The organism is Pseudotamlana agarivorans (genome assembly GCF_018860245.1).
Lineage (GTDB): Bacteria > Bacteroidota > Bacteroidia > Flavobacteriales > Flavobacteriaceae > Pseudotamlana > Pseudotamlana agarivorans_A.
The window spans coordinates 173,015-288,357 of record NZ_JAHKPD010000012.1 but is presented as its reverse complement, the minus strand read 5'-3'; the positions used below and the strand labels follow the sequence as shown (position 1 = coordinate 288,357).

Genomic DNA, 115,343 nt, shown 5'->3' with positions numbered 1-115,343 from the left:
ATAATAATTATCACTTAAATAATCGGCATATATGGGCATCCCTTCCTGTGCATTAATAGCCTGCGAATATACGAGTGCAGCAAAAGCGATAAATAAAATTTTTGATTTCATAATATAAAGAGTAGGTAGTTGTTAATTTAATTAACAAACATAATGTTTTTAGCGAAAACAGCATTCACATGTAAACCTTTTTAACAAATTGCTTTAAAACACATCATACATTTTTTAGATGGTTGTTGGATTTAAAAGCTCTAAACACCAAGCTTACTAAAACAAAGCTTCAAAAAGCTCGGTTATTTTCGTTTTCTAAAGATTAAAAGCTATTCAAAAATATAGATATCTGTAATTAAGTTTTAGTATTTTTGCAGAAAATAGATAAAATGAACACTTTCAAGGTTTCCGTGCAAGAAACAACGAATAATGCGATTGTTAAATTTGAAGTCAATCACTTTATTACCCAACACCAAAGTTTCGAATTCAACAATATAGATGAAGCCAAAGCATCGCCTTTAGCCCAACAATTATTCTATTTACCTTTTGTAAAGAAGGTGTATATCTCAGGAAATTTTATAGCGGTAGAACGTTATAACATCGTAGAATGGAATGATGTACAAGATGAAGTTGCCCAACAAATCGAGGCCTACCTCAACGATGGTGGTGTTGTAGTTGAAGACACAGCAGCGCCTAAAAAGGTACCAGTAACTGTTTATGCGGAAAGTACTCCAAACCCATCGGTAATGAAATTTGTGGCGAACAAAAAAATAGTAAATGCCCTTTTTGAATTCACGTCTATAGACGAGGCCAAATTATCACCCTTAGCGACAGAGTTGTTTCATTTTCCTTTTGTGAAAAGTGTGTTTTTAGATGAAAACTATGTATCTATTACAAAATATGATATGGCCGAATGGCAAGATATAACCGTAGAAGTACGTGAATTTATTAAAACATATATTGAAAACGGCAAGGAAATAGTTGCACCTCATGCAGCTGAAAGTCTTGAAAAGTCGAATGATCAATTGGATAGTCATTTTGAATCTTTAGATGATACTTCTAAGGAAATTATTAATATTCTTGAAGAATATGTAAAACCTGCTGTGGCTAGTGATGGGGGTAATATCCAATTTATCTCTTACGATGAAGACACAAAAAACGTGAGCGTATTATTACAAGGCGCTTGCAGTGGCTGTCCATCGTCTACATACACACTTAAAAGCGGTATAGAAAACATGTTAAAAGAAATGCTTCCAGGAAAAGTATCTATGGTCGAAGCAATTAATGGATAAACCAATAATTTTGTTTAACTTTAAGTACAACTTAAATTAAACAAAATTATGGCAGTATTAAAAGTAATTGAAGTCTTAGCAAATTCTGATAAAAGTTGGGAGGACGCGACTAAACAAGCAGTTAAACATGCTTCAAAAACAGTAAAAAACATTCGTTCCGTCTATGTTCAAGATCATAGCGCCAATGTATCTAACGGTGAAATTACAGATTTTAGGGTCAATGTAAAAATCACTTTTGAAGTAAGCTAGAGCTAAAACAGTGCAAGAAGATCCTCTAAAAAGTATTTTTTAGATGATCTTTTTTTTATAAAAAATCTTGAATTCTACTAATTTCTATGTTTTTAACGACAAAGTAATGTATAAAAAAAGCTGCCTTTTCAGACAGCCTTTTAATTTTTGTATTTCAAAAGTTGAATTCTACTTAAAGAGAAGCAACATTTTTACTATAATCTACTTCTTTAGCTTCACCATCTACCCAGTGAATCCATTTGCCGACTTTTTTTCCATTATCATAATTTGCAGAAACGATTTTTTTGCCTTCTGTGTCAAAGCTTAACCAAACACCTTGTAATTTACCATCTGCCGTGTAAGAACCTGTTTGGCTTACAACACCATTGTCATGATAATAAACAACATCTATTAAATTAGTGTCCTTATTAAGTTTTAAATCTCTCTTTTGTTGCGCAAAAGATACCACAGTCATTAATAAAGCAAAAAAGAATAAAATTGATTTCTTCATAATTATGGGGGTTTTAACATTATACCTCAAAGATACAATATTATTAACCTTCAAGCAACACTTACATAACATTAAGTTAACATTAAATTCGTATTTAATTGCATTACACGACTTTAGCCTAATTTGATTAACATAAATTTATTAATAATTACATAATATTGTAGTTACATTAAAAATAAGTAGAACATTGATATTTGCATTGTCTTAAGACCTAAATAGTATTTCATATAATTTATTAGTTTTTGTCGACTACATTATCATGATTTCTATAAAGACTGCCTTGGCCAAGGCAGTCTTTACTATTTTTAAACCTTAACATTAAGGAAACATTGAATTAACATTAAAATTAGTTATTTGCACCCGACAAAAACTAATTTACATGAATATTAAACTTACCTTTCTCGGGGTAACGATGCTTGCTATCACATCTTTAAGTGCGCAAGAGATAAAAACGGGCGCATTTGGAAAAGGTATTTTTCATGTTACCGGTAAAGACAGTACGTTCACCATGAATTTTGCTGTTAGGTTTCAACTGTTAGGCTTTGCAAGTTGGAAAGAGAATCAACCAGCGGATTTAAGCTTTCTAGTGAGACGTTCAAGATTAAAACTAGATGGTTTCGTATATTCTCCTAAATTAAAATATAAATTTGAGGCTGGCTTTTCCAACAGAGATATGTCTGGTGGATCGGATGATTTCACCCATGGCTCTCCTAGGTTTATTATGGATGCTTTCGTAGATTGGAATTTCTACAAAAACTTAATCCTTCGTGTAGGTCAAGGAAAACTCCCAGGAAACCGAGAACGTGTTATTTCATCTGCCAACCTTCAACTCGTAGACCGCTCTTTACTAAATGGTAAATTTAATATAGATAGAGATATTGGTTTTCAATTAAAACACTTCTTTAACCCTACAGGAAACTTATTTATTAGAGAAATACTCTCTGTTTCACTTGGTGAAGGGAGAAACGTAACGACTGGAAATCTAGGCGGACTTCAATATGTAGGCGGGGTAGAAATTTTACCATTTGGTAACTTTACGAGTCATGGAGATTATAAAGGTGCCGACTTAAAAAGAGAGCAAACCCCTAAATTAGCTATTGCGGCAAGTTATGAATTTAATAATGATGCTGTGAGAACCCGTAGTAACCAAGGGAAATATATGTTAATTGATAATGATAGTGGGTTATTTAAAACTGACGTTAACACCATATTTGTAGATGGCATGTTTAAATACAAAGGCTATTCATTTATGTTTGAATACGCCAAACGTGATGCTGATGATGTCCTAGCTAAAAATTCTGACGGCACACTTACCGGAGATATTATTGAAACAGGAAATGCTTTAAACCTTCAATCAGGTTACCTTTTTAAGTCCAATTGGGAAGTTACCGGGCGCTATACAGACTTAAATATGGATAGCATTACCATGCAAAATTCCAAAGATATGTATACCTTAGGGATTTCGAAATATATTGTGGGTCACAAATTGAAAATACAGAGCGATTTTAGCTACATTAAAACATACGGCGGAACCAATGAGATGTTGGCCCGACTACAAATGGATGTACACTTCTAAAACATAACAATTAGGTAACACAACACATATTTATACTCATGATATTTGCAAACTTATTTCAATTAAATACTATGGATAACATCTATTTATACATGATTATCGCATTAGCTATTTTAGCAATCGCCGATTTGGTTGTTGGGGTTAGTAATGATGCGGTAAATTTTTTAAATTCAGCAATAGGCTCTAAGGCTATTTCTTTCAAAACCATTATGATTGTTGCCAGTTTAGGCGTAGCAGTTGGTGCCGTTTTCTCCAGTGGAATGATGGAAGTTGCACGAAAGGGTATTTTCAACCCTGGAGAGTTCATGTTCGACGAGATCATGATCATATTCCTAGCTGTAATGATAACCGATATACTGTTATTGGACTTTTTTAACTCTATAGGAATGCCAACTTCAACAACGGTTTCAATAGTATTTGAATTGTTAGGTGCAGCTGTTGCTATCGCATTAATAAAAATAGGGCATGACGGCGGAACATTTTCGGACGTCATCACTTATATAAATACCTCCAAGGCCACACAAATTATATTCGGAATCCTCCTCTCGGTGGTGGTCGCCTTTTCCATTGGCGCTTTAGTACAATGGTTATCAAGACTTCTATTATCCTATAATTTTGAAAAGAAAGCCAATTGGGTAGGTGCTTCATTTGGTGGTGTTGCACTAACCGCGATTACTTATTTTATTTTCATGAAGGGCTTAAAAGGAACCTCTTACGCGAGCCAGTCTTTCGATATTTTTGGAGGAGACACCATGAGTCATTTCTTGGAAACACAAGTTTTCGCAATTGTTATAGCGAACTTTGCGCTCTGGTTTTTGCTTTCATACGCCTTAATTACATTAGCGAAATCGAACATATACAAATTAGTAATTATCGCAGGAACATTTGCATTAGCATTAGCTTTTGCAGGTAATGATTTAGTAAACTTTATTGGTGTACCTGTTGCCGCTTATAATGCTTTTAGCGCATGGTCGGCATCTGGGGTTCCAGCCACTGAATTCTCTATGGGTATTCTAGCTCAAAAAGTACCTACAAACAACTGGTTACTTTTTATAGCCGGAATGATCATGGTTTTAACACTTTGGTTTTCTACAAAAGCAAAAAATGTAGTAAAAACATCATTAGATCTTGCTAGCCAAGGTGAAACTAAAGAACGTTTTCAACCCAATTTTTTATCAAGAACATTTGTACGAACAGCTGTTCTAATGTCTCAAGTAACAGGTTATATGCTACCTGAATCTTGGCAACAAAAAATAGACAAACAATTTGAAGCACCAGTAATTAAGGTGTCTAAAAATAAAAAAATCGAATTACCTGCTTTCGATTTAGTAAGAGCAGCGGTTAACCTCATGGTAGCTGCAGTTTTAATTTCAATAGCAACATCTTACAAATTACCCCTTTCAACAACCTACGTTACCTTCATGGTAGCCATGGGTAGCTCCTTAGCAGATAGAGCTTGGGGTGCTGAAAGTGCTGTATACCGTGTTGCAGGTGTAATAAATGTTATTGGAGGTTGGTTTTTCACAGCATTCAGTGCTTTTACTGCCGCTGCATTAGTTGCCTATTTGTTGAATTTGAACATTGGCGTCATGTTCCCTATATTATTAGTTTTGGCTTTTGCTTTACTAGTAAGAAGCTCTATTATGCACAATAAGAAGAGTAAAGAGGTGAAAGCAGAAGACAGCCTAACAAGAGCAGAAAGTAGTTCTATTCAAGGGGTGATTCATGAAAGCGCTAACAACATTGCTAATGTAATAAAACGAGGAAACAAGATCTATACAAACTCTATTAATGGGTTGGCTAAACAAGATTTAGTGATGCTTAAAAAGAATAATAAGCAGATCGTAAAACTTTCTGAAGAGGTTGATGGCTTACGTGACAACATCTTCTATTTCATCAAAAACTTAGATGACTCAAGCGTTGGAGCAAGTGATTTTTACATCAATATTTTAGGTTACTTACAAGACATGACACAATCTTTAGAATATATTTCTAAAGCCATTCATAAGCACGTAAATAACAACCATAAAAAACTTAAATTCAATCAAATTAAAGAATTAAAAGAGGTAGATGTTATTTTAGATAAATTATTTAATGATACGAAGACGGTTTTCGATACACAGTCTTTCAATCAAATATCGGATATCTTAAAAAGAAAAGCTTCACTATTTGCTTTAGTAACAGAAAAGATTCACAAACAAGTGGAACGAACACGTACCGATGAATCTAGTCCAAAAAACACCACGCTATACTTTAGCCTGTTACTGGAAACTAAAGACTTATTAGTAGGAACGATGAACCTTTTGGAAGAGTATGACAATGCACACGACAGTTCTGTAAAACCCGCTAAATTAGTAGAAGTAGAGCATCCAAGCACTTTGAAAATTAAAGACGAGGAAGAATAAACTTCAACTCTTAATTCGATAAAAAAAACACCTATGGCGATCAATTTCCATAGGTGTTTTTTGGTTTAACATACCTACAAATCATGAAAAAAGAGCCAATATTTTCGTTCAAAATATTAAAACGCTTTACCTTTACAACCGTTTAAAACTAAAAAACAAAAAAATTATGATTTCAAATAATGCATATTTTGACGATAATGTAAAATCTTTAGCTTACACCACCGAAAAAGGAAGTTCTACTTTAGGCGTAATGAATCCTGGAGAATATGAATTTGCTACCTCTAAACATGAAACGATGCGAGTTATTGAAGGACAGATGGTTGTTAAATTACCTGATACCACAGAATGGGCCACTTTTAATGCTGGAGAAGCTTATGAAATTGACGCAGACAAGAAATTTCAAGTAAAAGTATCGTCTCAAACTTCTTACCTGTGCACCTACAAATAATAGCTTTTCATCGGTAATTTTAGCACTTCGTAGTCCGTACAGTGAATTTTCACGTATATGGAATTAAACTAAAACTTTAATTATGAAGAAAATTTCGATTGTATTACTCGCTGTACTAACTTTATCATGTGTTTCTAAAAAGAAATATATTGCTTTAGAACATGAAAATGGAGAAATAAAAAGCGAACTACAAAAAACGAAAGTTGAAAAAGAAGATTTAGAAGCAAAATTTGCTCAAATTGAAGAACGCGTAAATTCTTATAATTCTAAAATTTCCTCTTTACAAGCTGAAAATGATACCAAGTTAGACGTTGTAGAAAACGGAACTGTCATATCAAATGATGCTAAGGTTAAAATGCGTGAGACATTAAAAAATGTTGATCCTGTGAAATTAAGTCAAGCCAAAACTCTTAAAGACTCAATGAATTTGGCTGTTTCTTACAACCTTAATAAGGTAATAAGTGATTCAGACTTGAATAATGATGAAGATTTTGGAGTAAATATTGATGGTACAGTCGTAATGATTTCAATAGCAGATGATATGCTTTTCAACACAGCTAGTTATAAATTAAGCTCTAAAGCAGATTCATTATTACAAAAATTGGCTGACGTAATCAACTCTGAAGAAAGCTTAGACGTTATGGTTGAAGGACATACTGATGCAAGGACTATAAACACCGTTAACATTGCAGATAACTGGGATTTAAGTGTTTTAAGGGCAACTTCAGTTGTTAGAAAACTACAAGATAAATATAACGTGGCTCCAGAAAAATTGATTGCCTCTGGTAGAAGTAGTTACCAGCCTTTAGTTGATAATGATACATCTAAAAACAGAGCTAAAAACAGAAGAACACGTATTATTATTCTTCCAAATATTGATAAATTTTTCGCTTTAATGGCAGACGAAAGTTAAAAGTTACTAAAGACAAAATAAAAAAAGGCTTGTATAAATTATACGAGCCTTTTTTTTATTTTTAAATTTAAGAAATGCCATAAATTTTAATGTAATCAAGTAACAACTAGCGTGATAGACCTGTGATACAACCCTTCTAAACTTCCTATGGCATAAACCCGTAGCTATTCATATAGTTAAAACGATAGGCCGTTATAGTTTCAGTTCCTGCCGTGCTTGTTACTTTTCTCAATTCATCATAAAAAGTCTGAAAACTAGCACGAATTCCAATCCCAACATTATCATTTAGAACGCGTGTATAACCAAACCTTACACCACTAAAACTAGTGGGTATTCACCGCCTTTAGGATAACAACCAAAGATAAACAAACACATTGCCGACAAAAAAAAGACGCCTAAAATAAATTTCGGACGTCTTTTTTTGTAATGTAGAACACTTAGTGCTTATCCTTCACAACTCGCACATTCTTTTTTCTGCTTAAATTTTTGTGCTGCATTCATACTATGTTGGTAATACAAGGATTTTAATCCAAGTTTCCAGGCAGTAACATAGATATTATTAATATCTTTTACTGGCATATCTGGATGTACAATAATATTTACCGACTGCCCTTGATCAATATGATTTTGGCGGTTTGCAGCTTGATATACTATGGCTAACTGATCGATTTCAGAATAGGTCTTAAACACATCACGTTCATGTTCGCTTAAGAACTCTAAATGTTGAACTGAACCATCGTAATCACGAATGCTTCGCCATACTTCTGGCGTATTTTTTCCCTTTTCCTCTAACAGTTCTTCGAGGTATGGGTTTTTTATGGTTGTTTTAATTTTAGCGATGTCTTTCACATAAATATTAGACCAAATTGGCTCAATACCTTGTGACACCTGACCTAAAATAAATGCTGAAGAAGTCGTTGGAGCAATAGCATTTAAAGTAGCATTTCGTCTTCCGTAGCCTTTTAAAACTTCTGGCTCACCATATAGTTTTGCTAATTCCTCTGAAGCCTTATACGATTTCTCTTTAATTAACTTAAAGATTTTACTATTTAATTCATAAGCTTCAGCACTATCAAAACCTAACCTTTTAGACTGTAGTAAAGAGTGCCAGCCTAAAACACCTAATCCAAGTGCACGGTTACTTTTTGCAAAGTTATAAGCACGCTCCATAAACATAAAGGTTTGTCTATCTTCTAAAACAGAGGAATCTCTATATACTTCAAGTTTATCAACAAACTCAGTAATAATAGCATCTAAGAAATACACCATAGTTTCAACAGCATCAGTGTCTTTCCATTTATCATAATGCAATACGTTTACTGATGAAAGTACACAAACAAACGACCATTGATCATTTGATGGAAGCATAATTTCAGTACATAAATTAGATGCTAAAATTTTATGGTTATTTTCTTTATAAACATCGGGCGCTTGATTATTAGCGTGGTCTTTAAAGAAAATATACGGATAACCTATTTCACCACGACGTTGTATCACTTTAGCCCAAATCGAGCGTTTATCGACATCACCATCTATCATTTCTTGCATCCACTCATCAGTAACCGAAACGCCATGAGTAAGTTCTTGAATGGAATTCCCTTCGGTACCAATTTCTAAAAACTCGTTAATATCTGGATGTTCAACTGGTAAGTATGGAGAAAAACGACCTCTTCGAACAGAACCTTGACTAACCACATCGACCATTTTTTCAAAAAGTTGCATGATATGAACGGCTCCAGACGACACGCCATTATTTTTAACCGGCGCACCTCTATGACGTAAATTACCAAAGTAACCTGAGGTACCGCCTCCTAATTTAGACATCATACCAACTTCAGATTGGGTGTATAAAATATTCCCCATATCATCAGCCATATTAGAACCAAAACAACTAATTGGTAAGCCTCGTTTTTTACCAAAGTTAGACCATACTGGTGAAGCTAAAGAGAAAAAACCTTCACCCATATACTTGTAAAACTTATCGGCATAACCATCAATTTGCAAAATTTCTTCAGCACGGTTTGCTATTTCACGAATACGTGCTTCAGGGGAAGTACCATCAGTTAAGTACCCAGATTCTAAAAATTTTCGACTATTTTCAGTAAGCCAATTAAATTCTGGTTCACTTTCTAGTTGGGTCGCTTTTTTTAATTGCTCTTTTCGAGCATTTACTAATTGATCGTAGTTAGTTGATTTTTCGTTTTGTGTTTCTTGAAGGCTCGTTTGTTCTTTCATAATTAAAATAGGTCGTCGCTGGTTATACTTTTTGTTCTTTTGCTGTAATTGATAGAGCGTTTCACGAAGAAATCGCCATGTTTGGTTCCAATAATTTCATCATCAAACCATTCGGTTTCAGCTATCAATTTATCATCAACAGTAAACACCTTACCTATACCAATACTTTCCAAGGAATTATTAAATCGGTTTTTAATAAACTCATTAATTACCGCTTTTGGAAGAAATTCTAACTCGCCATCTTCAAAAATCCAGTCGATAATATCGCTTTCGGCTTGAAAAGCTTCTTTGCAGATCATTTGAATTTTTTCATTGTATTCCTCTCCAAACCATTTTGGATTTTCCTTCTTAATTATATTTATAATATCAATACCAAAATCGCCATGAATTTGTTCTTCTTTCGAAGTCGCTTCAACCACATTAGAAATGCCTTTCAGCATATTTTTATGTTTATTGAATGCCATAATGATTAAAAATTGTGAGAATAAAGAAACATGTTCTATAAACAAAGAGAACAAGAGTACCGACTCGGCATATTCTTGAATATTTTCACTTTTAGAATTTTTAAGCGCTGTTTCTAAATAATGCACACGACGCATAATAACAGGCTTCTTTTTAAGTGATTTAAACTCTGCGTTTAAGCCTAAAATCTCTAATAAATGTGAGTAGGCATCGTGATGACGCACTTCACTTTCTGAAAAAGTAGCCCCTACCGACCCTATTTCTGGTTTAGGCATTTTTTGATAAATATCACCCCAGAAGGTTTTAACAGCAACTTCAATTTGAGAAATGGCCAACATGGTATTTTTAATTGCCGTTTTTTCAGCCGTGTTTAACCCTGTTTTAAAATCTTGAATATCACTCGTAAAATTAAACTCACTATGAATCCAGTAAGAATGTCTTATAGCATTTACATACTCGTATAAATCTGGATATTCGTAAGGTTTTAAATTAATACGCTTTTCAAAAATATTTGTTTGGCGTTTTCTAGCTTGTTCATCACGATAAAGTATATAAGCCTTTGCTGCGTTATGAAAAGCACTGCTCATGAGCTTATCTTCAACAATATCTTGAACTTGTTCTACTGTTGGCACATAGCGAACATCTACAGCTTTTCTTGCCAAAAGACCTTGAATCACCTGATTAGAAATTAACTCGGCATCTGCTCTAGTTCCATGACTTACAGATAGCATAGCCTTTTCAATAGCATTAGTGATCTTTTCTAACACAAAGGGGGTTGTGTCATAATCTCGTTTAATAATTTGGGTAATCTCCATGTTTATGGCTCTCGTTTTGGATTAATTTAGTTAAAATAGCAATTGTTAAAATCCCGAATAAAAAACAATCTCATTTAACATGCTAATTAGGGCTCATGGATAAAGTAACCCATATTAACAGTTATTATGTATTAAAAAATGTATTCGGTGAACTCAAAATATATTTTCAACACGTTTATTCTCTGGTAAAAAAAGTAATGCATTTTTATATTGTTGAGTTTAGCAAAGATTGCAAAATGATTGATATGTTTTTATGAAAAGCCAGAAACCTTTTCAACAAGTTTTTAACAAACAATAAAACACAAGAGATTTAAGAAGTTTACACAAAAAAACAGTTAAACAACTGAATACAAGATGTTTAATGTTTTTTAAAAATTAAAAAGTTAACAAAAAAATATTAGGTCTTAATAGCTAAACCCCTTAGTTTTAAAGGCGTTTTTTAAGTTTTCAACAAGATATTTGAAGTTATTATAAAGTTTCGGCAACCTTCTCTAGTTCGGCATACCAATCTTCTCCAAATTTCCTAATTAATCCTTCTTTTACGAATTTATATATAGGAACTTGTAATTCTTGCCCCAAAGTACAAGCGTCATCACAAATCTGCCAATGATGATAATTCACAGCAGAAAACTCACTGTAATCTTGAACTCTTACCGGATACAAATGACAAGACACTGGTTTTTTCCAAGAAATCTCACCTTGATTATACGCTTCTTCAATCGCACATAATGCAACTTTTTTTTCATCGAAAATAACGTAAGCACAATCAGCACCATTAATAAGTGTTGTTTCCAAATCACCATCTTCAGTTTCAACATAAGCGCCTTGAGCTTCTATAGCATCAATACCCTCCTGACGCAAAAAAGGTTTTACTTTAGGATAGATATCATTTAATATTTTAGCTTCATCAGCCTCTAACGGAGCTCCCGCATCGCCATCAATACAACAGGCACCTTTACAAGCTGAAAGATTACACAAAAAATCTTTCTTTACAACATCATCTGCAACGATTGTTTTCCCTAACTGAAACATAAAAAACATGGATTAAAATGGTGCACAAAAATAGTCAAAGTTTATCTGAAACTTTTAAGATTATTCGGTAATAATGGCATATTTTTGCCGAAAATTCAAAATTCCCTAAAAATGGGAGTTTTAATTTAAAAATTTTACCTAAAACACAAATTTAACAATACACAATTAAACGAACATTTATAATAGCGCTAACAATTTAAAACTTATGGAACTACAATTCAATTTCAAAGAAATATTTACGGCATTCATGATTTTATTTGCTGTAATTGATATTGTTGGAAATATTCCAATCGTTATCGATTTAAGAAAAAAAGCAGGTCATATACAAAGTGAAAAAGCCTCAATTATTGCGGGTGTCATTTTAATTCTATTTTTATTCTTAGGAAAAAGTATCCTAAACCTGATTGGAATTGACGTGAACTCATTTGCAGTAGCTGGTTCTTTCATATTATTTTTTATCGCTTTAGAAATGATTTTAGGCATCACACTTTACAAGCAAGAAGAACAAGATTCGATGACCACTGCTGTTTTTCCGCTTGCTTTCCCTTTAATTGCAGGCCCAGGCAGCTTGACCACTTTACTATCATTGAGAGCAGAGTTTAATACTGAAAATATTATTGTTGCGGTATTACTAAATGTTATTATTATCTTTATCGTCTTAAAAACATCGGCCAAAATTGAACGTTTAATTGGACAGAACGGCATTAACATCATTAGAAAAGTGTTTGGCGTGGTTTTATTAGCGATTGCGGTAAAGTTATTTGCACACAACATTAAAGCCTTGTTTGAACTGATATAATATTTTTACAGATGAAAATTTTCACCATTATACTAAGCATACTAGCCCTTGCGCTTATAGTTTTTAATTGCACACAATTAGACTTTAATGCACCTTTTGAAGGCGAAAGCATGGTTGCCATAATCACTATAGTAGCTTCACTTTGCGTAATCGTTATGATGGCTATTTTAAGAACATCTAAGCGTATTGAAGAAAAAACCAAAGGAAGAAAATAATGTATGACGCCTTAATTATTGGTGGTGGCGCTGCAGGAATGTCGTGCGCATTGGTTTTAGGTTCTGCTGAAATCAAAGCTTTTGCAAAAGATAAATCCATTGGAATTATCATGCACCAAAAAACATCACATTTACAAACCGCCTTATTTAATAATGTATTAGGATTAACCCCTGGCACAACAGGCGAATCTATTTTAGAAAGCGGGAAGGCGCAACTAAAAGAACGCTACCCCCATGTTAACCAAATAGACCATGAAAAGGTTTTAGAAATATCTAAATCTACAAATGGCTTTACCATAACAACAAACAAAAACACCTACCAAACCAAAATAGCGGTTATCACAGTAGGCTATACGAACTTAATGACTATTGACGGTGTAGCGTCTTATATTGCTCCACACCCAAGAGCAGCTATTGAAAAAGATCGTATTTGGTTAAAAAACACCGATCATCTTATCGAGGAAGGACTTTATGTCGCGGGAACATTAGCAGGGTGGCGCAGCCAATTTGCTATAGCTTCTGGAAGTGGCGCGCAAGTAGCCACAGATATTTTAACCCTTTGGAATAATGGAAAACACGTAAAAGTGCATGATAAACTAGAAGTTTAGTCCATTAAAAACCCTTCTTGTTCCAGCTCTAATAATTCCTGCATATTAAAATAATGCGCGATTAACTTCATTTTATCTTTATTGCGCTTTCTGGTGTAAACCCATCCAAACATAGGTCCTATTTTCGACCTATAAGCAAACCATTTACCTTCAGGGTTTTTTACTTTATCATAGCGGTAATTTTTCCATTTTCGTATTTTGTCGTCTATAGTATCTGGTTTGCTCCACTTTCTTTCATCACCAAATTTAGCTTTCCAAACACTGTTTAACTTATTAATGGTTCGTTTTTTTAAAAGATCATGCTTTGGCTGTACATAAGTATTAAACCGCGTGATATAACGTTGTTTAATCGGGTTTTCATCAGCGGAAAGTTGCCCAATATATTTCTCTAAATAATGTTCAGGATCATTACTATGCAAGCGATAATTAAAACCTAATTTTTCAATTTTTCGCATTAAATCAAACTTGTTCTTACTCTTAGCATTGGTTAGAAAAGTACCTAAGCCTTTACCTTTATACCTATATCGGTGGTTAACTTGTATTTTAGCACCAGCCTTTAAAGCATCCTCCAATAACACCAACCATTCTGCTTCTGTTAATTTTAACCTCTTTTCCATATTAATATTAGTTAGTGATACAAACAAAATTAAGTTATTACATCCCTGTAAATCCGACATTTAATCAAAATTACATAAATTATATATACTTATTGTTATTCTATGTTGTTATTTAAAAGAAACTAGTTGTTTTGCTATAGAAGTATCATAGCAGAGAAAAACCATTAAAAACTAAATAATATCAAACATTACTAAAGCAATTTGTAATCGACTAGCATCGATTAACACGTCATTCCAACTATTTCAGATCACTGTTCACCAAAAAGCTTTCGAGCTAACTTAATAGGAATTGTAGCTATCACTTTTTTCTTGATCAGATTACATCACTTTTTGCTTCCCCCTATAATAATTAATGCAACCCAAAGTTACCGAACCACATTTTCAATAAACAATAAAAACAACTTTAATCTATCACAAAAAAACAGAAAACTATTTAGTTACTCTGTAGCGAGCCCAGCATCATCAACCCCAGCCCCTTCGCTTAACCGCATCACCTCTTCAATCATGATATCTGTTTGGTTGTAAACCTCTTCAAAAGCACCACCACCAAAAAGTTGATCTGCAAGCGTCGCTTTAATATACTGCTTAACCTCATTGTGATAGGCTACGAAAGTCACTTTAGAATCGGATCGCAAATTTAAATAGTCTTGAAAAGCAAAAACTAAATCATCGCCAACCTCAAAAGTATCTATAAAATCACGTCTTGAAACATCATCGTATAAATGACGGTCTTTTTCTAACTCTTCAAACACAAAATTCCCGAAAAAACCACGACGCAGTAAAAAGGAAAGGGTTTCATTTTGCATGCTACTATCAATAGGCACAAAAACATCTGGAATAATACCACCACCACCGTATACAATTTTACCTGCTGGTGTCACAAATTTTAGAGAATCGTCAACATGAATATTTTCAGAATCTAGCAATTCACCGCTACTAACTCGATCCAAATATTCATCGTAATAATCTTTATTACCATGATCGTAAGGCCGCTGTATTGAACGTCCCGTTGGCGTATAATACCTAGAAACGGTTAAGCGCACAGCACTGCCATCTCCCAAATCCATTTCACGTTGTACCAAGCCTTTCCCGTAAGATCTTCTACCAACAATGGTTCCCACATCATTATCCTGTAAGGCGCCAGCAACAATTTCACTAGCGGAAGCCGAGTTTTCATCAATCATTACAAAAACTTTTCCGTTTTCAAAATCCCCTTTGCTGGTTGCAAAACTCTTATCTATATCACCACTTTTGTTTTTAGTAAATAAAATCAATTTATCATCTTCTAAAAACTCATCAGCAATCTGTTCGGCAATCCCTAAAAAACCACCTGGATTACCTCTTAAATCTAAAGCAATTTCAGTAGCACCACGCGCTTCTAAATCTTTAATTCCTTTTCTAAATTCCTTATAAGTCGATTCTGCAAAACGATTCACTTTAATGTACCCTAACTTATCGGTTAGCATGTATGTCGCATCCACGCTACTAATGGGTATGTTGCCTCGTTTTACAGTAAAATTCAATAATTTAGGTTCACCCTTTCGGTAAACTGTTAATTTAACTTTAGAATTTATAGGACCTTTAAGCTTTCTAACCAAGACATCATCTTCAACATTTTTACCGTACAAAGTATCGCCATCGGCAAAAATAATACGATCACCCCCCATAATTCCGGCTTTAGCACTTGGCCCGCCTTCTATAGCACGAATAACAGCAATGGTATCTTTATAGGTATAAAAACTCACTCCTATACCAACAAAATCGCCTTTCATTTCTTCGGCAACACGTTGCATGTCTTCCTTAGGAATGTAAACCGAGTGCGGATCTAAATTTTCCAGAATACCATTAACCGTAACATCCACGATACTATCGGTATTTACATCATCGACATAATCATATTCAATGTAGTCAATCAAGCGATTAAGCTTATCTTTCTTACTATTTGTAGAAAACAAACGATCTGGAGCATCGGTAAAACTTAATTTTCCGCCAATAAAAATACCCGCCGCAATTGCAGTGCCCATAAGCAACGGTAAGTATTTTTTTTGAAAAGCCATGATAGGTTATGCTTTTAAATCTTCTATTCTTTTAAGTTCTATTCCGGCCTTTTCCAAGAATTTAAGTCCAGAATCATCTTTGTAAGCGTCATGATAAACCACTTTTACAATACCAGCTTGGTGGATTAACTTACTACATTCCTTACACGGCGACATGGTAATATATAGGGTTGCTCCTTTACAAGACTGCGTAGAGGCAGCCACTTTCAATATCGCATTGGCTTCAGCATGCAACACATACCATTTCGTGTAACCTTCATCATCTTCACAAAAGTTTTCAAATCCCGAAGGTGTTCCATTATATCCGTCGGAAATAATCATTCTATCTTTAACGATAATCGCACCTACTTGTCGGCGATTGCAATACGATAACTTCCCCCACTCTTTAGCAATTCGTAAATAAGCTTTATCGTACTTAAGTTGTTTATGTTCTGGCATTAAATTTTTATATTATTATGGCGTTACCCTCATATCATGTTCCGCGTTAAAAAGAAACCTCGCAACTATTCGGGTCAGGCTTTCCGTTACAATCTTTTACAGAAAAAGTAAAAGGATTTTCACTGCAATCCCTAACGCATACCCACGATTTCGAGCCATAATACATTCGACATAACGAATATACTCGGTTCATATTTTAATTACAACGTAAGGTCGTTAAAATTTAAGAATAGTTTAAGACAAGAAGTCGCTGTTCAAAATCATAGGAATCACTAAACCAACCACTACAGCCGAAATAACCATAACCCAATCACGTTTAGAAAACCTAAAAATCGTCTGAACTAGATAGCCCAAAAACAGCACTAAAAACACAATAATAACTTGAGCAATTTCAATACCAAGTGCAAATTCTAAAAGCATTAACAATTTACTATCCGAATCACCTAAAAGCATTCTAAACTCCCTCGCAAAACCTAAGCCGTGAATCAATCCAAAAAATAAAGTCGATAAAAACAAAACCCCTACTTTTTCTTTTTGCGCTCCTTTTCCAGCTGTAAACACATTAAAAAGAGCCATAATCAAGATAGTAATCGGAATTAAAAACTCTACAATAGAAGCATTTACACTAACAACACCATAGCTTGCCAGTATTAAAGATAAAGTATGCCCTAAGGTAAACATCGTTACTAAAAGCAGCACACGTTTCCAGTCCTTAAACAAATATGGAACCGCCAATACGATTAAAAACAAAACATGATCGTAAGCCTTGATATCAAGCACATGATTGATACCATATTCTACGTTAAACCAGAAATTTTCAAGCATAGTATTTTCAATTTGGGAGCTCCAAAGATATGTAATTAATTATATTTTTTATCTAACTGAAACAACATCTCTTCGGTAATATTATCCAAAGAAAACTGGTGCTTCCAATACCAATCTTGACGCGCATAAGAATCGTTAATACTCTTTGGCCAACTGTTAGCTATCTCTTGTCGATAATCAGGATCATAATATATTTCAAACTCTGGAATCTGTTTTTTAATAGACTGCGCCACCTCATCTGGTGTAAAACTTGTCGCTGCTAAATTATAAGAAGAACGAATTTCAATGGTTTCAGGTTCCGCTTTCATGATATCCACCGTGGCTTTAATCGCATCGTCCATAAACATCATAGGTAATTTAGTATCTTCTTTTAAAAAACATGTATACGATTTATTTTTTATGGCCTCATGGTAAATCTCAACTGCATAATCGGTTGTTCCACCGCCAGGCAGCGTTTTCCAACTAATAATCCCTGGGTAACGAATACTTCTTACATCAACATTATATTTCGTAAAATAATATTCACACCAACGCTCACCAACTTGTTTGGTCATGCCATAAACAGTTGTAGGCTCCATAATGGTATACTGAGGTGTATAATCCTTTGGTGTTGTTGTCCCGAAAACAGCAATGCTAGAGGGCCAAAATACTTTTTTTATAAAATTATCTTTAGCTAAGTTTAACACATTAAACAAAGAGGTCATGTTGAGGTCCCAGGCTTCCATTGGGAATTTTTCACCTGTGGCACTTAACATGGCGGCCATTAAATAAATGGTATCTATATTAAATTTTTCAACGCAGGTTTTTACACTTGCGTAGTCTTTAGCGTCAACAATTTCAAAAAGACCAGAATTTACAATATCCAAATTACTATAACTAATATCACTAGCTACTACATTTTCATCCCCGTATATACTTCGTAACTTAAAGGTTAGTTCCGATCCAATCTGCCCACAGGCACCAATTATTAATATTTTTGAACTCATTACCTGTCTTATTTATAAAGAATTTTCAAAAATAATAAGATTTCACTAAAAATAATCCATAAAAAAGCTGAAATATTCTTAATTTGATATCTTTGCGCGCAACAATAAAATCAACAATTCCTATATCTTTGTAACCTGTGGTATTAAAATTAAAATGATGCGTATTCAAATCCTATTGACTCTTAGTTTATTTATGTTGTTTTCCGCTTGTAAAGGCGATCAAGGAAATGAGACAGCTGTTGAACCTGAAGTTGACAACAGCGATGTTGTTTCTGAAACAGACATCGAGAATTTAGATTTCACAGAATACACCCTCGACAAAAAAGCAGATTTACCTCTTAGAGACTGGTCACAATACCATAAACTACAAAATATCATCGCAGATCTAAAGGCAGGGGACTTCAGTTATTTTCATCACAATGAAAAGGACTTAAAAGAAACCTTCAAAGAATTAAAAGTCAATACCCCAGAAGCAGCAAATTCAGCATCCATTTCAGCAAGATTATTAGTTCTAGAGACAAAATTTTATAAACTAGAGAGCCTTTACAACCTTGCATCAACGAGCGAAGAAGAGCTCACCCAAAGCACTAAAGAACTATTAGTCGCCTTTTCTAATTTGAATTTACAATTAAATAAGAAAGTGGAATTTGACGCGATAAACATTCAAAAGCCACAGTAAAACAGAGGTGTTTTAATTGTTGGTTGATAGTTATTGGTTGTTGGCCGCTTACTCTTGCGCTGATTTTCTAGCCACAGATTGCCCAGATTTTCACAGATAAAAATACTGAAATAGCTATTAAACAGAGCTCCGCTGAGACAACATAGAAATTCCTTTAGACCGTAAACAAACTCTAGAGACGGTGTGCGAGCGAAGTCGAGAACAGTCATACCTCATAGAAAAGCACAAAACTCACAACAAATAAATTACGAAAATTAGTTCTCCTATCGCTAGCGCTCGTTTTTAACGAGTCCCGTCAAGAGTAAGAAACTAGAAGAAGAACGGCCTGAATAACTGCGATAACACATAATGAAAGTCCGAGTTACAAACTCGAACTAGCTCAGTAGCAAATAATTTTTGATACGAATGACACTAATTTTCACTAATTTATTACCTCAGCCACTTTGCGACTTAGCGTCTTGGCGAGAAACCTTTTTGTTAGGCAAATTACGCCTCGACTCTTCCTTACATCCTTATAAACATTTAACAAACACTGCCTATAAAACAACATCCAAAACCGCTATTCACATGTACTACAACAACTTATCCTTGTGTATTTTAGGAATTGTAAAAATTTAACTCTATATTTAGGATTACCAAAAAATCAAACTACTATGGGGATAAAGAGTTTTATAGGAGCCAGAAAGCGCTCCAGCACCACTACAACACCATCAATAACCGTTAGTGATTACATGAGCACGAACTTAATTACGTTTAAAGCAGATCAAACTATTGAAAGTGTGATGCAATCGCTAATTAAGAACAGAATTTCTGGAGGCCCAGTGGTTAACAGAAAAAATGAGCTTATAGGTATTATTTCTGAAGGGGATTGCATAAAACAGATAAGTGAAAGCAGGTATTACAATATGCCTTTGCAGGATCAAACTATCGAAAAACATATGATTTCTGAAGTTGAAACTATTGATGGCAACATGAATATTTTTGATGCCGCTAAAAAGTTTTTAGAATCTAAGCGCCGAAGATTTCCAATTATAGAAAAAGGCAAATTAGTTGGTCAGATTAGTCAAAAAGATATTTTAAAAGCCGCCATGACGATGAAAGGTCAAACGTGGAAATAACAAGTTTACACACTGCAATTTACTTTAAAGCTTTTGGTTAATTTTTAACTAGAAGCTTTTTTTAGACCTTTAACGAAATGGAGTTTATTTTGCTGTCTTAAAATCTTCGATTTGTTTCTCAAATTTTTCACTATCCTTAAAAGCGCATAAATTGCCGTCAGGATCATGAAACTTAGCAATTGTTCCCCAAGAATACTCTTGATATTTCACATCTATACCTTTGGAATTTAACTTTTCTGCTAACAGTTTCACATTGGGCACATTCATTCGTAAGCATGTTTTTATACGACTTTCAGCTAGTGCTTCACCATCGTAACCCAAATCAAGTTCTACTAATAAATAAGTATCTCCTAACGCAAAACAAGTTAAAACCTCTGTTTCAAACAATTTAGGGAGTTCTAAAACCGTTTCATAAAACGTTGCACATTTTTTATATTCAATCGTGTATAAAATAATTCCAGTTCTATCAAATTTCATAGTTTGCTAATTTTAATTTACCCTTCACGCTTTACAAGTGCATAATAATCATTTTCTAAGGGTAAATAGCCCTGGTCGTATACAAAGTAATATACCGTTTTCGCTTTTGTGGTGTAAATACTTGTAAAGTAATTAAAATCAAACCCAGCTTCAATTAGTTTTGCTCTAGAGGTTTTAGTTTTTTGCTCAGGATTTAGCGCTTCTAAGATTCTATAATTTTTACGCAGACGGTTATTAGTATTTCGAATGAGATTTTTACTATCCTTATTAACGCGATTGTTATAACCGTTACGACACCCATCGCTACAAAATTTCTTATCGACACGTCCAACAATTTTATCACCACACTCTAAGCACTTTTTATCCATGGTTAGTTTTATCTTGAAAATCATTCTTTCTGAGAATAAAAGGCCTTCTAACTAAAGACACAAACGAAGGAACGATTTGATTCTTTTAACAAAATATTGAAACCGAATATACAACAAACTAAATCTGTGTACAAATGACTACAAAACTAAAAACATCAAGGCTTGAGTCTTAAGGCTAAAAAACAGCCCAAATAGATAACGGAAGTTCCCTTCTATTTTTTATTCTTCCTTTTAATATCTAACCAATAAGTCACTTTTAAATAAATACCACGTTCTACAAGCTCAAACGGGGCAGTGGTATCTGTAGTAGTATAAGTTAGAAAAACATCAGACAAAGGGGCGTAGCGCCATTGTAATCTGGACACCAATAAAAAATAATTAGACTGCGAACTATACTGAATATCAGTATTAAAAAATAATGTTTTGGAAAAGGTAACATTTAATGTTGGCCCCAAATACCAAATTTGCCCAGAAGAATATGGTTCAGGCAATTTAATATCATCATATTGGAGTTGCAATGAAACATAGAAATAAGGCTGATATCGGTACTGAAAAGTGACATCGGTCGTAAATTTATGCCCCATATAAAAGGAACCATACCTTGAACTACCTTCTAACCAAAACGCTTTTCGCCTATCCGTATTAAAGTCAAGATCTAAATAATTCGTAGTATACCCCCCTACAGGTATAGGATCTCCATTCCCCTTGTCTCCAACAGGATCAAACGGGCTGTACAAATACTCAAAGGCATTTGTACCTTGTAATCCAATTGAAGCACCACTAGTAAAGTTAATTTCACCCCCTAGGTAGGTATATCTTTCCGAAAGCGACATATCTTCCGAAGCCCTCCAATAGGCATTGTAGCTAGCATTTAAAATAATGGTATTAATGTTGTCCGACTTTGGATACATATTAAAAGCTCCTGAAGGATTTACTCTTACTATATCCTTTCTTTTTGTAAAACCAAGATCTGATTGGAATCCTGCGTCGACATATTGACTAGTAAAATCCAGGGAATATTTTCTTTTCTCAACATTTAGTATTGTTCCAGCAGAAATAGCATTACTCGATATGTCTGGAGTGAACGATTTATGCAAAAACACTTTACCATCAACACTATTATCTTTTGAATAGAAATTGAAATCGGAACCTATTACTCGGTTATATGAAGTACCAGTTAGAAACTCGTCATTGTTTGTAGCTTGTCTATTAATAAAAAATGCACCAATATTAGATTTTTCAAATACTCTTTGTTCTGCAGCAACTACGAGGTTATTGTTAGCTCCAATTTGATACTCACCTTCCCCTTCTGTTTGAACGTCTAAAACACCTATTCTTAAATTATTATTTATTTTCCCAGTAAATTTTGCCCCTGCAATAATTGGTACAATCTTATCTTGCCCAAGCGTATCTTTACCAACGCCCACCCGTCGCGAATAGAAGGCCAGGGCATTCGACTCTCCAAAACCATTAAATAAATCGCCATTATCTATAAAAAAGAGCCTGGTTTCATCTTGTTTAATTTCAAATTGTGTCACATTATTTTGCCCAGAAACCACATCATCACTAGAGAAATCCGGGAGTACCGTTAAATCGAGCATCAAACTACTTTTTACAGGGATTTTAGCATCAAAACCAGCCTTAAAATTAAATGACTTTTCACCTTTGTAATGTTCGTTGGTATAGGAAGGCGTAACAAAAGGAATCACAGAAATAGGATTTCTTGTTTTTACCAAAGGCTTTTCAAAAATTAAATCTCCAAAATACCCTAAATTAAGCTGATTTTGATTCTGTGGCACTCTAGCCCATGAACTTTTAGTATTCGACTGGGTATCAGACCGCATGGCCGAAAATTTCCAAGAAGTAATCCCTTCCTTAAATTTAAAAGCAGACATGGGTATTTTTAATTCTGAAATAAAATAACCATCATACATTTGCGATTCTCCAACCCACTTGGTGTTCCAGTTCAAATCGAGATCACCAGCAACACCTCCTCCATATATAATACCTTCACGCTCCACACCAAAAGGGTTAATCCCGAACAAAAATGCATTGGACCTATCGCTATAGGTATCAAACATCAAGTTAACAATATCGGCACCGCTAATACTAAAATCTCTTTCATAAGAAGGTGTTCTATAATCTTCACCCGGCGCATAACCTTTTACACCAATATATAAATACCCGTCATTATACAGCATCATGATTTCTGTTTGATACACTGCCTGCTTATTATCTGTTGGGAAATATTCTGAAAAACCACTCGTAGAAACGGCATTTTTCCACATCACCTCATCTAAAACACCGTCAATTATAAAATCATCATTATTTACATAATTGACCGTAATACTTTTTTGAGCATATCCATTGACTGAAGCTATAAAGATGAGAAAACCTAGAAGAAATCGAAACACCAAAACAGGAGTTAAATTAACATTCGAATAATTCATTTTACTTTTAACATGTAACAATTTTTTCTGCACTTATTTTTTTTTTAGAAATAGACTAGCCACTTTTAGTGAAAATATATTGAGCTTAAATTTCAGGATTTGTTCTAACCAATGTATCTAGCTAATTTAATAACATCTAAACGCAACTGTTTTTTTTTTATAATTTTCATTTCTAACTCTAAGTACTAGTATAAGTTAAAATGAATACTTTTTATCATGTGCAATCCACAATAGCTTCGAAGTATTGTAACCAACATCCTCAGCTATTTTTAAATATTTGGTTTTAATACTATTAGGTATTTTAGTTTCTCTAGATAATATCCATAAATAATCTAAACTTTTACCTGCAACAAGTGCGTAGTTATAATCCTCATCAATAGCAATAACATTATATCCAGAATAAAACGGTCCGAAAAATGAAACTTTGAGCATCGCAACATCATCTTCTCTTACAAATTTCGCCTTACCTATGGATTGTTTCCATGCTTTTGAGATTGTATCAAACCCCTGATTATTAACTTCAATTACACCGTTTTTATTCAATGAGTATTCAGCGGTGGTATTATTCAAATCCTTTTCATACTTAAAGTCGAATCTCGCGATTTCATACCACTTCCCTAAATACTTCGCCTTATCGAATGATTTGACTGCGACTGCCTTTTCTGGAATAGTACGACAAGAAAAAAAGCCAAACAGTATTAAAATTAATACGTGGTGTATTAAATTAGTATTTTCCCTTTTCAACATACTTTTTAAAATTCTCTATTATCGCTTGCCAGCCGGTTCTTTGTTGTTCATCAGCGTGCGTCCCTTCAGCATCAAAAGTTTCACTTATCATAATCTCATCTTCATTTTCCGAAAAGGTGATTTTAACGAATCGACCGTCGGCCATTTTATAAGTAATTAATTCTTTTTTTATAATATTCACATATGTTCCGGTAAAATCGAATCCCATGCTACCATCTTTAGCTTCCATACGCCAAGAAAATTGCCCATTCGGCTTTAAATCGTTATCAGCTTTTGGGCAACACCATGTATCGGAAGCAAAATTCCAGTTTAGAATGTGTTCTGGCTTTGTCCAACAATCCCAAACCCTATCAATTTCTGCTTTAACAGTCGTTTGTACCGTTATAATTTTCATATTTATTTAGTTCATATTTTTATTAAATATACAAAATAAGTAAAGCCATTTACTATTAAATGGTGTAAAACCATTTCTAAAAACCACTGCATTTTACAGGGCTATTTTCTTGATAATTACCAATTACAAACGACTACAAACATTTACAAGCGATTTTAAATAAGTAAATACCGATTAAACTTTTGATGCTGAATCATATTTGCAGTGTCAACAATTGCTGAAGTAACGTTCAGTAAAACAATGACAACAAAGTATTAACTGTTTAACGTAAAATTTAAAATCATGAGCACACTTAGAAACAAAGTACAGTTGATTGGGAACCTAGGAAACGATCCGGAAATCATCAATTTAGAGTCAGGTAAAAGATTAGCACGTTTTAATTTGGCAACACACTACAATTACACCAATAATAAAGGTGAAAAAACCACAGACACACAATGGCATAATATTGTGGCTTGGGGAAAAACGGCTGAAATTATTGAAAAGTATCTTGCTAAAGGCAAAGAAGTTGCCATAGAGGGCAAACTAAACTCCAGAACTTACGACGATAAATCTGGTATCAAGCGCTATATTACCGAGGTGGTATGTAACGAACTTGTAATGCTGGGGAAGTAATTCATACAAAATCAAATAAAAAAACGAGACTGATTAAGGTCTCGTTTCTTTTTTAATATTATCTAGATTATAATAACCTCCTTTATTTTCGGTGCGTTCTAAAGACTGCCAAATAATAAGGTAAGCTACATTAATCATATTCCTCAACTCGCATAGTGTGGTTGATATTCTTGACTCTTTATATAAATCTTCAACTTCACTGGAAATAACATCTAAATGTTTTAAAGCACTTTTTAAACGTTTGTTAGACCTTACAATACCAACATAATCACGCATGATTGCTTGAACTTGTTTTAAATTATGTTGTACTAAAACGTGTTCTTTTGGGATAATCGTACCATCATCATCCCAGTCTGGGATCTCAACATCCAAAACGGTGTTATCCGTATTCGCCAAATGCTTAAAAATATTATGTGCATAAACTAAGGCTTCCAATAAAGAATTAGAGGCTAATCGGTTGGCGCCGTGCAATCCTGTTCTGGTACATTCACCACAAGCGTATAAATTATCTATGGTGGTTCTTCCAATTATATCCACATCAACACCACCACATAAATAATGACAGGCAGGAACCACAGGAATCCAGTCCGTTTTTATATCGATATGATGCTCCAAACATTTCTCGTATATATTTGGAAAATGCGCCATAAAACCTTCCATATCCAAATGCGTACAATCTAAATACACATGCGTATCTCCCGATTTTTTAAGCTCGCTATCTATACTTTGAGACACAATATCTCGAGAAGCTAATTCAGCACGTTCATCGTAATCGGGCATGAAACGGTAACCTTTTCCATTTCGTAAAATAGCTCCAAAACCTCTAACGGCTTCAGAAATTAAAAAAGACGATTCGCCTTTAGCATCGTATAAGGCCGTAGGATGAAATTGAATAAACTCCATATCCTTAATACGTCCTTTAGCACGATGTGCCATCCCTACCCCATCGCCAGTTGCTATAACCGGGTTTGTGGTATGCCCATAAACACGACCGATACCTCCTGAGGCTAATAAAGTACTGTTGGATTTTATAGTGAATATTTCACCAGAATTTTGATTCATCACGTAGGCTCCATAACAACATAAATCATCTGAATCTTTAGATTCTATATGATGATTTGTAACTAAATCAATAGCAAAATGGTGTGGCAATATAGAAATATTTGGTAATTGATGCGCTGTTGTTAACAAGGCACGCTCAATTTCAAAACCTGTAATATCCTTGTGGTGTGCAATACGGTATTCGGAATGCCCACCTTCTTTTCCTAAATCGAATTTACCCGCGTCATTTTCATCAAAATTAGCCCCCCAAAGTAATAATTCTTGAAAACGATCTGGCCCTTCATTAACCACCATTTCAACAACATCTTTATTACAGAGTCCGTCGCCGGCAATTAAAGTATCTTGAATATGTTTTTTAAAAGAATCTGATTCTTTATTTAAAACTATAGCTACACCTCCTTGAGCATATTTGGTATTCGATTCGTCTTCGCTAGCTTTTGTTACAATAACTACGGTACGATCCGGGAATTTTTCGGCTATTTTTACGGCAAATGTTAAGCCTGCAACACCCGAACCAATTACTAAATAATCTGCAGTCATGATCATTATTTAGAAAGGTCTAACATGCGTTGAATTGGCAATAAAGCACGTTCTCTTATAGCTTCGTCCACATCCACTTGTGGCGATTCATTAAGTAAACAATCGTGTAGTTTTTGAAGCGTATTCATTTTCATGAAATGACATTCGCTACAAGCACAAGTATTATCTTCTTTTGCAGGCGCTGGTACCAGTTCGGTATTTGGCATTTCCTGCTGCATTTTATGTAAAATTCCAGCTTCTGTAGCCACAATGAATTTTTCATCTTGATGCTCTCTAACATAATTGATCATACCTGAGGTTGAACCTATATAGGTAGCCGTATTCAATATATGAGTTTCAGATTCTGGATGCGCTATAATTTTATAGTCTGGATATTTTTTATGTAAATCCAACAACTTTTCCATTGAAAAAGCCTCATGAACAATACAACTCCCATCCCAAAGTAGCATATCTCTACCGGTTTCATTTATAATATATTGCCCTAAATTTCTATCTGGAGCAAAAATGATTGGTTGATCTTTCGGAATTGAATTTACAATTTTTAAAGCATTAGATGATGTACAAACAATATCTGTTAAAGCTTTTATTTCTGCAGAACAATTCACATAAGTAATTACAATATGATCGGGATGTGCTTTGGTAAATTTCTCGAATTCGTCTGGCGGACAAGAGTCTGCCAGCGAGCAACCTGCATCTAAATCTGGTAAAACAACTGTTTTACTCGGGTTTAATATTTTGGCTGTTTCGGCCATAAAATGCACACCGGCAAATACGATAATATCGGCATCGGTTTCGGCAGCTTTTTGAGACAGTCCTAAACTATCACCTACATAATCTGCGATATCCTGTATTTCAGGCACCTGGTAATAATGTGCTAAAATAACGGCATTTTTCTCCTTTTTAAGGCGTTGTATTTCTTTTACTAAATCCATTTTAAGGTTTCTGGAATAATTTGAAATTCATAATTGGCAGCACTTGACCGCCTATAAAGATACAAATATCCTAATTATTAATTTTATTAAATGAGATTCCTTCAAAAAAAACCAATGAATTAAAGACCTAGATGCTATTTATTGCAACTTTTATTGTTTCTGAAAAGATTTACTTTAAAAATTAACAAAACGGAAATTCAACTAAGCAAGATTCATATTTTATTCTAAGATTTGCTGAGGCAATAAAAAATAGCAGATAAAAATTAGACCAGAATGCCTATAAAAAGCCATAAACACAAAAACTCCTTGCTAGTCGCAAGGAGTTTTTATTCAAAATATATTGTTAAGTATTATTGAGCTGAATTTCTTCCAGCTTTAAATCCCTTACTAAAACCTAATTTATAAGTATTTGAGCAATCATCACAAACTGGTGCTTCTGGCGCTGTTGGACAATCGGCATTTTCTCCTTTCTCAATTTTCCATCCTGCACAATAACCATCTCTCCAACCTTCCTTAAAGGTTAATAAAAGTTTTGACTCCGTTGCAGTTTCTTGTTGACTTTGGTTATACGTATAGGTTACCAAAAAAGTAACACCAATTGCAATCAACACAGCTAATACTAATCTTTTCATATTATTAAGTTTTTAATTATACTACCGCCTAATTTTTAATTAAGCCTTAACCATTTTTAAGCTTTCAATCTCTAATTGAATTTGATTTAAAACAGCTTCAGTCTTTTCTAATTCGCTGAGAACTGAAGATTTTATATCTTCAAAGCTATTTTTAACACCGTTAAACAACTCTTGATAATAAGCTACTCCAGCTTTCATATTTGTTGTAAACGTTTTCAAATATTTCTCTTCTTTTCTGTTCATAGACACCTTAGCATCTTCCATTTTATTTTTAAGATAATCCATATAAATATGAAGCTCTTTTATAAATAAATTTGGACGATCGTTTCTAGACACCATATTCGCTCTTCCGTAAATGTGATCTGTCATATTTGACAAACTCATTACTTTAGAATAATAAGCCATATTTGGACCTGGACAAACAGACACCCCTTCACCTTCCACTTTGGTATCTAATCCATAAGCTAATAAAGCCGAAGTACCTAAACCAACACACGTACAAGATTTCACGATAATTTTATCAAGTTCTCTTTTATGCTCGTCTGGCGCTAATTCTTTCTCCTCTAACGCTTTTATTTTCAAAAATTGATACTCCCTTGAAGCCGTACAAATTCCTGTTTCTTTAAACTCTTTATTTAAAGCTACAAACTTTTTAGGACAAGCACTTCCAGGTCTGTCTTTATCAATGTTTTTCTGTTTTTCTAAATCTTTAGTATTGGCTCTTAAATTATTAAAAGGAATGCCTAAAGGCGAAATATCGCTCAAATATAAGTCTTTTTCTTCTGCTTTAGCAAGTTTTTGTAACGTACTATCGTCTACTGTTGTAGCCTCCGGAACTAGTAAAAAAGGACTACCCCAACCCACTGAATCTAAGTTATATTCTTCTAACAAAAAGTTGTGCTCCTCTTCGGTTCCAACACCACCTTGTGCAGTAATTTCAAAGTTTAACGCCGTTTCTGGAATAACTTTTCCTTGGTTTTCTAATTCTTGAACTAAAACACTTTGTATCGCTTCTTGCAAGGCCACGCGATTTTCTTTAAACTCTGCTAATACTGGCCCTAGCAAATAGCCATCTGTTGCAAAAGCGTGTCCTCCACAGTTTAATCCTGATTCAATGCGATATTCTGAAACCCAAAGTCCCTTTTTAGCTAAAAATTTCCCTTGAATTAATGCCGATCTGTAATCGCTAACTTTTAGAATAATACGCTTATTAAATTCTCCTTTTTCATTAGGGAAGAAATCATTAAACTGGCCCATATAACTGTACAGTCTTGGATTCATACCGGCAGAAAGCACCACAGAAGATTTTAACTTACTGTTAGCAAACCCTCTTAAGGCTGCATGCGCATCGTTATATTCACTTGGTAATTGCTCCTTGTCCTTATAATTATCCTTATCTACTTTAGTCATGATGTTGACATCAATAGAACCCATAACCAAATTTTTCGAAGCCCAATTTTTTACTTCAGTGAAATTGAATTCCTTTTCTGTAAGTTTTTTAAATTCCGCTTTAAGCTTAGAATTATTTGGCAACATATTAATGTAGGCCATCATCTCATCACTTTTTTTTGAGGTCAAATTTTTTAATGACTCAAACTTTTTATCGGCTAAATCGCTAATTAAATTTAAATAAGAGGTGATTCTTTTTGCTCTAAAATCATCAATTTTATCGGTAATCTCGTTGTAAGGAACTTCAAATTTGTCACTATACATTTTTCTTAATTTCTCTAGAAGAATGTCATCTACCAAAGAAATCACAGAATCCATGCCATATTGCGCCACTTTCAATGGTGTATCAATTGTAAAACCAATACCCATTACTGGAATGTGAAACGAATGTGTCTTTTTCATAATTTATATTTTGAACTGCAAAGATAGAGCGACATCTCGCTGCAAAACATGATATATGTCATACTTAAAATGTTCGTTTTAGACCTAAAATGATGGTAAAAGGATCATTTTTATTCGATTTTGTTGTTTTTTCCTTCAAAAATTCATTATAAAAACTTGATATTAGTTGAGTTTTTTTTTCATTATTCATAACAACAAATCACAATTCAGCAAATATTGATAAAACTTTAAAAAGACTATGTGCTTACCTCTAGCTTTACTACTTTTATGCTTAAACTTCAATAGAACGATTTTATGTCAAAAGAGCCAAAATTAACACGATTCAATCAAAGTGTTTTGTCAAAATACCAAATATTCAACAGTATTTTCATGACATTACCTTTTGATGCGGTAACGAAAACTGGAGTATTACTTCCGCTATTTCATGAAACCTGTAAAAAGGGTTTTGAAAACGGCGACAACCCTACAACGATTGTCGATACATTCTTTGAAAAGTATCAAGGGCGTAGAAATAAAGAAAGTCAGATTAATTTATTATTCAGATTCATTCAATACATCGAAAGACAAGTGGTGTTATTCGATGCCATTGAAGATGCAGCCTTCCCTATTGTAAACAACATGGACGGTGTAGGTACCTTACGTAACCTAAAAGACAAAGCGCAAGATGAAAACAAATTAGACGAATTAAAAGCTTATTTAGATGAGTTTAAAGTGCGTATTGTTTTAACAGCGCACCCTACACAATTTTACCCTGGGTCTGTTTTAGGAATTATTACAGATTTAACCAAGGCCATTGAACAAAACAACTTAAACGACATCAATAACTTGTTTGGTCAGCTGGGAAAAACACCCTTTTTTAAGCACAAAAAACCAACGCCTTACGATGAGGCTAAAAGCTTAATTTGGTATTTAGAAAATGTATTTTATAATTCTTTTGGAAAGATTTACAATTACATTCAAACGAATATTTATGCTGACGGACAAAAACATAACGAAATTATTAATATCGGATTCTGGCCAGGTGGTGACCGCGACGGAAACCCTTTTGTAAAACCGGACACCACATTAAAAGTTGCTAAAAAGCTTAAAAAAGCGATTCTTAAAAAATACTACGAAGACCTTAAAAACTTAAGAAGAAAGTTAACCTTTAAAGGTGTTGAAGATCGCATTATAAAATTAGAAACGATTCTTTACGATTACAGTATTAACCTTAAAAGTAAAAAAGCGATTTCTGTAAAAGAATTGACAGAGGAACTTTTAAGTATTAGAAAAATTGTTGTTGAACAGCACCAGTCTTTATATGAAAGTGAAATAAACAACTTAATTAATAGAATACACCTTTTTGGATACCGTTTTGCAACTTTAGATATTAGACAAGACAGCAGAATTCACCATACCGTGTTTACAAATGTAGTTGATGAATTATTGTCAAGCGGAAACACGTGTTTACCTGCTAATTACCACGATTTATCTGAAGAAGAGCAAATCGATATTTTATCTAAAACAACAGATGAAATTACCGATTTAGACGTTTTTAAAGATGAGATGACTTACAACACCTTAAAAACGATAAAAACCATTAAGCAAATTCAAAAAAGCAATGGTGAGCGTGGTGCAAACCGATACATTATTAGTAACAACCAAACCGCATTAAACATGATGCAGTTATTTGCCATGCTAAAAATGGTATCCTTTAAAGATAATTTAACTGTTGATTTAGCGCCACTTTTTGAAACCATTCCAGATTTAGAAAATGCACCTGGTGTTATGGAACAATTATACACCAACCCAGCTTATATGGCTCACCTAAGATCTAGAGGTAGCAAACAAACGATCATGCTTGGTTTCTCCGATGGAACTAAAGATGGTGGTTACTTAATGGCAAATTGGGGTATTTACAAAGCCAAAGAGCTACTAACAGAAATGTCTAGAAAATATGACATTACAGCTATTTTCTTTGATGGTCGTGGTGGACCTCCTGCACGTGGTGGTGGAAAAACACATAATTTCTATTCTTCATTAGGACCAACAATTGAGGATAAAGAAGTACAGCTTACTATTCAAGGACAAACGATTAGTTCTAATTTCGGAACTTTAGATTCGTCTCAATTTAACTTAGAACAATTAATAAGTTCTGGAATTACAAACCGAATTGGAAGTGATAAAAATACACTTTCTGATGAAGATCGTGTTGTTATGGCAGACTTAGCCGAAACAAGTTACCAAGTTTATAAAGACTTTAAGAGTCATGAGATGTTTATCCCATACTTGGAACGCATGAGTACTTTAAAATACTATGCTAAAACCAATATTGGTAGTAGACCTTCTAAACGTGGTTCTTCTGATAAATTAATTTTTTCAGATTTAAGAGCGATCCCTTTCGTTGGATCATGGAGTCAATTAAAACAAAATGTACCTGGTTTTTACGGTGTAGGAACGGCTTTAAAACAATATGAAGACCGAGGAGAATTTGATAAAGTAGAACAGCTTTACAACAACAATAAATTCTTTAAAACACTTCTTGAAAACAGTATGATGTCTTTAACAAAATCGTTTTTCGATTTAACAAAATACATGTCTAAAGATGAAGAATTTGGTGCCTTCTGGAACATTATTTACACAGAATACGAAACGACAAAACGCTTACTTTTAAAACTTACAGGTTATGACACATTAATGGAAAACGAACCTACAGGAAGAGCATCTATTGAAGTAAGAGAATCAATTGTATTACCGCTGTTAACGATACAGCAGTATGCGCTTAAAAAGATTCAAGAGCTAGAAAAAGCTGGTGTTGCCGCAGACGATCCAGATAAACTGATTTACGAAAAAATCGTAACGCGTTCGTTATTTGGTAACATTAATGCAAGTAGAAACTCTGCATAAATCATACTTTTTATAACTTATAAAAGCCCTTCAAATCAATTTTGAAGGGCTTTTTGTTTCCACAAAATCATAGTGGAGAGCATCAAACACATATTAATTTCTCGCAAAGTCGCGAAGACGCAAAGAAGTAGCACGAAATAAATGGTTGATAGTTGTTGGTTATTAGTTGTTAGACTTACTCTTATGGTAATTTTCATAAATAGTACAAGTATCAATGCCTCCTAAAAAAAAACCTCTGTGAAACTCTGTGTAATCTCGGCGGAACTCTGTGTAATAACTACTTCAGTATTTCTAACTATGAAAATTTGCGTCCAGAATTATTGGTTGATAGTTGTTGGTTATTAATCATTAGACTTACTCTTTTGGTAATTTTTATAAATAGTACAAGTATCAATGCGCCAAAAACCTCTGAGCTAGTTCGAGTTTGTAACTCGGACTTTCATTATGTGTTATCGCAGTTATTCAGGCCGTTCTTCTTCTTGTTTCTTCTAGCATCAACCCAGGCCTTTAAAACCGTATTTTCAGTAGTCATATCTTCACTTAAAGACCAGCCTATTATTTTTCTATCAGCCAAATCCATTACCGTGGTTAAATAATTCCATTTTTGATTAACTCTTATATATGTAATATCGGAGACTAATTTGTAGCCTAAAGAAAAACTGGTAAAATCCCTGTCTAATTCATTTTTAGCTGTTTTTAGAGAATGATTTGAATCCGTAGTTACTACAAATTTTTTATTCAATACACTTCTTAGTCCCATTTCTTTCATAAGTAACCCCACATATGAACGGGAATAAAAAAGCTTTTCTCGTTCAAGTTGTTTTTGGATTCGATAGCTACCATAAATCTGTTTACTATTGTTAAAAATAGCTTCGATTCTGTCTTTCAAAAATGATTTAGAGGAATTAATCTTTAAAGTGTCTTTAGTTTTAAGCCAATGGTAATAAGCATTTTTACTAACCTTCATGCATTTGCACATCTTTTCGACAGGATAAGTATTTTTGTGTGATAAAATGAAGTTATACCTTATCTGTCGCTCTTGGAAAAGATGCTCACTGCCTTTTTTAAGATGTCACGTTCCATTTTAACATCTCTTAATTCCTTTTTTAAAACTACAAGTTCTTGATGTTTTCAGATTTAGGTTTGTTTTTAGAAAAATCTCCTCCTTTTAAATCATGCTCTTGTTTCCATCTATTAATAACACTTGTATGAAGTCCATATTCTTCACTCAGTTGTTTTGTTCGTATACCAGATTTGGATAAATCTACTATCATCGATTTAAACTCGTTGTCATATTTTTTTCCCATAATTCAAATATAGTTTATACTCTATATAAAACCGTCACAACAAAGGTAGACACTTCAGTATGAGTGAGTGACCAAAAACCAACAACTAAGAACCAATAACCAATAACCAAAATAATTTCTCGCTAAGGCGCAAAGAAGTAGCACGCAATAATTAGTGAGAATTAGTGTAATTCGTGTCAAAAAACCTCTGAGAATCTCCGTGTAATCTCTGCGCATCTCTGTGTAATAGCGCTTCAGTATAAACAAAAAAAAGTGCTTCACAAAACGTGAAGCACTCTTACTTTTGAATATAAATTGATAATAGCTGTTCTAAACTAAATTTTAATGTTCATTAAGTCTGAAATCTGGATAAGCATCCATACCGTGTTCGTGAGCATCTAATCCTTCTAATTCTTCTTTTTCAGAAACTCTAATACCTACAGTTTTCTTAAGCGTGTAGATAATAAGGAAAGCTGATACTAAACAGAACCCTGCGTAACATGCCACACCAATTAACTGCGCCATAAAAGTGTGTTCTGGGTTTGTTGAAAAGATTCCAACTGCTAAAGTACCCCAAATACCACAAATTAAGTGTACAGCAATAGCACCTACAGGATCATCCAATTTAATAGCATCTACAAAACTAACAGCAAAAACAATAAGTGTTCCTGCAATAGCACCAATAATAATAGCACTCTCAGGCGTCATAACATCAGCTCCAGCTGTAATTCCTACTAAACCACCTAAAATACCATTTAAAAACATTGTTAAATCTAAGTTTTTATACTTGAAAAATGATACAGCAGCAGCAACAACTCCACCCGCAGCAGCAGCTAAACACGTAGTTACTAATGTTAAAGATGTCAATTCTGGATCTGCTGAAAGCACAGAACCTCCATTAAATCCAAACCATCCTAACCAAAGGATTAAAACACCAGCCGTAGCTAAAGGAATACTATGCCCAGGAATAGCTTGAGGTTTTCCGTTTTTAAATTTCCCTATACGAGAACCTAATAACCAAACTGCTACTAATGCAGCCCATCCACCAACAGAATGTACTAATGTAGAACCAGCGAAATCATAAAAACCTAATTGGTCTAAAAATCCACCACCCCATTTCCATGAACCAGCGATTGGATAAACAAAACCTACATAAATCACTGTAAAGATCATAAAAGGTCCAATTTTCATACGTTCGGCAACTGCACCAGAAACAATAGTTGCAGCCGTTGCAGCAAACATTCCTTGGAATAAGAAATCTGTCCACCATGTGTAACCCCCATCAGCATATTCTGGAGTCATTCCATTTTCAGGAGGAGCAATACCAAATCCAGCGAATTCAAAAATTCCAGCAGAATCTTCAGCGAAACCAGGATACATTAAATTGAAACCTACGATATAGTAAAGTAATAACCCAACCGTAATAATAAAGATGTTCTTAAATAAAATGTTGATTGTATTTTTTTGTCTCGTTAATCCAATTTCCAAAAATGCAAAACCTGTATGCATAAAGAAAACTAGTGCCGTACAGATCATCATCCATACATTGTTAATCGTTAATAATTCCATAAATCTATAATTAGTTATTTTGTATTAATTTCGTTTTATTTTAAAGAGTCGCTTCCTTTTTCGCCTGTTCGTATTCTGTAACATTCGTTAACATCTGAAACGAAAATCTTTCCATCACCAACTTCACCAGTTGCAGCAGAATCAAGGATGGCTTTTATTGTAACTTCTTCGAAATCGTCGTTTACAACAATAGCAATATGTCTACGTTGAATATCGCTTGTACTATAAGAAACACCTCTATAAACATGGCCCTCCTTTTCATTACCTAAACCTGTAACATCCCAGTATGAGAAAAAATTAACTCCTACTTCATGAAGAGCTTCCTTTACCACACGGTATTTAGATTTTCTGATAATTGCTTCAATTTTTTTCATAATATCATTTAGTTTTTATAGTTAGATTCCAAATGTAAAAAAATTATCCGTTTGTTAAGATTTTTCTTATTTACTATGGGTTATGTCAAATTTGATAAACAGAAAAGAACCCCCGTTTCTTTAACAGGCGTTCTTTCTTTAAACTTAATTACTTATTTTTTTTGACATTAATGATTTCAATTAGAATCTATATGTTATTTTATTTCTGAAGAACTTAATCTTCTATTTCTCTTTGTCTCTTTCCTGGGTAAGCTAAAGTACCATGCTCTGAAAGATCTAACCCTTCTACTTCTTCTTTTTCTGTTACTCTTAAACCTAATGTTTTCTTAAGGATAAAGAAGAAAATGAATGAAGTCACTAAAGCCCATGCAGCATAAGACAATGTTCCTATTAATTGAGTTACAAACTGTGCAGATCCACCACCATTAAATAAACCAATAGCTGTATCACCATCTACACCCCAAAGACCAATTACCAAAGTACCCCATGCTCCACAAACACCGTGAACAGAAGCCGCACCTACGGCATCATCAATCTTTAATTTTTGTTCGATAAACTCCATAGAGAATACAACGATAATACCACCTATAAAACCAGCAATTAATGCACCACCTTCAGTCATGTTTCCACAACCAGCAGTAATACTCACCAAACCAGCTAAAGCACCGTTTAACGTCATATCTAAATTTGGTTTTTTGTATTTAAACCATGATAAGAAAAGTGCACCAACCGCACCGGCCGAAGCCGCAAGGTTTGTAACTAATACAACCATAGATCCACCTACAGCATCAGCACCACCCCAGGCTAATTGAGAACCACCGTTAAATCCAAACCATCCGAACCATAAGATAAAAACACCTAAGGTTGCTAATAATTTGTTGTGACCTGGAATTGTTACTGCATTTCCATTAATGTATTTTCCAATTCTTGGTCCTACTAAAGCAGCACCAACTAAGGCAGCCCATCCACCAACAGCATGTACAATTGAAGACCCAGCGAAATCGATAAAGCCCATTTGAGCTAACCAGCCATCACCGTTCCATTGCCATCCACCAGAAATTGGATAGATAACCGCCGTCATTACTAATGAGAATAAAATGTAAGTAGTATATTTTGTTCTACCTGCAATAGCCCCAGAAACAATGGTTGCTGTAGTCGCACAAAATACGGTTTGAAAGAATAAATCTGCCGGCCCTTGGTTATACATAAAACCACTCCAACCGATCCATCCATTCGAAGATCCATACATTAAAGAATATCCCATGAACCAGAAAACGATTGATCCAACAGCAATATCTAAAACGTTTTTCATAGCAATATTTACAACATTCTTAGCACGGGTCATTCCTGACTCTACTAATGTAAATCCTGCTTGCATTAAGAATACTAAGATACCTGAAATAAGCATCCATAACATTCCCATGTCGCCAACAATAGCATCAATATCTGCTTTAGTAGCAGCGACATCTTGTATTAATATAGGCAAATTTAATATTGACATAATAAAGATATTTTTGGTTAGTTAATTAATTAAAAGGAGAATAATTAAGTTGGTTGTTTCTTAACTTATTCTCCCTATATATTGTAGTCCGGGATTTCTTTTTAGAAAGAGTAGATAGCAGCTAATGTGAAAGCAGCTAAGTTCTCAGACATATCCATGTTACTGTTCTTGTAGTAAGGCATGTCATTACTCCATGAATCTAATCTAATCTCAGGTTTGATAATTAAATTTTCTAAAGTATAACTAGCCGTTAAAGTTGTAGCAAATACAGATGGTAAGTCATCTACATCTTTTTCGTGGTATCCGAAAAACTCTCCTCTTAACCCAACAGAGAAATTATCTGTAGCAGCAACTTGAGGATATAAAGCCGCCCCGTAGAAACCAGCATCTTCCATAGTTTGGTATGCACCATTAATACCTAAGAAAAATGAATCAGATAAATCAAAACCACCAGTATAGTCAATTTCTAAACCTAAAATTTCATTGTCATCATAGTAAAAGTTTAAGAATTGCCCTTTATACCCAACTTGAGCACCTAAAGCATAACCTCCAACTAAGTTATTGTTAACATCGGTAGGATTCATAACAGCAACCATTAAGCTAAAATCGTCAGATAAAGCAAAATCAGCTTTTAAACCAACATGTGAAAATGGTCCACTAGAAAATAAATAAGATGTACTGTAGTTAAAGTTAGCTACTGGAGAAATTACCTCATAACCTAAGAAAGTATTAAAACGTCCCATAGTTAAAGTTGTACTCTCACTAACATTCCAGTATGCATATAATTGGTTGATGTATAAATCTGGCCCATCACCTGCAGCCTGCGTTCCTCTTGTTCCGAAAGCTAAATCTGCAACAGCCCCAGTTTTTTCTCCTTCATAAGAAGCAATAACGTTAGCCATACCCAAAGCAAAACCTGTTTGGTTTGCAAATGAAGTTCCAAATGATTGCTCAATATTATCTGGAGCAGTTAAATAAGTTTGAAAGTAAGTATCAACAGATCCACTAATTGATAGTTTTTTCGGTTCATCTTGCGCAAAAACCACAGTGGCTAGTAATAATGCTGATAGTGTAAATAATTTTTTCATAATTGTTATTATTTTTAAGTTGTTAATTTTTAAGACCTAAGGTTTGTTTGTTTTTAAGTTTTGGTTGATTTTCTTAGATCTTTATCGCTTAAGAATGGGTCAAACTTATGTCAAAAACATTTAACCCCCATAAAAAACAGGGGTATTTCATTCACTTTTATTGATTTTCTATTTTTAACCCTATTTTTTTAAGGGTATTATTGATATTTTTTACATTATTGCTTTTTTAACATTTTTAACATTTGAATTATTGTCAGTATTTTCAGTGTTTTTATAGCATTACTTTAATATTTAAATTAAATGATTGCATTAATTTAGATATCTATATAAATAGCGCTCTTTTTCTATTTGAATATTTATTAAAAAAGCTCATTAATATTGACATATCATTATAATAATATTGAGTTAACTCGTAAAAACGAAATAATGAATTCTAGCTTATTGTTATTCTATATGGAGTCCATATCTTTACATTTCAACTCAAGTTTTTAAAACCAATATTGTTGATTATGCTGAAGAAACAAGGACTTTATTTGCCAGAATTCGAACATGAAAACTGTGGCGCCGGTTTCATTTGTAATCTTAAAGGAGAGAAGACAAATCAAATCATTCATGACGCCTTAGAAATACTCGTGAAATTGGAACACCGTGGAGGTGTTAGTGCCGATGGAAAAACTGGTGATGGTGCAGGATTACTAATTGATATTCCTCATGATTATTTTACACGTGTTTGTGATTTTACTATCCCAGAACAACGTGAATATGCGGTAGGCATGGTGTTCTTGCCTAAAGTTACCAACCAATACCAATTTTGTAAAACAACTTTTGAAAAGGAAGTAACCAATCAAGGACTTGTTGTTTTAGGCTGGAGAAAAGTTCCAGTTGATTCTTCACAATTAGGTGAGATTGCATTAGCATCAGAACCAAATATCGAACAATTATTTATTGGTAAATCAGAAACCATTTCTGAAGCAGATTTCAAAGCAAAATTATATGCGGCTAGAAAGATAACAGAGCACAAAATTAGAGAGTCAAAAATCTCTGAAAGTGCTTATTTCTACGTACCTAGCTTATCTAACACAACCATTATCTATAAAGGTATTATTATGCCAGAAGATATTGGTCCTTATTATACCGATTTACAGCAAATTGACTTAGTAACGCGTTTAGCTTTAGTACACCAACGTTTCTCTACAAACACAATGCCTACTTGGGAATTGGCTCAGCCATTCCGTTTCATGTGTCAGAATGGAGAAATTAACACCTTACGTGGAAACGTAAGCCGTATGCGTGTTCGTGAAGAAATCATGAAATCTGATGTTTTCGGACCGCAAATAGATAAATTATTCCCAATTATCCTTCCTGGAAAGTCAGATTCGGCTTCTATGGATATGGTTGTGGAATTACTAACACATACCGGACGTTCTTTACCAGAAATCATGATGATGATGATTCCTGAAGCATGGGAAAAACACAAAACCATGTCTGAAGAGCGTAAAGCATTTTACGAGTATAACGCTTGTATCATGGAGCCTTGGGATGGTCCTGCTTCTGTACCTTTTACAGATGGTGACTATGTAGGTGCTTTATTAGATAGAAATGGTTTAAGACCATCAAGATATACCGTAACTAAAAGCGGAAAACTAATCATGTCATCTGAAATTGGTGTGGTTGAAGTTGCTCCAGAAGACGTTAAAGAACACGGAAGATTAGAACCAGGAAAAATGTTCTTGGTCGATATGAATGAAGGTCGCATTATTGGTGATGAAGAAATTAAAAGTAAAATTGTTTCTGAAAGACCATATAAAGAGTGGTTAGACAAAACAAGACTACACCTAAAAGACGTTCCTTATACTAGCGAAACTTGTCCAATTGAAACTATTGATATCAAAACTAGACAACGTTTATTTAACTACACGTTCGAAGATATTCAAGAAGTTATTACGCCAATGGCGGTAAATGGTAAGGAAGCATTAGGATCTATGGGTATTGATACACCTTTGGCTGTATTATCAGATAGACCACAATTAATTTCAAACTACTTCAAACAATTATTCGCTCAGGTTACCAACCCACCTTTAGATGGTATCCGTGAAGAAATTGTTACCGATATCAGTTTAAATTTAGGTAAAGACAGAAACATTTTCAGCATTACTGAAAGACAATGTAGAAAGCTTCGTATTCAAAATCCTGTAATTTCTAATGCAGATTTAGAGAAAATTAGAAGCATTTCAATTGAAGCCTTTAAAGCTGAAACGATTCAAATGTTATATCCGAAAAACAAAGGTCTTAACGGACTTGAAGATGCTTTAGAGGATATTGTTATTCAAATAGAAAAATCTTTAGAAAGAAAAACAAATATTATAATTCTTTCAGATAGAGGTGTAAACCAAGAATTTGCACCAATACCTTGTTTATTGGCTTGTTCTTATGTGAATCACCAATTAAACCGTTTACGTAAGCGTTCAAATTTCGATATCATTATCGAATCTGCAGAACCACGTGAGCCGCATCATTTTGCCACTTTATTTGGATATGGCGCCAGTGCTATTAACCCTTATATGGTGAATGAAATTATTAGAATGCAAGTAAAAGATGGTTTCATAGAAGGAATCGACGAGCAAAAAGCCGTTGATAACTTCAATAAAGCCATTGGAACAGGTATTCTTAAAATTATGAATAAAATTGGAATCTCAACATTACACTCATATAGAGGTTCTCAAATTTTCGAAATCGTTGGTTTCAACTCGCAATTTGTTGAAAAATACTTCCCATACACCGCTTCTAGAGTTGAAGGTATTGGGTTATACGAAATAGAAAAAGAAATAAACGAACGTTATAAACAAGCTTACCCAGACAATAAGGTTGATAAAAACCTAGGTTTAAACATTGGAGGGGATTACAGATGGAGACGTAACGGTGAGCGCCACTTATTTAACCCTACAACAGTTGCTAAACTGCAACAAGCGGTTAGATTAAGTGATCAAGCCAGTTACGATGTTTATTCAAAAGCCATTAACGAACAATCGGAAAACTTAATGACCATTCGTGGTTTATTTGAGTTTGATAATTTAGACCCTATTCCTTTAGAGGAAGTAGAACCATGGACAGAAATCGTAAAACGTTTCAAAACGGGAGCGATGTCTTACGGATCTATTTCTCGTGAAGCACACGAAAATCTAGCTATTGCTATGAACCGTATTGGAGGAAAATCCAATTCTGGTGAAGGTGGGGAAGATAGAAAGCGTTTCCAAAAAGATATGAATGGTGATAGTAGAAACTCTGCTATCAAGCAAGTAGCTTCTGGGCGTTTTGGTGTAACTTCTCATTACCTTACTAATGCGAAGGAAATTCAAATTAAAATGGCTCAAGGTGCTAAACCTGGTGAGGGCGGACAATTACCTGGTGAGAAAGTATTACCATGGATTGCTTCGGCTAGAAATTCAACACCTTTCGTAGGGTTAATTTCACCACCACCGCATCACGATATTTATTCTATTGAAGATTTAGCACAATTAATTTTCGATTTAAAGAATGCGAATCGTGAAGCACGAGTTAATGTAAAATTAGTATCTGAAGTTGGTGTAGGAACTATTGCTGCTGGTGTTGCAAAAGCAAAAGCAGATGTTGTTCTTATCTCTGGATACGATGGAGGAACAGGAGCGTCACCACTTACCTCATTAAAACATGCTGGTTTACCTTGGGAACTTGGTTTATCTGAAGCACAACAAACTTTAGTACTTAACAACTTAAGAAGTCGTATCGTTGTAGAATGTGACGGCCAATTAAAAACAGGTCGTGATGTTGCTATCGCTGCTTTATTAGGAGCTGAAGAATTCGGATTTGCAACAGCGCCATTAGTAGCTTCAGGGTGTATCATGATGCGCAAGTGCCACTTAAATACTTGTCCTGTTGGAATAGCAACTCAAGATAAAGAGTTACGTAAAAACTTTAAAGGAACACCAGAACATGTGATTAACTTCTTCTTCTATATTGCTGAAGAATTAAGAGCGATTATGGCACAATTAGGATTTAGAACTTTAGCTGAAATGGTAGGTCAAACGCATAAAATTAATGCGAACAAAGCCATTAAGCATTATAAAGCTAAAGGTTTAGATTTATCAAGTATTTTACACAGACCAAGTTCATACAGAGAACTTACGGTTAGAAACACAGAAATACAAGATCACAACTTAGAAAAAGTTATCGACTTTAAAATATTAAAAGATTCTCACAGAGCTTTATATAGAAAAGAAAAAACGAACTTATCATATCCAATAAACAACATTAACCGTACAGTTGGTGCGATTGTAAGTAACGAAATTTCTAAAATTTACGGTCACTTAGGTTTACCTGAAGATACTTTAAACATCAATTTCACAGGTTCTGCCGGACAAAGTTTCGGTGCTTTTGGAGCCCACGGTTTAACGTTTACGGTTGATGGTAACACCAATGATTACTTAGGTAAAGGTTTATCTGGAGCTAAATTAATTATCAAAAAACCAGCTACAGCCGACTTTATAGCCGAAAACAATATCATTGTTGGTAACGTTTGTTTATTTGGTGCAGTTGAAGGTGAAGCTTATATAAACGGTATCGCTGGAGAACGTTTTGCGGTTCGTAACTCTGGTGCAACCACAGTTGTTGAAGGTGTAGGAGATCATGGTTGTGAGTACATGACTGGTGGTCGCGTAATCGTATTAGGATCAACTGGTAGAAACTTCGCTGCAGGTATGAGTGGTGGTATTGCTTATGTTTACGATCCTGAAAACAAATTTGTAAATGGTTTATGTAACACAGAGACTATCGAATTTGAAGACATCGCAGCAGAAGATGCTACAGAATTAAAACAAGCTATAGAAAAGCACGTGCTTTATACAGATAGTAATAGAGGTAAAGAATTATTGGAAAACTGGGAAACTAGCTTAACAAACTTTGTAAAAGTGATGCCAATAGAATACAAACGTGCCTTAAAACGTTTAGAGACTGAAGAACCAATGGTAGAAGAATTAACAACAGCATAGTGTCATGGGAAAAGTAACTGGATTTAAAGAATTTGAAAGACAAGATGAAAGCTACGAACCGGTTAAGGATCGTATCAAGAATTATCAAGAATTTACGATACCATTAAGTGAAGAGGAACAAACGAAACAAGGTTCTCGTTGCATGGATTGCGGTATACCGTTTTGCCATAGTGGTTGTCCCCTAGGAAACCTAATTCCGGACTTCAATCATATGGTACACCAAGGTGAATGGCAAAAAGCCTCTTGGTTATTGCATTCAACAAATAACTTCCCTGAATTCACAGGAAGACTATGTCCTGCACCATGCGAAAAATCATGTGTATTAGGTATAATCGAAGACCCTGTTGCCATTGAAGAAATTGAAAAAAGCATTGTTGAACGTGCTTTTAAAGAAGGCTGGATAAAACCTCAACCTCCTAAAACTAGAACCGGAAAAACCATAGCCATTGTAGGTTCTGGTCCTGCTGGTCTTGCTGCTGCTCAACAATTAAATAGAGCAGGACACACCGTAACTGTTTTTGAACGTGATGACGCTATCGGAGGATTATTACGTTACGGAATCCCTAATTTCAAAATGGAAAAAGGGATTATAGACCGTCGTGTGGCCATTTTAGAAGCTGAAGGCATCACTTTTAAGACAAACGTAAATGTTGGTGTTAATTATGATGTTAAAGATTTAAAAGCATTCGATTCTGTAGTGCTTTGTGGTGGAGCAACAGAAAGAAGAAGTTTACCAACAACTGGTGCCGATGCCGATGGTGTGGTTCAAGCAATGGATTTCTTAACACAACAAACAAAGGTCGTTTTCGGACAAGATATTAAAGATCAAGTATTAGCTACAGATAAAAACGTTATTGTTATTGGTGGTGGAGATACAGGATCCGACTGTGTTGGTACTTCTAACCGTCAAGGCGCAAAATCGGTTGTGAATTTTGAAATCATGCCGAAACCTCCAGGACACCGTTCACCATCTACACCTTGGCCTTTCTGGCCATTGCAGTTAAAAACTTCATCGTCTCACCAAGAAGGTGTTGAAAGAAACTGGTTGATTAATACCAAGGAATTCATCAAAGATGAAAACGGAAAATTAACGGCTTTAAAAACTGTAAATGTAGAATGGAAAATGGTACCAGGCCAGCGTCCACAATTAATTGAAATTGCTGGAACTGAAAAAACTTGGCCATGTGACTTAGCATTATTAGCTCTTGGTTTCACAGGCCCTGAAGCTACTTTAGCCGATAAATTAGGACTTGAAAAAGATGCCCGTTCTAACTATAAAGCTGAATACGGAAAATACCAAACCAATGTACCTCATATTTTTACTGCTGGAGATATGCGTCGCGGACAATCATTAATTGTTTGGGCTATTTCTGAAGGTAGAGAAGCTGCTAGACAAGTTGATATTTATTTAATGGGTAAATCAAACTTACCATCAAAAGATATGACTGGTGATTTAGTTGCTATGTAGTAAATTTTAAATTAGTGTAATATAAGAGGTCGTTTAAAATGTATTTTAAACGACCTTTTTTTATAATATCGTATAAAGTATCAAAAAATAATCAGTTGTCTATCTTTAAGTAATTAAAAGCCCACTATAATTTAGATTTCGCAAATGCCTTCAAATCATTCAAAATTTAAGGTAATTCTATCTCAAAATCATAGCATTCGTCCAAAAATTAACCTTTTTTTCATCAATTAACACATGATTTATTCAGAATAGTTGATATTTTTGAATAAACTTAATTTTAAACAATATGATGGATTTCGAACAAATTGAGATTGAAAAATGGCTAGACATAGCACTAGAGTACGGCGTTAAACTTCTTGGAGCCATAGTTATATGGATTATTGGATCTTGGATTATTTCAAAACTCTTAAATGGTATTAAGACAGTAATGTCTAAAGGTAATTACGACGAGAGTCTTCAAGGCTTCTTAACTAATCTAGCAAGTTGGGGATTAAAAATTGTATTAATAATTGTTGCTTTAGGCACCTTAGGAGTTGAGACCACCTCGTTTGCGGCCATTCTTGCAGCGGCAGGTTTAGCAGTTGGTTTAGCTTTACAAGGTTCATTATCTAACTTTGCTGGAGGTGTATTAATTATGATATTTAAACCTTTTAAATTGGGTGATTTAATTGAAGCACAAGGCGAAATTGGTGCAGTTAAAGAAATTGCGATTTTCACCACTAAACTAACTGGTTTATCGAATAAAGAAATTATCATTCCTAACGGAACTTTATCTAATGGGAATATTGTAAACTATACGACATCGGGAACGCGACGTGTAGATTTAACCTTTGGAGTTGGTTACGATTCAGATATTAAGAAAACAAAAGAAGTTTTAATGCAGGTATTAACATCACATCCATTGGTTTTAAAAGATCCAGCTCCTACAGTAAATGTTTCAGAATTAGCTGATAGTTCCATTAACTTTGCAGTTCGACCATGGAGTAAATCTGCCGATTATTGGACAGTATATTTCGATGTTACAGAAAACGTAAAAGAAGCACTTGATGCGGCTGGAATTGAAATTCCTTACCCACACCAAGTTGAAATTCATAAAGAAGCTTAAGACTTTGGTTTCGGCTTTAGAGCCACAAAATCTTTTAAGTAATACGGTTCAAAATAAGCGACATCTTCGGTGTCGCTTTTTTTATACTTACTATTAGCGATAGCACCCATATCATTTGACGACGGTAATTTACCATCTACAAACCTTGCATTGGGGTGCTTAATGAGTGTTTTTGTTTTTTCAACACCATTACCAACAAAATAAACAAGCCCTTTTTCTAGATACTTACTAAAAGAACTTTCATCTAAAATTTCAGCTTGCGTTTCGCGTATTTCTCTATAATCTGAATTATAAATCGCTGAATAAACCTCCATACGTCTTGCGTCCAACATCGATACAATAACACCAGCTTCTGCTTTTACTTGGTGCGCCAATGCTTCTAAAGTAGGCACAGAAATTAAAGGCTTATCTAAACCATAACATAATCCCTTGGCCGCAGAAACCCCAATTCGTAAACCGGTATAAGAACCTGGCCCCTTACTTACAGATACGGCTGCAAGCGCCTTGGACGTAATTTGTCCCTCTTTTAAAACCGCATCAATATAAACATGTAAACGTTCAGCATGCGAATAGTTTTTATCGTTGTCCTCCTTTAAAACAATTGTTTCCCCGTCTTTTGAAAGTGACACAGAACAATTCGTAGTTGCTGTCTCTATATTTAGTATGTACGTATTCAAATTAATCTGTTATTGGTTTTCCCATGTAAAAGTCTAAAACTTTTGTCTTAAAAACAAAATCATATTTAGCATTTATTAATGATGCTTGTGCATTTACATATCTCACACGAGCTTGTTCTAAATCATAAGATGTAATAATACCAGCATTAAATCGCTCTTTGGAGTTTTCAAGGGCAATTTCTTGGGCATCTAAAGCTTTTTTAGACGCTACATAAGATTTAAAGGCCCCCTGTGCATCGGTAAAGGCACGTTGTATAGTCGATTCTAAATCGATTTTAGTTTGATTTAAATTTAACAAACTATTTTCTTCATCAATTTTAGATTTTGCAACATTCGTTTTATTTTCAAACCTAGAAAATATTGGAATATTAATACTCACTCTCAATCCATGGGATTTCTGACCATCCAATTGATCAAAAAAGGAAAGCTCATCATCTGTTAAATTTGAAAAGAAGGCACTTGAGCCGAAATTATAACCTCCTGAAACACTCGGATAATAGCCACTTTTTGATATCTCAGAATTCAACTTTGCAATTTCAATATTTTTTTCGGCTACTCTAATTTCATTACGGTTTTCTAAGGCATATTCTAATACTGGTTGAACATCATTATACAACAAAGTACTCGATGGCAAATCAACATCCATAACAGCTACTTCAAAACCATTATAAGACACTTGTAAAAGCTGTGATAAACTTAATAGCGCTAAATTATAATTGTTCTCTGCTAAAGTCACTTCCTGAGCATCTAAACTTACAGTAGCTTCAGCATCATAAATATTAGCTCTTGGTTGCACCCCTGCCTCTACCAAGTCTTTAACCTGAATTAATTGATTGGTGCTAAAACCTTGTTGCGCCTTTGCTATTTCTAAACGTTCCTTATTAAAAAGCACATTCAAATAGGCGTTAACCACATTTAATGAAATATCATCCTTTATACGATTAAGTTCTAATTGATTGCTTTCTAAATTCAACTTTGATTGCCTATACAAATTGGTTAGTCTAAAGCCATTAAAAATGGTCTGATTTAATCCAATACCAACATTCGTACTATTTGAAGTTCTGTTTACAAACTGTCCAGAGAAAACTTCTTCGTTACCAAAAGTTGTACTATGGCCCATACTCCCGCTTAAACTTGGTAAAAACTGACCTTTTGCAGCAATGACATTCTGTTCATTTTGCATCAAATTATTTTGACCTTGTCTAACAGAAATATTGTATTCTAGTGCGTGATCTATACATTCTTGAAGCGTCCAGATTTTTTGTTGCGCAAAAGATACAGAAGCTGTAAAAAGAAAAACGACTATAATATTATTTTTAAGTGTTTTCATAATTAATGTTTCTTACCTTTTTTTCCTTCTTCTTCATTATCCTCTGAAGCTTTGTTCCAAACTTTTATCTTATCACCTTCCTTTACTCCTTTTACAATTTCAACATTGATACCATCAGATAAACCAAGCTCCACATCTTCTTTTTTGTAGTTGTTCTCACCATCTAAAATTTCAACAAAAGGTTTTTCTGTGATGCGGTTGTATTGTAAAAGGGCTTCACGAATTGCCAATACCTTATCCTTATTCTCTAAATCTATTTCAGCATTCGCACTATATCCTGCTCTTATATTCGATTCTAAATCAATTTTCACATCAGCTTTTATGGTAAACTGTACAGCACCGTTTTCTTCAACACCTTTAGGTGCAACAAAAGTTAATTTTGCAGGATATTCTTTATCTTGAATCGCCCCTAACACCACTTTAATGGCTTTTCCTTCTTGTATTTTTCCAACTTCAGCCTCATCAACTTTCCCTTCAAAAATCATTTTACTCATGTCTGCAATCGTAGCAATGGTTGTTCCGTCATTGAAGTTATTACTTTCAATAACTTGATTTCCTTCACGTACAGGGATTTCCAAAATAGTTCCTGAAATTTGAGCAACAATACTTGTATTTGCCGAGTTTCCACCAGAAACAGACCCTCGTTTAATAATCTGATAATCGTTTTGCGCCTGATGAAAAGACTCTTTAGCTTGCCTGAAAGATAATTCGCTGTTTTCAAAATCTTGTTTCGAGATAACACCTTTATCAAATAAACTTTTATTTCTATCGTATAATATTTTCGAGTTTTCAAAAGATAATTTGGCGGTTGTTATTCTACTTTTAGCACTCACTAAATTTTGCTCGTTAGGCACCACACGAATCGTTGCGATTAAATCACCTTTCTTGACAATGTCTCCTTCTTCCACCATAATTTCATCTACAATCCCTGAAATCTGTGGTTTTAATTCAATCTCTTCCTCTGGATTTAACTTTCCTGTAGCCACGGCTTTGGTATTGATAGAAGTGAAAAATGGCTCCTCGACCTTATACTCTGTAATATCTTTAGAGTTGGAGTCTTTAAAATACTTCAAGACAAAAGCTAATAGTACAATAACGACTATGGCTAAAATAATTTTTACGGTTTTATTCATTGTGTTGTTAATTTATTCTTCTCTTAATGCTTCAATTGGTTTTATACTTGTGGCCTTAGTTGCTGGAATAAGGCCAATTAATGTTCCTAAAATTACGAGTATGAGTAGTGCTGCAAAAACAACCGAAATTGATACCGAAGCATTGACTATGGCGGCATCATCACCTTGACCGAAAAAGTGATCTAGTGCAATTAATATCCAGCCTCCAGATATGATTCCGAATAATCCTGCGACTAAGGTGATAAAAACGGCCTCCACTACAATTTGCCTTTTAATCTCGAAAGGTGTAGCCCCTAACGCTCTTCTTAATCCAATTTCCTTGGTACGTTCCTTAACAGTAATCAAAAGGATGTTTCCAATAGCAAAAACACCTGCTATTAAGGTGGCAATCCCAACAAACCAAGTTAAAAATTGCATTCCAGTTAAAAAGCCCGTCATTTTAGCAAACTCCTTCCCTAGATTAAAACTACCAAAAGCTCTGGAATCATCTGGGTGTATGTGATTTAAGTTCTTTAATAACAATTTAGAATCCTCTTCAATCTGCTTGATGTTATATTCCGGTTTTCCTGTAATCATCATCCAACCAATTTCATCACCGCGGTTATATATTTGCTGAAAAGTAGTAAATGGTATATGAACATCTGTTGAAGGTCCCATATTCACATTACCGGTTTCGAACATACCGACCACCTTAAAATTGATGCCGTTTACTTCAATGTATTTTCCAATTGGGTCTTCATCTACTTCGAAGAGTTGCTTGTAAGCATCTTCAGAAATGACAGCGATTTTTTTCCTATCGTTTATATCATTCTGATTAATAAAACGTCCATGAATTAACTTTTTCTTCTGTAATTGATCTAGTAAAGGATAATCCCCTGCCATTTTAAAACTACCTGATAAGAAGTTTCTAGTAATTAAAGTGGACTGTTGACTCCTAGGAAGTACAAACTCTATCCCTTCAACATTATCTTCAATTTTTTTAGCATCGGTAAGTGATAATTTTACGCGTCTGCCTTCTTGAAAACCTTTAAAAGGCATTCCCGTGCTTTGGCCCCATACAAAAACACTGTTTGTAGCAAAGCTTCCGAAGAGTCTGTTAAATGAGTTTTCTAGTCCTCTAGCCGAGCCTAACAAACCAATTAAAAGCAGGATACCCCACCAAACACCTACCATAGTAAGAATAGACCTAAGTTTATTTTTACTTAAGCTATCGAAAACTTCTTGCCAGGTATCTCTATCGAATAAAAATCTAAGCATAATTAATCGTTTCTTAGGGCTATAATTGGTTTAATCTGTGATGCTTTTTTTGCTGGCAAATAACCTGCAATGGCTCCGGCAATAATCAAAGTCAGCGTGGCTCCAAAAACCAAACTATTACTAACGCCAGGGTCTTTTATGAAGTAAACCTCAAGACTAGGCCCAATAAGTTCTAACACGCCAACACCTATTAGAAGTCCAACATATCCAGCTATGGTCGTAATAATAATAGATTCAATTAAAATAATGGATACAATAGAACGCGGTGTGGCTCCTAAAGCTTTTCGAATGCCTATTTCTTTCGTGCGTTCTTTCACCACAAAAATCATGATGTTACTAATGCCCACAATTCCGGCAATCAAGGTTCCAAAACCTATTACTAAAATAATCATAGTTAAACTTGTAGTCATTAATTCGACCTGCTTAGTACCTTCTGCCATGTTCCACATTCTAATGGCACGTTGGTCATTTCTGGCCACGTCAAATTTATCTTTTAAAACCTTTGTAATGGAGTTACCAAACGCTAAGGCTTGATCATTACTCATTTCGGGATTATAGGTTAAGTGCAATAAATCTACAAAATCATTATTCCCATATACAAACTGAGTTGTGGTAATGGGCATGTAAATAACACTCTCTTCACTATCGCCTTCATCGTCGGTAAACACTCCAACAATTTTATATTGAATTCCGCTAAGGTTTATATACTTTCCTATAGGATTTTCTCTGTAGAACAATTCATCTTCTACAACCTTTCCAATAACCACAACTTTTGCATTGTTATTTAGGTCATTTTGATTGATATAGCGCCCTGATTTAACGACATTATTCTCGATAAACATATACTCAGGATAAACGCCACGAAGTTCATAATCATTCTTTTTTCCTCTAAAAGAAGCACTAATACTTTTATTTACTTTAGAAGTAATAAACTGCACTTTATCACCATACTTTTCTTTTATTAACGCTCTATCCTCGTTCTTAAATTGAATTTTCCTGCCTGCCTGAAGCCCCTTATAAGCCTTAGTTGTTTTTCCTGGAAAAATAATGATGGAGTTATTAGCATCGGTACCAAAAGCTTCTTTAAATGTGTTTTTTAAACCATTTGCAATACCAAACAGAATAGCAAAAAGTAAAATGGCAAAAGCTACAGTAAAACCAGACATTAAACTTCGCGTTCTGTTTTTATTGATACTCTGAAATATTTCGCGCCAAAGATCGATATCAAACATATTGCTCTGCTCTAACCTGTTCTACTTTGGTGTCTTCTAGTATGACGCCATCTCTTAAGCGTACGATACGTTTGCACATATTGGCAATATCCTCCTCATGCGTTACCATTAAAATGGTTTTGCCTTCATCATTTAAATGCTGAATAAAAGCCATAATTTCATGAGACGTTTTAGTATCTAAAGCCCCTGTAGGTTCATCGGCTAAAAGTAATTTTGGATTTGCGGCTAATGCCCTTGCAATGGCAACACGTTGTTTTTGTCCTCCGGAAAGTTCCTTAGGCAAATGATGCGCCCATGCCGAGAGTCCTACTTTTTCTAAGTGATATGATGCCTTTTCTAAACGCGCTTTACGTTTTAAACCTTGATAGTATAATGGTAACGCCACATTTTCTAAAGCATTTTTATAATTTATCAAGTTGAAGGATTGAAAAATAAACCCTAAAAATTTATTTCTATAAACTGCCGCTTTTTTTTCGGTAAGGTTTTTTATGGGAAGGCCATCAAGAATATATTCACCTTCGTCGGCTTCATCTAGCATACCGATAATGTTAAGTAGTGTTGATTTCCCTGAACCGGAAGAGCCCATTATGGCTACCATTTCACCTTCTTCAACAGAGAGATCGATACCTTTTAATACATGTAAACTGGAATCTCCTATTTTATAGGATTTATGAAGCTGGTTAATTTTCAACATTTCTAAAAGTATTTTTTGGTAATAGCTTTATAGTAAGACTATCTATACAAAGAAATGTTACAATTATCGGTAAAAAAATTAATTGTTATTTCTTTAACGTATTATATTTTCTATAGACAAAATAAATCATGCCTGCTACTAAAATATAAGGAAAAGCCATAAGATACACAATACCGTCGTTAATACCTTCAGCGGTTGATTGCCCTTCTTCACTTTCTAAAACAGCACGACACATGGCACACTGTGCCTGCCCATAAAAAAAACTAAAAAGCGTAAAAACGATTAAAACAAGACGTGTTTTCATAAAAAATAGCTTAAACGTAATATGGAGAAATCATGATATAAACAACAACTCCTGTTATGGCAACATACAACCATAGCGGAAAAGTAATTCGCGCGATTTTTTTATGCTTCTCAATGTTATTGGTAATTCCTCTAACAAACGTAATAAGCACAAATGGAATAACGACTATTGATAAAATGATGTGTGTTATTAATATGAAATAATAAAAATACTTAAGAAAACCTTCCCCGCCAAACTTGGTAGAATCACTCGTCATATGATAGGCGACATACATCACCAAGAACAAAGTTGAAAGCACAATTGCAGTCGTCATGAGTTGCCTATGTAGTTTTACCTTTTTTCTCTGAATCGCCATAAATGCCAATACCAAAATTAAAGCAGTAAGCGCATTGGTTGAGGCGTAAATTGGCGGCAAAAAAGATAAGGGCTCTACATTAGGAATTTTTACGCCGAACAAAACAGCCACAACTACAGGAATTACTACAGACAAGGCGATAATTAGCTTATTGTATTTCTTTTCGTTTAAAACTTGATGTTCTTGACTCATGGTGTTGGGCTCGGTTATTCTATTTATTCGTTTAATAATTTTTTAATATCAGCTTTTAGTGCAGTAATTTCTTCTTGAACACCATCTTCATCAATTTGTTCTTTTTCTGAAACCACGCCTCGATAATAGATAATAGGATTTCCGAATTCATCTTTTCTTGAACGGATAAAACCATTTTTATCAATGAGCGCAAAATTCCCTGAATGTTCAAAACCACCAACCACATCGGCATCTTCAGCACTATATAAATTAAAACCTTCGTTCGATAATTTATAGATGGCTTCTTTATCGCCAGTCATTAAATGCCAATTGGGATTTGTGATGCCGTAAGTTTCCGCGTAAGCGTTTAATACCTCCTGGGTATCATAATCTGGATTTATGGTGAATGATGCTACGCCAAAATCATCAAAACCTTCAAAGGCATTTTGAATTTGAATCAAGTTTGCATTCATACGCGGACAAATTGTTGGACAAGTCGTAAAAAAGAACTCTACAACATAAACTTTACCGTCGTAATCTTTATTTGTAATGGTTTTGCCTTTATGATCGGTAAATGAAAACGCAGGCACTTTTTTGGCTTCTTCATTGATTTCAATAAAACTTAAATCTGAAGTGCGCCTTGTTTTTTCGGAGGCTAAATCACTCCGACTTTCATTTCTAATCACATCTTCGTTAGTAATTCTATCAACAATTTTCGGAATAAAAAGTATACCAAAAACGAGAATAATGAAAGCTATGCCTATGTATGAATAATTATTTTTCTTCATCTTGAGTATTTAAATCGTTAGCGCGTCTGGTATCCGAATTAAATTCGCCTTTTCGTTTTTGTCTGTACTCTGTAAAAACAATGCGCAAATCGTCGCTCATTTTATTTTTTATTTCGGCCACTTCAATACAATCGTATGAATTTAAAGTATACACAGGGCTGTTTTTTTCAAGCTCTCTATCGGTTCTATCGTCTAGGCGTCCGCGCTGGTTTAAATCTTTATCCACTATAAAAATAAAATCTGTGGATAAATCGGGCCTCAAGTCTTCTCTACTTTTCAAGCTAAAAAACACACGTTTTATGTCGCTAGGCGTTCCAAATACAAAATGCCAGAATCTTAAATCTTCATAAGAGCTAATTTCGGCCTTTAAACCTTTAACAGCTTCCTCGGTGCCGTAAGGCATAAGGATTACTATTTGAAAGCCTTTAAAGCCCTTAAACTTGTCGTAAACCAATTCTTTTAGGTTCGATGCGGCAATGGTTTGGTCTATCGGGTTTACTCCCAAAAAGCCAAGTATGGTAATATGGTCTTTTAAAAGTACTTTCTCCTCTGAATCTGAGGTGAATTGATTTAAATCTATAACCGATTCGTTTACAATATCAAGTGGCTGATAATGGTGTGTGGCTGGATACAAAAACAACAAAAAAGTCACGGGAAGAAAGAATAACACTCCTAAAATCACGTATCTACTTACTTTTTTATAATCCATTGAAAATAGTCTTTTTATTTGCTTTTACAGCGGCGCAAAAATAGAAAAAGGTGGTTAAAAAACCACCTTTACATCTTTATTTAACACTTAATCTGTATGCCAAATAGCTACAGTTAATAATCTTTAAAAATCTCTTTTGATATATCCGTTATCGTATACATCGAATACATACCCACCTTCTTGTAATAAGATAAAAACTAGGTAAGCAATTAGAAATATTCCTGTCCATACTACAGCACGTCTTAAACCAGGCGTTTCGTCACGCATGTGCATGAAGTCCCAAGTAATATAATAAGCTTTCACTATGGTTAGAATGATAAAAATCCAGTTTAGAGCTTTCATCCCTAAAACTTGACCCATTAAAATTTCTGGTTTAATAATACCAAGAATTACTTCTATTACAGTAACAATCGTTAAGAATATTAAAACTCCCCAAATTTTTTGAGTATTTGATTTGAATTTTAATGCGCCTCTAAAAATTTCTAACTTATGTTCGTGTGCCATTTTTTTGTGTTTTAGATTCCTTACTTAAGGAATGAAAAATAAATTATGATTAGATTTCCTACTTCTAGGAAATGAAAATTAAATGTAATTCAATTAAACTAGGTAGAAGAATGTAAATACAAATACCCATACTAAATCGACAAAGTGCCAGTATAAACCAACCTTTTCAACCATCTCGTAACTTTTACGTCTTTCGTAAGTTCCAACAACAACGTTGAAGAAAATAATGATATTTAATATCACACCTGAAAATACGTGAAATCCGTGAAATCCTGTAATAAAGAAAAAGAAGTCAGCAAATAAAGGAGAACCATATTCATTCTCTTGAAGATTAGCGCCTTCTACAACCTTTACACCGTAAGTTTGTATTAATTTGATTGATTCATCTCTAGACAACACTGTTTTATGTCCTTCCTCAGTTAATTTTTGAGTTCTCACTAAAACATGATCATTTGCTTTTAAACCGCTTAACACTTCTTCAACAGTAAAACTTGGTAAAGACCCTTCGGAAACAAACCACAAACCATTTTTGTTCTCTTGTTGCACACGTTCTGCATGAGCATCTGCAATAGCAAAATCACCAATAGCAACACGATGTCCTTCAGTATCCACAAATTGTAAAATGTTTCCACCTTTAGTTTTTACTGCGCCGTACTCACCTTTAATAAATGTATTCCACTCCCAAGCTTGAGAACCCACGAAAATTAAACCACCTATAATGGTTAAGAACATGTAAATGGTTACTTTACTTTTATTCAAATGGTGACCTGCATCTACGGCTAATACCATAGTTACAGACGACATAATAAGAACAAATGTCATAAAAGCCACATAATACATTGGTGCATCTACACCATGTAAAAATGGAAAGTGAGTAAAAACTTCATCGGCGATAGGCCATGAATCGATAAATTTAAATCTTGAAAATCCGTAGGCTGCTAAGAACCCTGAAAACGTTAATGCATCTGAAACGATGAAAAACCACATCATCATTTTTCCATAACTTGCTTTTAAAGGCTCGTTACCCCCTGTCCAAGTTTGGTTGTCTGGTCCAGCGTTTACAACTGTAGTACTCATATATAATGGTTGTTATTTATAAAGTTGCACAAAAATAATCATTTTATTCATCTGACGAAATATACACCTTGAAATTTTAAACTATGATAAATATCAGTTTCACTGTGGTTTAAGCGTTAAAATTATCAAAAAACCCAAAAAAAGAATCGTATTACCTTACAAAGTATAGGAATAAAAAGAGGTAAACCCATAGAATATCAATGAAATGCCAAAAAGTAACGGCCAATTCAAATCCTAACATATTGGTTGCACTGTACTTCTGTTTAATTTGATTAAAAATTACAACCAATAAACAAATGAGTCCCACAAGCACGTGTACAATGTGTACCAATGCAATTAAATAAATGTAAGACATGGTTACATTACTTGTCGGTCCCGTAAAATTATAGCCCAAATCAATAATTTGCTGAAACCCTGAAAACTGATTGTAAATAAATATAATTCCTAAAACTAGGGTGGTTAGTAACCACAATAGCGTTCCTTTTGAAGAACCTGCTTTAAGTGCTTTTTTGGCTAAAATAAATGTGATGCTACTTAATACAATAACTGCAGTACTAATTAAAAAGGCACTAGGCAATTGGAAGTCTTTTAACCAATCGGGTCTACTACTACTTACCACGAAAGCACTGGTCCAACCAGCAAAAGACATCACTAATGAAATGATACCAAACCAAAGCATCATCTTTTTTGCTCTGCCAATTTTTTCTTCTTTAGTCCCTTGCGTTAAATCCATGGTTATCGTAAAAATTTATCTAAAACATAAACAATTTGAATTAAAGTAATGTAAGACACACTAGCTAACATTAGTTGTCTGGCTGCCTTTTCGGTCATTTCTCGAAACAATCTCACAGCGTAATGCAGCATAAATAACCCGAATAAGAATACAATTACAGCAGCTACTATAGACAATTTTAATTCTCCTGTAAAGCCGAATACAGGAATAACAGACACGATTATAGTCCAAATCGTATACATAATAACTTGTACGGCCGTTCCTTTATCTTGTTTACCTGTAGGCAACATAAAGAAACCTCCTTTTTTATAATCTTCAAACAAAAACCAACCAATAGCCCAAAAGTGTGGGAATTGCCAAAAAAATTGTAGGGCAAAAAGCGTACCTGGTTCTATACCAAAATTATTTGTAGCCGCTACCCAACCTAACATAAAAGGTATGGCTCCAGGAATAGCACCTACAAAAACCGAAATTGGTGTTTTAGTTTTTAGGGGTGTATAAACACAGGTATACAGAAATATAGAAATCGCACCAAACATAGCTGTTTGTTTGTTGATCGTGTATAAAATGATTATACCTAATAAAGTAAAGATGGAAGCAATAACGAAGGCCGTTTTTACAGACATGCGTCCCGCAGGAATGGGTCTATTTTTAGTACGATCCATCAACGCATCTAAATCCTTTTCAATAATTTGATTGAAAGCATTAGAAGCACCAACCATAAAATAACCGCCAAATGCAAGTAAAGTAAGTACTTTTAAATCGATAATATCCACCCCCAATAAATACCCAGCAAGAGAAGAAAACACCACACTTAAAGACAAGCGCATCTTGGTGATTTCTTTAAAATCGGAAATAACTGTAGGTTCTTTTATGGCTGTATTGGAGCGACTCAATGTAAACTTTGTTGATGGTTTTGCTAATGCGAGTGCAAAGATACTCTATAAAAGCATTTTAGCAAGCCGAATAAAGTTAAAATAGCAACAGCAAAAAGCAGAAGCTTTATTAAAAATCGAAATACCAATTAAACAAATCCGATCGCACACCAAAAGTAAACCATACGGTATTGTTTTTATAGGTGGTAGATGTCGTTGCATTGGGATCAAAATCCCTAAAGGTCACATCACCAAAAATCTTCATATTTGAAGCAGCATTTAACAAATACCCCGCTTGAAAGTTTCCGTTGAAGATATTGGTTTTAATACCTTGCCCTATTTCCACACCGGTATCAAACGGACGATCAAAATAATCTCGATAAATATCTCCACCGTAACTAAAATCGTCAACCCCATCATCAAAATCGAAACCACGAACCCCAAAAATAAGTTTAGCATTAGCAAACCAGCGATTGTAATGATAACGTCCAATTATAATAGCCTCACTAAAATTCGAATTCCATAAATGTGCCATAGATTGACTACTATGCGCATAATTTAAAACAATGGTATTATGTGAATAGGTATAAGGACGTACGCGATTATATTCAAATTGAAGTAATAAATTATCAACTTTAAAGGCATCGTAATATTTAATACCCAATTGATAGCCATATTTGTTCTTATAACTCTTTTCTCCTCCAGTAATATCACCAAGAGAAAATTCATCTAAAATAAATTGACCATAAATATTAATATTGTCATTCCATTTATACTTTGCTGTAGCTCCCATAAGCGCATTTCCAGCACCTTGTCCTGTTTCAAACTCTACAGCTCTATAAAATATAATTGGGTTTAAGTAATTAATATCAAAGCCTCTATTGTTAGAATTATCCCAAACAACAGATTCAAAAAGCCCTACATTTAAACGTTTAGAGACATTCCAACTTAAAAAGTGATTACCAATATACTTTCTCTTAAAAGCTTTATCCTCGACCACCTCAGGACGCACATCGGTTAACCACATCCATGTGTTTGTATATTTCATTTTCCAAAAAGTCGTGTTTATTTTGAAAAAAGGGTGCGGACTTGCAACATCACTTAAAACCAAAGAACGATAACCATCTCCTATAAAATTTTTACCATGACCAAACTGAAAATTAAAATAATTTGATGGTGTATAAGACAAGTAAGCCTCGGCTACAGGATAATCGTATGCATCCGTTTTATAGCGTTTGGCAATCCCTCTTCCAGGGATAATTGCTGGATCTGGACCAAACCCTTTTAGGGTTTCCGCATAGCGATTAAAGTAATCGGCAAAACGCCCTTGGCTTTCTAAAAAGGAGGTATAGAAACTAAATTTATCTCCAAAACCACCCTGAACTACAAGCCCTCTAGTATTATTATAAGTATAACTGAAATCGGCATCGGTATCTTTACCAACTTGAAGATCAAAAACGGGATCGATTGTAAACCAATAATTAGCAGTTTGAAGTTCTACAAAATGTTCATTCCAAAGCTTACGTCCTACCCACGTTTTTCTATCCTGAAGTAATTTTTCATTTTCAGCATTGAAATCGTAATACTTGGCTACTTCAGAATAAATAAAAGGTTTCGCCCCAGTGTGACTATTGGTACCCACAAGATTCATCTCTTTGTCAAACTTTGCATATTGACTATGTACAAAGGGAATATTTAACTGACTCTTGTAGTTAGGTTTATCAAACCGAATCGTTCTTGCTGTTACACTATCGAATTCACGTTTTGCTTTTGCTTCTAAAGCACTTATTTTATTAACTTTTGCTAAATCCTGGGAAGTCACTTTTTGATTTACCAAAGGGATTTGTATAGGAAAGGAATATTGCTTAAACGTATTTCTTGAGTTATGTGTTGCTGGCTTCACCCTTGGGAATTCTGAAAAAACTCGAATGGTTTCTTCCTTCAACTCTTCATAAAAAGCATCAATGTAAATGACACGAAAAGCTCCTAAAGTGTCTACTTCAAAAAGCACCACCACTTCTCCTTTATAGTCCTCCTTATAAACACGTTCTGGCACCTTAAAATTATTGTAGATATGATCGAAAACACTTTGATCAAAACATTGTTGAAGTGCATCTATGGCAACCGATTCACATTCAGTAAAAACCGGAGGTTTCTCTTTTGAAAATGGTTGCTGAGCAAAACTATAATGCTGAACTATAAGAAGGAGTAGGACAATGAATTGCTTCATGCTTATTGGGTTCGAATGGTTTTAGAGACGAAAGATACTATATTTTTTATATTCTTAATTTAAAGTTAAACCTTTAAAGTAAATTATACCATTTCTACTTTTAATTTCCGCCAATAAATTAAAAGCAGAAACGGTATTAGCAGCACAAAAAAACCGCTATCCTAATTAAAGATAACGGTTTCTGAATATAATCTACTGTACCTGGAACACAATAGGCAACGTGTAAATAACACCTACATTTTTATCACGCTGTCGTCCTGGCTTCATTTTTGGAATAATTTTTATAACACGCTCCGCCTCCTTTTTAAGTTTTGGATGTGGAGCGCGGGTTTTAACATTGGTTACATGCCCTGTCTTATCGATTGTAAACTGCACATTAATTCTTTGCCTTCCCGTTAACCCATAATCTGTTGCTATAGCACTTCCATCAAATTTTCTACGCATAAGCATGGAGATTTTCTCAGACATGCACTTCTTTCGAGCTAGATTGCCTTTTGAATTTTCACAACCAGGATATATAGGTGCATCCTCAATGATTGCAAAAGGAACTGGCGCTTCATCCGTTGGTTTCTCAACCAATGGAATTAAGGCACCGGGATTTAAAACTACTGGCTCTTCCTTTTTTACAACCTCATCCTTAAATGGAACATCTGGTTCATCATCTTCTATGACTTCAAAAGTTAAGGGTTCTTTTTTACTTCTTTCCTTAACAGGTTCTCTCGGCACCTCAGGAACTACTGTTTTAATTAATGGCACATCAACCCATACAACCTCCTTGATGGGAGGTAAATCGTCTTTGTAGCTAGGTATCGTTGTTTCAAAATTCATTTCCAACAATGCAAACACTACAAGCAAACACATAATTAATCCCACCTGAAAATAAATCATGGTGTTTTTTCGTAAATTAGCATCATGCTTCTGTGATTTTTTCACGAATTTCTCATTTTGCCGAATGAGTTCGTGAGTTTTCTTTTGATCACTCATAATAAATATAGATTTTATGTTAATATTATGATAAAATCACAAGAAGCGTACCAAAAAAGAAATCCCGTTACATTAAAATGTAACGGGATTTTATATTTAAGCTTTAAAGAACTCTAATAGTTCTAATTTAAGCTATAGGATTTAATCTTGAACTTGGAAAATAATAGGTAAAGAATATGGAACGTTTACCGGTTTACCACGTTGCTTTCCAGGCTTCATTTTAGGTAATAAGTTAATTACACGCGCAGCTTCTTTTTCTAATCCTGGGTGAGGCGCTCTAGCTCTTACACCAGTAATTGATCCTGTTTTGTCAATCTTGAAAATCACATTAATACGTTGTCTTCCTGATAACCCTAACTCACTCGCTAACTCTGTATTGAATTTTTTATTTACAAATTGAGAAATCTTTTTAGACATACAATCTCTTTTCTCATTGTTGCTACCTTTTTCACATCCTGGAAAAACGGGTACGTTTTCAATAACTGAAAATGGTACATCAGCATCTTCCTCTACTTCTTCAACCACTACTTCTTCAACCTCTACGATTTCAGTTTCTTGGTCTACCTCCGTAGATTCGATTACTGTTTCTTCAACCTCAACCTCATCTTCTACAATTTCGATAACCTCAGGTGCTGCAGGTGGCGGTGGTGGCGGTGGTGGAGTTTGTATTTGCTCTGTTAATGGAATATCTTCTTCTAATTCCTCATCCATACTAACCATTCCAATATCTATATCCTCCTTATCGTAGGTTTTATAGTTTATTGCATAATTTGTAAGAAATAGCATTAACGCTAGACCAACTGCAAAGTATAATGAACTGTTACGTCCAACATTTGCTTTAGGATTTTTTTTAAGTTCCATAATTTAATTCGTTTATCAAGATTGCTAAAATAACTATTTATTTACCAAAATAACAAGCGTTTCAAAAGTTTTTAACGCAGGATTTTGTTTTTAACCATTAGTAACAAAGATGCTAACAAGGCACCAATTGTGTTGGCGACCATATCATAAACATCCAAAGCTCTAGAAACTGTCATTGTATCTTGCAGTACCTCAATAAGTATACCAAAAGACACTGCCAAAATTAAGGCATACCAAATTGCTTGTTTTTCTTTAAAATTGAAATTAAAAAAGAAAGTCGCAAACCACAACATGGTTAACAGTCCGTAAGCTAAAAAATGAAAAATCTTGTCACCAAAGGAAACACCAACATCTGGTAGATCATTAAGAGTGATAAGACAAACTGTTGCTAGCAATACGGTATAGCCAACTGTAGCAACGGGAACGATGATTTTAAGCACCAATAAGCGCTTTATAATCATCGGCAGACATTAAGCTTTCTGCTTGAGAAAGATCTGAACATTTCACCTTAATCATCCATCCTGCACCATAAGGGTCTGAATTTACATTTTCAGGCTCATCTTCTAACGATTCATTAAACTCTATAATTTCACCAGATAGCGGTAAAAATAAATCAGATACCGTTTTAACAGCTTCTACAGTTCCAAAAATTTCATCTGCGTCTAACGTTTCATCTAGAGTCTCAACCTCCACATATACAATATCCCCTAATTCACTTTGTGCAAAATCTGTAACGCCTATTGTAGCAATATCGCCTTCCAATTTAACCCATTCGTGATCTTTAGTGTACTTTAATTCTGAAGGAATGTTCATCTCTAATATTTTAAGTTAATAATAAACAACAAATGTATTTATTCAAATGTTAAATTCAAATAGCATAAATGTTAATTCCCGAAATTATATCGGATAGTAAGTCCCGAACGTACAGTTGTTTGTGGAAATGCCGTTGAAATAGCGTAATCAGAGAAGGTATAATCGAAATAAAAGATACCTGTTAAATTTTTACTGAACGCGTAATCGGCAGTATATTTCACACCCCAGATCGTTTGCCCTGAGGTAATCTGATTATTATTTAAATCCAAATATCTCACAATTGTTTTATTATCTCTTACCGAAACATCGGCTTTCATATTTAAATCACTAATAATACGCTTTTGTGGTCCAGCCAGTTTAGAGCGAATTCGTAGATCTTTGATGCGATAACCTAAACCTAAAATATATTCATTACCATGAACTTCGGTCATTAAATTATTATCAAAACTTAATGATAATAATCTGTCCTTTTTCATTTCAGCCAGAATCTTAACCGAGTTTTTCATCTCCATATCTAAACGAAATAAAGGACTAAACATTTCAGTTAAATTGATATTACTGTATAAGTTTTCATTTTTATAGTTCCCAGATTGATCTAAGGCCTCTGGAGGTTGATTCGCATAAGGTACTCCTGGAATAGGTTTTTCATTAGCTGCAGATTCTAAATTCAAATTTAAATTGGTTGAAAACTGATTAATTGTATAAGTTGAACGGTAACCGTGTGTTAATGAGAAACGCTTAAATTTTTTCTTAAACCATGAAAACTTCATAAACCCAGTATACTTTAAATCCCAGTTTGGAATTGGCACATTTCTAAATGAATCCGTAGTTATACTTTCGGCATCTTTACCTTGATAGGCCGCTAAAAATGATGGTAATAACACTTTTTGATTGCTTTTACCAAAACCTAAAGGATACCCTTCAGCATCTCTGGCGTAGTTACTCGTACCATAAAATTCTTGCGCCAAGCGTTCAGCTATTTCTAATCGGTTTGATCTAAAATCACTAAAGGCCTGTGAAGTTGTTTCATCACTAGGCTGGAAAGCAGTTTTTATCAACAACGTTGAAATATTAAAATTACCAAACGTATTTGGGGTTAATTCAATATATTCCTGATTTTCAATCTTATAGTTTTCGGCATAATTCTCGTAATAGGCACGCGAACCAACGATATCAATTTTCAAATCGCGAACGGGCTGTAAACTCGCTGAGATATCTAATTGCTTTGTTTCTGTAGTTGTATACTGCTCATTAAATTCAGGGTAAACGGTTAACCAACCTTTTCTTGCTGCTAAATGTCTCACATCACTCTGTCCTCCAAAAATAAATCCGACACTAGGTTTTAAAGTCCCAATAAAACCTGGAGACTGAAGGTAACCTGGTAAAAAAGTACCATTGTTTTCAGAATAATTTATTTGAATTCGTTTTACACTTGTTATTAAATCAATCCCTGCATTTAGTAATTTAGTACCCGATTGACCATTCGATTTTGGTTGAGGTCCATTTTTAGATTCACCCTGTTCACCCGCTGCAGCTCCACCTGGAGTACTACGTCTTCGTGCTCTACTAATTGGTTTTTTTGTTAAACCAATATACTTATACAGACGATTCATATCCATTGATGAATTGATATTATGAACATTGGAGTTCTGAATCGTGTTTCCTAAATCATAATTAACACCATTCAATGGTATATTACTATATAAATCGGAACCTTTTTGCCACTGAAAACTTCCTGTATATTGATAGGTAACATCTAAGAAACTAAAGGTTGGTATTTTATTTAATGGCAACTGGTAGGTAATCCCCAGATTATTTGATTGTCGGTTAGGATCTCCAAAATCTAACATGCCATCCCACACACCTAAACTATTATCTTGTTCTCCTGCAATTAAATCGTCATTAACAAAATAGTTACGCACAATATTATTGTTGGTAGCCGTAAAATTAAGTTGCAAGGATTTAGTTAAATTATAATTAATCGCATATTGGAAATCGAATAAATAATTTCTTCTATATAATTCTTCAATAGCGATATTACTTCCGGTAAGATCAACTTCCCTAAACTTTTGCCTATTGAATTGTCTATTTAAATCACTATTAACTGTAAAACTGGCTGGCAACAGGTTCAAATTAAAATCCTTTAAAATCTTCCAATATTTCCCTACAAACAATGAATCATTCTTCTTAAAAGGTTCGACAACCAAAGGCTCAAAATTATGGGCAAAATTAGCACCTAAACGTAACGTTTTATTTACAGAGTTTTCAATCTCAAAATCACGATGCTCTATTTTATTAAATGAATAATTGAGGGTTAAATTCTCTACATCATAAAAGCGTGGTTTTGCATCGGTTGTTCTTATTTTACGTACCCCTATAAAATTAATACTTTGTCTGCTGGTATGGTCTTCAGATTGCTCTTTGATGGCGTCTCTATCAGATTCGCTATTTGCTGCGTCTAATCGGGATTTCAACGTTAAATCTTTATATAATTGATCGTATTTAGGGGTGATTAACTCTTCACTTTGACCATAATTGAATGGTATTTGTATCCCTAATTTTTTAGGTAATAATTGCCCAACATTAACATTAGTAACAACATCGTATTGCTGAACATCTTCTAAGCTACGCTGACTAGGGCCTTGCTCTAAAGAACCAAAGCCAGAAGTACTCTTTCTTCCTGTAGCACTAACATTTGCAAAATCGGCGATATTAGAATCCATACTTAATATAGCAGCCCAACCTCCTTGATTATCTAAATCGGACAATCGTAATTCATTAAACCAAATCTCACCACAAGCATCCGTAGAACTCACATTTTTAACGCCTACCATAAGTGTTCTAATGTCTCCAAAGTTTGGGTTTCCTTTAATACCTATACGATGCTGCCCCAATACATATCCCAAAAATGGATCACCAACCGGTACAACATCATTACCTATGACATCGTAAAATGCTAAATCAGAATTTCCGTTAGAAATACTTTCCGCTTTTATCTTACCAAGCATTTCAACAGCAAGGTTTATCTCGTTGTTTTCTGGCCATAGTTCTGATCCAGATACCTGTAGAGGGATTTCTATTTGATAATAGTTTTCAGTAAGGTCATTCCCCATACGAATAAACCCTACCAAATCACCATCTCCTAAACTTCCAACGGCTACATCTTGATCTTCAGCGTGAATAAACATTCGCATACGTTTATATTGACGCATATCTAAATCAATGTTTTTATAAACACCTCTAGAATCTTTCTCTTCTAGACCACAAACTTCTACAACTAAAGATTGTTCGTTTTGACGTACAACAGTATTATTATTAAACAAACGTTCTGGCTCAATTCCAGGAGGACTTTCATAACGGCCTTCATTTTCTAAAGTACCGATAACTCCAACTGAAAATTCTGTATTTGGATCTGTTGGATCTGAATCATTCTCATCTAGAGGCAAAGTATAGCGTCTCCAGTCACTACGTACTAGATCTAGAGTACCAAAACGAAAAACCGTAGGTTCTGTAAACTCCTTTAAATAAATTCTAGAAAAACGCACCGATCTTAAATCTGAAATATTACCTACCGATTTAGCATGCGCACCTTCAACAGGAACTCTAAACTGATACCATCTTACATTTGCAGTCTGACCATTTGGTAAGGGACGCGAGCGCTCTTTATAATCTCTTAAAAACTGCTTCAAGGGGTTACTATCAGGCAAATTATTAAATTCAGCCTCGGTAGTTGGCAGATTTTGTCGGTTTAAGTCCAACTCATATTCATAATAGCTATCAATCGTGTTCATGGTATTATCACGGTTAATATCTTCTACATCGGGTTGTGTATTTGCACCTCTATCGGTGTTAGAGAAACCATCTGGTGTATTTCCGTCTACACCATTATACTTTTTATAACGATCGAAAATATTTCCGTCTGCATTTAAAAAGTAAGTGTAGTTATCGTTGGATGGATCATCACCAAATTGCGCTCCAAATACGTTAGCTTCCTCTGCATCGTTGTAACCGTCATATCCAACATCCTGATTCGTTCGTTCTTGACCAGTACTATCAAAAGCATATACTAATGACTGATTTTGTGGTGTTACCGTTCCCCAAGCAGTAGGTTTTAAAAAAGTCACATCCCCATCTTTTGGCAATCCGTTTTCGTAAAGTTTCTTACCATCTTTAATAATGTCTTCTGAAATATTACCTAAGTTAAAAACCAGTTTCCCTCCTGGATTATTTGGGTTTTCTTGAAAAGGATCTTGTACCCAAAAATCAATATACTCCACATTTTGTTGCTCAAAATCGGTGGATGTAATTTGTCTTGTAATCCCTGCCCAACTATCTTGTGGATTATTTATAACACCACTGGCTGTATTCGGGTCAAAGTTATAAGGTCCTCTTTCGTTAGGGTAATATGCTAAATCTAAAGTAAACAATACCGTATTTTGACCCTGAACTAAATCTCTATTTGGAAAAAGCTCGTTTATAAAAACGCGACTGGTATATAATCCAGAGATATCATCATCGGTCATTCCGTCTGGCCGCTGACTACTATAAAAAACAGGATCGATAGAATACCAGTTTAACAAAGCTCTTTGATAGCCATTTTGAATGCCATTATCGTCTTCATTTGGGTTACTAGGAACATTTAAATCTAAAGGTCTACTCGATAGAAACCATGACAGCTGCGATTTTAAATCGATACCATTTTGCGAACCTTCAAAATCGTCAATATACGAAGTAGCCTCACCATTTAAATCGGTTCCTTTTGGTGCTCCTGGAGATAAATAAGCAAATTCACCCCTAACCGAAACATTAGATTCAACATCAGTATCAATATTTGGCAATTTATTGACTAAACGTGTTAAAAAAGGAACTTTAGTCGCATAGTTTCCATTTATACCAAAAATAGAGTTGTTTATTGATTCCGTACCGTAATTTGCTTTTTGAGTTACTGGACGTTCATTTAAGTTTAAGAATGTTCCACCTAACACGAAATTATCGTTGAATTTATGTTCAACATTCAACCCGGTGAAGCGTCTCGTTTGTTGCCCGAAAACAGCATTATTTTCTGTTGAAACTTCAATAGGTGTATTGGAAGCTTTTAATGCTTCATCTAATATCTGAACCCTTCCCAATTGATAATTTACGGTATAATCTATGCCTTCTACTAAAACACGCCCACCAGCAGTAACACGCACCGATCCACGTGGCACATTAAAAGAACCTATAGGAATCCCGTCGCCTCCAGTAGATTTATAACGCCCTTTTAATTTGAATTTATTTTTTTCTACAGACTCTAAAGCACGTGTTTTTGTGTCTTTGTAAAGAATATCATAAACATACTTTTTCTGATCATCGTTATAGGTGAGTTCATCACTATAGTCTCCACCCCCTAAAATATCAAATAAATATTCACCAAATGGTTCTGCACTAGTAAACACTATTTTCCCATTAGCTGGAATAACTGTAATCCCTGAAACAAAATCGAAGAAACCATCACCTCTTGTTTGTGGGTCATTATTAAAATTCAACTTATCTAAATTGAAAACCCTTAATAAGGGCACATTTTGGATTAAATCCTTTTCATCGGTATTTGGACCGATTGGATTACCATTAATATCGTTTGCAAAATTTCCAGCTACAGGGGTAATAAAGTTTAAAGGTGAAGCTTCGTTATAAAAAATGTTAAGTTTAAAGTCATCTTCCGATAAATTATACGCTCCAGTATCGTAAATATTCTTCATCATTAAATCCCAAACAGGCTGATCAACATTCGTAACACTGCTCTTTAGCATTTTAAGAATTAAACTTGAATTTACCACATTAGTAACATTACCATTAGGATCTGTATCTACGTCGGTAGCATCGATTCCGTCATTTGCAAATTCACCAACTTGATACACCTTACCAGAAAGAGTATATTGAAAAGCAACAGCCAAAACTTCGTCATTACTCAATCGTTGATTTAATGAAATATATCCCAATTCAGAATTTAGGGTATATTCTTGCCCTTCTGTTAATTTTCGAGCATTTTCGAGTTTAGCATAATCAGCACCTTCGCTAACATTTGGCACTAAAATACCGGCTTGTACTGTTGCAATGTCTCTTACAGCCTCTGTAAGTTGTGATCCAGCCCCTCCAATATTAGTAGGATCGAAATCATTATTCCCGTTCTCTGGAAAAGCTCCAGTACTAACATTTACAAAATCGGCAGGTGGTGTTTGTAATCCGATTCTATCCGATTCCCCTAAATCTTGGAAGGCAACCACGTTTCTCACATTTTCAGTTCGATTACTTCTGTTTGTTACCCAAACCTCCAAACGTTTTATTTGTAAACCTTTATTATTAATAAACGGATAGTTTGCTAAAGCGGCATCGTAGGTATCTCTAAAATATTGTGCCAAATAAAAGTGCCTGTTTTCATCATAGTCTCTAATAAAAACGTCGAATTCTTCCAATGTTCCACCCCCTTGTGCTACCACGGTGTTCGATTGTGATTTTTGCTCAGAAAACACTCCAGTTACGGTTGTTTTACCAAACTGAAGTTGTGCTTTTACACCAAATAAACTTTGCGCCCCTGTAATTAGTGAGCTGCTCAAAGGCATACTTACGTTACCCACTTCTATTTTTTGAATGATATCATCCTCGGTAGGCGTGTATTCTAATTTAATTAAATTCTGAAAATCAAAAGTAGACTGTGTATCGTAATTGGCATTAATCTGTAGGCGTTCCCCAACTTTACCAACCAAACTTAAACTGATACGCTGATCAAAATCGAAGGTTAAATTACTCCTGTTTCGTGGAGAAAACGATGGGTTATCTTGTTTTGAAAATAAAATTCCCAAATCCATTTCGACAGAACCTTGAGGAATAATTTCTATGGTATTACCACCAAATATAGATTCAAAAAGCCCTGAATTTATATAAAATTCAGGTAATAAATTTTTTCGCCCCTCTTCTGAACCATCTTTCTTACCATCAAAAGCATCTATTTTCTCTTTGTAATAGGCTCTTAAATTTTCCCTAGCAACTAAAGCGTAATACTCTTTTGGGGATAATATAATAGGAAAACGCAAATTATATTCGCCAATTTTTTCAGTATAGATATAACGATTAGAAACCGGGTCGTATGTATATTTCGACTCAACACTAGCAGGTGTTGGTGTTTTTAGATTACCAACATGATACCCTGGTTGTAACGAATCTTGAGGTGTTTCTTGAGACAAAGCACTCGTTGTGAAACAAAGCACAAAAAGGAATAAAAAACACGGTTTAATTGATTTATAAAATTGAAGGTTAGTTATTTTCAAAATGAATTATAAATTTTTTAAAGCCTGCTTAATGATCGTTTCGACATTAGCATCTGGTTGGGCTATCATAATTTTATCTACTACACGTTCGGCTTGTTTTTTAACAAAACCGAGCACTTCTAAAGCAGATAACGCTTCATCTTTGTTGGTATTGCCTTGTGAAACAGAAACTTCATCAATATCATAAATCTTTATGATCTTATCCTTGAGTTCGATAATCACGCGTTGTGCTGTTTTAGCTCCAATCCCTTTTATAGATTGTATCAAAGCCACATCCCCTGTGGCAATCCCTTCTCTTACTTGCTTAGGTGTTAGAGAGGATAGCATCGTTCGAGCAATACTAGAGCCAATACCACTTACAGAAATTAAAAGTCTAAATATTTCACGCTCTGCAAGACTAGAGAAACCATATAACGTATGCGAATCTTCTTTGACTTGAAGATGTGTATATAGCTTTAAAGATTCCCCTTCTGGAATTTGAGAAAATGTATGTAGTGATATATTAAGTAAATAGCCCACGCCGTTACAATCTATAACAACGTGGGTAGGATTTTTCTCTGTGAGTTTACCTTGTATGTGGGTTATCATTTATGTCAGTTGGTTATCGACCAAATGTAATAAAATTATTTTCAATCGAAAGGCTATGAATCACCCTTTTCAGCATCACGTTGTTCTTTTTGTTGTGCATCAATTACAGCCATAGCGGTCATGTTTACAATTTCGTCTACACTGGCACCTAATTGAAGGATATGCACAGGTTTACGCATGCCCATCATAATTGGTCCGATAGATTCTGCTTCATTCAATTCTTTAAGTAATTTATAGGTGATATTTGCCGAATCTAAATTTGGAAAAATTAAGGTATTCACCTTTTTACCAACGAGTTTAGAAAACGGAAATTTCTCTTTTAGCATCTCGTCGTTAAGCGCAAAATCGGTTTGCAATTCACCATCTACTATTAAATCTGGATTGAAACGATGCAAATTAGCCACGGCTTCTCTTACTTTAGAGGCCTTTGGACTAGGCGAAGATCCAAAATTGGAATATGAGATCATTGCCATTACGGGTGTCATTCCAAACATTTTCACCACTTTGGATGTCATTTGAGCAATTTTAGTGAGTTCCTTTGCATCAGGATCGATGTTAATAGAGGTATCACTTAAAAACAGCGGCCCTCTTTTTGTCATCATCACGTTGGTTGTTGCAACTCTGTCAACCCCCTTGTCCATTCCAATAAGCTCCAGCATAGGTTTTACAACCGTTGGATAATTACGAGAATACCCAGAAATTAATGCATCTGCATCACCTTCATTTACCATCATGGCAGCAAAATAATTACGTTCTCGCATTAAACGTTGAGCGGCATAAAAAGTGACTCCTCTACGTTTACGTTGTTCCCAATACACTTTAGCATATTGATCTTTTCTATCGTTTTCTTGGTCAGACTTCGGGTCTATAATAAGGACATCTTCAGCCTCAAACTCAATTTCCACCATTAAGTTCTTTATCGTTTCCTTTCTACCTAACAAAATAGGAATAGCAACACCTTCTTCATAAGCTATTTGTGCGGCCTTAATTACTGCCAATTGATCGGCCTCAGCATAAACAACACGTTTAGGGTCTAATTTGGCGCGGTTTAATAGCAATCTCACCAGTTTATTGTCCGAACCTAATCGTTCTCTTAAAGTATCCTTATACTCTTCCCAATTGGTTATTGGTTCTTTGGCCACACCGCTTTCCATGGCAGCTTTTGCTACTGCAGGAGGTACTTCAGCGATTAAACGAGGATCGAATGGTTTTGGAATAATATAATCTTTCCCAAAAGTTAAACGTGTTTCTCCGTATGCTATATTCACCTGTTCTGGTACTGGTTCTTTTGCCAATTGTGCTAAGGCTTCAACAGCTGCCATTTTCATAGCTTCGTTTATTTTGGTAGCTCTAACATCTAAAGCCCCTCTAAATATAAATGGAAAACCAAGAACATTATTCACTTGATTAGGATGATCACTTCGACCTGTAGCCATAATAATATCTTTGCGTGTTGCAATAGCGATATCATATTTCACCTCTGGATCTGGGTTAGCCATAGCAAACACTATAGGCTTCTTTGCCATACTCAAAAGCATTTCTGGCGACACGATATTCGCCATAGATAAACCAATAAACACATCGGCATCAACCATAGCTTCATCAAGTGTGTCTATTTTTCTATGGGTTGCAAATTCTGCTTTTTCAGAAGTTAGGCTATCACGATCGTCACGAATTACACCTTTACTATCCAGCATGACCATATTTTCACGTCGCGCTCCAAAAGCTTGATACAATCGTGAACAAGAAATGGCAGCTGCACCGGCACCACTAATAACAATTTTTACTTCCTCAATTTTTTTATCTGCTATTTCCAAAGCATTAATTAAAGCTGCTGCTGAAATAATAGCTGTTCCATGCTGATCGTCATGCATGACAGGAATATCAAGCTCGGCTTTTAAACGTCTTTCAATTTCGAATGCACCTGGTGCTTTTATATCTTCTAAATTAATACCACCAAAGGTTGGGGCTATATTTTTTACCGTAGCAATAAACTCTTCAACATTTTCTGTATCCACTTCAATATCGAAAACATCAATGTCTGCAAATATTTTAAATAGCAACCCCTTACCTTCCATAACCGGTTTTGAAGCTTCTGGTCCAATATTACCAAGACCTAAAACTGCAGTTCCGTTTGAGATCACAGCTACTAAATTCCCTTTAGCTGTGTATTTATATGCGTTTTCTTTATCTTTTTCAATTTCTAAACAAGGTTCTGCAACACCAGGAGAATAGGCTAACGACAAATCTCTTTGTGTGGCATATTTTTTTGTTGGAACAACTTTTATTTTACCAGGAGTTGGCTTAGCGTGGTATATTAGGGCTTCTCTACGTTTACTTTCTTCGCTCATTAGAATTGTATTTTGTGACTAACAAATATAACAATCCTAAAAAAGGAATCTCTTATTCTTTAAGAAAATTGATATTTCTTTTTAAGCCTAAAAACTTGGTTCGTTTAACTGGAGATTTTTTAAATACTTTTTTAAAGGTGTCTTCTGTAACCTCGTCCCAATCCTTTTTGGACATGGCTAACAATTCGGGATGTGGATTAAACAAAGGTTCGTTATGCGGCTTTGAGAACCGATTCCAAGGGCAAACATCTTGGCAGACATCACAACCAAACATCCAATCGTCGAACTTTCCTTTAAACGCTGTGGGGATATTTTCTTTTAATTCAATAGTAAAATAAGAGATACACTTACTCCCATCAACCACATAAGGTTCGGTTATCGCTTGCGTAGGACAAGCATCAATACAGGCGGTGCAGGTACCACAGTGGTCGGTGACTCTGGCATCGTATTCTAAATCTAAATCGATAATTAATTCGGCTATAAAATAGAAAGAGCCCACTTGTTGTGTTAAGAGATTGCTGTGTTTACCAATCCAGCCCAAACCCGATTTTGCCGCCCAAGCTTTATCTAATACAGGTGCCGAATCAACAAAAGCACGGCCTTCAACTTCACCAATGTCATCTTGAATGAAATGCAATAATGATTTAAGCTTATCCTTAATCACAAAATGGTAATCGGTACCATAAGCATATTTAGAAATTTTAAAACTAGTATCGTTTTGTTTTTCTTCTGGATAATAATTTAACAATAGTGACACCACACTTTTAGAACCTTCAACGAGTTTTGTAGGGTCTAAACGCTTATCGAAATGATTTTCCATGTAACGCATTTCACCGTTCATGTTATTATTCAACCATTTTTCTAGACGAGGCGCTTCTTCTTCTAAAAACTGTGCTTTACTAACCCCACACGACAAAAAACCAAGGCGCTTTGCTTCGGCTTTGATGCGTTGTGTGTATTTCGATTTGTTATCTAACATGGATTGCGTTTAGGTTAAAAAAACTCAAATTTTTTAACTAACAAAAAACGAAGAGTATATAAACACTAAAGACCTAAAATTTTAGCATCAACAAAAAACTCAGAACGTACATTTATTTTATGGTCTGAAGTTATTATTTGATCGGTTACTGTAGCGAGTCTTAAGCTAAATTCATCCTTTTTAAGGTAGGTTTGTAAATCGTCATTAGAGGTATCTAATTCAATAACCCGACTTCCGTCTTCTTCAATAACATCCTTCCAGGCGATAAGTACTTCTTTCTCGTTTTCAGCAGAAATATAAATTTCAATAGCATTAAGGAAATCAAAATTACCGTGATCTGGGGCGTCAATTTCCAAGGTCATTCGGGTAAGTTCAATATATTCGATTAAGTTTTTACCCGTATTATTATTTTCAAACTTAGATTCAGAATTTGAACTAATTTCGGGCGTAAAGGCATTAAATGGTAAATCTACGACTGTTGAAGACTCAATAACAACTTCTTCTTCATAAACAATAGTAAATTGGGTTAATTCTTCAATTTTATCGCATCCGAATAAAAGCGTAAGCCATATAAATGCAGTAAATAATTTAAAATGTTTCATTTGGAATATAGGTTATTTGGGGTTCGTAAATTGGTAATAATCATTTTAATCTTAAAACAGACCTCCTTGTGTAGGTCCTTTAACGCGTCCTAAGTGTTTGTACGCTTCTTCTGTGACTTCACGTCCTCGCGGCGTACGCATAATAAACCCTTGTTGAATTAAAAAAGGTTCATAAACTTCTTCAATGGTTTCAGGGCTCTCGCTAACGGCAGTAGCTATTGTTGTTATTCCAACGGGACCACCTTTGAATTTATCAATAATAGTTGATAAGATTTTGTTATCCATTTCGTCCAGGCCATGCGCATCTACATGTAACGCTTCTAAGGCATATTTTGCAATTTTAATATCAATACTTCCGTTCCCTTTGATTTGCGCGAAATCACGAACTCTACGTAGCAATGCATTAGCAATACGGGGCGTTCCTCGGCTTCTACCGGCTATTTCAATCGCAGCCTCAATAGAAATAGGAACATTCAAAATACCTGCACTTCTTTGAATGATGGTGGTAAGTAAATCGGTTTTATAATACTGTAAACGACTTTGGATACCAAACCGTGCACGCATTGGTGATGTTAATAATCCAGAGCGTGTCGTTGCTCCAACTAAGGTAAATGGATTCAGATTAATTTGAACCGTCCTTGCATTGGGCCCAGATTCAATCATGATATCGATTTTGAAATCCTCCATAGCCGAATATAGGTACTCTTCTACAATCGGACTTAAACGATGAATTTCATCTATAAATAATACATCACGTTCCTCCAGGTTCGTTAGAAGCCCAGCTAAATCACCTGGCTTGTCTAAAACAGGTCCTGAGGTGATTTTAATACCCACACTTAATTCATTGGCCAGAATATTAGCCAAAGTGGTTTTACCAAGACCTGGAGGGCCGTGGAATAAAGTATGGTCTAAAGCTTCACTTCGCAAATTAGCAGCCTGAACAAATATTTGCAAATTTTCTAAAACCTGATCTTGCCCCGTGAAATCATCAAAAGATAACGGTCTTAACTTTTTTTCTACATCAAATTCTTCTGAAGAAAGGTTTTCGTTTGTTGGATCAAGGTTTTCGTTCATGGGCACTTCCTGCCATAACAGGAATAGTATTAGTTTAACCAAAGACCACTTTTCATTATTTGGAAAGCTAAGCCTTTAATTTTTATGTTTACTCTAAAACACAAAAATACGATTTATCAATTATAATAGCATTTACCAATTAAAATAACTGGTGTAAACAAAAAGCCTCTCCAAATTGGAAAGGCTTTGTATATCGTTATGAATTTCTATTTTAAAAAATCCGTAATTATCAATTAGTGATGTAACTCTACTTCACCTTCTTTAAAAGGTACATTTTGAGGAACGAAATCTACATCGTAACCTGGTTTACTATAATCGTAAGCCCAACGGTAAACGTGAGGAATTGCACCTGGCCAGTTTCCGTGAATATGCTCTACAGGAGTTGTCCATTCTAATGTAGTTGCTTTCCATGGATTTTGCGTTGCTTTCTTTCCGAAGAAAATACTACTAAAGAAGTTGTATAAATATACCAATTGAACAACACCTCCAATTAAAGCAAATACTGTAATGATAACATTTACATTAGCTAAATCATCAAATAATGGGAAGTTACTGTTTGTATAATATCTACGAGGTAATCCAGCCATTCCAATAAAGTGCATTGGGAAAAATACGCCGTAAGCACAAACTGCCGTTAACCAGAAGTGAATATAACCTAAATTTTTATTCAACATGCGTCCGTACATCTTAGGGAACCAGTGGTAAATACCTGCAAACATTCCGTAAAGTGCAGATATACCCATTACTAAGTGGAAGTGAGCTACAACAAAATAGGTATCGTGTACATTAATATCTAAAGCAGAATCTCCAAGAATAATCCCTGTAAGACCACCTGTAATGAATGTTGAAACAAAACCTATTGAGAACAACATCGCAGGGTTCATTTGTAAATTACCCTTCCATAAGGTTGTAATCCAGTTAAAGGCTTTAACCGCTGACGGAATCGCAATCAACAATGTTGTAAAAGTAAAGACAGAACCTAAAAACGGATTCATTCCAGAAATAAACATGTGGTGCCCCCATACAATAGTTGAAAGGAATGCAATCGCTAATATAGAAACAATCATCGCTCTATAACCAAAGATAGGTTTACGAGAGTTGGATGCCATAATTTCAGAAACAAGTCCCATCGCAGGTAAAATTACAATATATACCTCCGGATGTCCTAAGAACCAAAATAAGTGCTCGAATAATACAGGAGATCCGCCTTGATAATGTAAAACCTCACCTTGAATAAAAATATCTGATAAGAAGAATGATGTTCCAAAACTTCTATCCATGATTAATAATAAGGCTGCCGACAATAATACTGGGAAAGAAATAACACCAATAATAGCTGTTACAAAAAATGCCCAAATTGTTAAAGGTAATCTCGTCATAGACATCCCTTTTGTACGTAGGTTTAAAACTGTAACCACGTAATTAAGCGATCCTAGTAATGATGAAGCAATAAAGATAGCCATCGATACTAACCAAAGCGTCATACCCATACCTGAACCTCCTTGTGCCATAGGTAAAGCACTTAACGGCGGATAAATTGTCCATCCTGCTGCTGCTGGTCCTGCTTCAACAAATAAAGAGATAATCATGATTACACTTGATAAAAAGAATAACCAATAAGAAACCATGTTTAAGAAACCAGACGCCATATCACGTGCACCAATTTGCAACGGAATTAAAAGGTTACTAAATGTACCACTTAATCCAGCAGTAAGTACAAAGAATACCATTATGGTACCATGAATTGTAACTAGAGCTAAATAAATATCTGCGTCCATAACACCATCTGGTGCCCATTTACCTAATAATGCTTCAAACAATACATTAGGCTCTTCTGGCCATGCAATTTGCATACGAAACATCATAGACATTAAAACACCAATAACTCCCATAATAGTACCCGTAACTAGGTACTGTTTGGCAATCATTTTATGATCCATACTAAATATATATTTAGTAACAAAAGTCTCTTTATGATGATGTCCGTGGTCGTCGTCGTGAGCGTGAGTATCTGCGTGTGCTGACATAATCTTATATTCGGTTTGGTTTCTTGTTTAATTAGTTAATTAAAGAATTCTTGAATTCTTTTTGCTCTGCAATCCATGCGTCGTATTCTTCCTGAGTTTCAACAACAATTTTCATTTGCATATTGTAGTGTGATTTACCACAAATTTTATTACAAATTAAAAGGTAGTCAAATTCATAACGTTCTAATGGCTCTTCTCCTTTGGCTACAAGAGGTTTACTATTTTCAACTCTTATCTTATTAATACGCGTAACTTTCTCTTGAATATCTGGAGTTTGACGCATTTCAGCCGTTGTCTTAGTAGGTGTAAATCCAAACTGAGTAATCATTCCAGGAACACAGTTCATTTGTGCTCTAAAGTGAGGCATATAAGCAGAGTGTAGAACATCTTGAGATCGCATTTTGAATAAAACAGGCTGACCTACTGGTAAGTGCAACTCGGTAGTAATGATATCATCTTGAGCATTAGGGTCAGCTTCATCTAAACCTAAAATATTGGCACGATCGATATCAATTAAACGCACATTAGCTTTACCTAACGTGTTATCGGCTCCCGAATATCTTGCCTTCCAGTTAAACTGTTGTGCATATAATTCAACAACCAATGGATCTTCACTTTCATCAATACTAGTAATACTAATCCAAGTATTTAATCCGTAGATAATTAAACCTGCTAAAACAATTACAGGAATAATAGTCCAAACCATTTCAAGTTTGTTGTTATCAGCGAAGAAAAACGCTTGTTTTCCTTTTTCACCTTTGTATTTAAAGGCAAAGTAGTGTAACAAAAATTGAGTTATGGTTTGTACGAAGAAAATTAAAACTAATGAAATTATCATTAAATTATCAATGGTTCCTCCGTGTTCTGATGCCGCGTTTGATAAAAGCGGTAAATCACCCCATTTAACAACACAAACGATAGTTATTATATAAATGAAAGCTAAAAAGCCCATCATTAAATAACCATTTAAGGTATTATCTTTATCATTGGCAACTTGTGAATTTTCTGTTTTAGCTTGCGCTAAATCAAAAATCTTAACCATTTGCCAAATGGCAATTAAAATAAATACTAAAACTATAATTGTTAATAAAGTAGTCATGTGGTTCGTCTTTCTTCTTTATTTAAATCTTATTAATAATGGAAATCTTCACTTTCTTTCATAAGTGGGTATCCTTTTGCTAGTAATGAAGCCTTAGATAAAGACAAAAATACTACAAATATGAATAATCCTCCAAATAGTAAGACAGCGCCAATTTCAGGAATTCCTATAAACCATCTGTCTCCAACTGTTGCTGGCATAATCATATTGAAGATATCAACATAATGACCTAAAAGAATCACGATTCCAGCCATAACAACAAACCAGTTCATGCGTTTGTAGTTAGCGTTCATTAACATTAGCACTGGGAACAAGAAGTTCATAACTACCATTCCGAAGAAAGGTAATTTATAATCGTTAATTCTAGTGATGAAGTAAGTTACCTCTTCAGGAATATTAGAATACCAAATTAACATGAATTGAGAGAACCATAAGTAGGTCCAAAAAATACTAATACCAAACATAAATTTAGCAACATCATGTAAATGGTTTTCATTAACAAAAGCTAAATACCCTTTAGATTTTAAATAGATAGACATTAATGCAATGACAGTAATACCGCTTACAAACATAGATGCAAAAACATACCATCCAAACAATGTAGAGAACCAGTGCGGATCTACACTCATAATCCAATCCCAAGACATCATAGATTCTGTATAGATAAAGAATACTAAGAAACCAGCTGTAATACGGAATGCTTTTTTAAAGTTACTAATATCACCAGGTTCAGCGTTATCTTGAGCAATTGAAAATTTACGCGCAAAGTGACGGTAAGCCACCCAACCAGCAATAAAGATTAAACCTCTAATGGCAAAACCACCAATGTTTAACCACCCTGCTTTCCCTTGGATTAATTTATCATGAGCAACCACGTCTGGATCCATCCAGATGAAGATGTTGTAATGTCCAATCGTTCCAGAAGCTACTGCAATAATTAAAACAATTAAAGCACCAGGTAATAGGTAAGCTGTTATCGCTTCCATTACTCTAAATAATACTGGAGACCATCCTGCTTGAGAAGCAATTTGTATCGCATAAAAAGCCAATACACCCAAAGCAATCATCATAAAAAAGAATGCCGCAACATATAATGCAGACCAAGGTCGATTTGCTATTTGATGTTGTACATGCGTAACATGTTTTGAATGTGCATCAACGCTAGTATGTGCTTCTTCACCATGCCCTTCAGCTGCATGAGCATCCTGACTTGGTGTTACGTGGTGTGCGTCTGCTTCACCGTGTCCACCACCGTGATGTGATTCTTCTGCAAGTAAGTGCTCAACTTCCTCAAAAGATTTATGAGATGTCATAAAACCATATCCAACCCCTAATGCTCCTAAAATCATTAGTATGAAAGAAAATGTCTTTAATTTATTTGAAAATGTATACATATCTATAATAATCTTATCAATCTTACTTTTCTAAATCTGCCTTTAATTGTAACACATACGAAACCACTTGCCAACGTTCTTCTTCTTGCAATTGATTTGCATAAGATCCCATCGCGTTCTTTCCGTAATAAATCGTGTGATAAATACTTCCGGCAGTAATTGCTCTACCCGCATCATCATAACTAGGAATACCTAATATCTTTTCACGTTTTACTAAGTTACCTTGTCCGTTTCCTTTTCCTCCGTGACAAATCCCACAGTAGATGTCGTATAATTCTTTACCTCTATTTAAATCCACTTGAGTTGAATCTAAAGGATTCGCTAACGATGCTTTTGCAAGTTCGTAACCTTCAGTCGTGTTTTCAATATCAAAAGGAATAAACCCTCTTGCTATAGATCCTTCAGCAGGTAATTGTGCTTCAACGCCATCTTTAAATGCCGCTTCACCATAAGTTTCATATCCAGCAGACTCATACATATTCGGCATGAATTGATAGTTAGGCGCTGTACTTTTATTACAAGATACGGCTACAAAAACAACTGCTATTACTAATATTTTAATTAAGCTTTTCATATGTCTTATTAATGGGCTTTATCAACTAAATTAATTTCTACTGCACCAGTTCCAGCAAGCAACGTTTCTATGGCTTCTTGGTTTCCATTTACAGCGATTTCCATTAAGAAATGATCATCTGTAGTTCTTGGGTCTGGATTTTCAGCTTCTTTAAAAGGCCACATTCTACTACGTAAGTAAAATGTAATTACCATTAAGTGGGCCGAGAAAAATACCGTAAGCTCAAACATAATTGGAACAAACGCTGGCATGTTTTCTAAATAGCTAAAGCTAGGTTTACCACCAATATCTTGAGGCCAATCTTCAATCATAATGAAATTCATCATTAAAGTTGCCACAGTCAAACCAATTAAACCGTATATAAATGCTGCAATAGCAATACGAGTTGGCGCAAGTCCCATAGCGTGGTCTAGCCCATGCACAGGAAATGGTGTATAAATTTCTTCTATATGATATCTCTCTGCTTTTACTTTCTTAACAGCAGACATTAAAACATCATCATCCGTATAAATAGCGTGAATTACTTTTGAAGCTTCCATATGCTACTTTTAGTTTTTTGGTTCTTGATTAATTGGTCCTGAAGTTCTTGGATCTGCACCAGTTCCAGATAAACTTTGTCCACTTTCTCTTAATTTCTTGTACTTATCACCTGAAGATTTTAAGATCGTCTTAACTTCCGCTTGTGCAATTACTGGGAATGTTCTAGAATATAATAAGAAAAGTACAAAGAAGAATCCTATCGTTCCAATGAAAATTCCAATATCAACAAACGTTGGAGAGAACATCGTCCATGAAGACGGTAAGTAATCACGGTGTAACGATGTTACAATAATTACGAAACGCTCAAACCACATGCCTACGTTTACCACAATTGAGATAAAGAAAGAGAACATAATACTTGTTCTTAATTTCTTGAACCACATAAACTGTGGTGAGAATACGTTACAAGACATCATCATCCAGTATGCCCAAGCATAAGGACCTGTTGCTCTGTTTAAGAACGCGTATTGTTCGTATTCTACTCCAGAATACCATGCAACGAATAACTCGGTAATATAAGCTACACCAACTATAGAACCTGTAATCATGATTACAATGTTCATTAACTCGATGTGTTGTACTGTAATATAATCTTCAAGGTTACATACTTTTCTCATGATAATAAGAAGCGTATTTACCATGGCAAATCCTGAGAATACCGCACCTGCAACAAAGTAAGGTGGGAAAATCGTAGTATGCCATCCTGGTATCACCGATGTTGCGAAATCGAAAGATACAATGGTATGTACAGAAAGTACTAAAGGTGTTGCTAAACCAGCAAGAACCAAAGACACTTCTTCAAAACGTTGCCAATCTTTAGCACGTCCAGACCAACCAAAACTTAATAAAGCATAAATCTTCTTTTGGAAAGGTTTGATAGCCCTATCTCTTAGCATGGCAAAATCGGGTAATAAACCAGTCCACCAGAAAACTAATGATACCGATAAGTACGTAGAAATTGCGAATACATCCCAAAGTAACGGTGAGTTAAAGTTTACCCATAGCGATCCAAATTGATTTGGAATTGGTAATACCCAATATCCTAACCATGGACGACCCATGTGAATTACTGGAAATAAACCTGCTTGAACAACCGAGAAGATGGTCATCGCTTCCGCGGAACGGTTAATTGCCATTCTCCATTTCTGACGAAATAAGAGGAGTACAGCAGAAATCAGAGTTCCTGCGTGACCAATACCTACCCACCAAACAAAGTTGGTAATATCCCAGGCCCATCCAACAGTCTTGTTAAGACCCCAGACACCAATACCTGTAGTAATGGTATAAATAATACATCCAATTCCCCAAAGGAAAGCTACAAGTGAAATACTAAATACTATCCACCATTGCTTATTTGCTTTTCCTTCTACAGGCCTCGCCACATCCACAGTCACGTCGTGGTAGGACTTATCTCCTGTAACTAAAGGTCTTCTAATAGGTGCTTCGTAATGAGACGCCATAATTATATAATTGATTCTTTAATTAGATTTATGCTTCTGTTGTATTTCTCACTTTAGTTTGATACTGCACATTAGGTTTTGTTCCTACATGCTCTAACAAGTGATACATACGGTTATCTTCTAAAGTTTTTGCAACTTTACTTTCTTTATCATTGATGTCTCCAAATACCATCGCGCCACTGCTACAAGCTGCAGAACATGCTGTTTGAAATTCACCATCTTTAATTACACGTCCGTCACGTTTAGCATCAAGAATCGTTTTCTGTGTCATTTGAATACACATAGAACATTTCTCCATAACACCACGAGAACGTACAACTACGTCTGGGTTTAATACCATACGTCCTAAATCATCATTCATATGATAATCGAACTCATCATTTCCATTGTATAAGAACCAGTTGAAACGACGTACTTTGTACGGACAGTTGTTTGCACAATACCTTGTACCTACACAACGGTTATACGCCATATGGTTCTGACCTTGACGACCGTGAGAAGTTGCTGCCACAGGACATACAGTTTCACAAGGTGCATGGTTACAGTGCTGACACATTACAGCTTGGAAAGCGACCTGAGGGTTATCAGCAGGGTGTTCCATCTCACCGAAACCACCTAAAGATCCTTTTTCTCCAAATAAACCAGAAAAATCTTCTTTTTTAGCGTTATCCTCTTCGAATGTATCATCAGAAGAATAATATCTATCAATACGCAACCAGTGCATATCTCTACTTCTTCTTACTTCTTCCTTACCAACAACTGGCACGTTATTTTCAGCATGACAAGCGATCACACAAGATCCACATCCTGTACATGCATTTAAATCGATAGATAAGTTGAAGTGATGTCCAACAGTACGATCAAATTCATCCCATAAATCAACATCTGGAGATGTTACCGGCGTTTCTTCATGATTTAAAGATACTACAGGAACCGCATTCCAGTGTGCTTTATCTTTTGTGTTGAATACCTCTAAAGTCGTTTCTTTAATGATATCTCCACGTCCCATTAATGTATTATGAAGCTGAACACAAGCAAATTCATGCTCTCCTGAAGCCGGCTCTATAGTTACATTTTGAGTCGTATTAAAATTGTGATATAATGCGAATGCATTTACACCTGTTTGCATTTCTTCTTTTAAACCAGCCGTTCTACCATAACCAAATGATAAACCTACAGAACCTTTAGCCTGACCTGGTTGAATTAATACCGGTGCTTTAACAGTAACTCCGTTTACAGTTACGTTAGCATAACTACCATTTAAGGCACCAGTGGCAACGTGTCTGTTTGATAAACCAAGTTCAGCAGCATCTGCTTTTGAAACGGTTAAATAGTTATCCCAAGATACTCTTGAGATTGGATCTGGAAATTCTTGTAACCATGGGTTGTTAGCTTGTTGACCATCACCCATTCCAGTTTTAGTATATAAACTTAATTCTAGGCCTTTTGATTTAGCTGAAGATGCTAAAGCTTGCGCTGCACCAGACAGTGACGTTCCACTTGTGTCTTCATCTAATTCTACAGCTTCTTCTACTTCTACAGTTGAATTAACAAAGAAACCATCGTGTAAAGCTTTGCTGTAAGACCCTCCACCTAAAATGCCAGCATTCCAAGTAGATTTGATATAATCACTATAAGATTCAGTATTACCAGTCCATGCTAATAAGGCCTCTTGAAATTGTTTTGTATCAAATAACGGACGAATAGTTGGTTGCGTTAAACTATAGTGACCCGTTTTAATTTCAACATCTCCCCAAGACTCCAAATAGTGAGGGGCAGCGGCTAAATATTGCGTATGAGAAGACGTTTCATCTTCCTTCATTGAGAACGCAATAGATAATTGTGTTTTCTTTAAGCCCTCAGCAAAATCTGCTGCATTAGCTAAAGTATATAAAGGATTAACACCACTCATGATAATTGCACCTACTTTACCTGCTTTCATATCAGCAACTAATTGTGCAACATCATTATCGTTACCTTCTTTTGTTTTTATAAGCACATTAGTGTTAAAGGCTTTACTCGCTAAATACTCGTTAAGCTCTAAAACAACAGTTTGCGCATTTACATCTTGAATTCCTGTAACAACAACACCTTTGCTTCCTGCTTTTTTAAGCTGAATCGCAGCGGCTTTCACAGCAGCTTCAACGTTTGCAGGTAAACCTTTTACTGAAACATTGTTTCCAGTAACTAAACTATATAATTTAGCTAAAACTAATTTTTGTTGATTCGGTGAAACCGGAACACGTTTATCGGCGTTGGCACCAGAAAGAGACATATTCGACTCAAACTGAATGTGACGAGACATTTTACCATGATCAGGCACTCTGTTTTTAGCATATCCAGCATCAAAACCGCCACCTTGCCAATCTCCTAAGAAATCTGCACCAACAGAAACAACAGTCATGGCTTCAGAAAAATCATAATCTGCTAATCCGCGTTTGTTATATTTCTTTTGAAAAGCTTGAACAGCAGCAAATTCAGAAACAGCATCATAAACCACATGGTTTACATTACCGTAAACTTCAGTAAATTCTGAAACTAATTTTCTTGTAGAAGGACTTGCATAACTCTGTGTTAATAACACAATAGATTTACCAGACGCTTTTACATTGTTTAAACCTTTTGTAGTTTCGGCATTAAAATCGTCCCAAGACATTGAAGCACCTTCTTTTTTAGGCCCTTGAACTCTTAAGCTGTCATACAAACCTAAAACTGATGCATTCACTCTGGCATTAGCACTACCGTTGGTAGCAGCCAAAGTATTGTTCTCAATTTTTATTGGACGACCTTCACGCGTTTTAACCAAAACACTAGCAAAATCAAAACCATCTGCAATTGTAGTTGCATAGTAGTTGGCAACTCCTGGAATAATTTCTGTTGGCTGAACAACATAAGGAATCGCCTTTTTAACAGGACCCTCACAAGCCGCTAAAGAAGCAGCCGCTGTACTGAAACCAACATATTTTAAGAAATCACGACGTGTTGTAGAACTAGCCTCTAACGCATCTTTATCTCCTAAAAACTCATCAGTAGGAATCTCTGCTACAAACTCGTTTTGTTTAAGCGTCTCAACAATAGAGCTATTTTCGTTTAGCTCTTCAACACTTTTCCAGTATTTCTTGTTTGATGACATATTATATAATTGAATTACTTCTTATTTATTATTACTTTGAGTTTTCCGCCTCCGCGAAAAAGAAAAACTATTCTTTTAGTAGTGACACTTACCACATTCCAGACCACCCATTTCGGCAGCTGTTAAATTCTCTACACCGTACTTTTTAGATAACTCGGCATGAATTTTTTCGTAATATGCATTATCCTTAACATTTACGTCTGTATCTCTATGACAGTTAATACACCACCCCATAGTTAAAGGCGCATGTTGGTAAACAACTTCCATCTCTTCCACAGGACCGTGACATGTTTGACATTCAACTCCAGCAACAGTAACGTGTTGTGAGTGGTTGAAATAAGCGAAATCTGGTAAGTTATGAATACGCACCCATTTTACCGGTTGTGCTTCACCTGTATATTTTTGATCGGCATCACTCCATCCTGCAGCTTTGTATAGCTTTTGGATTTCACCATCGTAGAATTCTTTAGAGTATTCTGCTGATGTTTCTCCATTATATTCGTAAACTGATTTATGACAGTTCATACATACATTTAAAGACGGAATCCCTGAAGTTTTACTAACTCTTGCAGATGAGTGACAATATTTACAATCAATACCATTATCACCAGCATGCACTTTATGCGAAAAGTGTATAGGCTGAACGGGTTGATATCCTTGATCAACTCCAACTTGCATTAAGTAACCAAAAGCGAAATATGCACTAGTAAGCAAAAAGAAGATAGCAACAACAATCATTAAAAATTGATTTTGCACAAATGCTTTCCATAATGGTGTTTTACCAGTTTCAGTTTCTAATTCGATATTTTGAGCTGCTGCGAAACGACGTAATGTTTTATTCACCAAGTACAATCCAATGGCTAATAAAATAAAAAGTATTGCAAGAGCACCTAATATAAGTTCGTTTGAAATACCATCAGAAGATCCCGCTGCAGCAACTGGAGCAGCACCCGCAGCCGGAGCTGGAGCAGCTTTCTTTTCTTCAGCAGTATAAGCCAAGATATTATTTAGGTCTTCATCAGACAACTGAGGAAATGCAGTCATTGCAGCACCACCATATTCGTTGTACACTTTATTTGCATACGAATCTCCAGATTTAATTACACCTGAACTGTTACGAATCCATGCATGAATCCAATCACGGTCTAAACCTTCGTCTTCAGACAAGCGCGTCTCTACGTGGCGTAATGCCGGACCAGTCATTTTTTTGTCCAATTGATGACAAGCAGCACAATTGGCATTAAATAAAGATTTCCCTTTTGCTGCATCGCCTTCCTGAGCTGAAAGCGAGCTTGTAAACGCTAATAATACAATTAAGCTTAAACGAAGAAAGTTTCTACTTAATTTACGGTGAATCACCTTTCTCATATTGTTGGTTAAATTAACTTCTTAACTTTTGGTATGACTTTTGTCATTTTATAAACAAAAACCATAGCTATAAAATCTCTCGCAAAAGTAATATTTAAACTCGATTACCAAAATACTAAAGAACTGTTAACAGTTAATTTAGAGAGATTCTAAATAATAATTATAACCACTTTTAAGTTTAATAAATTTACATTTGTATAAACACATAAGAAATATGATTTTGAAAAAATTTCGTTCGATATTTTATTTAAGCCTATGCGCTTTATTTACAACATTTTACACATATGCGCAGGAAGGTCGAGTGACCATAAACCAAGACGCAAACATTCCGAAATTATTAGAATTGAAAAAAAGCATGAACGATGAAGATGCTGATCGTTACAAAATTCAGATCTATAATGGCAATCGACAAGATGCATATGCAGCAAAAAGTGAGTTTAATTCTGTGTTTTCTGACTGGTCTTCGAGCATTCACTTCGAACAACCAAACTTTAAAATTTGGGTTGGCAATTTTAGAACACGCTTAGAAGCCGATCGTGCGTTAAAAAGAATTAAAAAGGAATTCTCTGGCGCTTTTATATTTAGACCAAAAAAATAACAGAAGCATAGACATCATTGATTAAAAAAGGAGGCTTAGAATTTAATTCTAAGCCTCCTTTTTTTTTAAAACATTATTACTTCCACCGGTATTCAGACCGTCCTCTTAATTCATTTTCAATTTCAAGAAGTCGATTGTATTTAGCAATTCTCTCTCCTCGACATGCCGACCCGGTTTTCAGATGACCACCGTCCATTGCAACCGCAAAGTCTGCAAGAAAAGTGTCTTCAGTTTCTCCAGAGCGATGAGACAAAAAGTACCTCCAACCTGCTTCTCGACACATCCTCACAGCTTCTATAGTTTCAGTAACTGTTCCTATTTGATTTAATTTTATCAAGGCTGAGTTACAAGCGCCTAATTCTATTCCTTTCTTGATGTATTTTGTATTTGTTACAAAATTATCATCACCAACTACTTCAATTTTATCTCCAAATCGTTTAGTAAAGGATACATAACCATCCCAGTCTCCTTCTGAAACAGGATCTTCCCAAAGAATTATAGGGTATTTATCTATCCATTCGGCACTTTTTTCTAGAAGGTCTGCAGTTTTCATTTTTCCAAGACCTGACCATGACAAATCATAATTGTCATCTAAATTCGGAGAAAAAGAATTAGCCGCACTATCTATAGCTATGGATAAATCAATACCGGGTTTGTATCCAGTTTTTTCAATAGCATCAATAATGAGCTCTATTGCCGCTTCATTACTCTCACAATTTGGAGCAAATCCTCCTTCATCACCTACACTTGTAGCTAAGCCTTTTTTCTTTAAAACTCCCTTAAGAACATGGAAAGTTTCGGCTACATACCGTAGTCCCTCTTTAAATGAAGGTGCGCCATGAGGTACTAGCATAAATTCTTGAAAATCTACGCTGTTATCGGCATGTTCTCCCCCGTTTAAGATATTCATGCATGGTACTGGTATTCTGACTGAATTCACTCCCCCAAGGTATTGATACAATGGAAGTCCACTTGATTGGGCTGCTGCTTTTGCCACAGCCATTGACACCCCTAAAATAGCATTGGCTCCTAGTTTTGATTTATTATCTGTTCCATCTAACTCAATCATCGAATAATCAATGTCTTTTTGGTCGTTGACATTTTTACCAATTAGCACTTTGGCAATATGATTATTTACATTATCAACAGCTTTTTGAACACCTTTGCCACCATATCTTTTGCCACCATCTCTAAGCTCATTTGCCTCATTTTTTCCAGTAGAGGCACCAGAAGGAACGGACGCTACAGACCTTATTCCGTTATTTAATTCAACATAGGTGCGAACGGTAGGGTTACCCCTAGAATCCAAAATTTCTAGGCTTGAGATTGATTTAATAGTATTATTCATAATTCCTATTTATTTGTAGTCAAAACAGTTACGGGAAATCCGTTATATTCATTTTGGACTAAAGTTAAAATTAATTATTAGTAATATGATGGTAATATCATTAACAAATTTATCAATTTTAATTGAAATTTGAGTTTTTTTCGATTAATAAAGGACTTAAAGCAACATTTATTTTATATGTAAAACCGTCCTACGAAGTCCTTTCAGGACCAAATACACCTCAAATTATCTCCAATTTTATATATTATTCAAGAATCAAGCATAAAAAAAGCACCTCATTAAAAATGAGGCGCTTTTTTATTATTATTGAATGTTGCTAAGTTTATTTCAACTTCTTCTTAACTTCTACTTCATGGAAGGCTTCTATAACATCGCCTTCTTGAATGTCGTTGTAGTTTTTAATTTGCATACCACAATCATATCCTTTAGACACTTCTCTTGCATCATCTTTGAAACGCTTTAATGACGTTAATTCACCAGTGTAAACAACCACACCATCACGTATTAAACGAATACCTGCATTTCTAAGTATTTTACCATTAGTAACCATACAACCAGCAATCGATCCGATTTTAGATACTTTGAAAATCTCTCTAATCTCTGCAGTACCAAGAATTTCTTCTTTAAGCTCTGGAGATAACATACCTTCCATCGCATCTTTAAGATCGTTAATCGCATCGTAGATGATAGAATAAGTTCTGATATCAATTTCTTCCTTATCAGCAATCATTCTAGCATTTCCAACAGGACGTACATTAAATCCAACGATAATCGCATCGGAAGCCGAAGCTAATAATACGTCACTTTCGGTAATTGCACCAACACCTTTATGTAAGATATTCACTTGAATTTCTTCAGTAGATAATTTCTGGAAAGAATCTGTTAATGCTTCTACAGAACCATCCACATCACCTTTAAGGATGATATTCAATTCTTGGAAGTCACCAAGCGCGATACGACGACCAATTTCATCTAATGTAATATGACGTTGTGTTCTAACAGATTGCTCACGTTGTAATTGGGCACGTTTTGATGCAATTTGTTTCGCTTCACGCTCGTCTTCAAAAACATTAAACTTATCACCCGCTTGAGGTGCACCATCTAATCCTAAGATAGATACTGGTGTTGAAGGTCCAGCTGCAACGACATCATTACCGCGTTCATCATGCATGGCTTTTACTTTACCACTATGCTGACCAGCTAATACGTAATCACCAACTTTAAGTGTTCCTGCTTGCACTAAGATAGTTGAAACGTATCCACGACCTTTATCTAAGAATGCTTCTACAACAGTACCTTGTGCTAACTTATTTGGATTTGCTTTGAGCTCTAATAATTCAGCTTCAAGCAATACTTTTTCTAATAATTCTTTAACCCCTGTTCCAACCTTAGCTGAAATATCATGAGATTGTATTTTACCACCCCAATCTTCAACTAAAAGGTTCATTTGTGCTAAACCATCTTTAATTTTCTCTGGATTGGCATCAGGTTTATCAATTTTATTGATTGCAAAAACAATTGGTACTCCCGCAGCTTGTGCATGCGAAATAGCTTCTTTTGTTTGCGGCATGATATCATCATCTGCTGCTGCAACAATAATAGCTATATCGGTAACTTGTGCACCACGAGCACGCATCGCTGTAAAGGCCTCGTGACCTGGTGTATCCAAAAACGCAATTTTTTGTCCGTTTTCTAACTCTACACCATAAGCACCAATATGTTGTGTGATTCCCCCAGACTCACCAGCAATTACATTCTCTTTACGGATGTAATCTAAAAGCGATGTTTTACCGTGATCAACGTGTCCCATTACAGTAACAATTGGCGCACGAAGTTTTAAGTCTTCAGGTTTATCTTCAACTTCTTCTATTGATTCTTCAATATCTGCAGTAACGAATTCCACTTGATATCCGAATTCATCAGCAACAATAGATAAGGTTTCAGCATCTAAACGTTGGTTCATCGTTACCATCATACCAAGCGACATACACGCCGATATAATTTGTGTCACACTAACATCCATCATCGTCGCCATTTCACTAGCCGTAACAAATTCTGTTACCTTGATGATTTTGCTTTCAGCTGCTTCGATTTGTTGATCGATTTCAGTCTGCTCTCTATGTTTATCTCTCTTATCTCTTCTGTTTTTAGCCCCTCTACCTTTGCTAGATTTCCCTTGAAGTTTTTCAAGTGTTTCTCTAACTTGTTTCTTTACATCTTCCTCAGAAGGCTCTTCTTTAACAATGTTACGTCTGCCTTGACCTGGACCACCTGGTTTACCTTTAAAACGATCGTTCCCACCAGATCTACCACCAGGTCTGTTTTGACCTCCTGTGTTTGGTGCTCCAGCTTTACTGATACGACGACGTTTTTTCTTAGCATCTCCTGGCTTAGAGTCTGTTTTCTTCTCTACCTTCTTTTTAGGCTTATTAAACTGCGATAAATCAATTTTATCTCCAGCAATTTTAGGACCTGTAAGTTTTTGGTATTGCGTTTTAACTTTCTCTTCTACAACTGGGTTTCCTTCCTCGTCAACTTTTCCAGTAGCTTCTGCGGTAACAGGAGCTGTTTCTTTAGTTGGAGGGGTCTTTGCAGGTGTTTCTTTTTTAGGAGCTTCCGCCTTAACGGGAGCTTCTTTTTTAGGTTCCACCTCAACCTTTTTATTAGTCACTGGTTTTAAACCAATTTTAGGAGCCTGAGCTTTAATAACTTCTGGCTCTTTTGCAACTTCCTCTTTCTTTTCAGCAACAGGTTCTGCTTTAGCAGGCGTTTCTTTTTTCTCAACAGCAGGAGCTTCTTCAACTTGCTTCTTAGGATTTAAGTCAATTTTTCCAACCTGCTTTGGTCCTGAAAGCGTATTTGAGGCTTTTATAATCTCCTCCTGCTTGGCTTTTTCTATGGCTTCTTGAGCTTTCTGCTTCGCTTCCAATTCTTTTTCACGCTTAATACGTAAATCTTCCTTTTCCTTTTGCTTAGCTTCACTAACTTCTTGCGACTTCACCTTTTTATTAGCATCCGTCTCAAAACCATCTGAAAGAATCTTATAAGTTTCCTCAGAAATTTTCGTAGTGGGACGCTTCTCTATTTCCACGCCTTTAGAATCCAAAAATTCTACGGCACGATCTAGAGAGATGTTAAGCTCGCGTAATACTTTATTTAATCTAATTGTTTCAGCCATAAATCGCCTTTAAAATACTCAAATATATACATTATACCGCATTGGGCATAACAAACATGCAAATCTGCACTTAATTTTTACTAGTCTTCAAACTCTTCTCTAAGAATTCGAATCACTTCATTTATTGTTTCCTCCTCTAAATCTGTTCTTTTCACCAAGTCGTTAACGTCTTGTTCAAGAATACTTTTAGCGGTATCTAATCCTGCTTTACTAAATTCTGCGATAATCCAATCTTCGATTTCATCAGAGAATTCACTTAATTCTACATCTTCTTCAGCACCTTCTCTAAACACATCAATTTCATAACCAGTTAACTGACCAGCTAAACGAATGTTGTGACCTCCACGACCAATCGCTTTACTTACCTCTTCTGGTTTTAGAATAACCTCAGCACGTTTTGCTTCTTCATCAAGTTTTACTGAAGTTACTCTTGCTGGACTTAATGCTCTAGTAATGAATAATGCTAAGTTACTGGTGTAATTGATAACATCGATATTTTCGTTTCCTAATTCACGAACAATACCATGAATTCTAGAACCTTTCATACCTACACAAGCGCCTACTGGATCAATTCTATCATCATAAGAATCTACAGCTACTTTTGCTTTTTCACCTGGAATTCTAACCACGTTTTTAATTGTGATTAACCCGTCAAAAACTTCTGGAATTTCTTGTTCAAATAATTTTTCTAAGAACACAGGAGAACTTCTTGACATGATAATTGTAGGTTTTGCACCTTTAAGCTCTACACCGTCAATAACACCTCTTACATTATCTCCTTTTCTAAAGAAATCTGAAGGAATTTGTTTATCTTTTGGTAATACGATTTCGTTTCCTTCATCGTCTAATAGAATTACTGCTCTATGACGAATGTGATGTACTTCTGCCGTATAAATCTCGCCTACTAAATCTTTAAATTGCTTATAAATTATAGTATTATCGTGCTCATGAATCTTCGAGATTAGGTTTTGACGTAAAGCTAAAATAGCACGTCTTCCTAAATCGATAAGTTTTACTTCTTCAGACACATCTTCTCCAACCTCGAAATCAGGCTCAATTTTACGAGCTTCAGTAAGTGTAATTTCTTGATTTGGTTCTTCTACCTCACCATCAGCAACTACAACTCTATTTCTCCATATTTCTAAATCACCTTTATCTGGATTTACAATAATATCAAAATTATCATCATCACCAAATTTCTTTTTTAAGGCGCTTCTAAATACATCTTCTAAGATTGCCATTAACGTCACTCTGTCAATTAGCTTATCGTCTTTGAATTCTGAAAAAGATTCAATTAACGCGATATTTTCCATAACTCTTTTAAATTAAAATTTAATCATAACTTTTGCTTCTACAATATCTTTATAAGGAATCTGCGCTTCCTTTACCACAGTAACTTTCCCCTTACCTACTGGCTTAGGTTCACGAGCTTTCCATGTTAAGGTAATCGCTTCTTCGGTTGCTTCAGTAAGCGTTCCTTCTATCTCTTCAACACTTGTTTTTACTTTAAGTGTTCTATCTAGATTTTTTTTATACTGACGATTGTGTGTTAAAGGAGAAGCGGCCCCTGCAGACATCACTTCTAATGAGAAATCTTCTTCCTCACGATCTAAGTCAGCTTCTATGGCGCGACTTATATATATACAGTCTTCAACTAACACTCCTGAATCACCATCAATAATTACTTTAATGTGATTCTCACTATTTATAGAAAAATCAATAAGAAACAGGTCCGATCTTTCAATCAGTGCTTCATCTAATAATTCTGCAACTTTCTTTTTAAACATTTTTAGTATAAAAAGAGGGGACTTTACGTCCCCTCATATCCTTATTTTCGCCTTTCAACGGTGCAAATATACAATATTATATTGATTTTTAAAGGAATATTTCATATTTTAGGGGTAACCAATATTTACCACTCAAAACGCTAACAAAAACAAACGAACCATTTTACATCAATTTTAAATTCAATATTAATATCGAATAAAAATTAAGACTTATGAACAAAATACTCGTACCTACAGATTTTTCAGAGCAAGCTGAAAACGCTTTAAAAGTAGCAACACAGTTGGCTAAAAAACATGATTGTGAAATTCACTTGTTACACATTCTAGATTTACCGCTACATCAAATTGACCCAGTTAACGCCAGTAGTTTCTCTTCTGGTCCGGAAGCCTTATTCTTTATGAAATTGGCAAAAAAAAGATTTGATGACTTATTAAACCAGGACTACCTAAAAGGACTAAAAGTTTTTAGCACTATAGATTTTCATGAAATCTATAGCGGTATTTCCGATCAATGTAAAAAACACGATATTGACCTTGTTGTTATGGGTTCAAATGGCTCTAGTGGCATAGAAGAAATTCTTATTGGTAGTAACACAGAAAAAGTAGTTAGACATTCTGATGTTCCTGTTCTGGTTATTAAAAAAGCCCATGAACATTTTGAAATAAGCAATTTTGTCTTTGCTTCAGATTTCACAGCAGAAAACCAATCTGCCTACAAAAAGGCTTTAAAATTTGCAGAATTGTGGGAAGTTAAAATGCATTTACTTTTAGTGAATACACCTAACAGATTTATTACAACTAAAGAAGCTAATGCTCGCATTAAGAAGTTTACTAGTATTTTTAATTCTGAAAATTACAAAATAAACATCTACAACGATGATACTATTAAAAAAGGGATCGTCAATTTTAGTTACGAAATAGATGCTGATTTAATTGGACTGAGCACCCACGGCAGAAAGGGCATCTCTAATTTCTTTAACGGAAGCATAAGTGAAGATCTAGTAAATCATGCTAACCGTCCAGTTCTAACATTTAAAATATAATTCGTAAAAACAAAATGCTTTAAATAAAAAAAGTCTTCCTAAATAAGGAAGACTTTTTTGTTGGCCTACTAGGGCTCGAACCTAGACTCTTTGGTACCAAAAACCAACGTGTTGCCAGTTACACCATAGGCCATTCGTGTAATGAGGGTGCAAATTTAGAATAAAGTTTTAGTTCTGCAAACATTTTTTTAAAATTTTTTTCTCTAAAACTTAAGCTTTCTATAAAATCATTTGCGATACCATATTTATTCTTAAATTCGCAATGCAAAAAATATAAGATATACATGGCACATTTTGACTATAAAAAATGGAATACCATTTTAGGTTGGTTTTCTTTTTTAATAGCACTTACCACCTACAGTTTAACAGTAGAACCAACAGTAAGTTTTTGGGATGCAGGAGAATACATTTTAACATCGGCTAAATTAGAAGTTGGACATCCTCCAGGAGCACCGTTATTTCAAATGCTTGGTGCCTTTTTCTCTATGTTTGCCTTAGAACCTTCACAAATTGGTTTTATGATGAATATGATGAGTGCTGTAGCCAGTGCCTTTACAATCCTATTCATGTTTTGGACCATCACTTTATTACTAAAAAAGATGGTTTCTAACCACGAAACACCTTCTAAAAGTAAAGCTATAGCTATTTTAGGAAGCGGTTTAGTTGGAAGTTTAGCCTTTACTTTTACTGATTCTTTCTGGTTTAACGCTGTTGAAACGGAAGTTTATGCAATGGCTACCTTAATCATGTCGGTTTTATTTTGGTTAGGTTTACGTTGGGAACAAGATATGGACAAGCCTCGTGGTAACCGTTGGTTGATTTTAATCGCTTTCATAATCGGACTCTCTTTTGGAGTACACTTTATGGGTTTATTAACCATTCCTGCCATTGGATTGATTTACTACTTTAAAAATTATAAAACCGTCACATTAAAAAACTTTATAATAGCAAACATTGCTGCTGTTGGCATCCTATTATTTGTATTCAAATTGCTTGCTCCTAATATTCTTAAAATTTTCAGTGTTTTTGAAATCTTCTTTGTGAACACCGTAGGCATGCCGTTTAACTCAGGATCTATTATTGCTGGTATTTCATTAGTAGCCTTAATTTATTACGCCCTAAAATATACACGTAAAAAAGAATACGTCCATTTAAACACAGGAATCCTTTGTATAACTTTCGTTATTATTGGTTTCGCAACATGGATTATGTTACCTATTCGAGCCAACGCCAATGTTGTTGTAAACGAAAATAACCCAAACAGTGCGAGAGAATTATTAGCGTATTATAACTTAGAACAGTATCCTGAAACTCACCTGTTTTATGGCCCGCAATTTACAGATCAGTACGCCTATTTGGATGACAACAACCCATACATTGACGATAAACCTAATTACGAAAAAGACGAAGAAGCAGGTAAATATGTCATTGTAAACGATTATAAAAACGCAAGACAGAACTATAATTCAAAACACGCTTCTATCCTACCCCGTATGTGGAGTACTGAGCATGCCGAAAACTATATGATGTTTTCTGGTTTTTTAGAATTTAAACTAAAACCAGAATATCAGATGAAAAACGAATTGCGTGGTGCTGTGGCTAATTTTAGAAACGATGTGGCTCAAGGCAATGTCGATTACAAAGATTACCATAACTTCCTAAAGCAATTTAAAGATTACATCGACATAGAAAAGCCTTCGCTATTTAGCAACATTACTTATTTACTTGAATATCAACTAGGTTATATGTATTGGCGCTATTTTATGTGGAATTTCACTGGAAGACAGGATGATATTCAAGGACGCTACGATAACCACGGTAACTGGCTGTCTGGAATTAATTTTATTGATGAATGGCATTTAGGGTTGCCTCAAGAAAACCTACCCAGTGATGTTGAAAACAATAAAGCGAGAAATACCTATTACTTCCTTCCACTTATATTAGGGCTTCTAGGTTTCTTCTTCCTATTTAATAGGGACAAAAAAATATTTTGGATCATGCTGGTCTTTTTCCTATTCACGGGAATCGCCATCCAAGTTTATACGAATGTTAGACCATTTGAACCTAGAGAACGTGATTATTCGGTAGTAGGTTCTTTCTATGTGTTCGCCCTATGGATTGGATTTGGCGTCTATTCCATATATGAATTTACTAAAAATTACATCCCTAAATCAATGGCCGCACCAATAATAAGTGCCCTATGCTTGATTTTGGTTCCAATTAATTTAGCAGCTAACAACTGGGATGATCATGACCGTTCTGGAAAATACACAGCCAACTCTATGGCAAAAATGTATTTAGATTCTTGTGCAGAAAATGCCATTTTATTCACCATTGGAGATAACGACACCTTTGCGCTTTGGTACGCTCAAGAGATTGAAGGCTACAGAACCGATGTGCGTGTGGTAAATACCAGTTTATTTCAAACGGATTGGTATATCGACCAAATGAAGCGAAAAGCTTACGAGAGCGACCCAATACCGTCACAACTTACACACGATTTATACCGTTATGGCACGAATGATTATATTATTATTCAACCCGTAATTAAAGACACTATAACAGTCAAGACATTTTTAGGCTTTATTTCTGATGATAACCCTAAAACCAAATACAAACACGTTTTAGAAAACCAAGGTGTTGATCTTTCCCAAGTAAGAAGTCAGGATGCTAATGCCTCTTATATGCCAACACCTCATTTACGTATTCCTGTAGACAAGGAGAATGTTTTAAAATCTGGTGTTGTAAAAGCTAAGGATGCAGACAAAATTGTTCCGCATATTGATATTACTGTAAGCGGAGGCGCCTTATACAAAAACAGGTTACTTATGCTAGACATTGTAGCCAACAACGAATGGAAACGTCCTATCTATTTCACCGGCGGAAGCTTTGGTGACGATGATTACCTTTGGATGAAAGACTACCTGCAACTTGATGGTTTATGCTATAAATTAACACCAATTAGAACACCTATCGATAAATCAAATCCATTCGACATGGGTCGTGTAGACAGCGATTTAATGTATGAAAAGGTTAAAAATTGGTATTGGGGTAATAGTGGAAGTCCAGATATTTACCACGATGTTGAAACTAGAAAAAACTCAATCACTTACCGTGGAAACTTAGCGCGTTTGGGTGAACAATTAATTAACGAAGGAAAACTGGATAAGGCTGAAGAAATAGCAGACATCGCCATGAAAAACATGCCTGTAGAATACTTTGGTTATTACACCCTTTTAGAACCTTATATTAGTTTGTACTATGAGGTAGGGAATAAAGAAAAAGCCAGACAGTTATTTAAAGAGGTAGCGGCTAAATACCAAGAAAACCTAAGTTATTATAGTGGTTTAAAAATTGACAATCAAGAGCGTTTATTTGAAGATATCTACACCGATATTCAACGTTATAAAGGTTTAATTGATGTTTTAATTGAATACGATGTTAAATTTGCTGAAGGTGAAGGTGAGGTTTTCAACAACCACTTACGTGCTTTTAACCATTTTTATGGTGATGAAGAACCAGAAGCAGCCCCTATAGAAACCACGATCCCAAAGGAATCAAACGATGGTAATCACGTTAAAGATAGCATCAAATAATTTATAAATTAAGGTCATGCCCTTAATTCCTGCAAAAGTTCCGATAGTAGTAAAAAAGATGTTCCCAAATTATATTTGGGACATCCCTACTAGCGAAAAAACCATCTATCTCACTTTTGATGATGGCCCAACTCCAGAGATTACCCCTTGGACTTTAGAGGCCCTAAAAAAACACGAGGCCAAAGCCACATTTTTTTGCATTGGAAATAATATAGAAGAACATCCTAATATTCTTCAAGACATTTTAAAGGATGGTCATGCCATTGGAAACCACACCTTCAATCATGTTAAAGGTTGGAACACAAAAACATCCGATTATATTGCAGAAGTTATAAAAACACAAGGCATCATGGACTCTAAAATCCATACAACAAAGTCTGCGAATTTATTTAGACCACCTTACGGCAGAATAAAACCCAGCCAAGGCAAAAAACTATTAGCCTTACACTACAAGATTATCATGTGGGATATTTTATCTTTTGATTGGGAACAATCTGTAAGTCCGGAAGCCTGCTTAAACAACGTTGTTTCTCAAGCCACCAATGGAAGCATCATTGTTTTTCACGACAGCGTAAAAGCTTCAAGAAACATGCAATATGCACTCCCTAAAGTTTTAGAATATTATAGTAAAAAAGGATTTTCATTTAAGGCTCTAGCCTTTTAAATATAGTCTTGAATAATACCTATAAGTGTATTGGCATCTTGCTCTCCGCTATATCGCCATTTCATTTCACCATCTTTATAGATAATTAGTGTTGGCTGTGATTTTACACGTAAAGCATCGGCAAGCTCTTTATTTTTTTCAATATCAATTTTAATCACTTTAGCCTTATCACCCAAAGCTGCAGCCACATCTCTTAAGGTAAGATGCATGGCCTCCGATTGTTTATTCCATGCTGTGTAAAAATCTAACAAGACTGGAATTTTCACATCTATAAGTTCACCAAATTTTGACATACTTTCTAGTTTATTAATCAGATACATTAACTAAAAATTAAGCCGTTTAGTCTAAATAAGACCAACAACTTTATGTTATTCGTTTTAATGCATTACTATAAAAATAAGCAATTTCTATTCAAAAGCAACATTTATAGATAATTATGCAGGTGCTGCACCCTTTTTTAGCTCAATAACCGTAATTTCAGGCCAAATACCAACACGCCCAGGGAAGGCGAGATAGCCAAATCCGCGATTTACATTAATGTATTGCCCCATTTCCTCGTAAATCCCTGCCCAATACTTATAGCGCCACTTCGCAGGACTCCAACGAAACCACCCAGGAATTTCAATACCAAACTGCATCCCGTGGGTATGGCCGCTTAAGGTTAAATGGTAATGATAATCGTCTTGAATCACTTTCTTTTCCCAGTGCGTTGGGTCGTGACTCATAAGAATTTTAAAATCGTCTGCCTTAACATGCTCTGAGGCCTTCTTTAAATCACCAGCCTGTTTAAAGCCGCCCGAACCCCAGTTCTCAACACCAACTAAAGCAATACGTTCGCCGTTTTTCTCTAAAAATTTAGTTTCATTTAATAACATGTTAAAACCTATATCCTTTTGAATGGCCTTTAGTTCCTCTAAATTCTGTTTTTTAGCAGCATCAGAGTCCCACTTCACATAATCGCCATAATCATGGTTTCCAAGTACAGAATATAAACCATCCTTAGCTTTTAATTTTCCAAAAACAGGTTTGTAAGGCACTAATTCTTCTGCCTTATTATTCACTATATCACCCGTAAAAAGAATGACGTCACTGGCTTGTTCATTAATTAAATCCACAGCATATTTCACCTTCTCCATATCATCAAAACTCCCTGAGTGAATGTCACTAATTTGTGTGAGTTTATACCCATGAAAGGCTTCTGGTAAATCTTCAAAATACATGGTATATTTTAAAACCTTATAATTATAACGGCCTTTATAAATGCCATAAATTATAGATGCCAAAGGTATGGCCGCAATACCCAAAGCAAGTTTGCTAATAAACTGACGTCTTGATGTAAAGAAATCGCCTTTAGCAGCATCTCCAACCGTAAAATATCTATAAATGGCATGTGGCACACGAAAAACATCTTCCATAAACATCATGCCAACTAAAAAAATAAAAGGCACCATGGTCGCAATTAAAAACCCTACGGCATAACCATGAGCATGCGAAAAGCCATCACTTCTATTAAACCCATAGAAATGAAATACGAAATTACCCAAAACAAAAAGAGTGATTACCCAGTATAAAATTTGAAGTATGTTATTTTTCGTTACTGTTTTAAATGCTTGAAATGCATAAAAATCGGCTACTAGAAAAATGGTAATAAAAATAATCCAACGCAACATTTTATTTTTTTGCTAAAGATAGTCGTATTATCAGGGAATAAATTACGAACAGAATGTATTTAACGAATCGTTAAGAGTTGTAGTGGTTTAAATAAAACTGAAAAGTGAATAATGAAAAAAATTGACGGAAGACCGAAGACGGAAGTTGTCGTTCCTAACGAAAGGCGGAATCGTTTAATTTAAAAACGGTTTAAGTATATTAAAAGTTCACCTACTATTACACGAATCAACAAATAAACGTATAAATCGTAATGAAATCAGAAGTTAAAAGTTCTGTTAATGCTCAAAGGTCAACAGTTTCAAACCTAGTCGTCAGTTCAACGGTTAAACGAATCAACAGATAAACAGTTCCAGTCGCAGTTTTCAGTCCCAGTCCCAGTCACACGGTTAAACGGTTAAACGGTTAAACAGTTAAACAAATAAACGCATAAACAATTTTCAAATAAAAGTGAATAATGAAAAATTGACGTATTGTCAACGGTCTCCCGTCTTCGGTCAAAGTTTTCAGTTCGATCTCCCCGGTCTGCCAACAGGAAGGTTCTGAATGACAAAATCAAAATATTCTTAGTTTTATGTCCATTTACAGATACGCAGAAATTTGCTTATCCGCAGTAAAGCTCCACAATATAAACCATCATTTTAAGCCTAAGATTTTGTAGTTTTGGTTTTCTATCAAAACAAACAAAATGTCAGATCAAAAACGTCTTTTTTTAGTCGATGCTTACGCATTAATTTTCCGTGGTTATTATGCTTTTATAAAAAATCCAAGAATAAACTCTAAAGGCGAAGACACCTCTGCCATCATGGGTTTTATGAACTCGTTATTGGACGTTATTAAACGTGAACGCCCAGATCATTTAGCGGTTTGTTTTGATAAAGGCGGTAGCGCCGATCGTGTTGAAATGTTTGAAGCCTACAAGGCCAATCGCGACGAAACCCCAGAAGGTATAAAAACAGCAGTGCCCTATATCTATGAAATTTTAAAGGCCATGCACATTCCTATCATGGTGAAGGAGGGCTACGAAGCCGATGATGTTATAGGAACTCTAGCCAAGCAAGCTGAAAAAGACGGTTACCAAACCTTTATGGTGACACCAGATAAAGATTTTGCACAGTTAGTTTCTGAAAACATATTTATGTACCGCCCCGTTTTTGGAGGTGGATATGAAACTTGGGGCATCCCAGAAGTACAGAAAAAATTTGAGGTTACAGATCCTCTACAGGTTATTGACTTTTTAGGCATGATGGGTGATGCCAGTGATAACATCCCTGGATTACCCGGAGTAGGCGAAAAAACAGCAAAAAAGTTTATTGCGCAGTTTGGCAGTATGGAAGGCTTATTGGCCAATACCGATCAGCTTAAAGGCAAGATGAAAGAAAAGGTGGAAGCGAATGGTGAATTGGGTTTACTGTCTAAAAAACTAGCGACAATTATGCTGGATGTTCCGGTAGATTTTAATGCTGAAGACTTTGAAATGTCTGAACCTGACATCCCAAAAGTGACGGAGATTTTCCAAGAATTAGAATTTAGACGTTTAATCGATAATTTCGTAAAAACCTTCGCGACCGAAATCCCTACAACGGCAAGCTCAAGCCCAACTAAAGCTTCAGAGGTTTCGGAAACAAAGGAAACACCGAAAGAAACCAAAGCAGCTGGAGCAGGGCAATTCTCATTGTTTGGTGCAGATCCCACTTCCGCGGAAGCGCCAACAGCAAATACTTTCGAGCGCAAAAACTTAACGAATACATCACATTTCTACCAAAGCGTGGCATCGGGCATGGCCACAAAATTGTTTATTAAAAACTTAATGAACCAAACCAGCGTGTGTTTTGATACCGAAACTACAGGTTTAAACCCGCTAACAGCAGAATTGGTGGGTATTGCATTTTCATGGGAAATTGGTAAAGGTTTTTACCTGCCTTTTCCTGAAGATAAAGCCGAAGCTCAAGAATTGATAGAACTACTGCGTCCGTTTTTTGAAGATGAAAACATTGAAAAGGTTGGTCAGAATTTAAAATACGACATTAAAGTTTTAGCGAAATACAACTTAACCGTGAAAGGTAAATTGTTCGATACCATGTTAGCGCATTACTTAATAAATGCCGATATGCGCCATAATATGGATGTTCTAGCCGAAACGTATTTGAATTATTCACCCATGCCTATCGAAGCTTTAATTGGTAAAAAAGGTAAAAACCAATTATCGATGCGGGACGTTGAAATAGAAAAACAAACGGAATATGCCGTTGAAGATGCAGATATTACCCTGCAGCTTAAGGAGCACTTTAAAAACGAATTGGGCGAAGCCAACACACAAACCTTATTTGACGACATTGAATTGCCTTTATTACGCGTTTTAGCCGCTATGGAATTGGAAGGTATTAATTTAGATATTCCTTTTTTAAATTCCTTATCGGAACAATTAAACAGCGACATCATAGATCTAGAAAAACGCATTTATGAAACGGCTGGCGAAGAATTTAATATCGCCTCACCTAAACAGTTGGGTATCGTTTTATTTGAAAAAATGAAATTGGTTGATAAACCGAAAAAAACAAAAACGGGACAATATAAAACCGGTGAAGATATTTTAAGTTACCTAGCCAAAGATCATGCGATTATACAAGATATTTTAGATTTTAGGGGCTTATCGAAACTAAAAAGCACATATATCGATGCTTTACCAATTCAGGTGGATGAAACTACAGGTCGCGTGCACACCGATTATATGCAAACCGTAGCTGCCACAGGGCGTTTAAGTAGTAACAACCCGAATTTGCAAAACATCCCCATCCGTACCGAACGCGGCAGACAGGTACGTAAAGCTTTTGTACCGCGCAACGACGACTACACCTTACTGGCTGCCGATTACAGTCAGATTGAACTGCGTATCATAGCCGCTTTAAGTAAGGAAGAAACCATGATTGAAGCCTTTAAAAACGGGGAAGATATTCATGCTTCTACAGCATCGAAAGTTTTTAATGTGCCTTTAGACGAAGTGACTCGCGAACAGCGTAGCAACGCCAAAACGGTGAATTTCGGAATTGTTTATGGGGTTTCCGCCTTCGGACTAAGCAACCAAACCGAACTCTCTCGTGGTGAAGCCAAAGAGCTTATCGACACCTATTATGAAACTTATCCGAAGCTTAAGAAATACATGAGCGCCCAAGTCGATTTTGCCCGCGACAACGGTTATGTGCAAACCCTTTTAGGACGTCGCCGCTATTTAAAAGACATCAATTCTAGAAACGCCATTGTTCGCGGTGCCGCAGAGCGTAATGCCGTTAACGCCCCGATTCAAGGTAGCGCCGCCGATATTATTAAAATTGCCATGATTAACATCTACAACAAGCTAGAAACTGGCGATTTTAAAACCAAAATGCTCCTACAAGTGCATGATGAATTGGTTTTTGATGTGTACAAACCCGAACTTGACAGCATTAAAGATTTGGTAAAAACCGAAATGGAACAGGCTTACAAACTGGAAGTACCACTGGATGTTGATTTAGGAACTGGTGGTGACTGGTTGGAGGCGCATTAGAGATATTGTATATGAAAAAAATTGAAGTTGTTGCCGCAATCATATATTTTGAAGAGAAAATCTTCTGCGTACAAAGACCTGAAAATAAGCTCAGTTATATATCAAAAAAATTTGAATTTCCTGGCGGAAAAATAGAAGCCGGAGAATCTAAAATAAACGCACTAAAACGGGAACTTATAGAAGAGTTGGATTTTATACCTATCAAAATTGACGATGTATTTCTAACCGTAATTCATAAATATCCAGACTTTGAATTAACTATGCATAGTTTTAAGTGTTATTCAAATACTAAAAACATAAAACTTAACGAGCATATTGCTCACGAATGGCTACCAATACCTCAACTAGAAACACTAGATTGGGCAGCAGCAGATATTCCAATAGTTAAAAAATTAATTGAACATGGAGCAAGCATTTGATGAAAAATTCAAGGATAGCCTTTTAACTGGATTTATTGATAAGGCATTAGAATCGGATGTACTTTACCAACCAGAACTGCTCGTTAACAGAAAAATTCCACGGAAAAAAGTTTTATCTACAATTATTAAGGAATTAGAAAACTGTGAAAGTTTTTATATTTCTGTAGCTTTTGTAACAACAAGTGGTGTCGCCACCCTAATAAACACCTTAAAGACCCTTGACGAAAACGGGATTAAAGGAAAAATTCTAGTTTCTCAATATTTAAATTTTACACAGCCAGAAGCCTTAAGGCGTTTATCTCAGTTCAAAAATATTGATTTAAAGATAATCACTAAAGAGAATTCTCATTCTAAGGGCTACATATTTAAACATTTAGACCACTACAACCTCATAATAGGCAGCAGTAACTTAACAGCATCTGCACTGTCTACAAATAAAGAATGGAACATGAAAGTTTCGGCTAGAAACTCAAGTTCTATAGTAGATAAAGTTGTCAATGAATTTGAAAGTGATTTTGAAATTGGACAGACTGTAAACGAATCTTATATTACACAATATGAAGACATTTACAAGAAACAATTTCTAGCTTACAAAAAAAGTGAAGTTGAACTTTCTAAGACGATTAATTTAGAAATAGCTCCAAATTCAATGCAGAAGGATGCTTTAAGCAATCTAGAATCCTTAAGAAAGGATAGCAACAATAAAGCACTAATAATCTCAGCTACAGGAACAGGAAAAACTTTTTTAGCCGCCTTTGATGCTAAAGCATTCAATCCTAAAAAACTTTTATTTGTTGTACATCGGTTAAATATTGCTAAGAAAGCCATGGAAACTTTCCGAACTATTTTTGGCAACTCAAAATCTATGGGTTTGTATTCTGGGAAAAGATTAGAATTAGACAAAGATTTTATCTTTTCGACCGTTCAAACTATTTCAAAATCAAATCATTTAGAGCAATTTCAATCCGACTATTTCGATTATATAATTATCGACGAATCTCACCGTTCTGGAGCTAATTCATATACTCGATTACTAGATTATTTTTCTCCACAATTTCTACTTGGTATGACAGCCACACCTGATAGAACGGATGGAAATGAAATTTATAGCCTATTTGACCATAACATCGGATATGAAATAAGGCTAAATAAAGCTATGGAGGAAGACATGCTTATTCCTTTCCATTACTATGGTGTTTCAGATATTTCTGTAAATGATGAAATCCTAGAAAACGAATCTGATTTTAGACTCTTAACTGCTGATGAAAGAGTTAATAAAATAATTGAAAAGATTCAATTTTACGGCTCAGATAATGGCATAACTCGAGGTTTAATTTTTTGTTCAAAAAAAGCTGAAGCCAAAGAATTATCGAATAAATTTAATCAAAGAGGATATAAAACTGTTGCTTTAACAGGAGATAGTTCTGAAGAAGAACGAACCGAAGCTATTGAAAAATTAGAGAGCGAAGATTTATCCTTAAAACTAGATTATATATTTTCGGTAGATATATTTAATGAAGGCGTCGATATCCCTAAAATCAACCAGGTTGTCATGATTCGTCCTACGCAATCTGCTATCATTTTTATTCAACAATTAGGGAGAGGTCTTAGAAAAACGAATAACAAATACTATTTAACTGTTATTGATTTTATTGGTAATTATAAAAACAATTACTTAATTCCAATTGCACTTTATGGAGATACCTCTTTCAATAAAGATAAAATCCGAAAATTAATATCTGAAGGTAGTTCAATGATTCCAGGGGAATCTACAATTAATTTTGATGAAATCTCTAAGGAAAAGATTTATGCTTCCATTGATTCTGCAAAAATGCAATTGTTAACTGATTTAAAAACAGATTACAATAATTTAAAAAGTAGAATAGGTCGAACTCCTATGATGATGGATTTTATATCAAATGAAGCGCGAGATCCTTTCTCATTCATTGAATATTCCAAATCTTTCTATAACTTTATTCTTAAAGCAGATAAAACTTTTGACAAATCACTAGATACAAAACAGATACAATTATTAGAGTGGTTTTCAAAAGAAATAAACAATGCTAAAAGAATTGAAGAAAGTCTTATCTTAAAAGAGTTACTTAATCACAAAGAAATTAGCACCCAATATTTAACGGAAATCATATTTAACAAATATCAATACCAACCAATCCCAGAAACCCTAGCCTCCTGTATTTCAAATCTTAATTTCAACTTTATTAGAAAAGATGAAAACATCATCAATTTCGAACAGAATGTTTTTAAACTTCAAGATGAGTTCAAAAAACTATTAGATAATGATACATTTAAAAGTTTTCTAACTGATTCTATTGATTATTCCATACACACTTTCAACGCTAACTTCAATAAAGATTATTATAAAGGTGGATTAATTCTTTTTAATAAATATGGACGTAAAGATGTTTGTAGATTATTGAATTGGGAGAATGATATTAGTAGTACTATTTATGGCTACAGAACACGAAATGAAATTACGCCTTGTTTTGTTACTTACCATAAATCTGATGATATTGAGGATACCATTAAGTATAACGACCACTTTATTTCACCTTCTATTTTCGCTTGGGAATCTAGATCCAGTAGAAAAATTGTTAGTCAAGAAATTCAAAATGTAATTCATTCTAAACGGATTTTATTATTCGTGAAAAAAGAAGACGCTGAAGGAACTGATTTTTATTTTATGGGTGATGCTTCAATCATTAAGGATTCAATTCAACAAGCAACAATGCCTGATTCAGGAAAACCTGTTGTCCATTTTAAATTTCAGTTAGAACAACCTGTAAAAGATGATTTATACAACTACATAACAGCTGTAAATAAAAAGACTCTACCTAAAACAAATTTAAGTATAGAATTACCTATCCTAGAAAAAGAAGAGGAACAGTCTAAATTCACAATTCCTTTATACGACTTTTATGCAGCAGCTGGAAGCTTTAGCGAAATGCAAGACGAAAAAGAATACAATTTAACTTCCGTTCCCGAAAAGTATGCAGCAGATGACTATTTCGCTTGTAAAGTAGTTGGAGAATCTATGAACAAAATCATTCCAAACAATTCAATCTGTATATTCAAAAAAAATGTAACAGGATCTCGAAATGGTAAAATTTTATTAGTAGAAAACAGAGATTCATACGATCCAGACTTCAATTCGGCTTTTACCGTTAAAACTTATTCTAGTGAAAAAACAATTACTGAAGAAGGCTGGCAACACAATTCAATTGTTTTAAAACCAAATTCATTCGACGGTAGTTTTAAAGATATAGTCTTAACTGAGGATAACACTAAAGAAATGAGGATAGTTGGCGAATTTGTAACAATACTAGACTAACAAGATAAAACCAAAAAAAAATCCAGAAGCTCTCACACCTCTGGATTTTTTCATTCTAAATAAAAATGGTTCGTTAATGAAATTGCTTCTCTAATTTTATGGCCTGTGGGAATAAAATATTATTCTCTAAGTGAATGTGCTTGTGTAAATCTTGTTCAAACTCCTCTAGCATGGCGTAGGTAACCCTAAAGGTATTACAAGCATCGGCTGGTGGGTTGTAGTTATTCGTTAACTCGGCAATCTTTCTAAAACGCACGCCTTCATTATCGTGCTCATCCATCATCATGGCGATTGGGTTTTCAACCGTACCAAAATGTGGCGCCTCAACAGCTGCTTGACTTATAGTTGCTCCTACCATTTTTTTAACAAACGGAAACAGAATAAGCTCCTCTTTCTTTAAGTGCGCAGCCAACTCCCCTGCCGATGCCGTGAACAAATCGTTAATTACTAACAACTCTGGGTGTCTTTCACCATGCACGCGACATAGTTTTGCTAAAAACTGACGTAACACTGGTATTTTTTCCTCCACATAACGGTGGTGTTTTTTCTCTATATAATCGGCCAATAAATCTAATGGCCATGATTTATAATCTATCGTTTCGCCATTTTGAGCGCTGGTCACGGCTTCTAATTTATCTAATAGCTCATTAGTGTCAATATTGTTTTTCTCGCAAACCTCTTCTACCGATCGGTTTCCTCTACAACAAAAATCGATACCGTAATTACTAAATACAGCGGCTGTTCTAAAATCTTCTGCTACGAATTGCCCAACTTCTTTTTGAGCGTTGTTGTTTAATACTTCCATAATATTGCTTATTTCGGACAAATTTATCCTATTTATATTCAAATTTTTTTAAACCTTCAAAAAGGCGTCTCCAGATTTTATATTAAGTGCTAACTCTTCTAAAGAAGTGTTTTCTAACATATCTTTTAATCCAGCGCGTATATCTACAAATTTATCGTGAACGGAACAGGGGTGATTTGCATCACATTTATGAAGTCCTAAACCACAACCCTTATAAATACTATCGCCATCAATAGCATTAACCACCTGCGATAATTTGATACTACTTAACTGGTTTCTATCAATTTCAAAACCACCATAGGCCCCTTTCACCGAAGTCACCAAATCGTTTCTCACTAAAGCCTGTAAAATTTTTGCTGTAAACGCTTGTGGCGAGTCTATTTCTTCTGAAATGGCTTTCGGACTCACACGCTTGCCTTCATACGATTGTGTCGCGATAAAAATCGCGGCTTTTATACCATATTCACAAGCTTTTGAAAACATATACTAACTGATTACACCACAAAGGTAAAGAATATTTTTTAATTCGGATAAGTTTATCTTAATTAAATTTTATAAGTAACAAAAAACGGTTTATGTACCTTCTCGACTGCACTCGACCTGAGATTCTGCTAAAATTCATAAGTTAACGAGCGCTAATATTGCAATCATCATGCAAAAGATTCTTCAGTCGTACCTCCTTCTGAATGACAAAGTTGAAAAACTCAACGTCAGCCCAAATCTTCCGTCACCCGTCTTTGGTCTTCGGTCAAAATTTTCAATTCAACCAATAATCAATAGTCAAAAAAAACAGTCAATAATGACTCTTATACCACACCTTCTGCCATTCACGCTTTAAAATTAAAAATGCCACGTCTTCAGCCAGTTTTACAGTATCATCGCCTTCTAGTGCTTTAACTTGCTTTTCAGAAACATCAATAATATAAAGGAGGTTCAAGTATTCGGAAAATTTCTCTTGAATGAGTTTGTAAACCGCTTCATGAAGCAAGAGTTTCAAACTGGTTGGCAGAATATCTTCATGAAAATCTAAATCCACATTAGCCAGCAGGAAGTCCTTGTTAAGTTGTTGAATTAACTTTTTATACAAATCCAATTGATTGGCTTCGGTAATTAAAGTTTCAAAAGTATTGTGCAGCTGCATTACACCGTTCTATTCATTAAATTGTTTCCAAACGCCTTCAACAACGCCTTTTTATCTTCCAAAATATTTAAGGCATCTAATACCTCAAAAGCCTTGTTGGTATACTCTAAAATAGCTTTTTTGGTCGCTTCCGCGGAACCTGAAGTTTGAAAAATAGTTTTGGCACGTTCAATTTTAGTTGTGGAATCTTCTACAGTTGAAGCAAATAATTTTTGCAATTCTTCTTTTTCTGAAGCTGCTGAAAATTCTAACGCTTTCAAATACAAATACGTTTTTTTATTTTCAATAATATCACCACCAACTTGTTTTCCGAATGTTTTAGGGTCGCCAAAAGCATCTAAATAATCGTCCTGTAATTGAAATGCAATACCTAAATACCTACCAAAATCGTAAATACCTGTTTGGTCTTCTTCTGAAGCATGAGCCACAATAGCGCCCATTTTCATCGCTGCACCAACTAATACAGCCGTTTTGTATTCAATCATTTTCAAATACTCTGCAATGGTTACATCGTTTCTAGTTTCAAAATCGATATCGTATTGCTGACCTTCGCAAACTTCTAAAGCCGTTTTACTAAATAATTTAGCTAAAGCTAGAAAAACTTCTGGATCATAAGTTTCAAAAAGCTGATACGCCATAATGAGCATGGCATCTCCAGAAAGAATCCCCGTATTGGTATCCCATTTTTCATGCACGGTTTCCTCACCTCTTCTTAAAGGCGCATCGTCCATAATATCATCATGAACTAAGGAGAAATTATGAAAAACTTCAATACTCAAAGCCGCATTAAGCGCGTTTTTGTAGTCGCTGCTAAAAATGTTAGCCGTCATTAAAGTGAGTACGGGCCTTAAACGTTTTCCGCCTAAGTTTAGAATGTACTCTATAGGTTGATAAAGTCCTTTAGGCTCTTTAACAAATGAATAATCTTTTAGGAATGTTACAAACTCCTCTTGGTATTTTTCTATGGAAAGCATCGGGCAAAAATAAACGAATTCGTCGTATTATGAAGTATCCATGTGAAATTACTATTAAATTAACTTTAAAACTATGGAAACTTTATTTGTTTTTAAAGTTTCCATAGCTATATTTGCATCGAATTTGAACATGAATGAAAGATAAAATTATTATCAAATCGTCTGAGTTATTCTTAAACCTAGGGTTTAAGAGTGTGACTATGGACGATATTGCGAATGAAATGGGCATTTCTAAAAAGACCATTTATAATTATTTTGATACCAAAACAAAACTTATAGAAGCCGCAGCTATTTATAAGTTCGAATGTATTTCAATGTCCATAAATGATATTGTTTGTTTAAATGCCAATCCAGTAGAAGAACTTATAAAAATTAAAGAGTTCATTTCTTCATACATGAGTAATTTAAAAGAATCTCCAGATTTCCAATTAAAAAAATACTATCCACGTATCCACAACCTACTTAGAAAAAAACAATTTGAAGTGATGCAAGACTGTGTCACTGATAATTTAAACAGAGGTATTTTGGTTGGATTATACAGAAAAGACTTAGATGTTGATTTTATTTCTAGAATCTACTTTAGTTCACTGGGTGCCCTCAAGGATGAGGATGTTTTTCCTGTCAAACAATTTAACCTAAAACAATTACTAGACAATTATTTAGAATACCATTTACGCGGCATCTGTACACCTTTAGGTTTAGATTTTTTAAATAAAAAGAACACAACAATTAACAACGAATAATGAAAAACAAACTAATTACACTCTTTAGTTTATGCTTAAGTATGGTGGCCTTCGCTCAAGAAGTTCCCACATCCTTTAGCTTACAGGAGGCCATTGACTACGCCTTAATTCATAATAGAACCGCCAAAAATGCGTCTCGTGATATAAAAATGGCTGAAGAAAAAAAATGGGAAACTACAGCTACAGGTTTACCACAAATAGATGCGGCGGTAGACTACCAAAACTGGCTAAAACAACAAGTGTCTCTGCTTCCTGCAGAAATTACAGGAGGCCCTCCAGGCACTTTTATACCCGTGGAGTTTAGCCAAAAACAAAACATTGGCGCTACGGCAACTTTACGTCAATTGCTATTCGATGGGTCATACCTTGTAGGGTTACAAGCCTCTAAAGTTTATTTAGAGATTTCCCAAAACGCAAAAATCAAAACCGACCTTGAAGTAAGAAAAGCGGTTATTAATGCCTACGGCAACGTTTTGGTAACGAATGAAAGTTTAAAAATTATAGAAAGCAACAGAGCAATCTTAGAATCAAACTTAATCGAGATCCAAAAGACGTATGAAAACGGATTAGAAGAAGAAGAAAGTTTAGAGCAAATAAAGATTTCATTATCAAGTTTAATTAGTGATTTAAACAATGTGAAACGACTCAAAATACTAGCTCACCAAATGCTTAACATCACCTTAGGCATAGACCTTAATTCTAAGATCATACTTACAGACAACCTTGAAATGTTAAGCCTTCAATACACCTCACTCGAAGCCTTAGCTGCAGATGACAGCGTTGAAAACACCATTGATTACCTCATTGCCGAAAATGATGTTGAAAGTAAAGACTTATTTGTAAAACTGGCCATGAGTAAAGGCATGCCAACACTTAGCGCCTTTGTTAACGGCGGATACAGTGCCTTTAACGAAAATTTCGGATTTACAAGAAGTGATCAAAAATGGTACGCCTCATCGATGTTTGGTGTGAGTTTAAACATTCCGATTTTTAGTTCATTAGGGCGATCGGCTGCCACGCAACAAGCCCGTATTGATTTAGAAAAAGCCCATGAAACCTTAATTGATACCGAACAACAACTGAAGCTTCAAATCTCAACAGCAAAAAGTGAATATCAATTTGCCATTGAAGATTATGCCAATAAAAAGCAAAATTTAAATCTAGCCGAAAGTATAGAACGTAAGAATGAAACTAAATTCTTTGAAGGTATTGCTTCAAGTTTTGACTTGCGTCAAGCACAAATGCAATTGTACCAAGCACAGCAAGAATATCTACAAGCCATGATAGACATTATCAACAAAAAAGCAGAATTAGACGCCATTTTAAATACTACACAACTCTAAACAACATAACATGAAACATATATATACTATCACCGCTTTTACTTTTCTTTTAATTTCCTGCGGAGGCAAAGAGCAATCTGTAGAGCAAATATTAGCTGAAGGCAATTTAGAAACCATACGCACAAAACGTATTGCTTTAGAAAATCAAAAAATTGAATTAAGCGATCAAATCAAATTAATTGATGAAAAAATTGAAGAATTAGACGATTCTAAAAAACTACCTTTAGTCACTACAGTTAAAGCGAAAACAGAAAATTTCATTCATTATTTAGAATTACATGGTAGCGTTCATACAAATCAAAACATTGTCATCACTCCAGAAACTTCAGGTATCCTTCAAAGGGTTTATGTTAAGGAAGGACAACATGTTTCTAAAGGCCAAACTTTAGCTAAAATTGATGATGGCGGATTAAACCAGCAAGTCTCTCAAATGGAAATTCAATTGGCTTTGGCGCAAACCACCTTCGAACGTCAAAAACGTCTTTGGGATCAAAAAATTGGAAGTGAAATTCAATTCCTTCAAGCAAAATCTAGTTTTGAAGCACAAGAGCAAGCTGTAAATCAGTTAAAAACACAATTATCAAAAACAACCATTAGAGCACCTTTCTCTGGCGTAATAGATGATATTATAACAGACCAAGGTAGTGTTGTTATGCCTGGACAATCGCAGTTAATGCGAATCGTAAACTTAAGTGACATGTATATAGAAACTGAAGTTCCTGAAAACTATATTACAGATGTTGTTAAAGGTAAAAAGGTAAAAGTAGAATTTCCAATTTTAGGCACTGTTGTAGACACCAAAGTACGTCAAGCCAGTAACTATATTAATCCTGCCAACCGTACTTTTAAAGTTGAGATTGCCGTACCTAATAAAGATAAAAGCATCAAGCCAAACTTAACAGCTAAGCTTAAAATTAATGACTATTCTAGTAAAAACGCGGTATTAATTCCATTGAGTATTATTTCTGAAAACGCAAAAGGTGAGCAATACATTTATGTGGTTAAAAATAAAAGCAACACATCTGAAGCCATTGCAGAACGCGTGATTATTACAACGGGTAAAACACAAGGCGATATCATCGAAGTATTAAGTGGAATAGAAGCCAGTGCCGAAATTATCAATGAAGGCGCACGTAGTGTTAGAAACGGGCAAACGGTAAAAGTTATTAATTATTAAGCCTTAATCATGACAAAACAAAAAAAGAAAATCGACAAGGAATTTGGAATGTCGTCGTGGGCAATTAATAACAAAACCACGATTTATGTGATTATGGCCGTAATTTTCTACTTAGGAATTACCGCCT

At 35.0% G+C, this 115,343-nt stretch carries 92 protein-coding genes, 1 tRNA gene and 2 pseudogenes (2 of these 95 running past the window's edge); 27 read left to right on the top strand and 68 right to left on the bottom strand.

Going from position 1 to position 115,343, the window contains the following annotated elements:
• Positions 1-111, bottom strand: partial view of a PorP/SprF family type IX secretion system membrane protein gene (locus KO493_RS07665; RefSeq protein WP_216067357.1) — the start only. 900 nt of this gene lie to the left of the window's left edge; only the first 111 of its 1,011 coding nucleotides appear in the window; it begins with the start codon at positions 109-111; its stop codon lies off the left edge, out of view.
• Between the two features lie 269 nt (positions 112-380).
• Between KO493_RS07665 and KO493_RS07660 the strand changes: the two genes are divergently transcribed.
• Positions 381-1,283 (top strand): NifU family protein, encoded by a 903-nt coding sequence (locus tag KO493_RS07660; RefSeq protein ID WP_216067356.1) that lies wholly within the window; start codon positions 381-383, stop codon positions 1,281-1,283.
• A gap of 48 nt (positions 1,284-1,331) precedes the next feature.
• Positions 1,332-1,532 carry a dodecin family protein gene (locus KO493_RS07655; RefSeq protein ID WP_216067355.1) on the top strand — a complete coding sequence of 67 codons (201 nt, stop codon included), beginning with the start codon at positions 1,332-1,334 and terminating at the stop codon, positions 1,530-1,532.
• Between the two features lie 172 nt (positions 1,533-1,704).
• On the opposite strand, the gene KO493_RS07650 is transcribed toward KO493_RS07655, so the two are convergent.
• Positions 1,705-2,022 (bottom strand): toxin-antitoxin system YwqK family antitoxin, encoded by a 318-nt coding sequence (locus tag KO493_RS07650; RefSeq protein ID WP_216067354.1) that lies wholly within the window; start codon positions 2,020-2,022, stop codon positions 1,705-1,707.
• A 379-nt stretch (positions 2,023-2,401) separates the two neighbouring features.
• Between KO493_RS07650 and KO493_RS07645 the strand changes: the two genes are divergently transcribed.
• The 4 genes from KO493_RS07645 (at position 2,402) to KO493_RS07630 (ending at position 7,364) form a co-directional block, all read left to right on the top strand.
• On the top strand, positions 2,402-3,598 hold the full coding sequence (locus tag KO493_RS07645) for a porin (protein WP_216067353.1): 1,197 nt from the start codon (positions 2,402-2,404) through the stop codon (positions 3,596-3,598).
• Positions 3,599-3,669: 71 nt separating this feature from the next.
• Entirely contained in the window at positions 3,670-6,003 is a 2,334-nt protein-coding gene (locus tag KO493_RS07640; RefSeq protein WP_216067352.1) for an inorganic phosphate transporter, read from the top strand.
• 166 nt (positions 6,004-6,169) lie between these two features.
• A complete protein-coding gene (locus tag KO493_RS07635) occupies positions 6,170-6,451 on the top strand; it encodes a pyrimidine/purine nucleoside phosphorylase (protein WP_216067351.1) in 282 nt (93 codons plus the stop codon).
• Between the two features lie 82 nt (positions 6,452-6,533).
• A complete protein-coding gene (locus KO493_RS07630; protein ID WP_216067350.1) occupies positions 6,534-7,364 on the top strand; it encodes an OmpA/MotB family protein in 831 nt (276 codons plus the stop codon).
• Positions 7,365-7,808: 444 nt separating this feature from the next.
• Here KO493_RS07630 and KO493_RS07625 read toward each other — a convergent pair whose 3' ends face one another.
• From KO493_RS07625 to KO493_RS07615, 3 genes are all read right to left on the bottom strand, one after another.
• Positions 7,809-9,599 (bottom strand): ribonucleoside-diphosphate reductase subunit alpha, encoded by a 1,791-nt coding sequence (locus tag KO493_RS07625; protein WP_216067349.1) that lies wholly within the window; start codon positions 9,597-9,599, stop codon positions 7,809-7,811.
• A gap of 2 nt (positions 9,600-9,601) precedes the next feature.
• Positions 9,602-10,876 carry a ribonucleotide-diphosphate reductase subunit beta gene (locus KO493_RS07620; RefSeq protein WP_216067348.1) on the bottom strand — a complete coding sequence of 425 codons (1,275 nt, stop codon included), beginning with the start codon at positions 10,874-10,876 and terminating at the stop codon, positions 9,602-9,604.
• Positions 10,877-11,344: 468 nt separating this feature from the next.
• Complete coding sequence (locus KO493_RS07615) at positions 11,345-11,908, bottom strand: DUF3109 family protein (protein ID WP_216067347.1); 564 nt, start codon at positions 11,906-11,908, stop codon at positions 11,345-11,347.
• A gap of 205 nt (positions 11,909-12,113) precedes the next feature.
• Between KO493_RS07615 and KO493_RS07610 the strand changes: the two genes are divergently transcribed.
• Genes KO493_RS07610 through KO493_RS07600 form a run of 3 tightly spaced genes read left to right on the top strand, consistent with a single transcriptional unit; the run spans position 12,114 to position 13,530 of the window.
• On the top strand, positions 12,114-12,707 hold the full coding sequence (locus tag KO493_RS07610) for a MarC family protein (protein WP_216067346.1): 594 nt from the start codon (positions 12,114-12,116) through the stop codon (positions 12,705-12,707).
• An 11-nt stretch (positions 12,708-12,718) separates the two neighbouring features.
• A complete protein-coding gene (locus KO493_RS07605; protein WP_216067345.1) occupies positions 12,719-12,922 on the top strand; it encodes a hypothetical protein in 204 nt (67 codons plus the stop codon).
• Positions 12,922-13,530 carry an FAD-dependent oxidoreductase gene (locus KO493_RS07600; RefSeq protein WP_216067344.1) on the top strand — a complete coding sequence of 203 codons (609 nt, stop codon included), beginning with the start codon at positions 12,922-12,924 and terminating at the stop codon, positions 13,528-13,530. The genes KO493_RS07605 and KO493_RS07600 overlap by 1 nt, the downstream gene beginning before the upstream one ends.
• Here the strand turns inward: KO493_RS07600 and KO493_RS07595 are convergent.
• The 5 genes from KO493_RS07595 to KO493_RS07575 form a co-directional block, all read right to left on the bottom strand.
• On the bottom strand, positions 13,527-14,147 hold the full coding sequence (locus KO493_RS07595) for a hypothetical protein (RefSeq protein ID WP_216067343.1): 621 nt from the start codon (positions 14,145-14,147) through the stop codon (positions 13,527-13,529). The two genes, KO493_RS07600 and KO493_RS07595, sit on opposite strands and share 4 nt — an antisense overlap.
• Before the next feature lie 437 nt (positions 14,148-14,584).
• A complete protein-coding gene (locus KO493_RS07590; RefSeq protein ID WP_216067342.1) occupies positions 14,585-16,204 on the bottom strand; it encodes a S41 family peptidase in 1,620 nt (539 codons plus the stop codon).
• 6 nt (positions 16,205-16,210) lie between these two features.
• Complete coding sequence (locus KO493_RS07585) at positions 16,211-16,642, bottom strand: deoxycytidylate deaminase (RefSeq protein ID WP_216067341.1); 432 nt, start codon at positions 16,640-16,642, stop codon at positions 16,211-16,213.
• A 234-nt stretch (positions 16,643-16,876) separates the two neighbouring features.
• On the bottom strand, positions 16,877-17,467 hold the full coding sequence (locus KO493_RS07580; protein ID WP_216067340.1) for a HupE/UreJ family protein: 591 nt from the start codon (positions 17,465-17,467) through the stop codon (positions 16,877-16,879).
• 35 nt (positions 17,468-17,502) lie between these two features.
• Positions 17,503-18,453 carry an NAD-dependent epimerase/dehydratase family protein gene (locus KO493_RS07575; RefSeq protein ID WP_216067339.1) on the bottom strand — a complete coding sequence of 317 codons (951 nt, stop codon included), beginning with the start codon at positions 18,451-18,453 and terminating at the stop codon, positions 17,503-17,505.
• A gap of 154 nt (positions 18,454-18,607) precedes the next feature.
• Here KO493_RS07575 and KO493_RS07570 point away from each other — a divergent pair, with 154 nt between their 5' ends.
• Positions 18,608-19,132 carry a hypothetical protein gene (locus tag KO493_RS07570; protein WP_216067338.1) on the top strand — a complete coding sequence of 175 codons (525 nt, stop codon included), beginning with the start codon at positions 18,608-18,610 and terminating at the stop codon, positions 19,130-19,132.
• Between the two features lie 653 nt (positions 19,133-19,785).
• Positions 19,786-20,250 (top strand): CBS domain-containing protein, encoded by a 465-nt coding sequence (locus tag KO493_RS07565; RefSeq protein WP_216067337.1) that lies wholly within the window; start codon positions 19,786-19,788, stop codon positions 20,248-20,250.
• 84 nt (positions 20,251-20,334) lie between these two features.
• Here KO493_RS07565 and KO493_RS07560 read toward each other — a convergent pair whose 3' ends face one another.
• The 5 genes from KO493_RS07560 to KO493_RS07540 all read right to left on the bottom strand — a co-directional run bounded on the left by KO493_RS07560 (position 20,335) and on the right by KO493_RS07540 (position 24,686).
• Complete coding sequence (locus KO493_RS07560) at positions 20,335-20,727, bottom strand: VOC family protein (protein WP_216067336.1); 393 nt, start codon at positions 20,725-20,727, stop codon at positions 20,335-20,337.
• Positions 20,728-20,744: 17 nt separating this feature from the next.
• Positions 20,745-21,095 (bottom strand): hypothetical protein, encoded by a 351-nt coding sequence (locus KO493_RS07555; protein ID WP_216067335.1) that lies wholly within the window; start codon positions 21,093-21,095, stop codon positions 20,745-20,747.
• A gap of 212 nt (positions 21,096-21,307) precedes the next feature.
• Entirely contained in the window at positions 21,308-23,545 is a 2,238-nt protein-coding gene (locus tag KO493_RS07550) for a DUF5916 domain-containing protein (protein ID WP_216067334.1), read from the bottom strand.
• Positions 23,546-23,740: 195 nt separating this feature from the next.
• Positions 23,741-24,292 (bottom strand): lipocalin family protein, encoded by a 552-nt coding sequence (locus KO493_RS07545; protein ID WP_216067333.1) that lies wholly within the window; start codon positions 24,290-24,292, stop codon positions 23,741-23,743.
• Complete coding sequence (locus tag KO493_RS07540) at positions 24,270-24,686, bottom strand: SRPBCC domain-containing protein (protein ID WP_216067332.1); 417 nt, start codon at positions 24,684-24,686, stop codon at positions 24,270-24,272. Before KO493_RS07540 ends, KO493_RS07545 begins: the two co-directional genes overlap by 23 nt.
• A gap of 282 nt (positions 24,687-24,968) precedes the next feature.
• Between KO493_RS07540 and KO493_RS07535 the strand changes: the two genes are divergently transcribed.
• Entirely contained in the window at positions 24,969-25,301 is a 333-nt protein-coding gene (locus KO493_RS07535) for a single-stranded DNA-binding protein (protein WP_216067331.1), read from the top strand.
• A 33-nt stretch (positions 25,302-25,334) separates the two neighbouring features.
• On the opposite strand, the gene nadB is transcribed toward KO493_RS07535, so the two are convergent.
• The 4 genes from nadB to KO493_RS07515 all read right to left on the bottom strand — a co-directional run bounded on the left by nadB (position 25,335) and on the right by KO493_RS07515 (position 30,318).
• Positions 25,335-26,903 carry an L-aspartate oxidase gene (nadB, locus tag KO493_RS07530; RefSeq protein WP_216067330.1) on the bottom strand — a complete coding sequence of 523 codons (1,569 nt, stop codon included), beginning with the start codon at positions 26,901-26,903 and terminating at the stop codon, positions 25,335-25,337.
• Between the two features lie 5 nt (positions 26,904-26,908).
• The gene (gene nadA / locus KO493_RS07525; protein ID WP_216067329.1) at positions 26,909-27,835 is read right to left on the bottom strand and encodes a quinolinate synthase NadA; all 927 of its coding nucleotides are present in this window, start codon (positions 27,833-27,835) and stop codon (positions 26,909-26,911) included.
• A 350-nt stretch (positions 27,836-28,185) separates the two neighbouring features.
• Complete coding sequence (locus tag KO493_RS07520; protein WP_216067328.1) at positions 28,186-28,467, bottom strand: hypothetical protein; 282 nt, start codon at positions 28,465-28,467, stop codon at positions 28,186-28,188.
• A 39-nt stretch (positions 28,468-28,506) separates the two neighbouring features.
• Complete coding sequence (locus KO493_RS07515) at positions 28,507-30,318, bottom strand: hypothetical protein (protein WP_216067327.1); 1,812 nt, start codon at positions 30,316-30,318, stop codon at positions 28,507-28,509.
• Between the two features lie 294 nt (positions 30,319-30,612).
• On the opposite strand from KO493_RS07515, the gene KO493_RS07510 reads away from it, so the two are divergent.
• Complete coding sequence (locus KO493_RS07510) at positions 30,613-33,204, top strand: phosphoenolpyruvate carboxylase (protein ID WP_216067326.1); 2,592 nt, start codon at positions 30,613-30,615, stop codon at positions 33,202-33,204.
• Between the two features lie 478 nt (positions 33,205-33,682).
• On the opposite strand, the pseudogene KO493_RS15890 reads toward KO493_RS07510, so the two are convergent.
• The 5 genes and pseudogenes from KO493_RS15890 to KO493_RS07480 form a co-directional block, all read right to left on the bottom strand.
• Positions 33,683-34,511: pseudogene (locus KO493_RS15890) on the bottom strand (IS3 family transposase); the annotation flags it as partial.
• Positions 34,512-34,832: 321 nt separating this feature from the next.
• Entirely contained in the window at positions 34,833-36,059 is a 1,227-nt protein-coding gene (locus tag KO493_RS07495; RefSeq protein WP_216067323.1) for an ammonium transporter, read from the bottom strand.
• Between the two features lie 35 nt (positions 36,060-36,094).
• Positions 36,095-36,433 (bottom strand): P-II family nitrogen regulator, encoded by a 339-nt coding sequence (locus tag KO493_RS07490; protein WP_216067322.1) that lies wholly within the window; start codon positions 36,431-36,433, stop codon positions 36,095-36,097.
• Between the two features lie 214 nt (positions 36,434-36,647).
• Positions 36,648-37,934 carry an ammonium transporter gene (locus tag KO493_RS07485; RefSeq protein WP_216067321.1) on the bottom strand — a complete coding sequence of 429 codons (1,287 nt, stop codon included), beginning with the start codon at positions 37,932-37,934 and terminating at the stop codon, positions 36,648-36,650.
• Between the two features lie 101 nt (positions 37,935-38,035).
• Positions 38,036-39,022, bottom strand: coding sequence for an outer membrane beta-barrel protein (locus KO493_RS07480; RefSeq protein WP_216067320.1), 987 nt, complete (start codon positions 39,020-39,022; stop codon positions 38,036-38,038).
• Between the two features lie 509 nt (positions 39,023-39,531).
• Between KO493_RS07480 and gltB the strand changes: the two genes are divergently transcribed.
• The 3 genes from gltB (at position 39,532) to KO493_RS07465 (ending at position 46,619) form a co-directional block, all read left to right on the top strand.
• The gene (gene gltB / locus KO493_RS07475; RefSeq protein ID WP_252723179.1) at positions 39,532-44,046 is read left to right on the top strand and encodes a glutamate synthase large subunit; all 4,515 of its coding nucleotides are present in this window, start codon (positions 39,532-39,534) and stop codon (positions 44,044-44,046) included.
• 4 nt (positions 44,047-44,050) lie between these two features.
• The gene (locus KO493_RS07470; RefSeq protein ID WP_216067319.1) at positions 44,051-45,514 is read left to right on the top strand and encodes a glutamate synthase subunit beta; all 1,464 of its coding nucleotides are present in this window, start codon (positions 44,051-44,053) and stop codon (positions 45,512-45,514) included.
• A gap of 289 nt (positions 45,515-45,803) precedes the next feature.
• Positions 45,804-46,619: a mechanosensitive ion channel family protein gene (locus tag KO493_RS07465; RefSeq protein ID WP_216067594.1), complete on the top strand. Its 816-nt coding sequence runs from the start codon at positions 45,804-45,806 to the stop codon at positions 46,617-46,619.
• Here KO493_RS07465 and tsaB read toward each other — a convergent pair.
• The 33 genes and pseudogenes from tsaB to KO493_RS07300 all read right to left on the bottom strand — a co-directional run bounded on the left by tsaB (position 46,616) and on the right by KO493_RS07300 (position 87,839).
• Positions 46,616-47,296: a tRNA (adenosine(37)-N6)-threonylcarbamoyltransferase complex dimerization subunit type 1 TsaB gene (tsaB, locus tag KO493_RS07460; RefSeq protein WP_252723178.1), complete on the bottom strand. Its 681-nt coding sequence runs from the start codon at positions 47,294-47,296 to the stop codon at positions 46,616-46,618. The two genes, KO493_RS07465 and tsaB, sit on opposite strands and share 4 nt — an antisense overlap.
• Before the next feature lies 1 nt (position 47,297).
• Entirely contained in the window at positions 47,298-48,626 is a 1,329-nt protein-coding gene (locus tag KO493_RS07455; protein WP_216067318.1) for a TolC family protein, read from the bottom strand.
• A 2-nt stretch (positions 48,627-48,628) separates the two neighbouring features.
• Positions 48,629-49,759, bottom strand: a complete 1,131-nt coding sequence (locus tag KO493_RS07450) for an efflux RND transporter periplasmic adaptor subunit (protein WP_216067317.1) — start codon at positions 49,757-49,759, stop codon at positions 48,629-48,631.
• Between the two features lie 12 nt (positions 49,760-49,771).
• Positions 49,772-51,016 carry an ABC transporter permease gene (locus KO493_RS07445; RefSeq protein WP_216067316.1) on the bottom strand — a complete coding sequence of 415 codons (1,245 nt, stop codon included), beginning with the start codon at positions 51,014-51,016 and terminating at the stop codon, positions 49,772-49,774.
• A gap of 2 nt (positions 51,017-51,018) precedes the next feature.
• Positions 51,019-52,248: an ABC transporter permease gene (locus tag KO493_RS07440; protein ID WP_216067315.1), complete on the bottom strand. Its 1,230-nt coding sequence runs from the start codon at positions 52,246-52,248 to the stop codon at positions 51,019-51,021.
• Positions 52,241-52,942 carry an ABC transporter ATP-binding protein gene (locus KO493_RS07435; RefSeq protein WP_216067314.1) on the bottom strand — a complete coding sequence of 234 codons (702 nt, stop codon included), beginning with the start codon at positions 52,940-52,942 and terminating at the stop codon, positions 52,241-52,243. The genes KO493_RS07440 and KO493_RS07435 overlap by 8 nt, the downstream gene beginning before the upstream one ends.
• Before the next feature lie 85 nt (positions 52,943-53,027).
• Positions 53,028-53,246: a hypothetical protein gene (locus KO493_RS07430; RefSeq protein WP_216067313.1), complete on the bottom strand. Its 219-nt coding sequence runs from the start codon at positions 53,244-53,246 to the stop codon at positions 53,028-53,030.
• A 10-nt stretch (positions 53,247-53,256) separates the two neighbouring features.
• Entirely contained in the window at positions 53,257-53,793 is a 537-nt protein-coding gene (locus KO493_RS07425) for a DUF420 domain-containing protein (RefSeq protein WP_216067312.1), read from the bottom strand.
• A gap of 23 nt (positions 53,794-53,816) precedes the next feature.
• Positions 53,817-54,560, bottom strand: coding sequence for an SCO family protein (locus KO493_RS07420; RefSeq protein ID WP_216067311.1), 744 nt, complete (start codon positions 54,558-54,560; stop codon positions 53,817-53,819).
• Complete coding sequence (locus KO493_RS07415; protein ID WP_216067310.1) at positions 54,547-55,269, bottom strand: hypothetical protein; 723 nt, start codon at positions 55,267-55,269, stop codon at positions 54,547-54,549. The genes KO493_RS07420 and KO493_RS07415 overlap by 14 nt, the downstream gene beginning before the upstream one ends.
• Before the next feature lie 123 nt (positions 55,270-55,392).
• Positions 55,393-55,773, bottom strand: a complete 381-nt coding sequence (locus tag KO493_RS07410; RefSeq protein ID WP_216067309.1) for a cytochrome C oxidase subunit IV family protein — start codon at positions 55,771-55,773, stop codon at positions 55,393-55,395.
• Positions 55,774-55,866: 93 nt separating this feature from the next.
• Entirely contained in the window at positions 55,867-56,850 is a 984-nt protein-coding gene (locus KO493_RS07405; RefSeq protein WP_216067308.1) for a cytochrome c oxidase subunit 3, read from the bottom strand.
• Between the two features lie 151 nt (positions 56,851-57,001).
• On the bottom strand, positions 57,002-57,583 hold the full coding sequence (locus tag KO493_RS07400; protein WP_216067307.1) for a cytochrome c oxidase subunit 3: 582 nt from the start codon (positions 57,581-57,583) through the stop codon (positions 57,002-57,004).
• 2 nt (positions 57,584-57,585) lie between these two features.
• Positions 57,586-58,479, bottom strand: coding sequence for a heme o synthase (gene cyoE / locus KO493_RS07395; RefSeq protein ID WP_216067306.1), 894 nt, complete (start codon positions 58,477-58,479; stop codon positions 57,586-57,588).
• A 109-nt stretch (positions 58,480-58,588) separates the two neighbouring features.
• Positions 58,589-60,688, bottom strand: coding sequence for a gliding motility protein RemB (locus tag KO493_RS07390; protein ID WP_216067305.1), 2,100 nt, complete (start codon positions 60,686-60,688; stop codon positions 58,589-58,591).
• 192 nt (positions 60,689-60,880) lie between these two features.
• Positions 60,881-61,672 (bottom strand): energy transducer TonB, encoded by a 792-nt coding sequence (locus tag KO493_RS07385; RefSeq protein WP_216067304.1) that lies wholly within the window; start codon positions 61,670-61,672, stop codon positions 60,881-60,883.
• A gap of 141 nt (positions 61,673-61,813) precedes the next feature.
• Positions 61,814-62,533 carry an energy transducer TonB gene (locus KO493_RS07380; protein ID WP_216067303.1) on the bottom strand — a complete coding sequence of 240 codons (720 nt, stop codon included), beginning with the start codon at positions 62,531-62,533 and terminating at the stop codon, positions 61,814-61,816.
• A 71-nt stretch (positions 62,534-62,604) separates the two neighbouring features.
• Entirely contained in the window at positions 62,605-62,994 is a 390-nt protein-coding gene (locus KO493_RS07375) for a VanZ family protein (RefSeq protein ID WP_216067302.1), read from the bottom strand.
• Positions 62,966-63,346: a glycine cleavage system protein GcvH gene (gcvH, locus tag KO493_RS07370; RefSeq protein WP_216067301.1), complete on the bottom strand. Its 381-nt coding sequence runs from the start codon at positions 63,344-63,346 to the stop codon at positions 62,966-62,968. The genes KO493_RS07375 and gcvH overlap by 29 nt, the downstream gene beginning before the upstream one ends.
• A gap of 71 nt (positions 63,347-63,417) precedes the next feature.
• Positions 63,418-70,650 (bottom strand): cell surface protein SprA, encoded by a 7,233-nt coding sequence (gene sprA / locus KO493_RS07365; RefSeq protein ID WP_216067300.1) that lies wholly within the window; start codon positions 70,648-70,650, stop codon positions 63,418-63,420.
• A 6-nt stretch (positions 70,651-70,656) separates the two neighbouring features.
• Positions 70,657-71,238 carry a Holliday junction branch migration protein RuvA gene (ruvA, locus tag KO493_RS07360; RefSeq protein WP_216067299.1) on the bottom strand — a complete coding sequence of 194 codons (582 nt, stop codon included), beginning with the start codon at positions 71,236-71,238 and terminating at the stop codon, positions 70,657-70,659.
• A 53-nt stretch (positions 71,239-71,291) separates the two neighbouring features.
• Complete coding sequence (locus tag KO493_RS07355) at positions 71,292-73,589, bottom strand: NADP-dependent malic enzyme (RefSeq protein WP_216067298.1); 2,298 nt, start codon at positions 73,587-73,589, stop codon at positions 71,292-71,294.
• A 52-nt stretch (positions 73,590-73,641) separates the two neighbouring features.
• A complete protein-coding gene (gene queG / locus KO493_RS07350; RefSeq protein ID WP_216067297.1) occupies positions 73,642-74,568 on the bottom strand; it encodes a tRNA epoxyqueuosine(34) reductase QueG in 927 nt (308 codons plus the stop codon).
• Positions 74,569-74,633: 65 nt separating this feature from the next.
• On the bottom strand, positions 74,634-75,170 hold the full coding sequence (locus KO493_RS07345) for a hypothetical protein (RefSeq protein ID WP_216067296.1): 537 nt from the start codon (positions 75,168-75,170) through the stop codon (positions 74,634-74,636).
• 51 nt (positions 75,171-75,221) lie between these two features.
• On the bottom strand, positions 75,222-76,244 hold the full coding sequence (ruvB, locus tag KO493_RS07340; RefSeq protein WP_216067295.1) for a Holliday junction branch migration DNA helicase RuvB: 1,023 nt from the start codon (positions 76,242-76,244) through the stop codon (positions 75,222-75,224).
• A gap of 233 nt (positions 76,245-76,477) precedes the next feature.
• The gene (locus KO493_RS07335; RefSeq protein WP_216067294.1) at positions 76,478-78,271 is read right to left on the bottom strand and encodes a cytochrome c oxidase subunit I; all 1,794 of its coding nucleotides are present in this window, start codon (positions 78,269-78,271) and stop codon (positions 76,478-76,480) included.
• Positions 78,272-78,302: 31 nt separating this feature from the next.
• Complete coding sequence (locus KO493_RS07330) at positions 78,303-79,370, bottom strand: cytochrome c oxidase subunit II (RefSeq protein ID WP_216067293.1); 1,068 nt, start codon at positions 79,368-79,370, stop codon at positions 78,303-78,305.
• 32 nt (positions 79,371-79,402) lie between these two features.
• Entirely contained in the window at positions 79,403-80,764 is a 1,362-nt protein-coding gene (locus KO493_RS07325) for a quinol:cytochrome C oxidoreductase (protein WP_216067292.1), read from the bottom strand.
• Between the two features lie 22 nt (positions 80,765-80,786).
• A complete protein-coding gene (locus KO493_RS07320) occupies positions 80,787-81,338 on the bottom strand; it encodes a c-type cytochrome (RefSeq protein ID WP_216067291.1) in 552 nt (183 codons plus the stop codon).
• Between the two features lie 8 nt (positions 81,339-81,346).
• Entirely contained in the window at positions 81,347-81,877 is a 531-nt protein-coding gene (locus tag KO493_RS07315) for a DUF3341 domain-containing protein (RefSeq protein ID WP_216067290.1), read from the bottom strand.
• 36 nt (positions 81,878-81,913) lie between these two features.
• Positions 81,914-83,338 (bottom strand): annotated as a pseudogene (nrfD, locus tag KO493_RS07310) (NrfD/PsrC family molybdoenzyme membrane anchor subunit); the annotation flags it as partial.
• A gap of 28 nt (positions 83,339-83,366) precedes the next feature.
• Positions 83,367-86,471, bottom strand: coding sequence for a TAT-variant-translocated molybdopterin oxidoreductase (locus KO493_RS07305; protein WP_216067288.1), 3,105 nt, complete (start codon positions 86,469-86,471; stop codon positions 83,367-83,369).
• A 75-nt stretch (positions 86,472-86,546) separates the two neighbouring features.
• Positions 86,547-87,839 (bottom strand): c-type cytochrome, encoded by a 1,293-nt coding sequence (locus KO493_RS07300; RefSeq protein ID WP_216067287.1) that lies wholly within the window; start codon positions 87,837-87,839, stop codon positions 86,547-86,549.
• A 214-nt stretch (positions 87,840-88,053) separates the two neighbouring features.
• Here KO493_RS07300 and KO493_RS07295 point away from each other — a divergent pair, with 214 nt between their 5' ends.
• Positions 88,054-88,437 (top strand): SPOR domain-containing protein, encoded by a 384-nt coding sequence (locus KO493_RS07295; RefSeq protein WP_216067286.1) that lies wholly within the window; start codon positions 88,054-88,056, stop codon positions 88,435-88,437.
• Between the two features lie 76 nt (positions 88,438-88,513).
• Here KO493_RS07295 and eno read toward each other — a convergent pair whose 3' ends face one another.
• The 4 genes from eno to rimP all read right to left on the bottom strand — a co-directional run bounded on the left by eno (position 88,514) and on the right by rimP (position 94,750).
• Entirely contained in the window at positions 88,514-89,785 is a 1,272-nt protein-coding gene (gene eno / locus KO493_RS07290) for a phosphopyruvate hydratase (RefSeq protein ID WP_216067285.1), read from the bottom strand.
• Positions 89,786-90,107: 322 nt separating this feature from the next.
• The gene (infB, locus tag KO493_RS07285; RefSeq protein WP_216067284.1) at positions 90,108-92,963 is read right to left on the bottom strand and encodes a translation initiation factor IF-2; all 2,856 of its coding nucleotides are present in this window, start codon (positions 92,961-92,963) and stop codon (positions 90,108-90,110) included.
• An 80-nt stretch (positions 92,964-93,043) separates the two neighbouring features.
• Positions 93,044-94,276, bottom strand: coding sequence for a transcription termination factor NusA (gene nusA / locus KO493_RS07280; RefSeq protein WP_216067283.1), 1,233 nt, complete (start codon positions 94,274-94,276; stop codon positions 93,044-93,046).
• Positions 94,277-94,288: 12 nt separating this feature from the next.
• On the bottom strand, positions 94,289-94,750 hold the full coding sequence (rimP, locus tag KO493_RS07275) for a ribosome assembly cofactor RimP (protein WP_216067282.1): 462 nt from the start codon (positions 94,748-94,750) through the stop codon (positions 94,289-94,291).
• A gap of 212 nt (positions 94,751-94,962) precedes the next feature.
• Between rimP and KO493_RS07270 the strand changes: the two genes are divergently transcribed.
• Positions 94,963-95,793 (top strand): universal stress protein, encoded by an 831-nt coding sequence (locus KO493_RS07270; RefSeq protein ID WP_216067281.1) that lies wholly within the window; start codon positions 94,963-94,965, stop codon positions 95,791-95,793.
• 60 nt (positions 95,794-95,853) lie between these two features.
• On the opposite strand, the gene KO493_RS07265 is transcribed toward KO493_RS07270, so the two are convergent.
• Positions 95,854-95,926 (bottom strand) — tRNA-Gln (locus KO493_RS07265).
• Between the two features lie 151 nt (positions 95,927-96,077).
• Here KO493_RS07265 and KO493_RS07260 point away from each other — a divergent pair.
• Both KO493_RS07260 and KO493_RS07255 read left to right on the top strand, forming a co-directional pair.
• On the top strand, positions 96,078-99,389 hold the full coding sequence (locus tag KO493_RS07260; RefSeq protein WP_216067280.1) for a glycosyltransferase family 117 protein: 3,312 nt from the start codon (positions 96,078-96,080) through the stop codon (positions 99,387-99,389).
• A 16-nt stretch (positions 99,390-99,405) separates the two neighbouring features.
• Positions 99,406-100,053: a polysaccharide deacetylase family protein gene (locus KO493_RS07255; protein ID WP_216067279.1), complete on the top strand. Its 648-nt coding sequence runs from the start codon at positions 99,406-99,408 to the stop codon at positions 100,051-100,053.
• Here KO493_RS07255 and KO493_RS07250 read toward each other — a convergent pair.
• Both KO493_RS07250 and KO493_RS07245 read right to left on the bottom strand, forming a co-directional pair.
• Positions 100,050-100,346 carry a thioredoxin family protein gene (locus tag KO493_RS07250; protein ID WP_216067278.1) on the bottom strand — a complete coding sequence of 99 codons (297 nt, stop codon included), beginning with the start codon at positions 100,344-100,346 and terminating at the stop codon, positions 100,050-100,052. The two genes, KO493_RS07255 and KO493_RS07250, sit on opposite strands and share 4 nt — an antisense overlap.
• A gap of 141 nt (positions 100,347-100,487) precedes the next feature.
• Positions 100,488-101,723, bottom strand: a complete 1,236-nt coding sequence (locus KO493_RS07245; protein ID WP_216067277.1) for a metallophosphoesterase — start codon at positions 101,721-101,723, stop codon at positions 100,488-100,490.
• 686 nt (positions 101,724-102,409) lie between these two features.
• Between KO493_RS07245 and polA the strand changes: the two genes are divergently transcribed.
• Genes polA through KO493_RS07230 form a run of 3 tightly spaced genes read left to right on the top strand, consistent with a single transcriptional unit; the run spans position 102,410 to position 109,033 of the window.
• Entirely contained in the window at positions 102,410-105,265 is a 2,856-nt protein-coding gene (gene polA, locus KO493_RS07240) for a DNA polymerase I (RefSeq protein ID WP_216067276.1), read from the top strand.
• 11 nt (positions 105,266-105,276) lie between these two features.
• Positions 105,277-105,684, top strand: a complete 408-nt coding sequence (locus KO493_RS07235; RefSeq protein WP_216067275.1) for a (deoxy)nucleoside triphosphate pyrophosphohydrolase — start codon at positions 105,277-105,279, stop codon at positions 105,682-105,684.
• On the top strand, positions 105,668-109,033 hold the full coding sequence (locus KO493_RS07230; protein WP_216067274.1) for a DUF3427 domain-containing protein: 3,366 nt from the start codon (positions 105,668-105,670) through the stop codon (positions 109,031-109,033). The genes KO493_RS07235 and KO493_RS07230 overlap by 17 nt, the downstream gene beginning before the upstream one ends.
• 73 nt (positions 109,034-109,106) lie before the next feature.
• Here the strand turns inward: KO493_RS07230 and ric are convergent, their stop codons facing one another.
• The 4 genes from ric to KO493_RS07210 all read right to left on the bottom strand — a co-directional run bounded on the left by ric (position 109,107) and on the right by KO493_RS07210 (position 111,953).
• Positions 109,107-109,838, bottom strand: coding sequence for an iron-sulfur cluster repair di-iron protein (ric, locus tag KO493_RS07225; RefSeq protein WP_216067273.1), 732 nt, complete (start codon positions 109,836-109,838; stop codon positions 109,107-109,109).
• 48 nt (positions 109,839-109,886) lie between these two features.
• Positions 109,887-110,321: an RrF2 family transcriptional regulator gene (locus KO493_RS07220; RefSeq protein ID WP_216067272.1), complete on the bottom strand. Its 435-nt coding sequence runs from the start codon at positions 110,319-110,321 to the stop codon at positions 109,887-109,889.
• Positions 110,322-110,631: 310 nt separating this feature from the next.
• Complete coding sequence (locus KO493_RS07215) at positions 110,632-110,979, bottom strand: hypothetical protein (protein WP_216067271.1); 348 nt, start codon at positions 110,977-110,979, stop codon at positions 110,632-110,634.
• The gene (locus KO493_RS07210; RefSeq protein WP_216067270.1) at positions 110,979-111,953 is read right to left on the bottom strand and encodes a polyprenyl synthetase family protein; all 975 of its coding nucleotides are present in this window, start codon (positions 111,951-111,953) and stop codon (positions 110,979-110,981) included. Before KO493_RS07210 ends, KO493_RS07215 begins: the two co-directional genes overlap by 1 nt.
• Positions 111,954-112,087: 134 nt before the next feature.
• Between KO493_RS07210 and KO493_RS07205 the strand changes: the two genes are divergently transcribed.
• The 4 genes in view from KO493_RS07205 to KO493_RS07190 are tightly spaced (at most 10 nt apart) and all read left to right on the top strand, a layout consistent with a single transcriptional unit that may run on beyond the window.
• Positions 112,088-112,696, top strand: coding sequence for a TetR/AcrR family transcriptional regulator (locus KO493_RS07205; protein ID WP_216067269.1), 609 nt, complete (start codon positions 112,088-112,090; stop codon positions 112,694-112,696).
• Complete coding sequence (locus KO493_RS07200) at positions 112,696-114,039, top strand: TolC family protein (RefSeq protein ID WP_216067268.1); 1,344 nt, start codon at positions 112,696-112,698, stop codon at positions 114,037-114,039. Before KO493_RS07205 ends, KO493_RS07200 begins: the two co-directional genes overlap by 1 nt.
• Positions 114,040-114,049: 10 nt before the next feature.
• Positions 114,050-115,216, top strand: a complete 1,167-nt coding sequence (locus tag KO493_RS07195; protein ID WP_216067267.1) for an efflux RND transporter periplasmic adaptor subunit — start codon at positions 114,050-114,052, stop codon at positions 115,214-115,216.
• 9 nt (positions 115,217-115,225) lie between these two features.
• Positions 115,226-115,343, top strand: the beginning of a protein-coding gene (locus KO493_RS07190; RefSeq protein WP_216067266.1) for an efflux RND transporter permease subunit. It continues 3,371 nt past the right edge of the window; only the first 118 of its 3,489 coding nucleotides appear in the window; its start codon is at positions 115,226-115,228; the stop codon falls past the right edge of the window.

Coding starts and splice junctions, on each gene's coding strand:
- infB (WP_216067284.1), bottom strand. CDS start 92,963: ATGGCTGAAACAATTAGATTAAATAAAGTATTACGCGAGCTTAACATC.
- KO493_RS07260 (WP_216067280.1), top strand. CDS start 96,078: ATGGCACATTTTGACTATAAAAAATGGAATACCATTTTAGGTTGGTTT.
- KO493_RS07235 (WP_216067275.1), top strand. CDS start 105,277: ATGAAAAAAATTGAAGTTGTTGCCGCAATCATATATTTTGAAGAGAAA.
- polA (WP_216067276.1), top strand. CDS start 102,410: ATGTCAGATCAAAAACGTCTTTTTTTAGTCGATGCTTACGCATTAATT.
- KO493_RS07245 (WP_216067277.1), bottom strand. CDS start 101,723: ATGTTGCGTTGGATTATTTTTATTACCATTTTTCTAGTAGCCGATTTT.
- queG (WP_216067297.1), bottom strand. CDS start 74,568: ATGTTAGATAACAAATCGAAATACACACAACGCATCAAAGCCGAAGCA.
- KO493_RS07250 (WP_216067278.1), bottom strand. CDS start 100,346: ATGTCAAAATTTGGTGAACTTATAGATGTGAAAATTCCAGTCTTGTTA.
- KO493_RS07470 (WP_216067319.1), top strand. CDS start 44,051: ATGGGAAAAGTAACTGGATTTAAAGAATTTGAAAGACAAGATGAAAGC.
- KO493_RS07330 (WP_216067293.1), bottom strand. CDS start 79,370: ATGACTACTTTATTAACAATTATAGTTTTAGTATTTATTTTAATTGCC.
- KO493_RS07400 (WP_216067307.1), bottom strand. CDS start 57,583: ATGGATTTAACGCAAGGGACTAAAGAAGAAAAAATTGGCAGAGCAAAA.
- KO493_RS07610 (WP_216067346.1), top strand. CDS start 12,114: ATGGAACTACAATTCAATTTCAAAGAAATATTTACGGCATTCATGATT.
- KO493_RS07640 (WP_216067352.1), top strand. CDS start 3,670: ATGGATAACATCTATTTATACATGATTATCGCATTAGCTATTTTAGCA.
- KO493_RS07450 (WP_216067317.1), bottom strand. CDS start 49,759: ATGAATAAAACCGTAAAAATTATTTTAGCCATAGTCGTTATTGTACTA.
- ruvB (WP_216067295.1), bottom strand. CDS start 76,244: ATGAACGAAAACCTTGATCCAACAAACGAAAACCTTTCTTCAGAAGAA.
- KO493_RS07485 (WP_216067321.1), bottom strand. CDS start 37,934: ATGTCAATATTAAATTTGCCTATATTAATACAAGATGTCGCTGCTACT.
- KO493_RS07195 (WP_216067267.1), top strand. CDS start 114,050: ATGAAACATATATATACTATCACCGCTTTTACTTTTCTTTTAATTTCC.
- nadB (WP_216067330.1), bottom strand. CDS start 26,903: ATGACTGCAGATTATTTAGTAATTGGTTCGGGTGTTGCAGGCTTAACA.
- KO493_RS07215 (WP_216067271.1), bottom strand. CDS start 110,979: ATGCAGCTGCACAATACTTTTGAAACTTTAATTACCGAAGCCAATCAA.
- KO493_RS07480 (WP_216067320.1), bottom strand. CDS start 39,022: ATGAAAAAATTATTTACACTATCAGCATTATTACTAGCCACTGTGGTT.
- KO493_RS07255 (WP_216067279.1), top strand. CDS start 99,406: ATGCCCTTAATTCCTGCAAAAGTTCCGATAGTAGTAAAAAAGATGTTC.
- KO493_RS07550 (WP_216067334.1), bottom strand. CDS start 23,545: ATGAATTATTCGAATGTTAATTTAACTCCTGTTTTGGTGTTTCGATTT.
- KO493_RS07300 (WP_216067287.1), bottom strand. CDS start 87,839: ATGAGAAAGGTGATTCACCGTAAATTAAGTAGAAACTTTCTTCGTTTA.
- KO493_RS07600 (WP_216067344.1), top strand. CDS start 12,922: ATGTATGACGCCTTAATTATTGGTGGTGGCGCTGCAGGAATGTCGTGC.
- KO493_RS07420 (WP_216067311.1), bottom strand. CDS start 54,560: ATGAAGAAAAATAATTATTCATACATAGGCATAGCTTTCATTATTCTC.
- KO493_RS07545 (WP_216067333.1), bottom strand. CDS start 24,292: ATGTTGAAAAGGGAAAATACTAATTTAATACACCACGTATTAATTTTA.
- KO493_RS07415 (WP_216067310.1), bottom strand. CDS start 55,269: ATGGATTATAAAAAAGTAAGTAGATACGTGATTTTAGGAGTGTTATTC.
- KO493_RS07510 (WP_216067326.1), top strand. CDS start 30,613: ATGTCAAAAGAGCCAAAATTAACACGATTCAATCAAAGTGTTTTGTCA.
- KO493_RS07455 (WP_216067318.1), bottom strand. CDS start 48,626: ATGAAAACACTTAAAAATAATATTATAGTCGTTTTTCTTTTTACAGCT.
- nusA (WP_216067283.1), bottom strand. CDS start 94,276: ATGGAAAATATCGCGTTAATTGAATCTTTTTCAGAATTCAAAGACGAT.
- KO493_RS07660 (WP_216067356.1), top strand. CDS start 381: ATGAACACTTTCAAGGTTTCCGTGCAAGAAACAACGAATAATGCGATT.
- KO493_RS07435 (WP_216067314.1), bottom strand. CDS start 52,942: ATGTTGAAAATTAACCAGCTTCATAAATCCTATAAAATAGGAGATTCC.
- ric (WP_216067273.1), bottom strand. CDS start 109,838: ATGGAAGTATTAAACAACAACGCTCAAAAAGAAGTTGGGCAATTCGTA.
- KO493_RS07615 (WP_216067347.1), bottom strand. CDS start 11,908: ATGTTTCAGTTAGGGAAAACAATCGTTGCAGATGATGTTGTAAAGAAA.
- KO493_RS07220 (WP_216067272.1), bottom strand. CDS start 110,321: ATGTTTTCAAAAGCTTGTGAATATGGTATAAAAGCCGCGATTTTTATC.
- KO493_RS07595 (WP_216067343.1), bottom strand. CDS start 14,147: ATGGAAAAGAGGTTAAAATTAACAGAAGCAGAATGGTTGGTGTTATTG.
- KO493_RS07585 (WP_216067341.1), bottom strand. CDS start 16,642: ATGCCAGAACATAAACAACTTAAGTACGATAAAGCTTATTTACGAATT.
- KO493_RS07555 (WP_216067335.1), bottom strand. CDS start 21,095: ATGGATAAAAAGTGCTTAGAGTGTGGTGATAAAATTGTTGGACGTGTC.
- KO493_RS07560 (WP_216067336.1), bottom strand. CDS start 20,727: ATGAAATTTGATAGAACTGGAATTATTTTATACACGATTGAATATAAA.
- KO493_RS07490 (WP_216067322.1), bottom strand. CDS start 36,433: ATGAAAAAAATTGAAGCAATTATCAGAAAATCTAAATACCGTGTGGTA.
- KO493_RS07590 (WP_216067342.1), bottom strand. CDS start 16,204: ATGGCTTTTCAAAAAAAATACTTACCGTTGCTTATGGGCACTGCAATT.
- KO493_RS07230 (WP_216067274.1), top strand. CDS start 105,668: ATGGAGCAAGCATTTGATGAAAAATTCAAGGATAGCCTTTTAACTGGA.
- KO493_RS07380 (WP_216067303.1), bottom strand. CDS start 62,533: ATGGAACTTAAAAAAAATCCTAAAGCAAATGTTGGACGTAACAGTTCA.
- KO493_RS07405 (WP_216067308.1), bottom strand. CDS start 56,850: ATGAGTACTACAGTTGTAAACGCTGGACCAGACAACCAAACTTGGACA.
- KO493_RS07495 (WP_216067323.1), bottom strand. CDS start 36,059: ATGGAATTATTAACGATTAACAATGTATGGATGATGATCTGTACGGCA.
- gcvH (WP_216067301.1), bottom strand. CDS start 63,346: ATGAACATTCCTTCAGAATTAAAGTACACTAAAGATCACGAATGGGTT.
- KO493_RS07445 (WP_216067316.1), bottom strand. CDS start 51,016: ATGCTTAGATTTTTATTCGATAGAGATACCTGGCAAGAAGTTTTCGAT.
- KO493_RS07200 (WP_216067268.1), top strand. CDS start 112,696: ATGAAAAACAAACTAATTACACTCTTTAGTTTATGCTTAAGTATGGTG.
- KO493_RS07520 (WP_216067328.1), bottom strand. CDS start 28,467: ATGAAAAGATTAGTATTAGCTGTGTTGATTGCAATTGGTGTTACTTTT.
- KO493_RS07205 (WP_216067269.1), top strand. CDS start 112,088: ATGAAAGATAAAATTATTATCAAATCGTCTGAGTTATTCTTAAACCTA.
- KO493_RS07335 (WP_216067294.1), bottom strand. CDS start 78,271: ATGTCAGCACACGCAGATACTCACGCTCACGACGACGACCACGGACAT.
- KO493_RS07410 (WP_216067309.1), bottom strand. CDS start 55,773: ATGGCACACGAACATAAGTTAGAAATTTTTAGAGGCGCATTAAAATTC.
- rimP (WP_216067282.1), bottom strand. CDS start 94,750: ATGTTTAAAAAGAAAGTTGCAGAATTATTAGATGAAGCACTGATTGAA.
- KO493_RS07605 (WP_216067345.1), top strand. CDS start 12,719: ATGAAAATTTTCACCATTATACTAAGCATACTAGCCCTTGCGCTTATA.
- KO493_RS07625 (WP_216067349.1), bottom strand. CDS start 9,599: ATGAAAGAACAAACGAGCCTTCAAGAAACACAAAACGAAAAATCAACT.
- KO493_RS07210 (WP_216067270.1), bottom strand. CDS start 111,953: ATGCTTTCCATAGAAAAATACCAAGAGGAGTTTGTAACATTCCTAAAA.
- KO493_RS07440 (WP_216067315.1), bottom strand. CDS start 52,248: ATGTTTGATATCGATCTTTGGCGCGAAATATTTCAGAGTATCAATAAA.
- KO493_RS07650 (WP_216067354.1), bottom strand. CDS start 2,022: ATGAAGAAATCAATTTTATTCTTTTTTGCTTTATTAATGACTGTGGTA.
- KO493_RS07465 (WP_216067594.1), top strand. CDS start 45,804: ATGGATTTCGAACAAATTGAGATTGAAAAATGGCTAGACATAGCACTA.
- KO493_RS07375 (WP_216067302.1), bottom strand. CDS start 62,994: ATGATTATAAAGCGCTTATTGGTGCTTAAAATCATCGTTCCCGTTGCT.
- gltB (WP_252723179.1), top strand. CDS start 39,532: ATGCTGAAGAAACAAGGACTTTATTTGCCAGAATTCGAACATGAAAAC.
- KO493_RS07425 (WP_216067312.1), bottom strand. CDS start 53,793: ATGAGTCAAGAACATCAAGTTTTAAACGAAAAGAAATACAATAAGCTA.
- KO493_RS07325 (WP_216067292.1), bottom strand. CDS start 80,764: ATGTATACATTTTCAAATAAATTAAAGACATTTTCTTTCATACTAATG.
- KO493_RS07315 (WP_216067290.1), bottom strand. CDS start 81,877: ATGGAAGCTTCAAAAGTAATTCACGCTATTTATACGGATGATGATGTT.
- ruvA (WP_216067299.1), bottom strand. CDS start 71,238: ATGATAACCCACATACAAGGTAAACTCACAGAGAAAAATCCTACCCAC.
- KO493_RS07620 (WP_216067348.1), bottom strand. CDS start 10,876: ATGGAGATTACCCAAATTATTAAACGAGATTATGACACAACCCCCTTT.
- KO493_RS07295 (WP_216067286.1), top strand. CDS start 88,054: ATGATTTTGAAAAAATTTCGTTCGATATTTTATTTAAGCCTATGCGCT.
- KO493_RS07355 (WP_216067298.1), bottom strand. CDS start 73,589: ATGAGCGAAGAAAGTAAACGTAGAGAAGCCCTAATATACCACGCTAAG.
- KO493_RS07305 (WP_216067288.1), bottom strand. CDS start 86,471: ATGTCATCAAACAAGAAATACTGGAAAAGTGTTGAAGAGCTAAACGAA.
- KO493_RS07655 (WP_216067355.1), top strand. CDS start 1,332: ATGGCAGTATTAAAAGTAATTGAAGTCTTAGCAAATTCTGATAAAAGT.
- KO493_RS07575 (WP_216067339.1), bottom strand. CDS start 18,453: ATGAGTTCAAAAATATTAATAATTGGTGCCTGTGGGCAGATTGGATCG.
- KO493_RS07320 (WP_216067291.1), bottom strand. CDS start 81,338: ATGAAAAGCTTAATTAAAATATTAGTAATAGCAGTTGTTTTTGTAGCC.
- KO493_RS07635 (WP_216067351.1), top strand. CDS start 6,170: ATGATTTCAAATAATGCATATTTTGACGATAATGTAAAATCTTTAGCT.
- KO493_RS07535 (WP_216067331.1), top strand. CDS start 24,969: ATGAGCACACTTAGAAACAAAGTACAGTTGATTGGGAACCTAGGAAAC.
- KO493_RS07645 (WP_216067353.1), top strand. CDS start 2,402: ATGAATATTAAACTTACCTTTCTCGGGGTAACGATGCTTGCTATCACA.
- KO493_RS07540 (WP_216067332.1), bottom strand. CDS start 24,686: ATGAAAATTATAACGGTACAAACGACTGTTAAAGCAGAAATTGATAGG.
- KO493_RS07345 (WP_216067296.1), bottom strand. CDS start 75,170: ATGAAACATTTTAAATTATTTACTGCATTTATATGGCTTACGCTTTTA.
- KO493_RS07270 (WP_216067281.1), top strand. CDS start 94,963: ATGAACAAAATACTCGTACCTACAGATTTTTCAGAGCAAGCTGAAAAC.
- nadA (WP_216067329.1), bottom strand. CDS start 27,835: ATGGATTTAGTAAAAGAAATACAACGCCTTAAAAAGGAGAAAAATGCC.
- KO493_RS07580 (WP_216067340.1), bottom strand. CDS start 17,467: ATGCTTGAAAATTTCTGGTTTAACGTAGAATATGGTATCAATCATGTG.
- KO493_RS07515 (WP_216067327.1), bottom strand. CDS start 30,318: ATGAAAAAGACACATTCGTTTCACATTCCAGTAATGGGTATTGGTTTT.
- KO493_RS07430 (WP_216067313.1), bottom strand. CDS start 53,246: ATGAAAACACGTCTTGTTTTAATCGTTTTTACGCTTTTTAGTTTTTTT.
- KO493_RS07390 (WP_216067305.1), bottom strand. CDS start 60,688: ATGAAGCAATTCATTGTCCTACTCCTTCTTATAGTTCAGCATTATAGT.
- KO493_RS07570 (WP_216067338.1), top strand. CDS start 18,608: ATGATGCGTATTCAAATCCTATTGACTCTTAGTTTATTTATGTTGTTT.
- KO493_RS07565 (WP_216067337.1), top strand. CDS start 19,786: ATGGGGATAAAGAGTTTTATAGGAGCCAGAAAGCGCTCCAGCACCACT.
- KO493_RS07630 (WP_216067350.1), top strand. CDS start 6,534: ATGAAGAAAATTTCGATTGTATTACTCGCTGTACTAACTTTATCATGT.
- KO493_RS07385 (WP_216067304.1), bottom strand. CDS start 61,672: ATGAGTGATCAAAAGAAAACTCACGAACTCATTCGGCAAAATGAGAAA.
- eno (WP_216067285.1), bottom strand. CDS start 89,785: ATGAATAATACTATTAAATCAATCTCAAGCCTAGAAATTTTGGATTCT.